Genomic DNA, 93,231 nt, shown 5'->3' with positions numbered 1-93,231 from the left:
CGACGTGCTGCCGCGCGCGAACCATTTCTTCGAGCATGAAATGCCCGAGCTGATGGAGAGCGTGGACAATTATCTGGACATGCGGCTGGACCCGAATTCACCGATTAAGTGAGGCGCGCGAGGATTTAGCGAAGCTAAATCCCGCTTAAAGGCGCTGAACTCGGCCGGCGGGGCTCCAGCCCCGACCGACGACATGGGCTTTGCCCATGGCGGGGATGATGATTTGACTTGGTGGTAAGCGGACATTGCGCATCGCCTACGTTTCGCGCACGCTCTCCTGATGAGATGGTCGCTTGCGGTCCTTGCCGTTACTTTAAGTGTTGCTGGATGTGGAACGGGCAAGCGCCCTTTCCGCATAATACAGTTTTGCCTGGCCGATACCGGCGAATTCGAAACCATGAATTCTGTGCTTCGGGAAGTCGCCGCAGCCAACAAGCTCCCATTCTTCGACAACAGTACGGCTACCGAAGCTGAACTTCACTCGGCCGCCGATCTTCAAGATAAGCTGAAAGTTGCACATCCAACCGTAAACGTCGGGACGGTTGGGCCTACCGCGATGGGGTTCAGCGTCGGAAACTTCGCCGACGCTCCATCCCAGATGGTCGTCGGTTTTTCGAAGGCGAACGACCCCGTTGCAGCGCGTAAACTATCGGACGACGTGGTGAAGGCGCTTTCGAATAAATGGCGCATTCGTGAGGTCCCCAATGTAGAAACGAGCGGCGCATACCCACTAAAAGACTGCGACGGCTGACAGTTTGATGACCGCAACTGGGCAATTCCTGCCCCCTCCCGTCCCCGTCACCCCGGGCTTGTCCCGGGGTCCCGCTTTTCCAACCTCGGGCATCGCGAGAAGTAAGGCAGCGGGACCCCGGGTCAAGCCCGGGGTGACGGGCGTGTTGGTGGGCGGGTGCAGCGCGACATCGCCACCCCTCACCCCACCCCACCCAAATCACCACATTCCCCAACAACACCCCCGAAATCACCAGCGGCACGCCCTTCCTCCGGTCGCACCCCTTCGCCACCATCCACTCGCTCCTAAGCCTGTCCTACAGCTAAGCGTTCTGCTACGCTTCCCGCTGTTCTTTCACACCGTCGATCGCAACTGGGCAGTCCTGCCCGCTTTGCCATAGCGTCGCCCAATGCGCACTGTCTGGCGAGCCCATGGCCAGTGGGAACATTAGGGAACATTCACATCCCGGCCGGGGCTGAACCGTCGCCCGCTGCCAACAACGTCGCCGGATGATTTGGGCAGCTGGGTATGGTGTGGTCGCCGCCCTAACCCGTTCTCGTCACCCCGGGCTTGACCCGGGGTCCCGCTTCTTCAACTTCACGCAACGCTAGGAAAAGGCAGCGGGACCCCGGATCAAGTCCGGGGTGACGGGTTTGCTTGGGGTGGGTGTGAGCGCGATCCTCCTCCTCACCCCACCCAAATGACCACATTGCCCAACAGAACCGCCGCCATCACCAGCAGCAGCACCCCCTTCTTCCGGTCGCCCCCCTTAACCACCATCCAACCCCCGCCGATCAGGCACGCAAACACCCCCAGCATCGCAATCGCCGGCGCCGCCTGCGCGATCCGCACCAGCCCCTCGTTCATCCCCCCAGCACCCGTGCATAAGCCGCCGGATCGACATTCCCGCCCGACAAGATCACCAGCATCCCCTCCCCCATCTCCACCTTGCCCGCGAGCAACGCCGCCAGCGCCACCGCGCCGCCCGGCTCCACCACCAGCCGCAGCTTCTCCGCCGCCCAGCGCTGCGCCACCGCCACCTCTTCCTCGCTCACCGCCACCCCCGTCACCCCGCGCCTGGACAACACATCGAAGGTCAGCGGTGACACCAGCTTGGTCTGCAGCGAATCGCACGCGGTCGGCGGCGGGTTGTCCCCCACCGGCTCGATCCACCCGGCCTCGAGCGATCGCCGCATATCGTCCCAGCCATCGGGCTCGACCACGGTCACCGCAGCGTCGGGCAGCGCGAGCGCAATCCCTGCCGCCAGCCCACCGCCGCCGCACGGCACGATCACGCGAGTCGGTGCGCCCATCCCCTGCTTCTCCATCTGCTTGGCGGCTTCCAGGCCCGCGCTGCCCTGGCCTTCGATCACCCAGGGATCATCGAAGCTCGGCACCAGTACGGCGCCGCGCGCGCCCGCCAGCCCGGCCGCGATCTTCTCGCGACTCTCGCTCGCCCGGTCATAGCTGACGATCTCCGCGCCCAGTGCCAGCGTCGCTTCGCGCTTCACGGCGGGCGCATCGCTCGGCATCACGATCAGCGCGGGCATGCCGAGCCGTTTCGCGGCCCAGGCGATTCCCTGCGCATGATTGCCCGACGAAAACGCAACCACGCCTTTGCTCCGCGATTCGGCATCAATCGCGGTCAGCCGGTGCCAGGCACCGCGCAATTTGAACGCGCCAACCGGTTGCAAATTTTCCGCCTTGAAAGCGACGCTAAACCCCTTGATTTCGCCTATGAATAAGGGGCTCGGCGGCAGGATGGCGGCGAGCTTTGCCGCCGCGTCGCGCACCCCCGCGCGGGTCGGTTGTCGCAAAATTGTCATGAAACTTTCCTCGACCTTCAAATAACTATTTACATCCAGATCAACCGACCCTATTCGGCCCTTCCGCTGCCCCATGGGACTTCCAACCGCAAGGCAGCTTTTTTCGTTTTGTCTCACGACATTTGGAGGTCCCTTGAGTTGCACAAGCATCATAGCACGCGGGAGCTAGCTAGCCCCCAGGTCGGTTCCGCCATTGGAATCGCACTTTCGACGCGTCCGGTTCAGCCGGTCACGCTCGTTCGTCCCCATGCCGCGGCACGGGCAGCCCGATTCTTCGCAGAGAAGTTTCCGGGTCGCTCGATGTATGCGGTAAAGGCCAATCCCTCAGCCGATCTGCTACAGACCCTGTGGGACAACGGCATCACGCATTACGACGTCGCCTCGATTGCCGAGGTGCGGCTCGTTGCGCGTACGCTGCCTGAAGCCACGCTCTGCTTCATGCACCCGGTCAAGGCCGAGGAAGCGATTGCAGAAGCCTATTTCACGCACGGCGTGCGTGTCTTCTCCCTCGACAGCCTGGAAGAACTGTCAAAGGTGATGCGCGCGACCAATGACGCGACTGACCTGACGCTCTGCGTCCGGCTGCGCGTCTCGTCGGAGCATAGCAAGCTCAGCCTCGCGTCGAAATTCGGCGCGGCACCGGGTGAGACCAAGGAACTCCTGTTCGCGGCGCGCCAGGCAGCGGATGCGCTTGGCATCTGCTTCCATGTCGGCTCGCAAGCCATGACGCCCGAGGCCTATGCCCAGGCGATGGAGCGCGTGCGTGCGGCGATCGTCGATGCCGGCGTCACGGTCGACGTCGTCGATGTCGGCGGCGGGTTTCCTTCGTCCTATCCGGGCATGGAACCGCCCCCGCTCGAGCGTTACTTCGCGACGATCCACCGCGCGTTCGAAAGCCTGCCGATCTCCTATTCGGCTGAGCTTTGGGCCGAGCCCGGCCGTGCGCTCTGTGCCGAATATAGCTCGATCATCGTCCGCGTCGAAAAGCGTCGCGGCGATGAACTCTACATCAATGACGGTGCTTATGGCGCGTTATTCGATGCAGCGCATATCGGCTGGCGCTTCCCGGTCACGTTGCTGCGTGAGCCCGATTCGAACGCCCGCGACATGGCGTTCAGCTTCTATGGGCCAACCTGTGACGATATGGACCATATGGCGGGTCCCTTCATGCTCCCCGCCGATGTGCAGGCAGGCGATTATATCGAGATCGGCATGCTCGGTGCCTATGGATCGGCGATGCGCACCGCGTTCAACGGCTTTGGCTCGGACGAAACGGTGATCGTCGATGATGAGCCAATGGTGTCGCTCTATCTCGATGACGAGGCAGAAGCGGTTCCGTCGAACGTCGTCACACTGTAACACGCGCGTAGCATTGCACATCCCTCTCCCCTCCCGCTTGCGGGAGGGGTTGGGGGTGGGCTTGCGCCGTTCACGCGTCCATGTCCGCACCCAGACCATTCCCACCCCTAACCCCTCCCGCAAGCGGGAGGGGGATATGGAGCATCTTATGACCGACACGCTCACCCCCACCCGCACCAATGATCAGCGGAAAGCCGAGCTGCTCTCCACGCAAGTCGAGCATATCGACATCACCAGCTTCGATGCGCGCCCGATCGTGGAAGCGATGGGCAAGATGAGCTTCACCAGCCGCGATCTCTCTCGCGCCACCGGCATCTACAACCAGATGCTGGCCGATCCCGATTGCACGATCTGCCTGGTGATCGCTGGCTCGACGTCGGCCGGCGGCTGCATGGACCTCTATGCAGAACTCATCCGCAACAACATGGTCGATTGCGTCGTCGCCACCGGCGCGACCATCGTCGACATGGATTTCTTCGAAGGCCTCGGCCACAAGCATTATCAGGCATTGGAAGTGCCCGATGACAACACGCTGCGCTCGCTGCTGATCGACCGAATCTATGATACCTATATCGACGAGGAAGAGCTCCAGCACGTCGATCATACGATCTTCGAGATCGCCGAGACGCTCGAGCCGCGCCCCTATTCCAGCCGCGCCTTCATCCGCGAGATGGGCAAGTATCTCGTCGAGTATGGCAAGAAGGACAACAGCCTCGTCAAGCTGGCGTACGAGCATGACGTGCCGATCTTCTGCCCGGCATTCGTCGACAGCTCGGCAGGCTTCGGCCTCGTCAAGCATCAGGTCGATTCGGTGAAGGCCGGCAAGCCCTATATGGTGCTCGACGCCATCGCCGATTTCCGCGAGCTGACCGACATCAAGATCAAGGCCGGCACCACCGGCCTGCTGATGATCGGCGGCGGCGTGCCGAAGAACTTCATCCAGGACACGGTCGTTTGCGCCGAAATTCTGGGCCATGACGATGTCGAGGTGCACAAATACGCCGTGCAGATCACCGTCGCCGATGTGCGCGACGGCGCCTGCTCGTCATCGACGCTGCAGGAAGCGGCGAGCTGGGGCAAGGTCAACACCGGTATCGAACAAATGGTGTTCGCCGAAGCCGGCTCGGTCATGCCGCTGCTGGCATCGGACGCCTATCACCGCGGTCTATGGAAGGACCGCGCCAAGCGCCGCTGGGGCGCGATCTTCGACTGATCGGTTGCATTTCGAAACATAGTGAGTCACCGCTCCCCTCGGAAACCAATTCCGGGGGGAGTTTTCGTTATGAACAGTCCAATTCTCGCGACCGTCGTTGCGTTGGCAGCGTGGAGCCTTGTCATGTGGCTCTGGATGTATGCCACCCGCCTGCCTGCCATGCGCAAGGCCAAGATCGATACCTTCAACCTGGTCGGCGGCGCAGGATCAGACCTGAAGGCGATCATCCCGCCCAAGCAGCAATGGCCGGCCGACAATTACAACCATCTGCACGAACAGCCGACGATCTTCTATGCCATCGCCATCACACACGCGCTGATCGGCACCGGAGACGGCGTGAACCTCACCATCGCCTGGGCCTATGTCGCGCTCCGCGTCCTCCACAGCCTGGTGCAGGTGCTCGTTAACCGCGTCATCGTGCGCTTCACGCTGTTCTCGCTGTCATCGCTCTGCCTGATCGCGCTGACGCTGCATGCGGCGATGGCGATGCTGGGTGCACATCACCTTTAACTGAATAACCGCGCCATCGATCGTTCGAGCATCACCAGCTGCCACAATGTCCGGCCGTGTTCCGCACGCCCGGCGCGGTGGTCGCTGGCGAGGCGGTCGATTGTCGGCATGTCGAACCAACCCGTCGCGCCAAGCACGCGCGACGTCGCCAGCGCAGCAGCTTCGTCCGCGAGTGGCCCGCGAAACCAGCTGCTGATCGGCGTCACAAAACCCATTTTCTGGCGATAAAGAATGTCACGCGGCAAATAGCGCTCCATCGCCTTTTTCATGATCCATTTGCCCTCCCCCGACTTGATCCGCATCGAAACGGGCAAGGTCGCGGCGAATTCGATCAATTTGTAATCGAGCAACGGCTCGCGCGCCTCCAGGCTAACGGCCATGCTGGTGCGGTCGACCTTGGTCAGGATATCGCCCGGCAACCAATGCTTGAAATCGGCATATTGCGCCCGGTCCAGCGCCTCGCGCGCTGGGGCCGTGCGCATCGTCTCGACATAACGCGCCTCAGCGACATGCCCGCCCAGCGCCCGTCGCGCCGCATCGCTGAACAATTGTGCCCGCAAGGCCGGGGTTGTGACCCCCACTGATCGTGCATAAGCGGTCGCCCCGTCATCAGCGAGTCCGAGCAACGTCGTTTTGGCCCGGAACATCCGTGGCGCCCAATCCGCTTTGGGATAGAGCGCACCGAGTTTCCCAAACACTGCGGCACGATATTGTGCTGGAATAAGCGCCCTGACCTGTTCCTCAGCGGCCTGGAATTTATAGCGACGATAGCCGGCGAGCACCTCATCCGCGCCGTCCCCCGACAATGCGACCGTCACCGTTTCACGCGCCAATTCGCACACCCGATAGGTAGCCAGCGCCGAGGCATCAGCAAAGGGCTCGTCAAACGCCGCGACCAGCGTATCGATCAGGGCGAAATCATCAGCAGCGACGATTCTCTCCCGGTGGTCGGTCGCAAACAGGGTGGCGATCTGATTGGCATAACCGCGTTCGTCATGATCAGCCGCCTCAAAACCAATTGTACAGGTCTTCACGGCGCGTTTCGACGCCGCCGCCATCAGCGCAACCACCGCCGAGCTATCGACCCCGCCGGAAAGAAACGCCCCCAGCGGCACATCGGCAAGCATCCGCGATTCGACGCCCGCCCGCATCAGCGCGGTCAGCTCCTCGCTCAACGACGCGACGGAACCGGTCGCACGGCGGCTGAAATCAATGTCCCACCATTGCACCGGCGCCGGCACCGGTTTGCCGCGTTCAATCAACAAGCTATGGCCGGCCGCCAGTTTCTGCACGCCAGCCACCAGGCATGTATCATCGGGCACATAGCCGAATGCCAGATAATCCTCGACGGCGCGGATATCGGGCGTGCGCCGCACGAGCGGGTGCGCGAGCAAGCCTTTAAGTTCCGAGGCAAATGCCAATCCGCCGTCTGAAAGCAGCACATAATGGAGCGGCTTGACCCCCAGACGGTCGCGCGCCAGAAACAGGCTCTGCGTCCGTGCATCGTGCAGGGCAAAGGCGAACATGCCGTTCAACCGATCGAGCATGGCCGGGCCCCATGCCGCCCAGCCATGCAGCAGCACTTCGGTATCGCTGTTGGTGCGGAAGCGGGCTCCTTTTGCTTCCAATTCGGCGCGCACTACCTGGAAATTATAGATTTCGCCGTTGTAGGTAACCGTCAACGCCCCATCGGCACTCGCCATTGGCTGCGCGCCGCCGCCCAGATCGATGATCGACAGCCGCCGGTGGCCCAGCCCAACGCCCGGCGCAGTCCACACGCCCGATCCATCCGGGCCGCGATGGGCTTGGGCATTGGCCATCGCGGTAATCCGCGCGGGATCAACGGGCTTGGGCGTGGCAGGATAGAAAATACCGGCAATGCCACACATGCTATACTGTCTGCCCCGTTGCGATCGATCGCGGAAACCTGCGTCGATCTATTGGCCGCTTGCCACCCGGTCGGCCAGCCGGTCAAGCGGCCCTGCGGCCTGGATGAAGCGCGCAATCGTCGCCCGGGCATCCACACCTGGCTCAACCTGTACCGATACATGCAGCGCCACGCCAACGGGCGATCCACCGAGCAGCTTCGCCTTCAGCGTCTCCAGCTTCACGACACGGGGGCTCGCCGTCAGCTTCCCGCCGATCCGATACCAGGTAACGACAATGCGCTCGACATGGCCGGGCGCGGTGATCCGCATCGCTGAGCCACCCGCAATGTCTGGCAAATCCTCGATCCGCACCCAGCGATCATCCTCACGCAATGCCCCAGTGCCGAAGGAGATCAGCTCCTTGCCTTCATGCTGGCTGCCGAACAGGGCGATCGTGAAGTCAGCCGCTTGCCCGCCTTGATCGGCAAAGCGGCCAGCCAGAAAATGATCGGCACCCGGATAATAAGGCGACCAGGGCGCTCTGAGATTGGGGCCCGCCGGGCTCCAGCCGGCGATGGTCGGCAACATGATCCTGTCAGGCAATTGTGTCGCCTGGGCGGATAGCGCTCCGGCCCAGCCTGCAAAGCCGGACGCGATCGTCAGCGCTAATGCGGCAGCGATCAATCCATCGATCCGCCAACGCGGCGTGGAGCGAAGCGCAGCGACGTCAAACCACGGCGCATCCGGATCGCGGTCGAACCATTTCCAACCGATCGCAATCACCGCTGCCATCACCAGCCCGAAAAACACCCACCCATAGATGATGTGATCAAACCCCGTCGCTGCCTCCACCGAGGTGAGGTGCGCAGCATAGATCGTGCCGAACGCACGGAAACCATTGGCGATCACCGGCACGACCAGCGCCATCACCATGAAGGCAATCCGCCGCGGCCAGCTGACAAAGGCGACATTGGCCACCAGCGTGCCATAGGCGATCATGGCAATCACGAATTTCGCGCCCGAACAGGCCTCTGCGACCTCGAAATAGCCATTGGGGATCGTGATCAGCACGCCGTCAACGCTCGCGGGCACGCCAACTGCATGCAACATCGGCATGACCATCGCCACCGTTACGCCCTGGAGCGGCGTTTCAAGCGACTCGCCGAACGGCACCAGGAAAAAAGCATAAGCGAGCGGAAACAACAGGCCGCGCGCGACCTGCGGGCCGAACAGGCTTACCACCGCGCCCTGCAGCATCAGGATCAGCCCAAAATGCCGCGCCAGCGCGACGCTTGCAGCATCGCCAACCAGCCAACCAACGCCGCCAACCATGATGATCGCCAGGCCCGGCCACCATCCTATGGGCGTCAGCTGGGCAAGATCATGGCGGCGCTGCCAGACCAGCCAGCCGATTACAGGGACAATGAAGAGGCAATGGCCAAAGGTGGTGCTGGTCCACCACAAACGCGCCAAGTCGGCGCTGTCATGGCCGAATAGGATCAGCAGGATGAGCGCAACACCGCCCAGCAAAGCGCCCTGGCGGCGCCAAGCGGCTGCCGTCCCCTCCCCGCCGCCTGTCTGGAAACGGGCGGCCGGAAAGGCGATCGTCACGCCGCTGACCGGCGCATCGGCGGCGCCTTTTTGGGCAGGCCAAGGATCGAGTCGAGCACGGCCAGCCGCGCGTCCCAGCCATAACGCGCAATCACTTGCTCGCGCGCTGTCAGGCCAAGCGCATTTGCCTTAGCGGGATCGGACATTAGCCGGGTAACAGCCTCGGCAATCTCGCCAACCGTTGCGCCGACATGGATCGTGTCTCCATGGTCGATTCCTTCGGCCGCCGCCGTCGAAGCGACCACTGGCCGGGCCATCGCCATCGCCTCAAGCACCTTGTTCTGGACGCCGCGGGCAAGCTTGAGTGGGGCGACAACAACGGCAGACGCGGCGATCCAGCCGCGCACATCGGCGACTTCCCCCGTCACAATCACCCCCGGCTGCCGGGCCAGCGCTTTGACCGCATCGGTCGGGTTGCGACCGACAATGGCGAACCTAGCCTGGGGGTGGACCACCCGGATATGCGGCATGATGGCCTCGACGAACCAGGTTACCGCTTCGATATTGGGGCGATAATCCATCTGGCCGGTAAACACGATCAGCGCGCCAGTCGTCTCGATCCGCTTGAAGCTCGCGGCGGGGTTGAAATAATCGGTGTCGATGCCGTTTTCGACTGCATAAACCCGCTTTGCGCCAGTGCGTTCGCGGAACAGCTCGGCTTCGGCTTCGCTAACGAACAGGCTGGCATCGACACGGGCGGCCACCGCCTTTTCATGCGCGAACAGCAATTGGGCCTCACGCTGCATCATCCAGCCGGTCAGGCCAGAAGACGTCTTGGCATAGGCATCGAATTTGGCCGAATCCATGTCGACAAAATCCATGATCACCTTCTGGCGCGGTTTGGCCGGCAGATACTGCGCCATTTGGCTCGAAAATACGTAGATCAAATCAATCGAATGACGCGCCAAAATGTTATCGACCGCTTCCTGCAGCGGCCCGTTTTCGAATGCGGTGAGCGAAACCGGTCGGCGAAAGGCCAGCGCCTGCACTGCTGCCAACCAGCGCGGCTTTGACCGCCAGATGATCGAACGGTTGCCCGTATAGGCGGCAAGCTCATTCTTGCGTCGCAGATCGCGCGTTTCGTCGGCAAAAGCGATGACATGCACCCGACGGCGAGCCGAGAGATATTTCAGGATATTGAAGCCACGGATCTTGTCGCCGCGATCGGGCGGATAGGGAATCCGGTGAGTTAGGAACAGAATATCGCCCATCAACCAAGGCCCTTTGAAATGATCGGACCAAGGCGATTGGCGGCCCAGAGCGGCAATTTACGCCACGCTGCCACCTGCATCCGGTATCGCGGGCTAAGCGGATTGATTTCCCGAGGTGCCTCACCCGCAGGTGCGCGTTTGGCATAATGGAGCGGCTGGCCAGTAAAGCCCCAATTTTTCTTGAACGCCGCCGGGCCGGTGCCTGCCTTTGATCGACCGAAATCAAAGCGCGTGCAGCCGCGCGCGCGGGCATGGCGCATGAGGGCAAAATACATCACGTCGTTCGCCCGTAAATCACGCGCGGCGGGGGTGCCACCGCCCCAATAGGGATACACAACGCCGTTCATATACACACTCAACACACTGGCCACCGCCATACCCCCTTGCCGAACGACCAGGATATCAGCGGAATCATCAAATTCGCGTAAAACTTCGCGAAACAGCCGGGCCGGGAAAACGGGCGTCCCCAGGTTCCGCACTGATTGAGAATATACCGAATAATGATCTTTCACGACTTTATCGTGACAACCCGTTTCGATTTCAAGATTTTGCGCCAGGCCCTTACGGATTTCAGCGCGTTGCTTGCGCGGCACGGCAGCAAGATCGCCCTCGTCATCGCTGGCAAGATCACGCGCAAAGCCCAGATAGGTGGTCTCGTCGATCTGCCAAGGTGCGCCGGGCAACGGCCCACCGCGAAGCTCCATTGTCGGGCAGCGCAGCCGCTCGGCGAGCGCCCAGCCCGCTTCGGCGAGCAATGGCACCGCATCGTCATATACCGCCAGGATACCGCCGCCGACACCAAAGCCCGTCGAAACCAATGCGCGACCAAACAGCGGCGATCCGATTTCAGTCAGCGGCAAAACCCCTGCAATCTCGCCATTGCCGCGCTCAGCAACCAGGCAATGCGCCCGCTGGCCGCAGCCCCGCGCCACCGCAATATTCCAGGCCGGCACGTGAAATGGGGTCGCCGCCGGGTGCGCGCGTACAAAGCCATCGATCCGCGCGCGATCACCCGCATCGGCCAGATTAGCCGCCCGCAGCGCCAACGGCATAGAGAGCAACGGCATCGTCACGCGACCCGACCCCGTTCAGCAGCGACGACGGCATCAACCCGGTCCCAGTCATGCCGATCAATCAACCGGCGCAGCTTTTCCGCCATCGCGCCAAGCCGACTATAATGGCGCAGCTTGGACTTGAGCGGCGCATTCGCGACACGCGGCTGGCCGGGATCAATTTCCCAGGGATGAAAGTAAAACACCGCCGGGCGCCCAGCCTCCTCATTCACCCGGTCAATCGCCCAGTCCGTGATCGCGCCAGGGAACAGCCGGAAAAAGCCGCCGCCAGTTGCCATGTCCCGGCCGGCAAAACGGGCGATGGTGATCGGCAGTTCGATCAAATCCGCATCGGCGATTGGCTTGAATGCGCAGCGTGGCGCGTCGGGCCAGCCATAATGGTCATGCGCGATTGGTGCGACGCTGGAGGAATAACGATAACCCGCTGCTGCCAATTCGGCATGGGCCCAGGGCGTGCGCTGATCGATTGAGAAACTTGGCGCGCGATATCCCGTAACGGCGACTCCAGCGGCATCTTCAATCGCCATGCGCGCGTCGTGCAAATCTTGACGAAATTGTTCGGCACTCAGCGTGAACACGCGTTGATGATCCCAGCCATGGCTGGCGATTTCATGCCCCGCCGCAACAATCCGACGGATCAATGCCGGGTTACGCTTGGCGACCCAGCCAAGCGTGAAAAAAGTCGCCTTCACGCCGCTTTCGGCAAACAGCGCGAGCACGGCATCGGTATTCTGCTCAACGCGCGGCGCGAGCTGGTCCCAATCCTGTTTGTCGATCACCGTTTCAAAGGCACCGACCTGAAACCAGTCCTCAACATCGACCGACAGCGCATTGCAGACGCGCGCGGCGACGATCGGGCTCATCGCATTCATGCGGCCGGCCCCCGAAAGGCAGACAGATCGGGGCGATGATTGTCGCTTTCGACCCAGTCAATGAGCAAGGTAAGGATCCGGCGCAGCGCCCGTTCCTGATCTTCGAGGCGCATCTCAAGTGCCGCGACGCGACCGAGCAGCCTGGCCTGTTCGGCGCTATCGAGCGGGGGGGCTTCCGATGCCGCAACGGGACCAGGCTCGCGCCAGCTATCGTCCTGGCGGATCGGCAATGGTTCGGGTTCCCGAACTGCCATTGCTGGTGCTGGCCTGTCAGCGCGCTGAGCGAGGGTTTCGGGCACATCAGCCTCAACCGCCGGGGCGAGCATGTCCCCAGCGATATCGGCGATCACAGCGTCCACCGCGCGCGCATCAATCGTGTCGATCTGCTCGATGGCGCCAAACAGCATCACGCGCCCGGCGAGCTGGTTTAGCCGTCGCGGAACGCCGGCCGATCCGTGATAGAGCGCGGCAATCGCCTCTGGCGTGAAATGCGGCCGTCCCTGCCAGCCCACCACGGCGAGCCGGTGGCGCATATAGGGTTCGATCTCCTGCGGCCCCATCGGATCGAGATGATGCATCGCAATCACCCGCTGGCGAAGCTGTTCAAGCCCAGCCGCCCCGTGCAGCTGGCGACGGAATTCGGGCTGGCCGAGCAGAAAGATCTGCAGAAGCGCATGGCCACCGGCCTGAAAATTGGACAGCATACGGAGTTCTTCAAGCGCCGACACCGGCAGCGCTTGTGCTTCATCGACGATCAGCAACGTTCGCCGACCGCTGCGCGCCACCGCGTGAAGGCCGCGTTCGATCTGCGCCAGCAACTGCGCCTTTACGAGACCAATCGGGTCGATATCGAGCCCGGTGGCCACCATCCGCAACAGATCATCGGCTTCGATCTGGGTCGATACGATCTTGATCGCATGCAGCCGTTCGCGATCAAGCGTTGCCATCAAATGACCGACAAGCGTGGTTTTCCCGGCGCCAATGTCGCCGGTCACAACAATGAAGCCTTCGCCCTGGCTAAGGCCATAGCCAAGATAGGCCATCGCCTTTTTGTGCGTGGCCGATTCGAACCAGAATCGTGGATCGGGCGTGAGCTGAAATGGCCTGCCGCTCAATCCATAGTGATCATCATACATTCGGCGTCATCCCAGTCGGGCCCCTGGCCCCAACAGTATCAGAACGAATAACGTGCCCCCAGCAATGCCTGCACGGAAACCGCTGTGTCCTGCCCCGGCTGGCTAAAGCTGTAAACGCCAACTGCGCCTTGCGCTGAGAGCTTGCCGAACCGACGGGTCAGCGTGCCCGTAGCACCTGCCCCAAAGCTGCCGTCGGTGCCGGCAATGCCGCTCTTGTAGTAATTGGCAAAGGCAGTGGCATCGATGCTTGTATTACTGTCAAGCGCGCGGGCGATAAAGGCTTGGGCGTAATAGCTTTCGTCGCTGATGCCATTGACCGAGAAGCCAGTGCCGCCATTGGGCGCGACGAATTCGCGATTGGCATAGCCTGCGCCCACCCCGAAGGTGAGCGGACCACGGCTAACCGAGACGATCGCATCGACACCGCGCGCACGGTAGGCCGACGCATTGATCGATTGCAGCGCACCGTTCAGGCAATTGCCAGCCGCGCCGCCCTGTGCGCCGAAGACACAGCCGTTAAAGTCACCGCCGAAACCACCGCGCGTGGCATTGAAACTGGTGCCGATATTGGCAAGGCCATTTTGTAGCTGGCGTCCGAAGGTCTGGATGCCATCATAGACGCCCACGCGGATCGCCATGCTTTGCGTCGGTGTATAACTGAACGATCCGGTGACGCTGGTCGATCCGTAACGCCGCCCTACCCGCACATCGAGCTGGGTGCGCTTGCTGGGCCGCCAGACAACACCGGCATCATAATAAATGCCATCAAAGCTATAGGCGATCCGCGCCGGGCTGGCCGGATCGGTTTGAAAACGCCCGCGCGAGTCAACAACTGGCTGGCCGGTTGCATCAACTACTGCGTCACGCTGGCTGACCTGGATATTTTCATAGCCCCCGCCGGCCACAATCGCGAGCGCACCGCCAACCGGCACCAGCACATCGGCCCGGGCATATTTGCCCTCATATTTCTGGTCGAGTTGAACAGCATCGTCGCGTTCCCATCCGCCGCTGACCGTGATCCCAACGGGCAACACCGTGCCCGATTTTAGGTTCAGGCTGGCCTGCGCGACCTGGCTGCGCGAACTGTCAAAGGCATCAATCCGCGGCTGGCCTGGCGTAATGCTGGCACCGCCGGTTGCTTCTGCCTTAGTGTATCCAAGCCGATAGCTCGCGCTAATGCCAAGATCGCCGACATGCGTGCCAACCGTTGGACCGCCATAAACCGAATAAACCTGGCTGATATTGTCGACATTGCCGACCAAAGTGCCCGGGTTGGCCCCGCGAATGTCCGATCGGGCGCGCGTGGCGATTGCCCCGCCTTCAACGCTGAAACCCGGCAAGACATGGACGGCGGCCCGTGCCAGGCCGCTATGCACGTCAACATCGTTCAGTCGTGCCTGATAGCCGATCCGCCGTTCGTACCGGTAGCTGACCTGTGCTTCGACCCGGCGTGACGAAACCGAGGCATCCACCCCGGCCGCAACCGACGTATAGGTCAACACGTCGCTGGTATTGAGATCGGCGGTCACGACCTGACCGATTTCGATATAGGGCGTGATGGTCCGCTTGCGGGCATCGGCGGGCGTCGCCGCCATGCCGACACCGCCAAGCGCCGTGATGATGATCGCGATCCGCGTCATTGGGGCTCCTCCAAGCCATAATAGCTGCCGAACCGACGCCCCCCTGGCGCGTAGGCAACTGAATTGAGCACCAGCTGGATATGGGCACAGCCATCGAGTAACCCGACCGCTTCACGCAGATCGCCCTCGCTGGTCTTGTCTGCGCGCACGACGAGCATGATCTGGCCGACATGCAGGGCAAGCGTTGCCGCGGGCGACGCCGCCAATGCTGGTGGTGAATCGAAGATAACGATCCGGCGGGGATCGGCATCGAGCAACTGCTGCAACAACGCCGGGGTACGGTCGCTGGCCAGCAATTCGGTATCCTGATTGCTCTTGGTACCCGCCGGCAACAAGCTGAGCTGCGGGATGTTGGTATGGATCACGCAATCCTCGACATTGATCGCGGGATTGGCCAGCGCATCAAGCAGTCCCGGCCCTTCGGCGAGGCCGAGCCGCTCCATCACATCGGGTTTGGCGAAATCTGCATCAACCAGCAGAATTTCCGTGTCGCGCTCAGCCGCCATCGACAACGCAAGGTTGAGCGAACAATAGGTTTTGCCCTCATTGGGATTAGCCGAACAGACCAGGATTGTCCGCGAACGATCGCCTTCTGCTGACTTCACCGCGCGTGCCGTCAGCAGCAATTGACGCTTCACGAGGCGAAATTCCTCAGCCAGCGCGCCAATGGCCGCACCGGGGACGATCAGGCCCTGTTCGGCCAAAAGCCCGCGATCGATCATCGCCGTCCGGCTGCGCTGCTCAAAACTACGCCGCACACCATGGGCGGCTGGGGAAGGTGCGCGCGCGCGAGCGACCGCCTCAACCTCGATGTTCAATGGCAACGGCACAGGATTAGGAGCGGATGCCGGAATAGGCGCCGTTATCGGTGCCCCGCCACGCAGCTCGGCCTGAAAATCATAGATCGCCGCTGCCCGTTCGAGCAGCGAGCCGCCGGTCCGAATTGGGCGCATCTCACTCATGCTGCCAGCCCCCGCTGCAAGAATTCAACGCCGATCAGCGCGATATAGGCAACGCCCAGCCCCCCGGCCCCGCCGGCAAAATAGGTCAGCCGCTTGGCCCGCATTGCCCGCTGGGCATCGGTAACCATCTCGCCGATCGACCCGATAACGGGCATGCCGGTTGCGCGCTCCAGCCGGCTTGCTGTCGCGAAGGTGGCCCGCAAATGGCCAAAGGCGAATGCCGCGCCAATCCCCGCGAAAATCCCGGCCATCAACACACCCGTCAGCAACAGCGGTCGATTGGGAGCGGTTGGCGCTCGCGGTGCAGTGGGCGGATCGATCACGCTGAATTTGATCGCGTCCGTCTGGTTCTGGACCTGGCCACGCAGCTTGATGTCCTCGCGGTCGCCAAGCAGCTTGTCATATTGATCTTTGAGCACTTGATAGTCGCGCTCCAACTGCGCCTGTTCGGCGGCAACAGCGGGATCACCGTTCAGCTTCGCCTGAAGCTGATCGAGATCATTTTGCAGTTGGGCTTTGCGCGCGGTGAGCGCGGCGACCTGTGCCTGTTTGTCGGCGCGGAGCGACTGAAGCGAGAGATAGGCCGGATTGTTGGCGCTTGCCGCTGCTGTGCCCAAAGGTTCGGCGCGCGCTGCCCCTTGCGCCTGAGCGAGCTGACTTTTGAGCGCGACGACATCAGGGTGTGATTCGGTGAAGCCACGACCGCGCGCCTCGGCAAGTTGGCCCTGGATGGCGTTGACCCGCGCGCGCGCCGGGCCAGCGATCCCGCCACCGACGCCAGCGATGCTCGCCGGGACGCCTGCCATCTGACCGGTCAGCGCGGCCAATCCACTCTGCGCAGCGGCAAGGTCGCTATCGACCTGCGCCATCTGGCTGCGGGCGTTGCCGATCCGGTCGTTGAGCGTGCCGGTGCCGGGCAGTGAGCCCAGATAGCGGTTCTGGAAATCGGCACGCTTGGCCTCGCTGTCCTGCAATTGCTTCTGACGCTGGGCAAGCTGGCCATCGAGGAACTGCAGTGTCTGGCTGGTCTCATCGCGATTGCCGGCGAGATTTTCCTCGACGAAGATATCGATCAGCTTCTGCACGATCTGCCGCGCGAGCTTGGGGCTCGTCGAATTCGCGGTGATCTCGACCAGATTATCCTGTTGCGCGGTAATCTTGATCGCGCCCTGCAGCGCGGCCACGCGATCAGCGACATCGCGGTCATTAGCGACGCTGGCGGCCAAATCGGTGCCGCGGACCACCTTGGCCAGGTTGACGGCAGAAGTCAGCGTCTGGCGGACACGGTCCATGTCCCTGGATTGTTCATCAGCGGTAATGCCGATCTTGCTCGGCAGGATCGATTGCATCTGCACCGAGATGCGTGCGCGCGACAAATAGCTGTTCGGAATCTGCGATACCAAAAGCCAGCCAAGCACACACACCGCCCAGGCCACCGCCAGCGCAAGCCAGCGGCGGGTCCAGATCCCGTGGAGCGCAAGGCGCAGCTCGTCGTAAAGACCGTTCATGCCATCATCCTCAGAACATGCTTTCCGGGATGATGATGACGTCGCCGGGCTGCAGCTTCACATTGGCCGAGGAGTCACCGTTTTTGAGGAGGCTGGACAGCCGCAGCGAGAATTCGGTCTGACGACCGGTATTGCGATCATAGCGCACGAGCCGTGCCTTGTTGCCAGCGGCATATTCGCTGAGCCCGCCAACCGCGATCATCGCATCAAGCAACGTCATATTGGCGCGATAGGGCAGCGACGCCGGTTTTTCGGTCGCGCCGACGATCCGCACTTGCTGGCTGAAGGTCCCTGAGAAATTCTCGACGATCACCGAAACGATCGGGTCCTTGATATACTCACCGAGCGCAATCTTCATGTCATCGGCGAGCATCGCCGGCGTCTTTCCGACGGCGGGCATGTCACTGATCAGCGGCGTGGTGATGCGGCCATCGGGGCGCACCTGCACCTTTGCCGACAGTTCGGGATTACGCCAAACGAAGATGTTGAGCTGATCGAGCGGCCCGATCACATATTCCTCGCCCGGTTGTTCCTGCGAGGCGACAAAGGCAGCGGGCGGCAATTCGGGGCGACCGCCGCCGGGAATGCACCCCGACAGCAGCATTGCGACCGAAAGCGGCCCGCAAAAGAGCTTGGAAAACTGCTGCAAACGCATCACTCGATCCTCCGGCTGGCGCGCGAAGGCCGGTGACGTCATCCGGCTCCAGGCGCAGCTATGGCCATCGGTATCGGTTCAAGAGGTGAAGATTGCGTTAGGATTGTCTGGTAAACCCACCAGAAGCTCGGTTGGCGGCGCATGGCCGAGGAAACCAACGGGGCTGGCCGTCAGTCCATAAGCGCCAGCCATGAAGATTGCGATAACATCACCAACAGCGGCCGGCGGCAGCGCGACCTGATCGGCCAGCCGATCCAGCGGGGTGCACAAGCAACCAACAACCGTAACGGGTTCATCCGCCGCTTCACCCATCCGCGACGCAACGGCGACCGGATAGTTGCGACGCACCACCGTGCCAAAATTGCCGCTTGCCGCCAGTTGGTGGTGCAGCCCGCCATCAGTGACGAGAAATGTCTCGCCCCTGCTGATCTTTCGATCGATCACCCGCGTCAAATATACGCCGCAGGGGCCGACCAGCCAACGCCCGAGCTCAACCGCGAAGTCCGCGCCAGTCAGCGATCCGGGCAATGACGCCATGGCATCACCCAAGGCGGCGCCGATGGCGGCCACATCAACCGGCGTATCGCCCGGAAAATAGGGAATGCCAAAGCCGCCGCCGAGATTGACCAAGGGCGGCACCACGCCAATTTCCTCGGCCAGCATGCCCGCGAGCGCCAGCGTTTGGGCCTGCATGTCGATAATCGCCGCTGAATCGAGCGCCTGCGATCCAGCGAAAATGTGCAGCCCGCGCCAGCTTGCCCCGGCAGCGAGGATCATCCGAACGAGTGCGGGGACTGCTGCTGAATCAACCCCAAAGGGCGACGCCCGCCCGCCCATCCGCATGCCCGATCCGCGCAATTCGAACGCGGGATTGACGCGTACCGCCAGCTTGGGCGTAACGCCGATCCGCTCGCCAATCGCCAGCGCGCGGCGCGTCTCGCCTTCGGACTCCAGATTGATCGTTACCCCGGCCCCAATAGCCGCCGTCAATTCGTCGTCGCGCTTGCCGGGGCCGGCAAAACTGACCGGCGTGCCAGGCGCCGCTGCGTTAACCAGCCTAAGCTCGCCACCCGAGGCGATATCGAGCCCATCGACCAACGGCGCGATTGCCCGGATCAGCGGTGCAAACGGGTTCGCCTTGACGGCATAATGTATGCCAATCCCGCCTGGCAGCGCCGCGCGAAGCTGGGCGATGCGCCCGGCAACAATCCCAAAATCATAGACGAAAAGCGGTGTATCTCCGGCGATATCAATCCAGTGCGTGGCGTTCTTCCCAGCAATGGTGAGCGATCCGATCTGGGCTGAGAATTCGGGCGGGATCGGCCCCATCGGTTTCATCGCGCCACCTCAGCCTTCAGCGCCGCCCGGTCGAGCTTGCCATTGGCGTTGCGTGGCAGGGCATCACGCCAGTGATAATGCGCGGGTTGCATGAAATTGGGCAAATCACGCCGCAGCCGCGCACGCAAGGCCTGCTCGACATCAGCCGGATCGCCCCGCGCGCGCGCAACCACCGCGATAACCTGACCAAGACGTGCATCGGCCACGCCAATTGCAACCGCCTCCGCTACCTCACCGCCGGCGAGCACGGCTTCCTCGATTTCGGTGGGGCTGATCCGGTTGCCCGCCGATTTGATCATCTCGTCTGCGCGCCCGACAAAGCGCAACAGGCCGTCAGCGCCCTCGATGACCTCATCGCCGGAGAACACCGCCATGCCCCCGCTGGTGAAATAGGCGGGCGCTGGCCGAAACCGCTCCGCAGTCCGCCCATTGTCGCCCCAATAGCCAAGCGACACCAAGGGCCCCGCATGGACAAGCTCGCCAGGTTCGCCTGGGGCCGCGCGGTGGCCATCGGCACCCACCACTATCACCTCGGCAAAAGGAATCGCCTGCCCCATCGATTCTGGATGCGCATCGACAAGGGCGGGATCGAGATAGGTCGAACGGAATGCCTCGGTAATCCCATACATCGGATAGAGATCGGCCTGCGGGAACCGGCGCCGCAAATCGCTGACCATCCGCGCTGTGAGCGCGCCGCCCGAATTGGTCAGCCGCCGCAGCGTATTGGCGGTTTCCGTGGGCCAATCGGCCTCAAGCAATTGCCCCCACAGCGGCGGGACGCCCGCCAGCGTGGTCGCGCCGAACCGATCGACTGCCTTGATCACATCACGCGGCGTGAGATAATCGAGCGGGATCACCCGCGCGCCGGCTGCCCAGCTCGAAAACAGCTGGTTCTGGCCATAATCGAAGCTGAAAGGCAGCACGCACAATGTCCGGTCATCGGGCGTTAGCCGCAGATAATGCGCGACGCTGATCGCGCCCAACCACAAATTGGCATGGCTGAGCATCACGCCCTTGGGTCGTCCAGTCGATCCTGAGGTATAGAGAATAGCCGCCAGAGCCTGCGGATCAGCCGCGCTTGGCAGCATGACGTCAGTAGCGAACACTGCGTCTTCAAACACCTGGCGACAAGATGCGGGCACGTCGCCCGCTTCTAACGTCGCGGCCCGCGCGGGCTGGGTGACCAGCAGCGCGGCCCCGCTATCGGCAAGGATATGCGCCACCTGCCCCCGCTTCAGCAGCGGGTTGATCGGCACATGGACCAGCCCGGCGCGCGGTGCCGCCAGCGGCAACAGGCAGGCTGTGCGCGTCTTGGCAAGCCAGCTCGCCACCCGATCTCCAGCCTTTAAGCCCTGCGATGCCAGGAATGCCGCCATTTGGCCGACCGCCTGCTCAAGCCCTGCAAAATCAAGCGTACCACTACGGTCCGCAATCGCGATCAGATCGGCTGCGCCACGGCCCGGCAGATGGTCGATCGGACGGGGAACGGGATCGAGCGGGATCATGCGCCCTTGATACCGGCTCGCGCCGTGCTGCCAAGAGCCAGTGTTGATTGGGGCCAGAGCTTGGCAGAAGCCGGGCAATTCTCTAACGGCCTCGCTTAACGGAAACAGCTTGTGGGTGGTCGCATTGGGGCGGTTGAGTGAAGCCGAGGTTGAAGACACGGTTCGCGCGGTGTTGCGCGATGTTCTTGCGATCAGCGAGGACCGGATGGCGGCCTTTGGCGATGAAACCGAACTTTTCGGCGCGCTGCCCGAATTCGATTCGCTCGCCGTCGCTGGGGTCTTGACTGAACTTGAGGACCGGCTGGGCATTCTGATCGAGGATGACGAGGTCGATGGCGATATGCTGGCGACCTTTGGCGCGCTCACCCGCTTCGCCGTCGCGCGGGTCGGCGTTTGATCGACCATTATGACTGGTCCGGCGGGCGCGAGGCCATGGTGCGCTTCGGCCCCGACAGCGGCCCGGTCGTAATAATGCTGCTACCGCTGTTTGAGGAACATAACCGCACGCGGACGTTTGCGGTGACGATCTGCCGGGCTTTGGCCGATCTGGGGGTGGCGAGTATTTTGCCCGATTTGCCTGGTCAGGGCGAAAGCGTTTTGCCGACCGAGCAGGCAACGCTGGGAAGATGGCGCGCTGCCATAGCGAGCATTGCCGAGGCTGAACGAAATCGCCGCCGCGTCTATCTGGCATCGTTCCGCGCTGGCGCTGTGCTCGACGGCAATGAAGCCGCTGCTGGCGTCTGGCGGCTATCACCCATCACTGGGCAAACAGCACTGGCCGATTTGCAGCGCGCAGAGGCGGTTGGCGGCAAGCGGGATTGGGACGCGCTTGGTCCCGAAGATGCGCCCGTGCAGCTGGCAGGCAACGCGATTGGTTGGCCGCTTTATGCTGCTTTGCGCGCTGATGCGGTTCTAATCGAGCCGCAAGCGCCCCATCGCACCGTCCGCCTCGACAGCGACCCCGCCATCGCCGACATCAAATTCCCCGGCACTCCGCTTTGGCGACGGGCAGAGCCTGGCAACCACCCAGCGCTTGCGCGCGCGCTTGCTAGCGATATCGCCGATTGGGTGCGCTCGTGCGAAAGCTGATCACCTTTCCTTGCCAAGGTGAGACCCTGGTCGGCTCGCTCGACGAAGCCCCAGGCACGACCGGGCTGTTGATCATATCGGGCGGCAATGAAATCCGCTGTGGCGCGCATCGCGGTATGGCGCTGTTGGCGGCTGAACTGGCGGTGCTTGGCACGCCGGTGTTCCGTTTCGATCGGCGCGGAATTGGTGATTCAACCGGCGAAAATGGCGGCTTTGCGTCCTCCGGGCCTGACGTCATGGCGGCAGTCACCGCCTTTCGCGCCGCTGCACCACAAGTGAAGACGCTGGTCGGTTTTGGTAATTGCGATGCGGCGACGGCGTTGTTGCTACATGGCGGCGACGCTTTCGACCGGCTGATCCTCGCCAACCCCTGGGTGATCGAGCAGAATGACGACCTGCCCCCTGCCGCCGCCATACGCGCGCGCTATGCCGACCGGCTGCGCGATCCGACGAGTTGGCGGCGGATGGTCACTGGCCAGGTTAATATCGGCAAGTTGGTCAGTGGATTGGCAAAGGTTGCTACTGCCCAGTCTCAGCTATCGTCATTGGAACGAGCCGTTTTCGAGGCACTGGCCGCGCATCGCGATGCCCGCGTGATTCTCGCTGCTGGCGACGCCACCGCTATCGCCTTTGCCGATGCGGCCCGGCGGCTTGGCCATGATGCAGCACCAATCATGATCGACACCGCATCGCACAGCTTTGCGCGGCAGAGCGACAAGGCCGCCCTCCGCGCGGCGATTATGGCCGCGCTTGCCTGATCCTTATTCGGCGGCTTCGGCCACTTTTTCGAAATCCGCCTCGGCAAGGAAGCGCTCTGCATCAAGCGCGGCCATGCACCCGGTGCCGGCCGCCGTGACAGCCTGACGATAGATTTTGTCCATCACATCGCCGCAAGCGAACACACCGTGGATGCTGGTCTTGGTGGTGCCCTTCTCAACCTCGATATAGCCGTCTGAATCAAGCGCCAGATGGCCGCGGAACAATTCGGTTGCGGGGTGGTGGCCGATCGCAACGAAGCCGCCCTCTACGTCCACGGTAGATGCCTCGCCCGTTACGCGATCATGCAGCGCGATGCCGACCAACCCCTCAGGGCTGCCGCCACCGACAAAGGAACGGACTTCCTTGTTCCACAGCACGGTGATCTTGGGATTGGCGAATAGCCGGTCCTGCAGGATGCGTTCGGCCTTCAGGCTGTCACGCCGGTGGATCAGCGTCACATCGTCGCTATGGTTGGTCAGGTAGAGCGCTTCCTCAACCGCGGTGTTGCCGCCGCCGATCACCGCCACCTTCTTGCCGCGATAGAAAAAGCCGTCACACGTCGCACAGGCACTGACGCCCTTGCCCTTCATTAGCTCTTCGCTGTCGAGCCCCAGCCATTTGGCCTGCGCACCGGTCGCGATGATCAGCACATCGCCCTCATAGATATCGCCGCCATCGCCGATCAGCCGGAACGGGCGCCTGGACAGGTCAACCGAGACAATCGTGTCGTACATCAGCCGAGTGCCGACATGCTCGGCCTGGCCCTGCATTTCTTCCATCAGCCAGGGGCCCTGGATAACTTCACGAAAGCCCGGATAATTTTCGACATCGGTGGTGGTCGTCAGCTGCCCGCCGGGCTGGATGCCCTGCACCAATATCGGCTTCATCCCAGCACGCGCGCCGTAAATGGCGGCAGAAAGGCCGGCGGGCCCGGAACCGATGATGAGCATACGGGTATGATGGGTAGCGGACATCTGGGGGGCTTTCATTCTGGACCTGCCCGGTCTGTAGGGAAGATCGGGCCTTGCTTGCAACATGGTGTTCGCAAGGGCGCACACAATCGTTACGCCAGCGCAGATTTGCTTGCAGCGCGCACCGCCGCGCTTTGGTCACCCGGCCCCGGCGGGGCGGAAATGGTAGCGAAGGAGGGACTTGAACCCCCGACCCCAGGATTATGATTCCCGTGCTCTAACCAGCTGAGCTACTTCGCCCCAAAGGGACACGCCTGTTGGCGAGCGCGGGGCTATAAGTGCGGCGTCGCCCCCGGTCAACCACCCCGGCATCATTGCGCGATTAGCGAAACATGTGGCGCGAGATGAGCGCCCATGGCCCGCCGAGATAGGCCCATGCGGCCAGCCCCGCTATTGCCAGCGGGCGCGGCTGAAAATCGGCCGCAAGTGCAGTGATCAACGCCTTGGCCTCGCTAGGCTGCACCTTGTTCTGGATGGTGATGTGCGGGCGCCAGGGGGCGGCATCCTGTGGTATCAGCAGCATCGCAAAAGCATTGGCGAGCCGGTGGCGGATCAGCTCCAGCTCAATCGATTCGATGCGAAAGGCGGTGCCGCGCCCCAATGATATCAGCCCTGCCACACGCGCCGCCGGGGCCCGCACGCCACGGGTTTCGTCGTTCAGGCGTTGCCGAAGTTCCGCTTCCAGCGACGGCATCAGATGATGGAACATCGTCAGATGTGCGTCCAACTGGTTGCGCTCACGCGGAAAATGCGCGCGCCGCAAGCCATCGACATAGGCAAAATCCTGCTTGCCGAGCAGCGCGGTAACGATGATTGGCGCGCCGGCGGGCGTGGTCAAATCTCGACCTGGCTACCCAGTTCAACCACCCGGTTGGTCGGCAGACGGAAAAATTCCATCGCGCTTTCCGCGTTGCGCAGCATCCAGGCGAATAGTTTTTCGCGCCAGATCATCATGCCGGGATGATCAGACGGCAGCAATGTCTGCCGCGAAAGGAAGAAACTGGTGTCCATCATCCGGAAGCTGGCGCCGCACTGGTCGATTCGGGCAAGTGCTGCGGGCACATCGGGCTCCTGCATGAAGCCATAGTTCAGGATCATGCGATGGAAACCGTTGTCGAGATGTTCGAGCTGACAGCGGCCGTCATCGGGGCAATAGGGCTCATCCATGATTTTGACGGTCAGCAGGATGATGCGTTCGTGCAACACCTTGTTATGTTTCAGATTATGCAGCAGCGCATGCGGCACGCCTTCTGCGGTCGATGTCATGAACACCGCCGTCCCCGGCACACGCGTTGCCGCCGTCGCCGCTGACTGAATGAACACCTTCATCGGCATCGCCGAATCACGCATCCGCTCGATCATCAGCTTGCGGCCCTTTGACCAGGTGGTGAGCAACACGAAAACGATCAGCCCGATCAACAGTGGGAACCAGCCGCCGTCGGGGATCTTGGTCAGATTCGCGGCGAGATAGGCGCCATCGACCACGAACAGTAATCCGAGCAGCGGCACCGCATAGTAAGACGGCCAATTCCACAACCGGAACAGCACCACTGCGAGCAAGCAGGTGTCGATGGTCATCGCGCCCGTCACCGCGATGCCATAGGCCGAGGTCAGGTTGGAGGAGGTCCGGAACGACAGCACCAGCAACAATACCATCACCAGCAGCGCCCAATTGACGATCGGGATATAGATTTGCCCTGCCGTCGACGCGCTGGTGTGTTCAATCCTGAGCCGGGGCACGAAACCGAGCTGGATGGCCTGTTGCGTGACCGAAAACGCGCCTGAAATCACGGCTTGGCTGGCGATAATCGCCGCCATGGTCGCTAGAATGACGAGCGGCAAGCGGAGCATTTCCGGCGCGAGTAGATAGAAGGGGCTTTCAAGCGCCGTCATCCCGTCACGCGCCAGCAATGCCCCCTGCCCCATATAATTCAGGATCAACGCCGGCAGCACGAAGAGCAGCCAAGATCGCCGGATCGGATTGCGCCCGAAATGGCCCATATCGGCATAGAGCGCCTCTGCGCCGGTGACGGCCAGCACCACCGAGCCAAGCGCCAGAAAGGCGCGCAGCGGATCGGCCGCGAAAAAGCTGAAGGCATATGTGGGCGACAGCGCCCAGATGATTTCGGGGGTTTTCGCAATGCTGATCACGCCAAGCGTGGAAATGACCACGAAATAGGTGAGCATGACGGGGCCAAAAAACAGCCCGACCTTCGACGTCCCGCTGCGCTGGATTGAAAACAGCCCAACGATGATCGCCACGGCCAAGGGCAACACCAAGGTGGAAAAGCCGGGGGCCGCCACGGTCAACCCTTCAATCGCGCCAAGCACTGACACCGCTGGGGTAATCATGCTGTCGCCATAAAATAGCGCGGTCGCGAAGACGCCGAGCAGGATGATCCCCTGGCTCCAGCGCTGGTTCTTCGTGCGCCCGGAAATCAGCGCGAGCAGGGCCAGGCTGCCGCCCTCGCCCTTATTGTCGGCGCGCATGATCACGCTGACATATTTCAACGTCACGACGATCATCATCGACCAGAACATCAGGCTGACCACGCCCATGATGTGCAGCGTATCGAGCGTCAGCTTGTGGTGGCCGGCAAAGGTCTCGCGGAAGGCATAAAGCGGGCTGGTGCCGATATCGCCAAATACCACGCCGATCGCGCTAACGGCGAGCCTGATCGGGCCGTCTTGGTGATGGCCGTGGCCATGTGCTTCCGCCACCGAATCGCCGACAAGCGGGGCATTGGGCGTTTTATCCGGCGCGGCATTATCGGTTGGCGGCTCGCTCACCGGCCGCGGTGCCCTGACAAAATGGGAATGCGACCAATGATCACGATGTGACTGCCCATCCAAGGAACTGAAGCGCGGGCCCTACCATGCACCACCAAGCCCGGCAACGCCACATTCTGGCGCCCTAAGCCAACCGACGCGCTGGCGGGACAAGCACAATCCAAGGCGCTATAGCCCGGCGCACAACATTTGTCGGAGTGGATCAATGCGAGTCGGTGTCCCTAAGGAAATCAAAAACCACGAATATCGTGTCGGCCTGACGCCAGCCTCGGTCGCCGAACTGGTTCGCGCCGGTCATCAGGTCATCGTTCAGACCGGGGCTGGGCTGGGCATTGATTTCGAAGATGGCGATTATGTTGCCGCTGGGGCCAGCATTGTCGCCGATGCCGCCGCAGTTTTTGCCGGATCAGACATGATCGTGAAGGTGAAGGAGCCTCAACCCAGCGAGATCGCCATGCTGGAAGCCCGCCATGTGCTGTTCACCTATCTCCACCTGGCGGCGGACAAGCCCCAGGCGCTTGGCCTGATGGCGTCGGGCGCGACCTGCATCGCTTATGAAACCGTCACCGCTGCCGATCACTCACTACCGTTGCTCAAGCCAATGTCCGAAGTCGCCGGCCGCATGTCGATTCAGGTTGGGGCGCATTATCTGGAAAAGGAACAGGGCGGGCGCGGCGTGTTGCTGGGCGGCGTTCCCGGCGTCGCCCCGGCGCGGGTGGCTATCCTTGGCGGTGGTGTTTCGGGCGTCAACGCCGCGCAAATGGCGGTCGGCATGCGCGCGGACGTGACGATCTATGACATCAACAATGCCCGGCTGGCCGAACTCGACATGTTCTTTTCCAGCCAGATCAAGACGGCCTATGCATCGACTGCGGCAATCGCGCAGGCGGTGAAGAACGCGCATCTGGTGATCGGCGCGGTGCTGGTGCCGGGTGCGGCCGCGCCCAAGCTCGTAACGCGCGAGATGCTGCGGACCATGAAGCGCGGATCGGTGCTCGTCGATATCGCCATCGACCAGGGCGGGTGTTTTGAAACATCGCACCCCACCACGCATGATGATCCCGTGTTCGAGGTGGATGGCGTCATCCATTATTGCGTCGCGAACATGCCTGGGGCGGTGGCACGCACGTCGGCGTTTGCGCTCAACAACGCCACCCTGCCCTTCGCGCTGAAGCTCGCCAATCTGGGCGCGGAGGCGGCGATGGCGGCGGACCCGCATCTGGCAAACGGGCTGAATGTGTCGGGCGGGAAGATCCGGCATCAAGCAGTGGCGGATGCGCTCGATTTGCCGATGAACTAGCTTGCTCCCGGATCGGGCTAATCGCTGAACCGCCGCCGGAGCGGCCGCGCGATCAGCATCAGCCCAATTCCCGCGCCGCCAACAATGGCGCTGTGGAGCAGCCAGAAGGCACTTGGGCTAAGCGTTTCATACAGGCCGCCGAGCCGGCCGCTTATCGTGCTGGCGAAAAACACCGCCATGTAATTGATCCCAATCATCGTGCCCCGCAGGCTGACCGGCGATTTAGAGGCGAACAGCGCGAGCGCTATCGGCGTGAAATAAAGCCAGCCAATGTTTGAAAGCAGGTGGAAGCCGATCGCCCAAAGCAGCGGCACCTTTCCGGCGATCGCCACCAGCGGCGACAGCGCCAGCCACCCAGTGCTGCCTGCAAAGATCAGGCAGCCAATGGCCATCTTGGCCAGATCATCAGGCTCCCGCCCGCGCGCTGCCTGAGCGCGCCACAGTGCTAGAAAAAATGGCATCACGATCACCGGTGCCAACCCGTCAAACGCCTGGAGCCATGGCACCGGCATTTCAAAGCCAATTTCGACATGATCGCGCGCCCACAGATTATAGACGTTCCACACCTGTGACTGGGCGATCCAGAAGCCGATAATCAGCGGAAAAATCATGAACAAGGCGACAACCCGCTGTCGCTCTGGTCGGGTGAGCGGCGCTGTCGGCGCAGAGGAGACGAGCGCCTTGCGTTCCGGGGGCAACAGATGTTGCCCGGCGAGATAGACGCACAGCCCGATCAGCATGCCGACACCCGCAAAACCAAAGCCGAAATGCCAGCCATAAACGACCGCCAGTGTGCCGGTGATAAGCGGCGCGATGAATGCGCCGACATTGATCGCGACATAATAAAGCTGAAACGCATCGGCTTCTCGCCGATCCCCGCCAGCGTAAAGCGACTTTACCTGTGGTCCCAGATTGCCGCGCAGCAATCCCGCTCCCAAAATCAGTAGCAGCAAGGCCAATAGAAAAGTGCGATCAAAGGCGAGACAGAAATGCCCCGCGGTCATCAAACCACCACCGGCCACCACCGCGATCCGCCGCCCGGTGAGACGATCACCAATCGCCCCACCAATTACCGGCGTGAAATAGATCAGCCCGACATACAGGCCGAATATCTGCGCTGCGAGCGCTTGTACCGATAGCGGACCGGTAACGCCTTCGATAAAGGCCCTAAATTGCGCAAATCCGGCAACATACTCGACATGTCCCGGCAGCAGCAAAGCGCCAACCATGTAGAGAACGAGCAGCGCCTGCATGCCGTGGAACGATATCCGCTCCCATAATTCGGTGCCCGCCAATACCCAAAGCCCGCGCGGATGATCGAACATGCTGGTGCGGCTGGCGAGTGCTTCATCGCCCGAAATGACGCTGCTAGCGGCCATGGTGCATCGTCAAAACCCGCGTCCCCCAAACTGCATGCGGAAATCGTGGCGGGACGCCGATCAAGCGTCAATACCGCCAGCAGCCTAGAACAGTTCGTCGAGCGCCAAATGCAGGGCAATCCGGTTCAAATCTGGCTCCACCCCATAGCCCGCATATAAAAGCGTTTTGAGGTCAAGATCGAATTCGTCGAGACACGCTGCGAGGATGGCCAGGTCCTGATAGCGATCGGCCAGCCCCACTCGGCCGACATCAATGCAGCCAAGCACATTGCCGTCTTCATCGAGGAAGATATTGTCGAGCGAGAAGTCACCATGCGTCACGACATGGTCGTGCGGAATCGGCAATATGTCCTGGATTTTCTCCCAAAGCCGTTCGGCGGACCAGCCCTCATGCTCGGGCTGAAAATCGTCGAGATCGATCCGCCCGGCGTCGATATTCGCCCGCGCCGCCGCTAGCCGAAGCGGCAAGGCGGCGTTGAAAGGGCAGAGTTCGGGCGGCAGGTCATGCAAGCGGCGCAGGAATTGCGCCATGCCCGCAATTGCCGCTGCCCGCTTGGCCGGGTGATCGCAAAGCCAGGCATAGGCCGCCTTCCCCGGCAGCGCGGTAGTCAGCAACCAGGCGGCGTCATCAGCGGCGGTAAAATGGACGATCCGGGGTACTGGCCAGCGCGACTGGAGCCAGGCGAGCCTTGCAAATTCGTCGACAATGTCGGTCGCGGTGCGACCGGTGCCCTGTTTCAGAAAAAGGCTCGGGCGATCCGGTGCCGTCAGTCGATGAACGGTGCCGCCCGATTCACCGATCTCAACGGGGTGCCAGGCATACCCATCCACCAGGGCGTCGAGCGCTGGCGGCAGGGACTTGGCCGCAACCATGGGGTCACCCCCGCCCGATCAGCCGTTTCGCGATCATATCGGCAACGTCCGACGACGGCAGGCCGCTGCGGTCGCTTTCATCCCACACTTCGATCAGGCGATCAGGGATTTTGTGAATGCGGGCCTCGACGTCGGCGCGGTCGCCCTGGCCCAGATATTCTAGACACACGTTGATGATGCCACCGGCATTGATAACATAATCAGGCGCGTAGAGAATGCCGCGCGCATGGACCCGTGCACCGTCTTCGCGGGTGGCGAGCTGATTATTTGCACCACCGGCAATCACTGTGGTCTGCAGGGCTGCAATCGACTCGGCCGTCAGGATTGCTCCCAGCGCATTGGGGCTGACAATGTCGGCCGCGACGCTCAGAATTTCCGCCGTTGTCACGACATCGGCACCCAGCGCCTTGGCCATTGCCGCGGCCTTGTCAGCATCGACATCGGCCAGCGTCAGCTTTGCGCCGTCTTTGGCAAGCAATGCCGCCAAGCCACCGCCGACCGAACCAATACCCTGGATCGCGACATGCACGCCCTTCATCGAGTCAGCGCCCAGCCCGCGCTTCGCGGCTGCCTTGACACCCAGATAGACGCCAAGCGCCGTGGATGGCCCTGGATTGCCGCCCGCCCGGCCAGAGGCAACCGGCAGGCCGGTCACATGCTTGGTTTCGGTCGCGATCGTGACCATGTCGGTATCCGACATGCCCACGTCTTCAGCCGTCACATAGCGCCCGCCCAGCGAATCGATCGCGCGGCCAAATGCTTTCAGCAGTTCAGGCGTCTTGGTGCGATTGGCGTCAGCAAGAACCACGCCCTTGCCGCCCCCCATTGGCAGCCCGGCCATCGCGTTCTTGAAACTCATGCCGCGCGACAGCCGCAGCGCATCGGTGATCGCTTCATTCGAATCGGCATAATGCCAGAACCGACACCCGCCGCCCGCTGGGCCAAGGTTCGTGGAATGGACCGCGATAACCGCGCGAAGACCCGATGCCGGATCGGTGAAGAGGTGCACGCCCTCATGATCGTCGAAATCGGGGAAGCCCCAGCCGGTGGTCACGGGTGATTATCCTGCAAGGACGAAGAGGAAAGGGTACGGGAAAAAATGGGGCGACCGACGGGACTTGAACCCGCAACATCCGGCATCACAAGCCGACGCTCTAACCAATTGAACTACGATCGCCACGAAGACCGCGGCCCTAGCGGGCGAATGGCGGCAGCGTCAAGACCATCAAAACTGCCCCTCCACCGAAAGCGCATATCCAGCGTCGCTTTGTTGGAAGCCGACCAGCGTCAGCTTTTGCGCCACTGACGGATCGGGCGACTGAATGGCAAGTGTGGCACGGTAACGGCCATTGCCCGAAATCCGCAGCGTTACCGTCTCGGTCCCCGCCTGGCTAACGAGTGGCACCAGCAGCGCCCCGCCCAGACAGCGCACGACACCGCTCATTCCCTGCGTGAGGGGAATACCCGCAACCGCCCCGCTCAATTGTGCCTTGATGCGCCCTTCGGCCGCTGCGCAGTCGCCATTATCGAACCGGACGCTGACGTCATCCAGGTCAATCCGGGTGATGGGCAGCGGGGCGAACACCGCGCCACTGGGCACCGACGCCGTCATGCCATCGATCCCAAAGCTATGCCGGCTGGTGCTGATTGCACCCTTCAGCGGTGCAGGATTGCCAGGTCCGGGGCTGATGGCCCCGATGCTGGCCAGATCGAGCCGAACCCGTCCCAACAACAACTGCCACGGGGACAGCCGGGCGCGGATGTCCCCCAGATCGAGATCGCCAACATGCGCTTCACTCAACCGTGCGAACCAAACCGGGCCGCTCACGGCGCGGGCCGACAGTCCGGCATCGCCCAGCCCGACAAGCGACAGCACGAGCCGCATCGGCATCAGCACGATCATCGCCACCACGAACATCGCGCTAAACAGGACGGCAGGGCGCGTATCGAGCCGAATTTTCATTACAAACCCTGTAGTTTCAGCACCAGCGTCGCCGAGATTGTTTGATCAGCATTGTCCGTGGTCGTCATGCTGTCGACCAATATCCCATTGCTTTCCAGATCCGCCACCCAGGCGAAGAACGCCGCCGGGCGCGCGGTGGGGATGGCAATTTGGATGCCATTGTCCGATGCGGGTGTCACGGATGACAAGGCGAAACCGGCATTGGCAGCGCGCTCACGGACCACGCTTTCAAGCGGCGCCGCGATCGGTGCCGGGCGCTGACGCTGCAATGCGCGCACGTCGCGAAGCTGGGCCTCGGTTTCGGCCAGCCGGCGGACGGCGCTGCTGTAGCGTGCCTTGGCATCGGAGAGCCCGTCCCCAACCGGCCGCACCAGCCCGAACCAGAACAGGGTAATGATCGCCAGAGCGACCGCGACCAGCACGAGGCGCTTTTCGCGCAACGATAGCGCGCCGAACCAGCGCTGAATTGCCGCCGTCATTTCGGTTTCACCGTGATGCGGCCGCTCAGCCGGTTGCCGCTTTGCTGAAATGTGCTCGGTTCAGCGCCGAATCCCTGTGCGCGGATATGGCTGATCACATCAAGCAGCTGGCCCTGATTCTGGGCAACCAATGTCATGTCCAATTGCCCTTTTTGATCAAATGCCAGCCCCCGCAACTCCGTGCCTGGGACAGCCCTGATCGCGTCGAACACCGCCGCTGCTGTGGTGCTGAACCCCATCCCGGCACCCCGCATCCGCACCAGACGGGCATCCAGCTGCTGCGCGGCATTGTTTACCGTTTCCCCGCGCGCGAGGCCCTGACGCGCAAGAAGATCGGTCCGCCGCTCAATCGCATCTGCGGCAAACCCATATTGCATGATCTGCGTCAGGCTGATGAACAGGCTGATCGTCAGAATGGCGACGGTGATCCAGCCGAGCCGACGGATCAGCCGCCAGTTGATGTCCACGCGCCGTCGCTTGGTGAACAGTCCCTGGCGCAGGTCCAGCGGTGGCGCCGCAACCGCCGCAACGATTGCCGCCTCAATCGCTTCGCGCGCCATCATGACGGGCGCAACGCCGCCCGTCATCAAGGGGGTCAGCTGCTGATCATCGGCAAAGCCCGCGCTTGCGCCGCGCACCACCGCGTCACCGCCAAAATCCGCGCGGAGATACCCTTCGGCAGGGCGTGGCAACAGCATCGGCGCAGGGATCATCGCGTCGGGATCAAGCCCGGCCTTGGCCAGCGAGACGAGCCAGTGCTGCATTTGCGCAGTCGATACTACCCCGATCGGGCGATCCGTTTCACCCGCCTCGCGCCCCACCGCGACATGCAATTCGCCAATCGGGGCAGCACTTGCATCAGCAACCAGCACGCGCGCGGCGGCGACTGACTGGGCAGCCGATCGATCGGGCAATGCAGCCCAATGCAAAGTTACATCTTCGGCGGGCACGATCACAAATGCCGGGCTGTCATCCGCCGCCGGCAGCCCCTCCCCGCGCGCGGCGATGACGCCATTGCCAACCCGCAGCCAGCGATAATTCTCTTCGCTCGTGCTCGGCAGGAAGACAACATTGGTGCTCATGCTGGATCACCCCAGGCACGCGCCACCAGCCGGGCCGGCCGGGTTGTCGCGTCGATGAGCGCAGTCTGGGTCAATTCCGTCCCCCCCAATTCAACATCAATATGCAGCGCAAACCATTTGGTGGTGATTGCCGTTTGCGCTTCTTGTTCAGGGAAAGGGGTCACCCCCTTCAACGCCGCCACCTTCCAGAACGCAACGGTGCTCGTATAGCCCTGTGGCGGACGATCAAGCAGCATTGCGCGCGCCGCTTCCACCGACAGCCGATCAGGGGCGAGCATGGCGAACAGGGGTGCCTGTTCCGGCAGCAGTGTGTTGACATTGATTCGGGACTGTTCGGCGACGGGCTGCGCACAAACCCAGGGCCTCAGCTTGGCATAGATTTGGGGCGTAACGCCTGCAATCGCCCGCAACTCACTAATGTCGCCAATCAGCGTATTGGCAGTGCTATAGCCGATCTTGCCGCCGCTATATTGGCCGTCTTCAGCGCCATTGGGCAGCGGGGTTGAATCGCTGTCGATCCAATCGGCAGTCGCCGCCGCAATGCCGCCGCCGGTCTGTTCGGGAATGCCGATGATCTGCATCAACCGCGTGAATTGTGCGATCGCTCCTATCCGCGGGGTGTAGCTATTGGGTCCATTTTCTACCACCAGACCATTTAGGTTGAAGCAATTGCCGCCATCGGTGACGATCGCCGTCGCCATGCCGCCCGGCACCGGCAGCCGGAAGGGTTGGCCGCTCCAGCCACCAACCAGCGTCACGCGGGCTGCATCCCGGCCCAACAGGGTGTCAATCCGCGTCACTGCAAGCGTTTCGGCGGCCATAGCATAGCCACGCGCCTGATCGATCGCGATCAGATTGGCGGCCAGCCGGGTCGACAGGCGCAGTTTTTCAAGGGCCGTTGCCGCCAAGACGGCGATCACTGCCACCAGCAGCAGCACCGTTAACAGGGCAGCACCGCGCTCTTGCCGGGGGATGGGGCGCTTAGCCGGGGCCATTGATGCCCCCTTTTGGTGCTGGCTTGTTATAGCCAGTGCCGACCAGATAGACGCTGCGAAACCGCGTCCCGTCCGATCGCGTAACCAGCATTTCCATCGCTTCGGGCAAGGTCATGCCTGGCTCTGCCGTCCAGCGATCACTCCAGGCCCCACCGATTCGATAGCGGAGCCCGACCGACGCCACCGATCCCAGCAATGTTGCTGGCGGTAGCGCCGCCGCCCCATCGAGCATCGGATAGGCAACACGCAGCAATGTATTGTTCTCGACGCGATATTCGACCTTTTGCAGGCCAGCGCGGGGCGCATCGTCCAGATTGGTCCAGCCGTTCCGCACCAGTTGGAGCATTGGTGTACCGGCCGAACCGCTGCCGCCTTGGAAAGCGGGAATGGCAATGCCGCCCTCATCACGGGTTTGGCGGGGTGATGCCTGGGCAAGATCAGCGGAAAGCGCTGACGACAGCCGGCCGATCGCGGCAATATCGTCGAGCTTCGCTGCCGTGACGCCCTGTGCACGGACACTGAATGACAACAACGCGACCCCGGCTGCTGCCAGCAACCCAAAGATCAGCAGCGCGATCATCATTTCGATCAGCGTGAAGCCGTTTTCGGCGGAACGCTTTACAGAACGAGAGCCATTTCCGGTGTTACGACGGATCATTGAGCCTGCCCCCCGGGCAGCGGTGCCGAGCGCGCGACGACGGGCGGGTTCGGTGGCCTGACCATCGTCAAATGGCCGAGCACCGTGCCTGTCGCATCGCTAACGCTGACGTCGATGCGGATCACCCCCTGGTCACCAATCGATGTCGCTACGCGCCGCCAGGACCATTGCCGCCCGCCATTATCCTCAATACCGCGGCTCTCCCCCGTCACCGGCGGTTGCGCATCGGTGAGTGTTTCAACGGCAACATTATGCGCGACCATCTGCGCCAACATCGTCGAATCGAGCGTCGCCGCGCTGCGGATTGTCGCGCCCTCAAGCCGGATCAGCGCCAGCGCGGCCAGGCTGAACACCGCCAACGCAACCATCATTTCGATTAACGTGAAGCCGCGTTCGTCGGAACGATCCAAGGGCGTGAAGCCGTGTTCGTCGGACCGACCAAACCGACCACCAATGGGCGCGTGCCTAGCCACCGATCGTCACCGTGCCGTCTGCGCCGAACCTTACCGTCACGCTCGCGTCGCCACCGCGTCGGAGCTGCACATCAAACGGGGCGTTGGCTAAGCCAGTCGAATCGAAGATCACCCGGTCTCGGCCTTCACTGCTGGCAATGACCGGGCGGACATCGTCTGCCCACCGCGCTACTCGCAGCGGCTTCTCGCTAATTGGCTGCCACGCTCCATTGGCACGGCGATCAAATCCATAGCCCTCGCGCGATACCCAGACACTGACCGATCGCCCCTCGACAATCGCGCTGTCATGCGCAGCATGCGCGCGCGCGGCGAAGCGCTCGGCATCGTCCAACAACCGGCCACGCGGATCGGGGATAACAAGCACCACCGCCGCCGATGCGAGCGCGATGATCGTGACGACGACCATCAGCTCGATCAGCGTAAAGCCGCGTTCGACGGAACGGCGCATGGCAGCAGCCCGCCGCGCCGTCAGCCCGGCCTTATTGCCAGCTGCCAATATCGGCATCGACCCCCTCGCCACCTTCCTTGCCGTCTGCGCCAAGCGTCCAGATGTCGATCGCGCCGTGCGCACCGGGCGAGGCATAGAGATAATCCCGGCCCCAGGGGTCCTTGGGCAGTTTCTTGATATAACCGCCCTTTTGGTAGCGGGTAGGATCGGTGAGCGAGGGCGGTGGGCTGATCAGCGCACTCAAGCCGTCCGATGTGGCAGGATAGCTGATGTTCTGCAGCTTGTAGAGTTCAAGCGCATCTTCAATCGTCGCGATATCGGCCCTGGCCTTTTCCGATCGCGCGCGGTCCCCGCTGGGCAGCACATTCAGCGCCACGATCGTCGCGAGCAAGCCCAGGATCACGATCACGACCATCAGTTCCACCAGCGTAAAGCCGTTTTCGCGGCGGCGCTGTTTCAGTTTTCGTCGTTCGGTACGCATCATCACCCTCATTGGCCTGCCAGTGTATTGAGCTGCAAAATCGGCAGCAGAATTGATAGCACGATGGTCGCAACAATACCGCCCATCACAACGATAATCAGCGGTTCGAGCAACGACAAAGCCGTCGCTGTGAAGCGATCAAATTCGCGCTCAAGATAATCCGCCGCGCGTTCCAGCATCTCGTCAAGCCGCCCGGCTGCCTCGCCGCTCGCGGCCAGATAGGTCAACAGCGGTGGAAACACCCCGGCGCGCCGCATCGCCGCCGACAGGCTGCCACCGCCACGGATTGATTCGACAATTTCATCGGATGCCAGCCGCAGTCGACGGTTATGGATTGTCCCCGCCGTCAGTGCGAGCCCATCAAGCAAGGGCAAGCGGCTGGCAACCATCGTCGAAAGCGTGCGCGCCATCCGCGCGGCGTGAAGATCGCGCAGCAACCTGCCAATCAGCGGCAACCGCAACAGCCAGCTGTCAAAAGCAAGCCGGATCGGCGGTTCGCGCAGCGCCTGGATAAAGCCCCCCGTCAGCACGACGGCGCCGAGCACCAACGCCCACCACCAATTGACCAGAAAGCCCGAAATCCAGATCACGATCCGGGTGAGCATCGGCAATTGCTGGCCGACGGTATCGAATTGCTCGACGACCTGCGGCACCACGAACACCATCAGCGCGGTCACCACCGCCATCGCCACGACCGCAAGCACAGCAGGATAGGCCATGGTCGTGATCATCTTGCCGCGAATTTCGGCCTGTCGCTCAAGCAGGATCGCCAACCGATCGAGAATCGTCGGTAGCGACCCCGAATTTTCACCCGCCGACACCATGGCGCAATAAAGCGCCGGAAAGCTTTTGGGTTCGCGCGCCATCGCTTCGGCGAGCCGCCGCCCCTCAATCACCCCCATATGCACAGCGCTGATGATCTCGCGGACCTGTTCCTGCTCGGTCTGGCGGACGATCGTGCGGAGCGATTCCTCGAGCGGACTGACCCGGTTGAGCGTCGCCAGCTGGCGCGTAAACAGCGTCAGATGCTTGGTCGACATCCGCCGGCCGCGCAGCTGCTGGAGCAGAGGCTTGGCCTTTGGTGCCTTGGTCGCGGCAGATCCTGGATCGATCCGCACCACATAGAGTTTGCGGGCGTCGAGCGCCTCACGGGCATGATCGATCGATTCAGCCGAAATCGCGCCGCGCTTCTCGCGACCGGCCGTGTCGATCACCAGATAGTCGAAATCAGGCATCGGCCATTTCGCTGCGGGAAATACGGACCGCTTCTTCGGGTGTCGTTAGCCCATCGCGGACAAGCTGACGCGCCGCCGCACCGAGATTAGGCGCATGCAGAAAGGCGTGGCGCGCGATGATCGATTCGTCACCGCCATCATTGATCAACCGGCGGATCGTATCGTCGATCCGGATCGCCTCAAACACGCCAATCCGGCCCTTGAAGCCGCTGCCGCTGCAGTCGTCGCATCCCACCGCCTCATAGACGATCGCGCCGGGGTCAAAGCCGAGTAGCGACGACACTGATCCCTGCGCCTGAACCGGCTTGCGGCAGCTTTGGCAAAGGCGGCGGACCAGCCGTTGCGCAACCACCGCCCGCAAGGTGGAAGCGAGCAGGAATGGCTCGATCTTCATGTCGCGCATTCGCGTAATCGCGCCGACGGCGTCGTTGGTGTGGACGGTCGACAGCACCAGATGCCCGGTGAGCGATGCCTGCACGGCGATTTCGGCAGTCTCGCGATCACGAATTTCGCCGACCATCACGACATCCGGATCCTGACGCAGGATGGCGCGCAAGCCCGCCGCAAAGGTCAGCCCCACTTTGGGGTTCACTTGGGTCTGTCCAACCCCGTCCATTGCATATTCGATTGGATCTTCAACCGTCAGGACGTTGCTGCTGCCATCATTGAGCAAGCGCAGCGCGGCATAAAGCGTCGTCGTCTTGCCCGATCCCGTCGGCCCGGTGACAAGCACGATACCGTTAGGCTCGCTGATCGCGCTGCGCAGCACGGCGTTGATCGCCGGCGCCATGCCGAGCACGTCAAGATCGATTCCGGCATTGTCCTTGTCCAGGATACGCAGCACCACGCGTTCGCCCGCCCGGCTTGGCAGTGTCGAGACGCGCACGTCCAGCAATTTGCCGCCCAACGACAAGCCCATACGGCCATCCTGCGGCACGCGTCGTTCAGCGATATCCAGCCGCGCCATCACCTTCACGCGGCTGACAACTACCGGCGCGACATGGGGCGGCATCCGCAGAGTTTCGCGCAGCACGCCATCGATCCGCATCCGGACGACAAGCCCGGTTTCATAGGGTTCGATATGGATATCCGACACGCCATTGCGCGCGGCATCGGCGATTATGCCATTGATCAGCCGGATCGCTGGGGCATCATCGGCCGTATCGAGCAAATCTTCGGCAGTCGGCAGGTTCCCCGCCAGCATATCGAGCTCGTCGCCCAGTCCCAGCGAGCCAGCGGCAGCCGCCGCCGCCTGCCCGTCCATAGCGTAGCGCGACGACAATAGCCGGTCGAAATCTTCGGCGCTGGTAAAGCTCACATCGAACGGGCGCGCGAGATGGCGGCGGAGCTCGAGCAAGACCTTGGGATCGCTGCCCTCGCGCATTGCCACCGCGAAATGGCCCGGCTCAACTGAATCGAGCACGACGCCGAAACGGCGGGCAAACCCATAAGGGATGCCAACGATCGCCGCCGGCAAATCACTCGGTTCAGGCAATGCCATGACCGATGGCTCGATGAAATCGTCGCTGGAACCGGAATAATCGTTCATTTCGGCTTCCCTTGCACGCGAAGGTCCTGGCTCGAACTCGGCATGGCCGGCAAGGCAATGCGCGGATCTTCGATGCTGCCTGGTGCGGGAGACCGCGGCAGCGGGGGCTCCGCGCCCATATAATCGCGCACCAGCTGATCAATGGTCGGTTCGCTATCCGGATATTGCAGCCCCTGCTGGAGCCGCAAATAGCCATATCGTTGTTCGGTGGCGCGGCGCGTATCCTCTGCATTGCGGATGATCGTCGGCCGAATGAAGATCGTCAAATTGGTCTTGGTGCGCTGCTTCGCCCGCGACCGGAACAGCTGACCGAGTCCAGGGATGTCGCCCAGCAGCGGGATTTTCTCGATCGTCCGGCGTTCATCGTCCGACAACAGCCCGCCAATCACCGCGATCTGGCCATCATCCACGGTCAGCGTCGTCTCGACTTCGCGCTTGTTGAGGACCAGATCGCTATTGTCGTTCGAAACCGGGCCGGAGACCGAGCTGACCTGCTGGCGCAGGAACAGCTTTATCGTGCCACTGGAATTGATCTGCGGGCGAACCTCAAGCTCAATGCCGACATTCTGGCGCTGCACGGTCCGGAACGCATTGTCGAAATTCTGACTGAGCGCTTGACCGGTGGTGACCGGGATTTCCTGGCCAACCAACAGACGTGCCGGCAGGTTATCCAGCGTGGTCACGCTGGGCGACTGCAGCAGATTAGACGTTGAATCGCTTTTAACGGCATTGATGATGCCGGCGAACACGCCGTTTCTGCCGATCGTGGTACCAAAGCCGCCCAGGCCACCCGATGCGCCCAGGATCGAGCTGATCGCCGATTGCGCCAGCGAATCGCTGATCGCGCTGTTGGTCGCTGTGGTTGTTGTGTTGCCATTAATCGTTGTGGTCGATGTGTTGAGCTGGCGCGAACCAATAGCTCCGGCAACGGTGAGGAGATTGGGCGCCGTGTTCGAAAAGCTGCTCGATACGATCGGCAAACTGCCATCAAGGCTGCCGAGCAGTAACTGGACGCCAAGCCGATTGGCGGTGGCATCGGAAACCTCCGCAATGATCGCCTCGATCAGCACCTGTTCCCGTCTGGTGTCGAGTTGGCGGATCACCTCTGCCAGTTGCCGTTGCACTTCGGCAGGGGCAGCAATCACGATCGCATTGGCACCGGCAAAGCGGGTGACAACTGCGGCCGTCCGGCCTCCATCGCCAACCACCGCCGGCTGGCTCGCGCTGCCGCCGCTCTGCGATACCGGCGCGCTATTCTGCTGCGGCGCCACGATGTTGCGCGCGTTGCTGCCATTATTGCCGTTGATGCTCACGCTCGATTGCGACAGCTGAACCTGCTGCGGCGCCTCGGTTGGTTGCTGGCCGACCAGTTGCTGGAGCACCGGCAAAAGCTGTCCCGCATCGGCATTCTGCAAGAACACCACCTTGATCTCGGTGCTCAGCGAGGCGCGCTTGTCGAGATCCTGGGCGACTTCGGCAAGGCGAGCAACGGTGGGCGCGTCGCCGCGAATGGCCACGGCATTTGAACTGTTCACCGGCACCACCGAAACGGTCTGCCCGCCCTGTGCTGCCGCGGGCACCAGCGCTTGCAATGCAGTCGCGATCTCACGCGCGCCGGCATTTTTGAGGGCAACGACCTTGGTCGATGATCCATCGGTATCGATCCGGCGGATCACTTCGCGAATGCGGCGAACATTGTCGCCAAAATCGACCACGACGATCGAATTGCCCCCGCGGTTCGCCGTCACCGATCCCTGCGGGCTAATCAATGGCCGCACCGTATCGACGGCAGAGGCCGCATCGATCGATCGTAGCCGAAAGATATCCGTGACAAAGCTGTTGCGCGATGCCGTTGCTGAATTGCCCACACGGCTGGGCTGTGATGACGCATTGTCGATCGGCTGGACTCGAAATGCGCCGCCTGCTGCCGGCACCGCGACCAGCCCATTGGCCCGAAGCGTCGATAGGAAAAGTTCAAGATACTCAGACCGGCTGAGCGCATGATCGGTAACAACCGTTACCTTGCCCTGCACGCGGCTGTCGATGATGAAGCTTCGTCCGGTAACCTTGGCGGCATCAGCGATGAAGGCGCGGATATCGGCGTCACGCACGTTGAGCGTGGTTTGGGCAGCAAGTGGCCCAGCGATCACCAGCGCGATTGCGGCGGAGAGCAGCAGCCGCTTCATTGGCCAGCCAGCGTAATGGCGAGGGGCAATTGCTCGGCTCCTCGCTCAACCATCACCGAAAGGTTGCCACCCTTGGCAAACTGCCCGGCCAGCTGCTCCAAATCGCCCTGGCCGCGGATTGGCCGGCCTCCCAATTGCGTCACGATATCCCCCTCTTTGAATCCTGCCTGACGGAAAATCTCGCCAGACCCTTGCGGGCGCACTACCAACCCGGTGATTTTGCCGCCATCAATTCGCGGGATGAAACCAACTTCGGCCCGCAGCCGTCCCAGCGTTAGCGACGAGCTGCCTGGTTGCGGTGGCAGCGCTGAAGTAAGCGCGTCACTCTGCCCGCTGGCTGAAGGAACATTGGCCGACGCACTTCCGGCTGATTGATCAAGGAACAGGTCTTCATCCACCCCGCCCCGCGTCAATGTTACATGGTCAAATGCCACTGATTTCAGCGTGACGCCTGGCATAATCTCAGCGCCCACTGAATAGCTGGTCTGCTCACCTTCCGCTGACGCGATGATGGCCGAGCCCTTGCCGGTCGCTTCATCCATTCGCGTACCAAAAAGGACCAGCGACAGCGGCGTCACGACCGCCACTTGTGACCCTGGAGCAGCAGCTTCAAGGCGGAAAAACGCATCAAAGGTACGCAGCACCTCGCCCGCATTGACGCCAGACCCTGGCGTCGCAACCCGCCAGCTTCCCAAAGGGCTAACCGGGGTCACCACCGTCCAGACCAATCGCGCGCCTTGAATGGCGAGGGCACAGAGCAAAATGAGCTCGATCGCCGAATAGACATTGGCGCGCGGCAAAAGCTGCAAAAGGCGCTGAGCGCGTGCATCAAATTCTAGCCGCATCGGTGGGGTCCCCAGGAAGCGCCGTTGCTAGGCGGGGCGCGTTACATTTCAATGGCACTTTGGTGAACGAATTGAGACAAAAAAGATGGCCTGTTGCAACAATTTCAGTCCCTTTCAGACCAGACTGGAATTCTAGGAGTCCTTCTGGCTATTAGTATCCATGCCCAGCGCGCCAAGCGACCCTCACCCGTCAGCCTGTTTCGGTTCAGGCCAGCCTTCGCTGCCCGTCATCGCTCATCTGAGCAGGCAACCAGCTATCCAAAAAGTTCCTAGCGCCAAGTTGACATTGTTCCTTAAGCGCCATTTCCTAAAGCCAGATCTTTGTGCCGCGCTGATGGATCGCATCGACGCGGAGCGGCGTCCTTCAACGCTGTCGGATCCCAATGGCGACGCAAAATATCGCACCAGCGAAACATGTGACATCGCGTTTGATGACCCGCTGGGCATGACCGTCAATAGCGCGATCTGCGATTTGATGGGATTGGATCCGGCGTTTGGCGAACCGCTGCAAGGACAGCGTTATGCGGTGGGCCAGGAATTTAAGCTGCATACCGATTATTTCGATCCGCTCGGGATCGATTACGAAAAATACTGCAGCGTGGCGGGGCAACGCACTTGGACGGCAATGATCTATCTCAACGAACCCGCCGCTGGCGGGGCCACCCGGTTCAAGGCCATCAACAAAATTGTCCAGCCTGAAACAGGCAAATTGTTAATGTGGGACAATCGCGGCCTCGACGGGTCCATCAACGCATCAACCTTGCATCAGGGCATGCCCGTTCGCGCCGGCACCAAATATATCCTGACCAAATGGTTTCGCGAACGGCGCTGGGGATAGGCGCCCGCGCGCGCCCAGATCGGCACGATAGCCGCTGCCGCTCAGAGGAGAAATACCTGTATTATCGATGATTGCCTGGCAGCAATGCGCAGATGCAACGCCTTAAAACTGTAACTTTTAGTTCATCAAAGTGCATCGCAATTACCATGCTTGAGTCACAAGCCCTTTCTAGAGGCGGTGGAGATGGGAGCGCGGGGGCACAACGACTCGCGGCTGCATCGTGAACGCAACGGTCACTCGACCGGGCACGAAAACACGCTGGAGACAGGGAAATGATTAACTCGAACCTACGTCGCATCCTCTTTGCGACCGCGTCGGTTGCTGTGCTGAGCGGCTGCGGCGCCAATGACATCGCCTCCCCGGGTACCGGCGGCAACGTGACGATCAACAACACGCCTGCGCCCGCACCTGCGCCAACCCCAACCCCCACGCCGACCAGCACGCTGGTCACCGCAGCAAGTGGCTGCCCGACCATTGCCGATTCCGCCGGCCTGACCGATGCGGGAACCATCACGGGCCCAACCGGCACCTATCGCCAGTGCAACCTGCCCGCCCGCATTACGCGCAGCTCAACGCTCCCGCGCATTCCAGGCGTTCTGTATGCATTGCCTGGCCGCGTTGACGTTGGCACCGATCAGGGTGCGACGACCACGGGCACGACCAACGTTGTGCTAACGATCGAACCTGGCGTTATCGTCTTTGGCAACACCGGTGTCTCTTGGCTCGCCGTCAACCGCGGTAACTCGATCCAGGCGGTCGGTACCGCCGCTCGCCCGATCATCTTCACCAGCCGTGACAATGTCCTCGGCCTCAACACCGACACGTCGTCGGGCCAGTGGGGCGGCGTCGTGCTGATGGGCCGCGCTCAGATCACTGACTGCGCTGCTTCCGGTGCAGCTCCAGGCACCGCTGCTTGCGAGCGCCAGACCGAAGGCGCAATCGATCCTGCCGTTTACGGTGGCACCAATAACACCGAAAGCAGCGGCCGGATGAGCTTCGTCCAGATCCGTTTTTCGGGCTTCGTCCTTTCGGCAAATAGCGAGCTTCAAGCCCTGACGACTGAAGGCACTGGTAGCGGCACCGTGCTGAACAATATCCAAACGTTCAACAGCTCGGATGACGGCGCCGAATTCTTCGGCGGTCGCGTCAACATGCGGTACTTTATCTCGGTTGGTGCCGAGGACGACAATCTTGACACTGACGTCGGCTTGAAGGGGAACTTCCAGTATGTGATGGTTGCGCAGCGCGCAGGCAGCGAATCCCGCGGCACCGACGCGATCATCGAAGCCGACAGCGATAACGCCGTCGATGGCGATAACCCACGCCAGAACACGATCGTGTCGAACTTCACCTTCTTCCACCGTGTAAACAACACGTCGGCTCTGTCGGCGATCCTGCTGCGCGGCGGCACGGACTACACGCTCGTTAACGGTATCGTATCGGCGGCGTCGCCATCGCCATCGTGCCTACGCATCAGCCGTGCCCAGACCGCCTCGGCTACGGCCAACCCTGCCATTGACGAGCTTGGCGCACCGGTGTTCCGCTCGGTCGTCATGCAGTGCGGCGCGACGCCGTTCCTAGGCGCCAATGGCGTAACCAATGCTGATGTCACGACGATCTTCGGCGCTGGCAGCAACAACAACAGCGCAACCTTCACACCGTCGTTCACCAGCACCTTCATCAACGGTCCGGCGGAAACTGCAGTCCCTGCATTCGACGCGAGGCCGTTGACGGCAAGCTCGGCCAATGGCCCGTTCTTTGAACTGACCAGCTATATCGGTGCGGTCCGTGATGCCAACGACACCTGGTATCGCACATGGACGTGCAACAGCACGACGCTCGACCTCGGTACCGGCAATACCGGCCTGTGCACCTCGCTGCCAACGATCTGATGCTCGGTAAGTGAAATTGGACGGGGCGTGGCCATGCAGGCGACGCCCCGTCCTTGTTCAGGATTTCAAAGGGGGTTTACGATGTCGAGGCCGTTCGAGCTGGCAAGCCTATTGCTGATTTCATCTGCGCTAGTAGCGCCTTCGGTAGCGCGTGCGCAGGCTGTGCCCGCGCCAGCCCCGGCACCTTCAATCCCTGCCCAGACGGCCGAAGCGCCCGCGCAGGACCCGGCGGTTGCCACGCCTGAAACCGCCGCCCCAGCGGAGGAGGAACAGGTCGCTGAAAACCCCGATATTTCCATCCCCGGTGGCGGGGACATCGTCGTCGTCGGCAAGCGCAATGGCAATATTGCCCGCTCGACGTCGCAGGTTCTTTCCGTCCTGTCGTCAGAAGACATTGCCCGCACGGGCGAAGGCGACATCGCCGGCGCGCTGGCGCGCGTGACCGGCCTGAGCGTTGTCGGCAACGGCTTTGTCTATGTCCGTGGTCTCGGCGACCGCTATTCGCTCGCGCTGCTCAACGGTTCGCCCCTGCCGAGCCCTGAGCCGCTGCGCCGTTCGGTGCCGCTCGACATCTTTCCGACTAATGTCATTGCCTCATCACTGGTTCAAAAAACCTATTCGGCGAACTTTCCAGGCGAATTCGGCGGTGGCGTCATCAACCTGACGACCAAATCGACGCCCAAGGAAGGTTTTTTCAACGTCAATTCCAGCATCGGCGCTGATACCGTCACGACCGGGCAGCTTGGTTATACCTATTTCGGGTCGGCCAGTGACTGGACTGGTTTTGGTAACGGCGCGCGCAATATCCCGCCGGCCCTGGCGTCTTTCCTGAGCAGCGGCCAGCAGATTGCCGATACCACGCGTGCCACCCAGCGCGCGATCGCGTCGCAATTGTTCAACGGCAACAACTCGGTCGTCCAGCGCAATACTGCCATTCCGCCCAACTGGAGCTTCAGCCTGGATGGCGGGAAATCCTGGGATATCGATGATGTCACGTTGGGCCTGATTGCGACCTTTGGGTACAGCAACAAATGGCGCACGCGCGACAACCTGCAGCAGACCACCGCGACGCAGGACCTTTCGCTTGCCGAAACCAGCTTCCAGCGCGTGATCACCGACAATCGCCTGGTCGTTGACGGGTTGATTGGGACCAGCCTGGAATTTGACCGGAACAAAATCCGGTGGACTACGCTCTATGTCCGCGACACGCTGAAGCAAGCGCGCCTCGGCGTCGGCACGATCACTGGCTTGGCGCAGAACAGCACCTTCCAACAGCAGGACACCGCCTGGTTTGCCCGCCAGCTCATCGACACTCAACTGGCAGGTGAGTTCAAGCTGACCGATGCACTCAGTCTTGATCTGCGCGGCGGCTATGCAAATTCGCGGCGCGATGCCCCAGACGAAATTTCCTTCCAGTATCAGCGCTCGAACAACCCAGCGAGCCCAACCGGCCAGTTCTTTCTCAACCCGCTTAACGGCCAGTTTGGCGACGCCACGATCGCTAACTCGTTCCTGCGTGAAGACCTGTATTCGGTCGGTGCCGATGTTGCGTACAAGTTCACGCCTGATGTGACCGGCTCGGTCGGCTATGCCTACACCGACACGTTTCGGCGGACTGAACGGCGGGCATTCCAGTTCCGCCGCGACCAAATCGCCACGCGTCTGCGCGAACAGGGCTTGAACGATCTTGCGGGTGCGCAGGAAACCGTTGCGACTGGGCTATCCTTCCTCCGTCCTGATGCGTTGCTGTCGCCTGCGGTGATTGATGCCTTTGGTATTTCGATCAACGAGAATTCAGGGACGCCGGTCTTCGGCGCCAGCCTGCGTATTCATGCCGGCTATGGCCGCCTGCAATGGGACATTCTGGACGATCTCAATGTCGATATCGGCCTGCGCTATGAAACGGCGCGCCAGGCCGTTAATGTCGTCCAGATCTTTGCCACACCGATCTCCCGCTCTGCCGAAGCGCAGATCAACCGCAATTATTTCCTGCCGGCGGCAACCTTCACGTACAAGATCACCCCCGAGCTGCAGGTCCGCATCGCGGGTTCGAAGACCATTTCGCGCCCACAATTCCGCGAGTTGATCGATCAGTCCTATTTCGATCCAGAGGTCAATCGCGAATATCGCGGTAATGGTCGTCTAACCGATACCCAGCTTTACAATGCTGAAGGCCGGATCGAATGGTATTTTGACCGCGATCAGCGCGTTTCGGCTGCCGGTTTCTACAAGCAGATCGATAACCCGATTGAAGTCTTCACTGGTAGTTTCCAGCAATCGTTTATTTACAGCTATGCCAACGCCCCCAGTGCAACGCTTTATGGCGGTGAAGTTGAGGCGCAGAAATATTTCAACCTGAGCGATGTCTTTGAAGGGTCTTCCTTCTTTGCCTCGCGTCGCCTGCTACTGATTGCGAACTATACCTACACCAAATCGCGGATCAGTGTCGGTGCGAACGATCCCGCATCGGTATCCTTCCTGTCGGGCATTACGCGGGCCAACCAGCTGTTTCGTGATGGCGTCCCGCTGACCGGGCAATCGGATCACCTTGCCAATCTTGAGATTGGGCTTGAAGATCGCGATGGCTTGTCGCAGCAGACCTTGTTGCTCAACTATGCCAGCCGCCGTGCGACGATCCGTGCAGGGGCGCTCGGCCAGCCTGACGTCTTCGAATATCCCGGCTTCCAGCTAGATTTCGTCGCGCGCCAGGGTGTCAAACTGGCTGGCATCAATACCGAAATGAAGTTCGAAGCACGCAACATCACCGGCACCCGGTTCCAGGAATTCCAGGACAACGGGGTCAACCGGATCAACTACAACCTCTATAATGTCGGCCGCACGTTGCAATTCTCGATGAGCGTGAAATTCTGATCGGCATTGGTCGTTCGGTGGCTCAGGGCCGCCGGACGACCAGCCCCCGATTGCAGCAGGTCGCAATCAGGGGCGCCGAACGACTACTCCGGCCTGCATCACCAAGGTTACCGATCGAAGCACGGCAGGGTCCCGAACCGGATCGCCTTGCACAGCGATGATATCCGCTACCATGCCCGGGCCTATAGCACCGACCCGATCCGCGATGCCAAGCGCAGCCGCATTGCCGCTGGTCGCTGCCATCAGCACGGCGGCGGGCGGCATGCCCCATGCGACCATCAGCGTGATTTCCCGGGCATTGTCGCCATGGCTAAAGACGCCCGTGTCCCCGCCCACGCACATTGCTACCCCGGCTTTCAATGCAGCGGCAAAGCTGGCGCGTTTAGCAACAATTGCCGCAGGTTCAGGGCTGCCGCCGCGCCAGCCGCGATACCGCTCGATCGCGTCAGTCGCCGCGAGCGTGGGGCAAAAAACAGTGCCATGCCCCTTCATCAACGCGAATATTTCCAGCGTGCCGTCATTCCCATGCTCGATCGTATCCACCCCGGCGATTGTCGCACGGCGCATCCCCTCGATCGTACTGGCATGCGCCGCAACTTGGCGACCTGCTGCATGGGCGGCATCGACCACCGCGCGCATCTCAGCGATTGAAAACGTGGGCCGACTTGGTTCGCCAGCACCCCAGCGATAATCAGCATAGAGCTTGATAACGTCAGCACCCCGGCCGATCTGCCGCCGCGCCGCTGCGACCAGTGCCTCCCCATCGGCTTCTTCGGCCCCTTGCGGGACGTCAAATCCAGGGTCGAATCCCTTGGGGCCATAGCTGCCCGTCGCGACCAGCGCACGGGTTGCCACCAGGACTCGCGGTCCGGGAACGATGCCCTGGGCAATAGCCGCCTTCAGCCCGACATCGGCATAGCCCGCCCCCTCCGTCCCCAGGTCACGCACGGTGGTAAAGCCCGCCATCAACGTCGCGCGCGCATTGGCCGCAGCACGCACCGTGCGCAGCGCCAAGGGTTCTTTCAGAACCTGATCATTCCAGCTGGTTTCGTTATAGGGGTGGAGGAAAAGATGGACATGCGCGTCGATGAGCCCGGGCAGCAATGTCGACCCGGGCAGCGTGATCATCTGCGCATCAGCGGGTGCAACGATGTCGGGGCCGACTGCGGCGATTTGGTCGCCCCGCACCAGCACTTTCCAGCCGCGATGGACAATGCCGTCGCGTCCATCAAATACCGCGTCGGGCGCAAGCAGCGTGGCCGCCGCAGCGGGAATGGCAGGAGCAGGCGGACGATCATTCTGGCCCGCAACCGCAGATGCAGCGAACAACACGCCAACGGCAGCACCGGCAAGCACCATTCTTGATTTCACCGCCATTCCCTTCGCGATGGTATCAAGCAAGCCTAGGCCGGATTCAGGTTTAGTCGACTCTTCTCTCGAACTGCCGCGAAACAAAAGTTTCCGACAGTCAGCCGACATCCAGATTCAACCGCCAATCCGCAACGATCAGCCATGATCGACCGATCAGTTTTTGACCCGAATGTCGACGCCCCAAATCCGCCATTCCTTCTTTTCAGGGTCAGTCTCGGTCGGGTCGGCGGATCGCCGCAGCATGACGACACCTTCGCGGTGCGCAGTGGTGCCTTTTTTCCGGTTTTTGACGTCGATCGTTGCCGTCACCAGGATATATTGCTTGCCGTCGGTCATCTTGATCGCCGTCGGTTCGCCGGTAACCGGTTCGAAGACGCTATAGATTTTAAACCCGTCGCTGAACGTTTTCAGCGTCCCGCGCGTATCGCCGCCGCGATCGCCCCACAGGACATAGGCTTTGTCATAGTCCCCAGCACGGATGAAGCTGAAATAGCGATCTACCGTTTCCTTGGCGGCAATGGCACTGGGCGAACTGGCTGGTTCATCACCGAGTATCTTCTTGCCAGGCGTCGCTGCCTCCGGCGCCTTGGCCATTTGCTGATTATTGGCCGGTCCTTCAGGTGCCGAACAACCGGCGACAAGAAGGGCCGAAATCAAGGAAATCACGACGGAAAAACGCACGCTACCACCTCTTTTTTTGGCCTGCCGCCTATTGGCAGACAGGGCGGATAGAGGCAAGCGCAGCAGGGCTAAACCGCCCTTTTCCAGCAAAAAAGCCCCGGCCGACCGTTGGTCGCCGGGGCCTTTGGTGATGGTGGGCGCGGCAGGGATTGAACCTGCGACCCCACCCGTGTGAAGGGTGTGCTCTACCACTGAGCTACGCGCCCGAAACCTCGATTTCCGATAGGTACGGGACCAAAGACAAGGGCGGCGGTTTCCCGCCGCCCCAATCATGATGCCTTTAGCATGCGGCCAAAGCTTGTCCAGCCCCGGCCAGAAAAGCTTAGTTTACCGAATCCTTCAGGCCCTTGCCGGCCTTGAACTTTGGTTGTGACGACGCCTTGATCGTCATCGGCTCTCCAGTGCGCGGGTTGCGGCCCGTCGACGCCTTGCGCTTGCTGACAGAAAAAGTGCCAAACCCAACCAGGCGGACTTCATCGCCCTTGGTCAGTGCGGTCGAGATTGAATCAAACACTGCCTCAACGGCTTTGCTTGCGTCGCCCTTTGTGAGGCCTGACGCATCAGCGACTGCCCCGATCAATTCCTGCTTGTTCATCCGTTGGAACCCCCGTCTCTTGCGATTGCAAATTTATAAAATCAATTGAGTCACGGCGCGGCCGGACGACCAATAAGGCTGCTTGGCAACAGCCTGTCAAAGCAAATCCGTCATAATTTGCGCCCGGCAGGCTAAATTATGACGGATTTCTAGGCTTTGAGGTGTGGTTAGCCGTTTCAGTGGTGCACTTCGCCGCCCACGGGGGGCACGCCCGCTGGCGGGAGCGCAGCCAATTCGTCAGCGTCGCTCCAGTCGATCGCCGTTAACGGCTCCGTCAACGCGAGTCGCAATGCTTCATCGACATGGCGGATCGGAATGATTTTCAACCCCTCGCGGATATTGGCCGGAATTTCGGCCAGATCCTTCTCATTTTCCTGCGGAATCAACACAGTGGTGATCCCGCCGCGCATCGCCGCGAGCAGTTTTTCCTTCAGGCCGCCGATCGGCAACACCCGTCCACGCAGCGTAACCTCGCCGGTCATGGCGACATCGCGGCGGACAGGGACACCCGTCAATGTCGATACGATTGATGTCACCAGACCGATACCCGCCGACGGTCCATCCTTCGGAACCGCCCCTTCGGGCAGATGGACGTGGATGTCCTTGCGCGCGAAGATGCTCGGCTTGATGCCATAGGTCGGCGCGCGCGCCTTGACGAAGCTCATCGCCGCCTCGACCGATTCCTTCATCACATCGCCCAGCTTGCCGGTGGTGCGCACCAGCCCCTTGCCCTGCACCGTGACGCTTTCGATGGTCAGCAATTCACCGCCCACTTCGGTCCAGGCAAGCCCGGTAACGGCGCCGATCTGATGCTCCTCTTCACCCATGCCGAAGCGATATTTCTGCACCCCGGCATAGTCGGCGATGTTGTCAGCGGTGATGACCACACTTTCCATCTTGCCTTCAAGGATGCGGCGCAGCGCCTTGCGTGCCAGCCGCGCGATCTCGCGCTCCAGCGTGCGGACGCCGGCTTCGCGTGTGTAATAGCGGATCAGCGCGCGCAGCCCGTCGTTGCGCAGCTCGAATTCGCCGGGCTTCAAGCCGTGCGCCTCGATCTGCTTGGCAACCAGATGACGCTCGGCGATCTCGACCTTCTCGTCCTCAGTATAGCCCTCCAGCCGGATGATCTCCATCCGGTCGAGCAACGGCTGCGGCAGGTTGAGCGTGTTCGCCGTCGTCACGAACATGACGTCGGACAGGTCGATATCGATTTCCAGATAATGGTCCTGGAATTTCGAATTCTGTTCGGGATCGAGCACTTCGAGTAGCGCGGAAGCCGGATCGCCTCGGAAATCCTGGCCAAGCTTGTCAATCTCATCGAGCAGGAACAGCGGGTTGCTGGTGCCGGCCTTGCGCAAATTGGTGACGATCTTGCCCGGCAGCGAGCCGATATAGGTCCGCCGATGGCCACGAATCTCGGCCTCGTCGCGCACGCCACCCAGCGACTGGCGCACGAATTCACGCCCGCAGGCCTTCGCGATCGACTTGCCCAGGCTGGTCTTGCCGACACCCGGCGGGCCGACGAGGCACAGGATCGGCCCTTTCAGCTTGTTGGTGCGGGCCTGCACCGCGAGATACTCGACAATCCGGTCTTTGACCTTCTCAAGCGCATAATGATCCTCATCAAGGATCGCCTGGGCGGCTTCGATATCCTTTTTCAGCTTTGATTTCTTGCCCCAGGGAATCCCCAGCAGCACATCGAGATAATTGCGCACGACCGTCGCCTCGGCCGACATCGGCGCCATCGTCTTCAGCTTCTTCAGCTCGGTGGTCGCCTTGGTGCGGGCTTCCTTGGAGAGCTTCAGCGTCGCGATTTTCTGCGTGAGCTCAGCGATTTCATCGCCCTCGCCTTCCTCGCCCTCATTGCCCAGCTCGCGCTGGATGGCCTTCAGCTGTTCATTAAGATAATATTCGCGCTGAGTTTTTTCCATCTGGCGCTTCACACGGCTGCGGATCTTCTTTTCGACCTGCAGCACGCCGAGTTCGCCCTCCATGAAGGCAAACACCATTTCCAGCCGCTTTTGCGGATCGGACTCGATCAGCAGCGATTGCTTGTCGGCCACCTTGACCTGGATATTCGCCGCAATGGCGTCGGCAAGCCGCGACGGATCGTCGATTTCGCCCAGTTGCACCGCAGTTTCGGCCGGCAGCTTGCGGTTTAGCTTGGCATAATTTTCAAACTGATCGACGACCGACCGCATCAGCGCCGCCAGTTCCCGGCTGACGTCCTCGGGACTGAAGGCGGCGACCTTTCTGTCTACGCCCTCCGCGGCCTCACCAAGTTCGCTGGCGCCGTCATCGCCTTCAAGCATTTCGATTTCGGCAGAAAGATGCCCGTCCTGAGCGAAGATTTGCGAGAGCTTGGCACGCTTTTTCCCCTCAACCAGCACGCGGACTGTGCCGTCGGGCAGTTTGAGGAGCTGCAGCACCACCGCCGTTACGCCAATTTCATACAAATCGTCGCGATCGGGATCGTCCTCGCTCGGGTCGAGCTGCGCCACGAGGAAAATTTCCTTGGTATCGTTCATCGCGGCTTCGAGCGCGGCGACGGACTTGTCGCGGCCAACAAACAGCGGCACGATCATATTCGGGAACACGACGATGTCGCGAAGCGGCAATACGGGATAGGTCTTGGTCATGCAGTCTCCGGCGGCGCCCAATCGGGACGCCAATTCTTCTTTATATGGGGATGGTCACCGTTCCATCAATCGGCTTGTGGCAGGATTTGCGATGCTGGTGCTGATTGCCGCCGCACCGCCGCGGAAAGGCGAGCCGCCGATCACGACACAAACCCAGAAATCTGGGGGCGTGATTGATCCCGACCAGGCCAAACTCGATTTTGAAAGTGCCGATCTCGCCATTGAGGTTTTCCCTGACAAAGAAGCAATTTCAGCCACGGCGACCTTGGTTTTCAAGGCCAACGCGGCGCTTGACCGGTTGGTAATCGATCTTGATCGCAACCTGCCCGTCTCAGCCATCGCCATCGATGGCAAACCGATCTTGTCCAAAAGCTGGGCTAATCCGCAAGGCCAGCTTGTCATAACCCTGCCGCATGACGTTGCCGCTGGCACGCATGTAACGGCGCGGATCAGCTATGCCGGCACGCCGCATGTCGCGGTTCGGGCACCCTGGGACGATGGTTTTGTCTGGGCAAAGACAAAAAATGGGCAGCCCTGGATAGCCTCCACCGCAGAAGGCTATGGCTGCGACCTGTTCTGGCCCTGCCTTGATTTCCCGACGGGTGAGCCTGGCCAGGTAACGCTTCACATTACGGTGCCAAAAGGGCTTTCGGCACCTGCCAACGGCGTGTTGCTGCGGACAGACACGCTCGCCAATGGCCGGACGACTTGGCATTGGCGGATCAAGCACCCGAATAGCTATGCCATCGCCCTTACGATCGGGCCCTATGCGGTTTTGACGGACAGGTACAAAAGCCGTTTCGGGAACGAGATTCCGTTATATTATTGGTATTTGCCCGACGAAAGGCAGAAGGCAGAAGCCCTGTTCGCCGAATTCGCGCCGACGATCGATTTTTTCGAAAGCGTGATTGGTCCTTATCCCTTTGCAGATGAGAAACTGGGCGTGGTCGAAACCCCGCATCTCGGCATGGAGCACCAGACGATCAACGCATATGGCAATGGCTATGCCAAGGCGATTGAGGGGTTTGACTGGCTGTTCCAGCACGAATTGTCGCATGAATGGTTCGGCAACCAACTCACCGCGGCGAACTGGGACGATTACTGGCTGCATGAGGGCTTTGGCAGCTATATGCAGCCGCTCTTTGGCCAGTGGCGCGAGGGCGATGCCCGGTACGCAGCGATGCTAGATCTCCAACGCGGCAAGATTGAAAATCGGGCACCGCTGGTATCAGGCACCATCCGCACCGAGGAAGATGTCTATGAGGCTGCCAAAGGCGGCCCTGCGGGGGATATCTATTACAAGGGCAGCTGGACGCTCCACACCCTGCGCTGGCTGATTGGTGACGCTGCCTTTTTCGAGGCCACGCGTCGATTGGTCTATGGCCGACCCGATCCAAAGCCGGGCAATTTCACCCCGCGCTTTGGATCTACCGGCGAATTCGAAACCCTGGTCGCGGCGGTGACGGGCAAGGATTATCACTGGTTTTTCGACGCTTATTTGCGCCAGGCGCCGCTGCCAGAGCTAATCACCACCCCGCGTGATGACGGCCTGGCGCTGGCATGGAAACTGCCCGCCGACCTCCCCTTCCCAATGCCGATTGAGGTGAAGGTCAACGATACGGTCACCCGGATCGAAATGCCCGACGGTCATGGCTGGATCGCGGTGCCCAAGGGCGCGCATGTCGTGATCGATCCGATGGCACGAGTGCTGCGGCGTTCAGTGGCGGTGGAGGCGATGCAGGCCTATCATAAAGAGCGAGCAGGCGGCGGTTCGTAGGCGGTGATTGCGCGCCGAGCTTATCAAGTGTATCGCTATTGTAACACAGATAGGAGCCAAGGCGATGTTGCCGGCCAGTGATCCCGTAGGCCTTCCGGGCCTCGCCGCGCTGGGATTTGGCATTGCGCTCTTTGCCGTTGCCCTGCTGGGCGCACGATTACGTGCGCGACGTGACGCCGCTGAACGAGGCGGCAGGCGGGCCAATAGCTCCATCCTGTGGATAGCCCTCCAAGGTTTGGCGATTGGCCTGGCCGGCGCTGGCCCGATTTACGTCGTGCTCGATCCGCTCTCGTCAGCTTCATTGATCACGGCGGCGATAACCCTGGCACTGATGCTGGGGGCGGTTTTCCTGTTTGACTGGTCATCACGGGCAATGGGGAAAAACTGGGCGCTGGTCGCTCGCACCCGGACCGATGCCAGCCTGGTGACAACGGGGCCGTTCGCCTATGTCCGCAACCCGATTTACGTCGCGCTCGGCCTGTTCATGGTCGCGATGGCGATTGCTTTTGGCCATACGCGGATGCTGATCGTCGCCATGCCGCTCTTCGCCTTTGCCACCTGGATGCGCGTATCGCTTGAAGAAACGCTGCTCCGGGCTGAATTTGGGGCGGCCTATGATGCCTATAGCAACCGCGTGAAGCGTTTTGTGCCGGGTCTGCTCTAAAGGCCGGGGTGACGCCGCCCGCATGACCCTGCTAAGCGCGGTCCATGTCTGTCTCTGTCAAGATTTGCGGCCTTTCCACGGCTGAAACGCTCGATGCCGCCGTTGCGAACGGCGCGGCCTATATCGGCCTGCTCTTCTACCCGCCCTCGCCGCGCTATGTCGCGCTTGGCCAAGCCGAAGCGCTCGCGATGCGCGTGCCCGATCATGTTGGCCGGGTTGGTGTATTTGTCGATCCTGACGATGCATTGGTCGATGCCGCCATCGCCGCCGGAAAACTGACTGACCTGCAGCTCCACAAGGTTACCCCCGAACGCGCAGCGGCCTTGCGAGCTCGAACTGGCTTATCGATCTGGGCAGCTGTTGCGGTACGCGCGCGCACCGATCTTGATGCCGCGCGCGGGTTTTCGGGCGCAGCAGACCGGATTTTGTACGACGCCAAGACACCCGACAACGCGGCCCTGCCCGGCGGAATGGGGGTTCGCTTCGACTGGGGGTTGCTGAACGGCTTCAGCCATCCGCTGCCCTGGGCGCTTTCGGGCGGCTTAGACGCCATCAATGTCGGCGATGCCGTCCGCCAGACCGGGGCGACGCTGGTCGATGCCTCATCGGGCATGGAAACAGCGCCGGGCATCAAGGATATAGACAAGATCGCCCTGTTCCTTAAAGCCTGTGCCGCATTATGAACGCGCCCCTTTCCCCCGCCCCCAATTCCTTCCGCGCACAACCGGACGAACGCGGCCATTTCGGCCAGTTTGGCGGGCGCTATGTCGCTGAAACGCTGATGCCCCTCGTGCTGGAGCTGGAGGCGGAATATAACCGCGCCAAGGCCGATCCCGCCTTCCATGCGCAGTTTGATGATCTGCTCGAACATTATGTCGGCCGTCCGAGCCCGCTTTATTATGCTGAGCGGCTGACCGAGGAACTGCGGAAAAGTGCGGCGCCGGGGATGGGGGCGCAGGTGTGGTTCAAGCGCGATGAGCTCAACCATACCGGCGCGCACAAGATCAACAATTGCATTGGGCAAATCCTGCTCGCGATGCGGATGGGCAAGACGCGGATCATCGCCGAGACCGGCGCGGGTCAGCACGGCGTGGCGACCGCGACCGTTTGCGCGCGCTTCGGCCTGCCCTGCGTCATCTATATGGGCGCGCGCGATATTGAGCGGCAGCAGCCCAATGTGTTCCGCATGAAGCTGCTTGGGGCAGAAGTCCGCCCCGTCACGAGCGGTGCGGCGACGCTGAAGGATGCGATGAACGAGGGGCTGCGCGATTGGGTCGCTAACGTCCACGACACCTTCTACATCATCGGCACCGCCGCTGGCCCGCACCCCTACCCTGAGCTGGTCCGCGATTTTCAGAGCGTGATCGGCAAGGAAGCCCGCGCGCAGATGCTGAGCCGCATCAACCGCCTGCCCGATCTGCTGGTGGCGGCGATTGGCGGCGGATCAAACGCGATCGGCTTGTTCCACCCCTTCCTCGATGATCCAGAGGTGAAGATGCTGGGCGTCGAGGCGGCGGGGCATGGGCTCGACAAGGAACATGCGGCCTCGCTCGCGGGCGGTTCCCCCGGCGTGCTTCACGGTAACAAGACCTATCTGCTGCAGGACGAAGACGGCCAGATCACAGAGGCGCATTCGATCTCCGCTGGCCTAGATTACCCCGGGATAGGGCCGGAACATGCGTGGCTCCGCGACATTGGCCGGGTGGATTACACCAGCGCGACCGATACCGACGCGCTCGACGCGTTCCAGCTGCTTTGCCGCACCGAGGGCATCATCCCCGCACTCGAACCAAGCCACGCCATTGCTGCCGTCGCCAAAATCGCGCCGACGATGCGCCAAGACCAGATCATCCTCGCGAACCTCTGCGGGCGCGGCGACAAGGACATCTTCACCGTCGCTGAGGCGCTGGGGACCGCGATATGAAGCGGGTTGCGATGATTGTCGCCCTTGCGGTTGGCTGGCTTGGGGCGATGTTGACCATCGGCATAGCTGCCTACCATGTTGGCGAATATGGTATGCCGGCTCTAACTTTTGCTGGGATCGGTCCCGAATCTCGCTGGGGTATCATTTGGAAGGCCCTGGTGGCGGCGACTTTTTTGTCGTTGCAGTATGACTTTCTGAAGCACCGCCAAGGAAGCCAAGGATGACCCGCCTCTCCGCTGCCTTCCCCGCAGACCGCGCTGCGCTCGTCACCTTCGTGACGGCTGGTGATGGCCCCACGCCTGCGATCCTCGACGCGCTCGTCGCAGGCGGGGCGGATATCATCGAACTCGGCATGCCGTTCACCGATCCGATGGCCGATGGTCCCGCGATCCAGGCGGCGAACCTGCGCAGCCTCGCCGCCGGCACCACCACCGCGCACATCCTGCAAATCGCCAGCGATTTCCGCGCCCGCCACCCGAATGTCCCCCTCGTCCTGATGGGCTATGCCAACCCGATGCTCCGGCGCGGCCCTGATTGGTTCGCCAACCAATGCGCCAAAGCAGGTATAGACGGCGTGATCTGCGTCGATCTGCCACCTGAAGAGGATGACGGCCTTGGCCCTGAACTCCGCGCAGCGGGCGTCGATTTTATCCGCCTCGCCACCCCCACCACAGATGCCGCGCGGCTGCCGGCAGTGCTCGATGGCGCGAGCGGGTTCCTCTATTATGTCTCTGTGGCTGGCATCACCGGTCTGCAGCAGGCCGCCCAAACGTCGATCGAGGATGCTGTCGCCCGGCTAAAGGCACAGACCGACCTGCCCGTCGCGGTTGGCTTTGGCGTCCGCACCCCTGAACAAGCGGAAGCGATCGCGGCGGTTGCCGACGGTGTCGTCGTCGGATCGGCCATTGTCGAGATCATCGCCGAACACGGCGCTAATGCGCCCGCCCCGGTTACCCGCTATATTGCCTCGCTCTCCGCCGCGATCCGCACCGCAAGGAAGATACCCGCATGACCTGGCTCAGCAATGTCCGCAACGCGCTGTCGTTCGTCGTTCCCAAAAAGGAAACGCCCGATACGCTGTGGCACAAGTGCAAGGGGTGCGGGCAGCTGATCTTCGTCAAGGAATTGGAGGATAACCTCCATGTCTGCCCAAGCTGCGCGCATCATGAGCGCATCGGGCCCAAGACGCGCTTTGGCTACACCTTTGATGGCGGCACCTACACCGCCCTGCCACAGCCGCGCGTCCAAGAAGACCCGCTGAAATTCCGCGATACCAAACGTTATGCCGATCGCATCAAGGCGGCGCGCACCGCCACCGGCGAAGGTGACGCCCTGGTTAATGCCCGTGGCAAAATCGGTGGCCGGTCGGCGATCGTCGGGGTGCAGGACTTCGCTTTCATGGGCGGATCAATGGGCCTGGCAGTTGGCGAAGCGTTTGTTGCGGGCGTTGAGGCCGCGATTGCTGATCATTGCCCCTATATCATCTTCACCGCTTCGGGCGGCGCGCGCATGCAGGAAGGTATTCTTTCGCTGATGCAAATGCCGCGCAGCACCGTGGCGATCCAGATGCTCCACGATGCCGGCCTGCCCTATATCGTCGTGCTGACTGATCCCACATCGGGCGGCGTGATGGCCGCCTATGCGATGCTGGGCGACGTGCAAATCGCCGAGCCCAAAGCGACGTTGGCCTTCACTGGCCGACGGGTGATTGAAAACACGATCCGCGAAAAGCTGCCCGATGATTTCCAGACATCCGAATATTTGCTCGCGCACGGCATGATCGACATGGTCAAACCCCGCAAGGAATTGCCCGAGACGCTCGGCAAGCTGATCGAGTTTCTGTGCGCGAAGCAGGCGGCGTAACAGCCTTCACGACAGCCCCAGTCAACCATGGCAGATAACGCCCGCTCTTCATCGCCCGAGGTGCAGGCGCAGCTTGATCGGCTATGGGCGCTGTCGCCCGGTGCCGATATCTTGGGGCTGGAGCGGATCACTGCGCTGCTCGACCGGCTTGGCAACCCGCATCGGTTACTGCCGCCTGTGCTGCATGTCGCTGGCACCAATGGCAAGGGATCGACCTGCGCCTTTCTGCGCGCCGCGATCGAGGCGGCGGGGCTGACCGCCCATGTCTATACCAGCCCGCATCTGGTGCGCTTCAACGAACGCATCCGGTTGGCGGGTCGGCTGATTGACGATGCGATGCTGGCCGCGCTGCTCGAAGAAGTGCTCAGTGCTGGCAGCGATATCGGCGCGAGCTTCTTCGAAGTCACCACCGCCGCCGCCTTCCTCGCCTTTGCCCGCACCCCCGCAGACGCTTGTATCATTGAGGTTGGGCTCGGCGGCAGGCTGGATGCGACCAATGTCATCGCAGCGCCAATCGTCACCGGCATTGCCCAGCTCGGCCTCGATCACCAAAGTTTCCTGGGCGACACGATCGAGCAAATTGCGGGAGAGAAAGCCGGGATTGCGAAGCCAGGTGCGATGCTGGTGACGATGCGCTATCCGCCATCGGTGGCGCAGCGCGTGGGCAGCGTTGCCAAATCGGCTAAGGCATCCGTCAGCGCACTTGGCACAGGCTGGCAGCTTGGGGTCGGCGACAGCGTCCGGTATGAAGACGAAAATGGCGTGATTGAAACTGGGTTGCCCCGGTTGTTCGGCCCGCATCAACCTGAAAATCTCGGCCTCGCCATCGCCATGCTGCGCCACCAGAATGTGCTGAGAATTCCCCCTGCCGCCTATCGCGCCGCTGCCGAATGGGCGGAATGGCCCGCGCGGATGCAGCGGCTCAGCCCTGGCCCGCTGCTCGCCCGACTGCCCGCCGGCAGCGAGCTTTGGCTCGACGGTGGCCATAACGCCGCCGCTGCCATCTCGGTCAGTACAGGCCTTGAAAATCGCGCGGGCAAGCGCCCGGTGCATCTCGTGCTGGGCATGCTGGTCAATAAGGATGCGCGCGGCCTGTTGCTGCCCTTTGCCAGTTATGCGCGCTCGCTTCAGGCCGTACCCGTCCCCGATCACGCGCATCATGCGCCTGACGCGCTGGTGGCGGCGGCTGAAAAACTGGGCCTGCAGGCCTCCACCGCCGCCGATATCAGCGCAGCGCTGGACGCTATCGCCGCCCGTGCTGATCCCGCCAATCCGCCGGTCGTGCTGATTCTGGGCTCGCTCTATCTGGCTGGCGGGGTGCTGGCGGCGAACGGCCAGAGACTCAGCTAGTTATTGCGATTGACTTGCAATAGCAGAACTTCGATACCCCTTATCATTGATCGGGAGATGTCGTGATGTTCGCTGCTGAAAACTTTACCCGGCCTTTGCCGCACCCGCTTCCCCTCACCCGTGATACCGAATTGTTTCTGTTCGCGGTTCGGCGGCTTGGTGCGCACGGGCTCGCCGATGCGCAGCTCGCCAATCATTTTGTCAGCGCCTTCGGATCAGGCTCTCAGCGCCCGCTGATCACGTTGCGCGTGATGATGGCCGAGATCGCAAGCGTGGCGAGCACGCCGATCATGATTGCGCCGTGCTGCTGCATGCGGATGACCGCATCGGAAGCAACGCTGATCGAGGTCATGCGGCGACTGAGCGATCAACCGCTCGCCGCCCGCGCCCTGCTCGCCGATCTGCTCGGCAACCGCTGTGTCGATGGCGTTCTGGCAACGATGGCGCTGGTCGGGTCGGCCTTTGCCGATGCCGGGCGCTGCATCAAGGGATAGCGTTACTCGTCAACTCGCCAGACGCTCGCCGTCCTTCGTGTCATCGACGCCCGCATCGCCAATCGCCTGATCGACCAACCCCTTGCGCATCATCCACCAGAACAGCAAAACGCCCGGAAAGGCGACGATCGTCGTCATCCAGTAAAAGGTGACATAGCCGAACTGTTCGACCAGCCCGCCTGCCGTCGTCGCGGTCAGCAGCCGCCCGACGACGCTGGAGGCAGCCGAAATCAGCGCATATTGCGATGCTGTATAGCGCAGATCGCACAGTGCCGCGAAATAGGCGACGACGGTAACGCCGCCGATCCCGCTGGCAATATTCTCAAAGCCGATCGCGCCTGCCAGTCCCCAGTTGGTATGCCCGGCTCCGGCCAGCACCGCAAAGCTCGCATTGGAAATCGCCATCAGGATCAGGCTCAGCAATACTGACGTCTTCATCCCCAGCCGCGCATACATCGCGCCGCCGATGAAGATTCCGATCAGATAGGCCCAGAAACCTACGCCGACATCGTAGATCGCGATTTCGTCATTGCTGAAGCCCAGATCGTTGAGCAGCAGCCGGAGGGCAATCTGACCCAATGTATCGCCGATTTTGTGGATCAGAATGAACAGCAACACGATGATCGCGCCGTTACGCTGAAAGAATTCGCTAAAAGGGCCGACGATCGACGCCACGATTTCCGCCATGCCACGTTTTTCCGCGGGCGCGCGGTGCCGCTCGGGCTCGCCCAGCACTAACCCCGTGATCATCGCCGGCAGGGCAAAGCTCGCACAAGCCAGATAGGCCCCTGCCCAGCCAATCCGCGCCGCCAGCACCAGCGCCAGCGCGCCCGCCGCGACAGAACCGATTCGCCAGCCATATTGCGTCATCCCTGATCCGACGCCGAGCTGATAGGGCTTCAACTGCTCGATCCGGTACGCGTCGATGACGATATCAAAGGTCGCCCCGGCAAAGCCGACCAGTATCGCCGCCACCACTGTTGCGCCAATATCGGTGGACGGGTTGACCAGCGCCAGATTGGCCACAGCGGCCATCACCAGCACACCAGCAAACAACAGCCACGACACACGCTGCCCTAGCCCGCCGATGATCGGCAGCCGCACGCCATCAACCGCCCACGCCCAAAGCGGCTTCAGGTTGTAAACAAGGAACCCCAGCGTGAACGCCGTGATGGTTTTCTTGTCGATGCCGTCCTGCGCCAATCGGCTGGTCAGCGTCGCGCCGATCATCGTATAAGGAAAGCCGGACGACACACCGAGGAAAAACGCGGCAAGCGGCGCCTTTTCGACATAGGGCCTGATGCCAGACAGCCAATCATCCCCCGCCGCTGTCGCCATCGCCCACTTGCTCCCCGCCAAATTCAGGCCGACACTAGCCGGAAAACGGGAGAAGGACAGCCATGAACGTGCATGCACCGCAAGGCTTGCGACCGACCGAGGGCCAGCTTGCGCTCGCCGCTATCCTCGCGCGGGGCGGGACGCGGGCGAGCACCGGAATCACCCATGTCGATGCCGCCGCCTATACCTCTGCCGATCGCCATGCGGCAGAGCAGGCGCATATCTTCGCCAAGCATCCGCTCATTATCGCCCCATCGGCGCTGCTACCGGAACCCAATATGGCGGTGCCGCATGACGGCTTTGGCAAACCGCTGCTGATCACCCGCGACAAAAGCGGCACCGCGCACGTCTTCCTGAACGTTTGTCAGCACCGGGGCACCCGGCTGGTCGAAGGGGGTGAGCCGGTTTGCACGCCGAAGCTCATCTGCCCTTATCACGCCTGGACCTATGGCCTGGACGGCACACTTACCGGCATGCCCCGGCTAGAAACCTTCCCCGGTCTCGACAAGGGCGATTTCGGGCTGAAACGATTGCCGACGGTCGAATCAGGCGGGCTGATCTGGTTCGCGTTCGACGAGGCCGCCGATTTCACCGAGGCCCACGCGCTAGGGGCAGATTTCGACGCCTTTGATCTGCCCGGTCATTATCTTTTCCGCCGCAAAACGCACCGCGTTGCAGCCAATTGGAAGCTGATCATGGATGCTTTCCTTGAAAGCTACCATGTCCAGCGGCTGCATGCGGGGACGATCGGGCCCTTCTTCAAAGACGGGGTGACGACGGGCGACCAGATCGGCCCGCACCAGCGCTCCGCCGTTGGTCGCGAAGCGGATCTGGTTGCGGCGGCGGGGAGTGATTGGCCGCAATTGCGCGCGGCGATCACTTATACCTATCAGATGTTCCCCGGCACCGTGCTGATCGTTAGCCCTGATTACATGAACCTGATGATCATGATGCCGCAATCCGAAGGCGAGGTTCTGGTCGAGGACTTCATGCTGATCCCCGAAGCGCCCGCCACAGACAAGGCACGCAACCACTGGGAACGCAGCTGGGCATTGCTCGATGGCCAGGTGTTTGCCGGCGAGGATTTCCGCGCGGCCGAGCTGGGGCAGCAGGGCCTGGCGTCGGGCGCGATCGACCGAGTCACGCTCGGCACGCTCGAAACCGGCATTCGCCATTTCCACAACGCGGTGGAGGCGCGACTGGCCTGAGGGTCAGCCGCCAATCGCCTTCAGCAATCCCTCAATCCGGTGCGCATTGGCCCCAAAATCGCCCTCGCCAACCCGCGAAACGGATCGGATATCGATGCGCGTGCCTGACTCGGTCGGCGTCAGGCGAATGACAACATCGTCCTTGAATCCCCACCAGCTGGCCGTCTCGGTCGCTTCGATCCGGCCGGCTGCCGCATCGGCAATTGCGACCGGCCAGCCGCGCGCGGTTACCGTCCGCAGCGCCTTGTCGAACACCTCGGCTGGCGGTTTGGCGACCGTCAGCGGCTTTAGCGCCGGATACCCAGCGGCCTGTTGCGCGGCCAGGGCGGGATCATACACCACGCTGTTGCTGCCCGCGCCGCGCACCGCCGGGGTGATCGCCACAAACTGCGGTGGGCTGACGGTATCGGTGGTGATGTCGTGAATGCGCGGCACGCCCCGGCCGTTGATGATGATCGCCACGAGCACGGCGAGCGCACCAATCCCTGAAATCGCACCGCCGATCGCTACCCGCCCGCCCCGGCGGCGCACCAGGGCGATCAGGCAGATAATCCCGCCAATCCCAGCCACCAGCGATCCAAGCGCAAACAGGCCAAGCCCCGCCACCCAGGGCAGCACGCCAGATTTCACCAGCGGCCCGGCCAGCAGCACCAGCACTGCCAGCGCCATCGTCACGCCCGCAATCGCGGCAGTTCTTTTCCCCGGCATTATGATTCCCCTGTATCAGATCGCTGTTTTGAACAGAGTGAAGCCAGCGGGCAAGCGCTTCGGCATTTGGCCGGCGTGAACAGCCTCAATCGCGCCGATCGCCAACAGCAAGTCGCGCTGGGTATAGGGTTTGCCCAAACAGCCATCCGCCAGCGATTTCGCCTCGACTGGGCATTCGCCGGTGGCGAACAGCACGGCAATCCCGGCCTCATGAGCAGCCCGGGCGACATCAATCCCGCTGCCGTCGCTCAGGCTGACATCGGCAAGGACCATGTCGACCGCCTGCCGCTCAATCAGGGCGACCGCATCCTCAACCCGATCTACCGTGGCGACGATTTCGAACCCTTCGTCGGTCAGGAATCGTTCATTGTCAAAAGCGATGAGCGGTTCATCCTCAACGATCATCAAGCGGAGAAATCGTCTTTTCTTGCGTTCAAACATTGCCACGCCGTCACTCCTGCCGATCGATCGACCGCCGATCCTCTATTAATAGAGCCACAACGCATATGCGCGCATTTTCTTTGCATTGAGCACGCAAATAGCCTGTATCAGCGTCCCCATGCCCCCATCCGATCCCCAGAATCCGCCTCGCGAAGGCAATCGCATCGCCAAATTGCTCGCGCGCGCTGGAATCGCTTCCCGGCGTGAGATCGAACGGATGATCACCGAAGGCCGCGTTGCCATTGACGGCAAGCCGATCGATACGCCAGCGACGATCCTGTCATCGCTGCGCGGCGTAACGGTTGACGGCAACCCGGTTCAGGCCCCCGCCCCCGCCCGGCTGTTCCTTTATCACAAGCCAAGCGGTCTGCTGGTCACCGAACGCGATCCTGCTGGTCGGCCGACCATCTATGACAAATTGCCGAGCGATCTGCCGCGGCTCGTGCCGGTCGGACGGCTCGATCTCAACACCGAAGGGCTGTTGCTGCTCACCACCGATGGGGAGCTGAAACGCCAGCTTGAGCTGCCCTCTACCGGCGTCGAACGCGCCTATCGCGCCCGCGCTTATGGCACCGTCACCCAGGCCCAGCTTGAGGACCTGATCGAGGGTGTCGAGATTGAAGGCGTGCGCTACGGATCGATCAACGCCAATCTTGAACGCCGCACGGGGGCCAATGTCTGGATTGAGATGATCCTAACGGAGGGCAAAAACCGTGAAGTACGCCGCGTGCTCGAATTTCTCGGGCTAAAGGTCTCGCGCCTGATCCGCACCCGCTATGGCCCATTCCTGCTCGGCGATCTCGCGCCCGGCGAGATTGGCGAGGTCCGCCAGCATGACGTCGTCGCTTTCCGCCGCGATCCTACCCGAACCCCGGCGCCCGACCATGCCAAGCCACCAGCATCGCGCAGCCGCGGTGATCGCACTGCCGCGCCTGCCAAGACCGATCGCCCCTATCGCGCGCCAAAGCCCGGCCCGGATGCCGCTGATCCGCGCAAGGCCCCGCGTGCCCCGGCACCAGCCGCGATCAAGCCCAAGCGATTCTATGACGCCAAAGAAAAAGGCGGTGTTACGCCGACCAAGCCCGCGCGGACGGCCGCGCGCAGCGACACCAGCGCCCGCGCGCGCCGCACCGCCACTGATCCTCGCCGTAAAGAAGGCGAACTGGTCGATCGGCCGCGCGGCCCAGCGCCCGGCGCGCGCCCCGCGAAACCGGCACGACCTGGGGCCGGCAAGCCGCGCCCATCACGGACAAGGCGCTAAACGATGCGCGTGATTGCCGGACAATGGCGCGGTCGCCCGATCGTTGCGCCCAAAGGGGAAGCCACCCGCCCCACCGCGGACCGCACCCGCGAGGCGCTGTTTTCGATGCTGATCAGCCGGATTGGCAGCTTTGAAGGGCTGGCAGTCGCTGATCTCTTCGCAGGATCGGGCGCGCTGGGGATCGAGGCCCTGTCACGCGGCGCAGCGAGCTGCCTGTTCGTCGAACAGGATCGCCCGGCGATCGACGCGCTCCGCGCCAATCTCACCAAGCTCGGCGCATCGGGCGATGTCCGCGCTATTTCGGTATTGTCGCTGGGGAGTGCGCCCGCGCCGCTCGACGTGATCATGATGGACCCGCCTTATGGATCGGGCGCAGGCGCGGTCGCGCTCGACAAGCTCGCCCGGCTCGGCTGGGTTAGCCCGGCCAGCTGGGTCAGTATTGAAACCGCCTTTAACGAACCCGTCACCGTCGCCGGGTTTCAGATCGATGCCGAACGTACGCATGGCAAGGCACGGATCACCCTGCTGCGTCAGCTGGTCGGCTGACGCCGAACCAGCATGAGCCCGCCTAGGCTCAGGCCCGCAGCGACCATCAAATACACGCCGACCAATGCCAGCCCGCCGCGTTCGGCCAGCGCCTGCGCAACAATCGGGGCAAGCGCGCCGCCAATGATTCCGCCCAGATTAAACGCCAGCGACACCCCGGTATAGCGCACCCCAGCGCCGAACAGCGACGGCAGCCAGGCGCCCAGTGGTCCATAGGCAAACCCCATCGCAAACAGCGCGAACGACAGCCATAACCAGACGATCACCAAGGAAGCTGCACCCAGCATCGGCCCCATCGTCAACCCGGCAATCACAGCGCCAGCAAAGCCCCATCGCAGCATCGTCCCCGTGCCAAAGCGATCGGCCAGCGTGCAGGACAGGATCACCCCGGCGGCGAGGAAGGGAATCGCGAGCAGTTCGACAATCAAAAAAGCCTGGCGCGAATGGCCCAAAGTCGTCGTCCCATAGCCAAGTGCAAAGGCGGTCGCGATATAGAACAACGCAAAGCACGCAATCACGCCAAAGGTGCCGGCGAGCGTGCTGCGCAAATCATGCCGCAGCAGCTGTGCAATCGGTACCTTGGGCAGCGCCCCGTGCTTTGCCGCTTCAGCAAAGGCAGGCGTCTCTGTCAGCTTCAGCCGCACCCATAGCCCAACGAATACCAAGGCTGCGCTCGCCAGAAACGGCAATCGCCAGCCCCAGGCGCGAAACTGATCGTCGCTCATCGTCAGGCCAAGGATCAGGAAAAAGCCGTTCGCGGCGATGAAACCGATCGGCGCGCCCAGCGGCGGGAACATCCCGAACCGGCCCGCCCAGCCCGGCGGTGCATTCTCCACCGCCAGCAACGATGCGCCGCCCCATTCGCCCCCCAGCCCCAACCCCTGGCCGAAACGAAGCACGCACAGGATCAGCGGCGCCGTCCAGCCAATCTGCGCATAGGTTGGCAGGAACGCGATCAGCACCGTCGATCCGCCCATCAGCAGCAATGAGGCGACCAGCGTCGATTTGCGCCCGACCCGATCGCCAAAATGGCCAAAAATCGCCGCGCCCACCGGTCGGGCGATAAAGGCCAATCCAAAGCTGGCATAAGACAGCAGCAGCTGTGCCGCCTTGTCCTCCGCCGGAAAAAACAAAGGCCCAAACACCAAGGCGGCAGCGGTCGCGTAAATATAAAAATCGTAGAACTCGATCGACGTGCCAACCAGGCTCGCCGTCAACACACGGCGCTGGGCGAAAAGTGGATTGGGGGTTCGGGCGGCCATTGCTCCGCCATAACGATCCTGGCGCGCTTGGCGAGGGCCGGCGCGTCAGGCGGCGCCCATGGCGCGAATGACGCTAAGTCCAACCCAATAAAGTCCGCCAGCGAGCGCCATCACCGCAGGCAACGTCAGTAGCCAGGCGAGCGCCATGTTCAGAATCGTCCGCATCTGCAACCCGGCCCCGCTGGCAACCGACGCCCCGGCAACGCCCGATGACAGGATGTGGGTGGTGGAAACCGGCAAGGCAAAAGCATCGGCCGCCAAAATCATCGTGGCGGCGGTCAGTTCAGCCGACGCGCCCATGCCATAAGTGAGGTGCGATTTGCCGATCTTCTCGCCAACCGTGATGACGATCCGCTTCCAACCGACCATCGTCCCCAGCCCCAGCGCAACCGCGACCGCGATCTTCACCCATAGCGGAATGAAGCGCGTGCTCGCTTCCATGCCCTTTTGAAAATCAGCGATCGTCTTGAGTTCGGGATCGGAAAATGTCGCATGGACATTCTTGCCCTTGGTCACCAGCTTGCTGGTGTCGAGCACCAGATACAGGTCATTGCGCAACCGCGATGTCGCGGCGGATGGCACATTGGCGAGTGATCCATAGCCCGATACCGTGCTGGCAATCTGGCGCGAAACCGTGTCGACCGCTGCAAAAACCACCGGATCATTGGCGGATTTCGTCTTGAGCGCGCTGGCCAGTATTTCGCGGGCGGTGCCCAGCGGCACCGTGGCTGATCCGGCATGCCCGGCAAAAACCGATGCCGCAGTGGTCGCCTGTTGAACAAAGGCCGGCGCGTTGACGTCCGGTCCGCGATTAAGCGCATAGGCGGTTGGCGCGCAGCCGATCAGGATCAGCATGATCAGGCCCATCCCCTTCTGCCCATCATTGCCGCCATGCGCGAAGGAAACGGCGGTGCAGGTGAAGATCAGCAGCGCTCTGATGCCGCGCGGCGGCGGCGCATTGCCTTCGGGCTTGGTATAAAGCTTGGGATTGCGCAGCACACGTTTCATAATCAGCAACAGCAACAACGCCGTGCCAAAGCCGATCAGCGGTGCCAGCGCCAGCCCGGTCAGCACTTCCTGCGCCTTGCCCCAATTCACCCCCGATGTTGCCCCAGCGCCTGCCGACAGGATCTGGTTGGCCAATCCAACGCCCAGAATCGATCCGATCAGCGCGTGGCTAGACGAGTTGGGCAAGCCGACAAACCACGTGGCCAAATTCCAGAGAACAGCGGCAATCAGCAGTGCGAAGATCATCGCAAATCCGGCCGCACTGCCGATATTCAAAATCAGTTCGACAGGCAGCAAGGTGACGATCGAATAGGCAACCGCCCCCGATGACAGCATCACGCCCAGGAAATTGAAAAATCCGGACCAGACCACCGCCACCGGTGCCGTCATCGAATTAGTGTAAATCACGGTTGCGACGGCATTGGCGGTATCGTGAAAGCCGTTCACGAATTCAAAGCCAAGCGCGATGATCAGCGCCACGCCCAGCAGGATGATCGTCGCCAGCGCCAGCGTCTCACCAACCTGCGCCGTTTCGCTGGCGATGCTGTATCCAGCAAAGCCAAGCCCCCCAATGATCGTCAGGATGAAGAGCAAGCGCCCGATTGGGTTTGGGGGCACATCCAGCGCAGGACGATCAAGCGAGGGCGCGCCAGATGCTGCGCCCGGCAGGGCTTCGGTGGAAAAGGAATTGCTGGCCATGAGTCTTCCGTGGCGTGCTTCTATGTCAGTCGGATGACAGTCAACGCCACCTCTGCGCGCCCTTAGCGGTGAAGCAGCCGATCGATCAACAGCCCGGGCACGAATAAGCGCATGAGTTCGGGATAATGCGGGTCGTTGCGTCAGCGACGAATTGCCGATCAGGCGTCAACGCCACCCACAATCATGACTCGCGCGCCAACACCGCCGCCATGGCCGGCATCACCGCCTGCAACGCCTTGACCGGTCGGATCATCACCCGGAAATTGGTGATCTTCCCCGCGTCGTTCCAATGAATGATGTCGACGCCGTTCACCTGAATGCCATCCAAATCGAGCGCAAATTCCAGGACGGCAGAGGTCTCGCCAATCCATTCCTCGACATAACGAAAACTCGGCGTCCCCAGCACCGCCTGGGCTGCCGACAAATATTTGATCGTGATCGCCTTGCCCAGTTGCGGGGTGTGGACGGCGGGGGATTGAAAGACGCAGTCATCGGCGATCAAATCATGCAGGCCGTGCGGATCGCGTGCCTCCATCAGCCGATGCCAGTGATCAATTGCCGCCGCCATGCTGCCCTCCCCGAATTCTCCGCATCACGCTATCAGCTTCGCCGTGCAGCACAAGCGCGCTTGCCCGATGCGTCGCCGTTCCCTACCTGTTCACCGATGAGTCTCCCCGCTGAAACCCCACAGGACCCGCCCTATATCCGCGGGCTCAATCCCCCGCAGCGCGAGGCGGTGCTGACGACTGAAGGGCCCGTGCTGGTGCTGGCGGGCGCGGGCACCGGCAAAACGGCGGCGCTCACCGCCCGGCTTGCGCACCTGCTCTGTACGCGCAAAGCCTATCCCAGCGAAATTTTGTCGGTGACCTTCACCAACAAGGCCGCGCGCGAGATGCGGCACCGCGTGCGCGGGATCGTGGGCGATGTGGTGGAGGGGATGCCGTGGCTGGGCACCTTCCACGCGATCGGCGCAAAGATGCTCCGGCGCCATGCCGAGCTGGTCGGGCTGCAATCAAACTTCACCATTCTTGATACCGATGATCAGCTGCGGCTGCTGAAGCAGCTGATCATCGCCGCCGATCTCGATGAGAAACGCTGGCCCGCCCGGCAACTGGGCGGGATGATCGATGGCTGGAAAAATAAAGGGCTGACCCCCGCCGATATCGATGCGGGCGAGAGTGAAGCCTATGCCAATGGTCGCGGTCAGGAGATGTACGCTGCCTATCAGGCGCGGCTGATCGCGCTCAATGCCTGCGATTTCGGCGACCTGCTGCTCCACATGCTGACCATTTTGAAGCGCGACCGAGAGATCCTCAGCCAGTATCAGCAGCGCTTCCGCTACATCATGGTCGACGAATATCAGGACACCAACAGCGTCCAATATCTCTGGCTCCGCCTGCTTGCGCAGGAGCGCAAGAACATCTGCTGCGTGGGCGACGATGACCAGTCAATCTATTCCTGGCGTGGCGCACAGGTGGAAAACATCCTGAAGTTCGAGAAGGATTTTCCAGGCGCTAAGGTCATCAAGCTCGAACAAAATTACCGGAGCACGCCGCACATCCTCGCCGCCGCATCGGGCGTGATCGCGAATAATTCCGGCCGTTTGGGTAAGACATTGTGGACCGACGAGTCGGAGGGCGAAAAGGTCAAGGTGCTCGGCATCTGGGATGGCCCAGAAGAAGCGCGCCGCGTCGGCGAGGAAATCGAATCAGCGCAGCGCGGCGGCAGATCGCTCGATGAAGTCGCGATACTCGTCCGCGCGCAGCACCAAACCCGCGAGTTCGAAGACCGCTTCATTGCGATCGGCATGCCCTACCGGATCGTCGGCGGCTTCCGCTTTTACGAGCGCGCCGAAATCCGCGATGCGCTGGCCTATCTGCGCGTGGTCAGCCAGCCCGCCGACGATCTCGCCTTCGAACGGATCGTCAACGTGCCCAAGCGTGGCCTTGGTGACAAGGCGGTCCAGAAAGTGCACCTCCTCGCGCGCGCGCAAGGCGTGCCGCTCACTACCGCCGCCGCCCGCATCCTCGATACCGACGAACTAACCCCACAGGCCCGCAAGTCGCTGGGGAATTTCGTGATCGACATGGCCCGCTGGCGCCAGATGGCCAGCGACTTGCCGCATCCCGAGCTCGCCCGCCAGATCCTCGACGAAAGCGGCTATACCGCCGTGCTCCAGGCGGAGAAATCGACCGAAGCGTCGGGCCGGCTTGAAAACCTTTCCGAACTCGTCCGGGCGATGGAGGAGTATGAGACGCTTGGCGCGTTCCTGGAGCATGTCAGCCTCGTCATGGACAATGAGGCGCAGGCTGAGGACGCCAAGGTCACCATCATGACGATCCATGCCGCCAAGGGGCTGGAATATGACACCGTTTTTCTGGTCGGCTGGGAAGAAGGGCTGTTCCCCTCCCAACGCGCGATCGATGAAGGTGGGCTCGCCAGCCTGGAGGAGGAACGCCGCCTGGCCTATGTCGCGATCACCCGCGCCAGGCGGCGCGCGATCATCCTCCACGCCGCCAATCGCCGCATCTACGGCCAATGGACATCAAGCATCCCCAGCCGCTTTGTCGGCGAATTGCCGCCCGCGCATATCGACACCGAGAGCAGCATGTCGGGCGGCGAAAGCCTGTGGCGGGCCAATTGGTCCGAACGGGCTGATCCCTTCGCGGACGTCGCGCGTGGCACTGGCCGCGGGCCCGGCTGGCAGCGCGCGGCGGGCGTCAACCCCGGCGGCGGCTTCACCAGCCGCACCTTTGTTCGCGAACCGTCAAGGGTTGTCGAGGCGCGCGCGAGCGCAGTCAGCATCGGCAACAAGGGCCGCGATGACGTGTCGCTCGGCCTACGGGTCTTCCATCAGAAATTCGGCTATGGTGTTATCGCAGAGATTGAAGGCAATAAGCTCGAGATCGATTTCGAGACCGCCGGGCGCAAGCGCGTAATGGATAGCTTCGTCACGGTCGGCTGAACCGCACCGTTGCTTCAACCACGATCGTCGCTCTCGCGCAGACCCTGAATCGATCCCTCAGGCGCGATCGACCATCATCAGCGTCACACCGGCATAGCGTGGCTCGACAGGATCAAACAGCTCGATCGGCACAAACGAGCGGTCAGTTAGCTTGATATCACCAAGGCCGCTCAGCCGATAAGTGCCCAGTTTCAGCTCGCGGGGCGGCTTGCCATCGCGCTCAACGGCGACTGCATCGATGTGAAGCTCGTCGTGCTTGGTGTACATGATGTGCGGTGCCAGCGTCACCAAGCCGCGATTATAGACGGCAGTCAGGCAAAGACGGCGGACGATCGCTTCAAGGATTGTCGGGACCGGGCCGGTCGGGGCGTTGTCATCGCCTTGGGATTCGGGCTGCTTCATGGGGCCTTCCTAGCACAAAATGGTGCAGTGCAACAGATGGTGATGCAGGCGCATCAAACAAGTTTTGCGGATGGGCCAATTTTCGGCCAATCGAGGCATCCTAGGCAACGGTTTTGCCGCGCTGATCGATGCCCATGAACAGAACCGGATTGCACCGCCATGACCCACCCGTTGATTGCTAAGCTCAACCTTGCTCCGCATCCCGAAGGGGGCTGGTACCGCGAGACCTTTCGCCAGCCAGCACCCGGCGGTGGTCGCGGGCTAGCGACGGCGATCCTGTTCCTCCTTGAACAGGGGCAGCGCTCGCACTGGCACCGGGTTGATGCAACCGAGCTGTGGCTTTGGCACGCTGGCGACCCGCTGCTGCTGAAGATCGACACGGCAACGCATGTCCTGGGCGGCGCGGCGCTGGACGGGCAGCTGCCGCAAGCGATCGTTCCCGCCAATGCGTGGCAAGCTGCTGAAACGGTGGATGGCTGGGCGCTGGTGAGCTGCGTGGTGACGCCGGCATTCGACTTTGCCGGGTTCGAACTTGCCGAACCCGGCTGGTCACCCTTGGCTTAGCGTCTCTAAAATACTGCCTTCGCCGACGCTTCCTTCATCATTGCCTGGCGCACCAGCGGCACCGGTGGGCCGCCATAGCTGAGGAACGCATCATGAAAGCCCTTCCACGCCTTGGTTCCACCCCGGCTGGCCGTCCAATCCGCGCGTAATTTGCGGATCATCAACTTGCCGAGCGTATAGTTGAGATAGGCCGGGTCATAAGTGCCACGCGCCGATTGTTGGCGCGCCGTGCCCTCATCCTGATGGCATTCAGTGACGAATAATTGCCGCGACTGCTCCTGCGTCATCGTGCCGGAATGCAGCCGGATCGCAGACAGGAAACGGCAATCGCGCAACAGCGCGTTACCAAGCTGGCCGATATGCGTTTCGGGATCGCCCTTGTTCAGCCCGGCTTCCCACATCATTTCCTCAGCATAATGCGCCCAGCCCTCGGCAAAGGCATAGCCGACGAACAATTGCCCGAACAAAGAGGGTGATCGGTTGGCGTGGAGGAACTGGACGAAATGGCCCGGCATCACTTCATGCACTGACGTGAAAAGCAGATCCTGCTTGCCGGGGACAAACCCGTCCTGCACCTCCTTGCTCCAGCTCGGATCAGGCGGCGAGATGTAATAGACTGACGGAATGCCCTTATCGAACGGCCCAGGCGGATCGATATAGGCGGAGTTTTGCCGATTATAGGGCGGGCTTTCCTCGACCAAAGCCGCTTCGGTGCCGGGAATCGACACCAGATCATGGTCGATCACGAACGCCCGCAGCATCGGGATTTGCCGCCGTGCCTCAGCCACCGGGCCGCCATCAGGCTTGTTGGCGTTCATCTTGGCCGTACACGCCTCAATCGTTGCCCCAGGCGCAAATTTGGCGCAGGCCTCGGTCAACGCCGCCTGATTGCGCTTAAGATCGGCCACGCCAATCTTTTCCAGCACGGCGAGCGGGGCATCGACACCCTCGGTCGCGGCAAGCATGCGGGAAAACCGCTCTGCCCCCAGCGCGAAATCCTGCGTTGCGGTGCTGCGCTGGCTCTCCAGCCATGTGCCAATCTCGCGCATGGACTTGGCAGCCGATAGTGCCGCGACGTCGAACTGCTGCTGCAGCGCAGGGTCCTTGACCTCGGCAAACGCCTTTTTGGCATCGCCGGCATAGAAATCGGCAAAGCCGTTGAAACCGGCCACGCCATAATTGACGAAGCTCAGCGGCATCGGGGTCTTCAGATTGGCGCGGATATTGGGCGCCTGCGCCGTCACGCTGTTGAAGAACTTGATCATCGCCTTCATCCGCGTCGGCGCATCGGCATAGGGCCGGGCGATATAGACATTGGGATCAAGCCCGCCGCCAACATAATAGGTTGGGTTGTGGTGCGGCTGATCGGCGTCCTCCAGCCAGAACAACTTGCCCTGCGCCACCTTGACCAGATAATCGCGCTCGAACCGATCCGCGTCGGAAAGTTTGGTGGCATCAAATTTGGCGGCAGCGGCGATCGTCTCTTTCAGGAAATCGCCTTGTTTCTTTAGGCCCGCAGCGCTCCAATCCGGCAATTGGCCGTCAAATTCATGCTTGCCCTGGTAAACGGCATTGGCCGGGTCCAGTTCGAACCAGCGATTGACGAAATTGTCGCGGAACTTCGTCCAGTCGCCAGCCTGTGCCATTGCCGCCATCGATCCAGCGGGCACGGTCGCCACCGGCCCGCACCCCGCCAGCGCCAACAAACTAGCTGCCCATAATATGCCGATACGCATCCACTGCTCCCATGTGAGTCGATGGACACGAAGCTGGCAGGTTGCGCCCATTCCCGCCAGCCCCAAGACCGGTCGGCGATGGGCTGGCGCCATTGAACCGGTCAAGAAAAGCTTGGCGGCGCGAAGCAAACGCTGATTGCCCCGCTGGCCAGTTGCGATCTAAAGCCACTGCAGATGACCACGCCGACCCACCCCTTTCAAATCGACAATTTCGTCTATTACTGGGCGGCCCGTTTCACCATGACGATCGCCCAGAATGCGATGATCATCGTGATCGGCTGGCAGACTTACACAATTGCGCGCGAAAGCATGGGCCCAAGCGGCGCGGCGGCGCAGCTTGGGCTGATCGGTTTACTCCAATTCCTGCCATTGTTCTTTTCCACTCCGATCACCGGCTGGGTCGCGGACCGGTTCGATCGCCGCTGGATCACCCGGGCGACGGTGACGCTGCAGATCCTGTGCGCGCTGGCGCTCGCTCTTGTGACCTATGCCGGAACAATGACCCTACCCGTTTTGTTTTCTGTCGCCGTCGCATTGGGCTTCTGCCGTGCCTTTGCAGGCCCTGCCTTTGGCGCGCTCGCGCCCAATCTGGTGCCGCGGGAAATCCTGCCAACCGCCATCGCGCTCAGTTCGATCTCGTGGCAGGTTGGCACGATCATCGGGCCAGCGCTTGGCGGGATGGCTTATGCCTGGGCTCCCTATGCGGCCTATGCCTTGGCGACGGCGCTGTTCACTGCGGCGCTGGTTTGCCTGATGCTGATCGGCCCGGTGCCGCGCACCACGATTCCTGGCAAGGCCCATCCGCTGCGGCAAATCGCCGATGGGCTGGCCTATGTTGGCCAGAACAAGCTGGTCCTGGGAACAATCACCCTCGATCTGTTCGCCGTTTTTCTGGCCGGCACCACGGCGCTGCTGCCAATCTATGCCCATGATATCTTGAAAGTCGGCCCGTTCGGCCTGAGCCTGTTGGCGTCGGCGCCGGCTGTGGGCGCATCGGTAACCGCGATCTTTTTCTCATTCCGCCCGATCAAGCACAATGTCGGCCCCAAAATGCTCTGGTCAGTGATGGTGTATGGCAGCGCGACGATCATCTTCGGGCTGTCTCAGGTGATGGCGCTCAGCCTGGCTGCGCTCGCCGTAGCGGGAGCTGCCGACATGTTCTCCGTCTATATCCGCCAATCGCTGATCCAGCTATATACGCCCGACGACAAGCGCGGTCGGGTGGGTGCGGTATCGCAGCTGACCATTTCCGCATCGAATGAACTGGGCGAAGCGGAATCCGGTTTCCTTGCTGCAGCACTCGGCCCGGTCGGCGCGGTCTTGATCGGCGGCGGCGGGGCGATTGTGGTGACGATCCTATGGACCTATTTGTTCCCCAGCATAAGACGCGCAAAAAGCTTTGATCCTGCCGCGAATACCCCCGAAGATTTGCCCAAAGAGATGGAGGCCATCGCATGAAAGCCAACTCGATCCTGGAAACGATCGGCAACACGCCGCATATCCGCGCCAGCAAATTATTCCCGGATACAGAGGTTTGGATCAAGTCCGAACGCTCCAATCCCGGTGGGTCGATCAAGGACCGGATTGCGCTGGCAATGGTCGAAGCTGCCGAGGCATCGGGCGCGCTCAAACCCGGCGGCACCATCATTGAGCCGACCAGCGGCAATACCGGCGTCGGTCTGGCGATGGTTGCGGCCGTCAAGGGCTATACGCTAATCCTGGTCATGCCTGAGAGCATGTCGATCGAGCGTCGCAGGCTGATGCTCGCTTATGGCGCGACGTTCGATCTCACCCCGCGTGAAAAGGGAATGCGCGGCGCAATTGAGCGCGCCATGGCCCTGGTTGACTCCATGCCAGGTGCCTGGATGCCGCAACAATTCGAAAATCCTGCCAATATCGATGTCCATACCCGCACCACGGCGCTTGAAATCCTGGCCGATTTCGCTGCGACTCCGATTGACGTGATCATCACCGGGGTCGGCACGGGTGGCCACATCACCGGGATTGCCGAAACGCTGAAGCAGCATTGGCCCGCGTTAAAAGTCTATGCCGTCGAACCAGCCGCATCACCCGTCATTTCCGGCGGCGCTCCAGGGCCGCATCCGATTCAGGGGATTGGCGCTGGTTTCATCCCCACCAATCTCCATACCGCATCGATCGATGGCACCATCAAGGTTGAAGCAGGGGCCGCCAAGGAGATGGCGCGCCGCGCCGCCGCGGAAGAAGGGATGTTGATCGGCATCAGCTCCGGCGCAACGCTCGCGGCGATCGCCCAAAAGCTTCCCGATCTGCCCGATACCGTCCGCGTCCTCGGCTTTAATTATGACACGGGCGAGCGCTATTTATCCGTCCCGGATTTTCTGCCCGAAGGCTAAACTGAACGTCGCATTTACCGAAAAACCCCAGTATCATGGCCGAGTCGTGGGGGCACGTTCAGGGGAATGGGAATGCGAAAGGCAATGATTTGCGTTAGCGTGATGCTAGCGATTCTGCAGCTTTGGCCGATGATTTTTGGTAATTCAGTGACGCCCGCGCAAGTGGCAGCGACGGCCGCACCAAGTGCCTTGGCGGCATCGATCGTCCCCGCCAAACGGGCGGCAGTACCCGCAAATGCCACCGTGGGAACGATCAAATTGGCAAGCCAAACGGTTAGTCAGACTGGACATATTAGCTGTTACCGTCATTATGAAATTGCCTTTGCTGCCTGCGCACCCAAAGATCGCGCCTGCCGCATGAAATCCGCAGACCAGTGGGATTTGTGCGAAGCAACGGGCTTTTGGGGCAACTAACTGGCCATCATGCTGGCCGGTCCGGGATAGGAGTCGGCGGCCGGAAGATGGGGCTGATCGAGTCGTTACGCCGCGATTTCGCTCTTTTGCCTCTCATGACGGATATGTTTCATCTTGAGACTCGGGCGTGGCGCGCATCAGGCGGCCCGCCCCCTCTCTTCGCCAGTCCTGCTGCACCGCTTCGCGGATTGATCATTCTACGCTAAGGGCCGGAACGAAATGTCGTTCGGGCCCTTTTGATGCTGATGTCACCTGCCTTTTCTCCCGCCCCAGCAGATAGTCGGGGTTCGCTAAACCAGCGCCTGTTCGGTCGTCCCGGACGGGTAATGGGCATCACGCTGGCGGTGATTGCGACATTGGCAATTGCGGTGCCGACCGCGATCATTTCATCGATCGCGCCCCCAAAGCACGCCCGCGTTTTGACGCCGGCGGTGCTCCCGGTCATCCCAAAGGCGGTGATGCCCCCGGTCGAACCCGTCAGTTTGGCGGCGATCACGCCCGATGATGCCCGCGCCATCAATGCAACGGTCCCGTTTACGGCAGCGCCGGTGCCCGCCGCCAAGCCATTTCGACTGACCGACGCGCCGCTCGGATCGCTTCGCGCGATCGATTGCTTGGCGACGGCGGTTCTGTATGAGGCTGGCGATGACCCGATCGGGCAGCGCGCTGTTGCCCAGGTTGTGCTCAATCGCGTGCGCCACCCTGCCTTTCCAAAGACGATTTGCGGCGTGGTCTTTCAGGGATCGGAACGGCGGACCGGCTGCCAATTTACTTTTGCGTGCGACGGCGCCTTAATCCGGCATAGCTGGAATGATGCCGCCTGGGACCGCGCCCGCGCTGTGGCGAGAGAGGCATTAAGCGGCAAGGTATTTGCCAAGGTCGGCTATGCCACCCATTATCACACCGATTGGGTTGTGCCCTATTGGAGCGCCAGTCTGGATAAGGTGAGCGCTGTCGGTACGCACCTGTTCTTCCGGTGGACGGGTTGGTGGGGCACGCCACCCGCATTTAATCGCCAGATTGCCAGCGAAGAACCGGCTATCGGCCAGCTTGCGCGCTTTTCACCCGTGCATTCAATCGGCCTTTATCCGTTTGCTAGTCAATTGGCGGCGACACGGGCAGAGCGCTTGGCCGCGCTCTTGGCTGCTGCCTATGCCGGGCCCGGCCCCATCGCGGGTGACGACAATGCCTTTCTAGTGACGATCGACCGAGACGCCGATCCGGAAGGCCTTCCCCGCCTTGCCGAAGCCGGCTGCGGTGACCGCCCCTATTGCAAATACATGGTCTGGGCAGAGCGCTACGCATTACCAACCGCATTGCCGCTTGATCCATCGCAAGTAGCGACGATGGCGTTCAGCTATTTGCGCGACCGGTCACGTGGCTTTGAAAAGGCGCTGTGGAATTGCGATCAATTCCCCCGCGCCGATCGCAAGCAATGCATGAAGGTTCAGACATTTGTTCCCGGTGCTCAACTGGCTGACCGGGAAAGCAAAGGGCCCGTAACGCCTAGCCCGGTTGGTGAAAAAATAACCCGCGCTTCTGCGGCAAACCCTTTGCCTGAGGCCAGCGCAATCCCGCCCCAGAAACCTGTGCCAACACCGCCGACGCCCTAACGCCGGCGGTGTCGCTGCCTATCAGGCCGCTTCGAACATTTCAGGCGACAATGCCATAATCGCTTCTGCCCCGCCCTCGATCTTGCGGCGTAGCGCGCCAGCGTCCGGCAAAATACGTTCGGCAAAATATCGCGCGGTCACCAGCTTGGCTTCAAGGAACGCCTTGTCGCCCTTGCCATCGGCCAGCGCCTTGGTCGCGGCTGTCGCCATGCGCAGCCACATCAGGCCGAGCGCGACGATCCCCATCAAATGCATATAGCTATGCGCGCCAGCACCGACATTATTTGGGTTGGCGATGCCATTTTGGACGAACCACAGAGTTGATGCCTGGAGATCGTTGGTCGCGCGCTCAAGCCGGGTCGCGAAGTCAGCCAACGAGGCATCCTGCTTTGCCACCGCGATTTCTTCGCCAAGCATCTTGAACAGCGTCTGCACCGCGCGGCCGCCATTGGTGGCAAGCTTGCGGCCGACCAGATCCATCGCCTGCACGCCATTGGTGCCTTCATAGATCATCGCGATCCGGGCATCGCGGACATATTGCTCCATGCCCCATTCGGCAATGTAGCCATGCCCGCCATAAACCTGCTGGGCATTGGTCGCGATCTCATAGCCCTTGTCGGTGCCATAGCCCTTGATGACCGGGGTCAGCAGCCCGATCAGATCATCCGCAAGCTGGCGCTCCTCCTCGGTCTGCGCGAAATGAGTGAGGTCGACTTGCAGCGCGCCCCACAGGCACAAAGCGCGCAGGCCTTCGGTCAGCGCCTTCGCATCCATCAACATCCGGCGGACATCGGGGTGAACGAACAGCGTGTCGGCCTTTTCGGTCGGCTCAGCGGCCCCCGTCAGCGCACGGCCCTGTCGGCGGTCATGCGCATATTGCACGGCATTCTGGTACGCGGTCTCGGCGACGCCCAGTCCCTGCATACCAACGCCTAACCGCGCCGCGTTCATCATGATGAACATGGCCGCCAGCCCCTTCATCTCGTCGCCGACCAGCCAGCCCGCTGCACCGTCATAGTTCATCACACAAGTCGAATTGGCGTGAATGCCCATCTTGTGCTCGATCGACCCGCACGAAACGGCGTTGCGCGCACCAAGCGTTCCATCGTCGTTGACGAGGAACTTGGGCACAACGAACAGTGAAATGCCCTTCGAACTCTCCGGCGCGCCGGGCGTCTTTGCCAGCACCAGGTGGATGATGTTCTCGGTCAGGTCATGCTCGCCCGACGAGATGAAGATCTTGGTACCGGTTATTAACCAGCTGCCATCCGCCGCTGGTTCAGCGCGCGTGCGGATCAGGCCGAGATCGGTGCCACATTGCGGCTCGGTCAGGTTCATCGTCCCGCCCCATTCGCCCGACACCATTTTGGGGACGTATTTCGCCTTCTGCTCGGGGCTGCCCTTGACGAGCAGTGAAGCAATCGCGCCGTGGGTGAGGCCGGGATACATGGCAAAGGCCATGTTGGCCGACATCATATACTCCTCAAACGCCGACGAAACGACGTGCGGCATTGCCTGGCCGCCAAATTCCTCTGGCGCGCCGAGCGTCGACCAGCCCGATTCGACAAAAGCAGCATAAGCCTCTTTGAACCCCTTTGGCGTCGTCACACTGCCATCGGGATGGCGGGTGCAGCCCTCTTGATCGCCCGATTGGTTGATCGGGAACAGCACCTCGGCAACGAACTTGCCGCCTTCCTCCAGCACCGCATCGACCACATCAGGGGTAGCGTTCTGAAAGCCCGGCAGATTGGCGTAGCGATCGAGTCCGACAACATGCTCCAGAATGAAGCGCGTATCGCGCACCGGCGGGGTGTATTTCGGCATGGTCAGTCCTTCTGGTTACGCGGCCCGATTTAAGCGAGCCCGGGTTCGATCACGGCAATGAAGTGCGTCAATTCTTCGATCGCGGCATCAATATCGTTTTTCTGGGCGGACAGCAGGGCAATCCGGTCGCGGCAACGCGCAATTGTGACCTCACGCTGCGCGCGTCGGCCATCGCCAATATCGTAAAGATCGATCATCTCGCGAATCTCGGCCAGGCTGAACCCCACCCGCTTGCCGCGCAGAATCCAGGCAAGCCGGGCGCGATCGCGCGGCGAATAGATCCGCACGGTGCCGCGGCGTTCGGGGGCGATCAGCCCTTCATCCTCATAGAAACGGAGCGCGCGCGCGGTAACGCCAAATTCAGCCGACAAATCCGAAATCGAAAAGCGATGCCGATCGGGCAACGGTTCGATTGGGGCATAGGCGGGTAAGTTCGTCATGCGCGGAAATTACTTCCCGTTTACGTGAACGTCAATCACCTGCGGCGCTCAACCGCCCGGCGTGCAGAGCAATTTGCCCTTCGGGTTACGCAGCGTCGATGCCTCGGACACCGATTCGCTCAACCGCCGGACGTCAAGCGCGGCAAAAGAGGCGCGGCGAGCGCATAATTTCTCGCAAGCCTGTGGCAGACGGCCTGGAAAGACGATTCGATCCCCTTCGAATCGGGCATCGAAATCGCAGCCCGCCGCGCCGGCAAAATTGATGTGCAATGCCTCGCCCACCCGCGTTACCGTTCCCGAACCGCTGCAGCTCTGCTGATCGCCATAATCGACAAAAGCGCCGATCCGGTAGTTAAGCTGATCAGGCACAACACAAATTCGGTCGGTATCACGGGCATAAAGCCCGGTAATATCGGTATTGGCCGGATCAGCGATGACACCGGCCGCTATCGCAGCGCTTTCCAGATCGGGCGCGGCACTTGGCCGGGGCTGGGGCGATGGCGGCTTTGACTCGCCCGAACACCCCGCAAGGCCCAGCGCCAGCAGAACGGCCAGCGCAGCCCTCATCGGATCGGCACCAGGCTATCGCCCTCAACCCGGCGATAAAAGCAGTTTGGCGCACCGGTATGGCAAGCAGGGCCGGTAGGATCTACGATCAACCAGACAGCATCCTGATCGCAATCGATTCGAATCTCACGAACTTTCAATATATTACCGCTGGTTTCGCCCTTTTTCCACAAGCTTTGGCGGCTGCGCGACCAGAACACCGCCTCTCCACTCGTACGGGTGGCGGCGAGCGCTTCGGCCGTCATATGCGCGACCATCAGCAAATCGCCAGACGACCGATCAGTCACCACCGCGGTGATGAGGCCTGCAGAATCATATTTTGGGTCCAGCACCAGGCCGGTTTCTCGCGAGTCGGTCATGGGGGTTCTTTAGCGCATCGGCGGCGCTCCCCCATATTTATCGACGAACCGTCGCGATCAATGATGACAAATGCGCGACAAACCCAATTCGCATCCCTATATGGCGGGCTCGGCGCAACCAATGGGCTAGCATGCTGACCACAAATCCATTCGAAGATGACAAGCTGCGTGAGGAATGCGGCATCTTTGGCGTCTCCGGCACCGATGGCGAAGCGGCGGCTTTGGTCGCGCTTGGTCTCCATGCTTTGCAGCATCGCGGGCAGGAAGCGGCCGGCGTCACCAGCTTTGACGGGCGTGAATTCCACACCCATCGCGCGATGGGACATGTCGCGGGCAACTTCGATCGCGACGACGTGATTCGCGCGCTCGTCGGTACGGTGGCGTGCGGGCATGTCCGTTATTCGACGACCGGCGAGACGGCATTGCGCAACATCCAGCCGCTCTATGCCGATCTGGCGAGTGGTGGCTTCGCCATTTCGCATAACGGCAATATTTCCAATGCGATGCGGCTGCGGCGCGAGCTGGTCCGGCGCGGATCGATCTTCCAATCGACCTCGGATACCGAGGTGATCATCCATCTTGTCGCGACCTCCAATTATCGCACCCTGCTCGACAAATTCATTGATGCGCTGAAGCAGGTCGAAGGGGCCTATTCGCTCATCGTCATGACGCCGGAGGGGATGATTGCCTGTCGCGATCCGCTCGGCTTCAGGCCACTGGTGATGGGTCGATTGGGCGAAGCGGTGATCTTTGCGTCCGAAACCGTCGCGCTCGATGTGGTGGGCGCGACCTTTGAACGCGCGATCGATCCCGGCGAACTGGTCATCGTCCAGGGTACCGAAGTGCGCTCGATTCGGCCGTTCCCGCCGGTCGCGGCGCGACCGTGCATCTTTGAATATGTCTATTTCTCACGCCCCGATTCGATTGCGGACGATCGCTCGGTTTATTCGGTGCGCAAGGCGATTGGCGCGCAACTGGCAATTGAAAGCCCGGTCGAGGCTGATCTGGTCATCCCGGTGCCCGATTCGGGCACGCCGGCGGCGATCGGGTACGCTCAGCAATCGGGCATCCCGTTCGAACTCGGCATCATCCGGTCGCATTATGTCGGCCGCACCTTCATTCAGCCTGGCGACAAGGTCCGCCACCTTGGCGTCAAGCTGAAGCATAACGCCAATCGCGCGCTGATTCGCGGCAAGAAAATCGTCCTCATCGACGATTCGATCGTGCGCGGCACCACCAGCCTGAAGATTGTGCAAATGATGCGCGAAGCCGGTGCCGCCGAGGTGCATATGCGCATCGCCAGTCCGCCAACCCGGCATAGCTGCTTTTACGGCGTCGATACGCCCGAACGAGCAAAACTGCTGGCGGCCCAACTCGATGTTGGCGGGATGACTGATTTCATTCATGCCGACAGCCTGGCCTTTGTCTCGATCGACGGGCTCTACAAGGCGCTTGGCCAGCCCAAGCGATCCGACACGCGCCCCAGCCATTGTGACGCCTGTTTCACTGGCGACTATCCGACGACATTGACCGACCAGGACGAATGCGAGACGGTCGATCAGTTCGCGATGCTTGCCGAACGGGTGATCTAGCCCCCTTCTCTGCCCCCTCGTCTATCAGCACCCCGCCCCGCCACATGACTTGGGGGCGACTGGAGTATCGCCGTGACCGACAAGCCCCTCGCTTCGCAAATTGCCCTGGTGACAGGCGCAAGCCGCGGCATTGGTGCAGCAACCGCCAAGGCGCTTGCGGCAGCCGGCGCGCATGTCGTGCTCACCGCGCGCACCACCGGTGGGCTCGAAGAGGTTGAGGAGGCCATTTATGCCAGCGGCGGCACGGCGACGATCGCGCCGCTAAATCTGACCGAGAATGACAGCATCGCCCGGCTTGCGACGGCCTTGGCAGGCCGATGGGAAAAGCTCGATATTTTGGTCCTCAGTGCGGCGGCCTTGGGCACGCTCAGCCCGGTGCCTGAAATTGATCCCAAGGAGCTGGCGCAGATATTGACGCTCAATGTCAGCGCACAGGTCGCCTTGCTCACCGCGTTCAACCCGATGCTGCGCAAATCAGCGCACGGCCGGGTGATCGGGCTGACCAGCTCGGTTGCCCGCGATCACCGGGCTTATTGGGGCGAATATGCTGCCTCCAAGGCAGCATTTGAGGCTATTGTCACCAGCTATGGCCAGGAAATGGTCAATATCAGCCCAATCCGCACCGCTCTGATCGATCCCGGCGCGACCCGCACGACCATGCGCGCGCGTGCCTATCCGGGCGAAAATCCGGCATCGGTCAAGGATCCAGCCGTGGTTGCCGCGCGGATCACCGCGTTGCTTGCAGAGGATTTCGAAACCGGGCATTTTGAACGAATTGAGGGCTAGCCCTCACAGTTTCTGTTAGATAGATTTGACGGCGTTGAGCGCCCTTTCACGCGCTTCTCGGTGGCCAATGCGCTTGGGCGGATAGGCTGCAGGCCGGCACCCAGCAGCTTCCGGATCATGGATCACCCCGTCGCTCAGTCTGGCCAATTCGGGCACCCAGCGACGGATGTAATCCTCAGCACCAAATTTCTCTGATTGGGAAAGCGGCGCCATGATCCGCACGAACATATTCGAATCGATGCCGGTGCCCGAAGTCCACTGCCAGTTGACGGCATTGCTGCCATAATCGGCATCGACCAGCGTATCCCAAAACCATTGCTCGCCACGCCGCCAATCGATCAACAGATGTTTGACGAGGAAAGAGGCAGCGATCATCCGAACGCGGTTATGCATCCACCCCGTTTCCCAAAGCTGGCGCATCCCGGCATCGACAATCGGATAGCCCGTGCGCCCCTGTTGCCAGGCCAGGAGATCGGCTTCTGCCGCTGGTCCTTCCCGCCAGGCCAGCGCATCAAAGGCCGGGCGCGCATTGGCGGCACCATATTCGGGGAATTGCAGGATCACATTCTGGGCATAATCGCGCCAGCCAAGCTCGCTTAAGAACGTGTCGACCGATCCCCCGGCCCCGGCAAAGCGATGCCAAAGCGTGGCGGGCGACACCTCGCCGAAATGGAGATGCGGCGAAAGCAATGAGGTGCCGACAATAGAGGGCAGATTGCGCTGCTCGGCATAGGCCGCAACGATCGGATCAAACGCCGCCAGACGCTTGAGCGCGCCCGTCTCGCCCGGAGTCCAAGCCGCCGCCATCCCCATTGCCCAATTGGGTTTGGTCGGCAGTAAATTCCACTCACGCAGATTGTCGCTTTCCGGCCATTCCGCTGGGCCAGCAATGCGCTCCGGCGTGGCGCTCGGTAGGCGTGGCGGCATTCTTGCTTGCAGCGCACGCCAAAAGGGCGTGAAAATCTTGTATTGGCCGCCACTGCCCGTCGCAATCGATCCGGGCGGGGCCAAATAATTGCCGTCATGCAGGACCAGATCAAGCCGCTTGGCCACCGCCTTCTGCGCATTGCGCCACCACGGTTCATAGTGTTGCAGCGCATGCACGCGCACGCTCCCCGTTTCCGCGGCGAGTGCGCACAGCACATCCTCGCAACGCCCGCGCCGCAGGATTAGCTGCGATCCTTGTTCCCGCAGCGCCATGTCGAGCGCCGTAAGGCTATGATGCAGCCACCAGCGTGACGCGCCGCCCATTCGCCGATGGCGCGGCGTTTCGTCATCAAGGACATAAACCGGCACAACCGGTCCCTCCGCCGCTGCGGCAATAAGTGCCGCGTGATCGGCGAGCCGCAGATCGCGGCGGAACCACAATATTGTCAGTGCGGTCATGCCTGGGTCATCCTAGGTTGGCGACGAGGCACTGGCCGCTCGGTAAACGTCGTGCCGAGCGCCAACATCGATGCGACATGGCGACGCGCAACTTCCATTGCATCAAGGCCATAGCCACCGCCAAGCGTGCTTGCCAGCGGCACAGCGCGATCGATCGCGAGCCCAGCGATGAATCGCTCGCGCTGCAAAAGCCCAGCGGCACTGAGCTTTAACCGGCCCAGTCGGTCACCCTCGAAAGGATCGACGCCTGCTTGATAGAGGATTAGATCGGGCGTGAATTGGTCGATCATTGGCACCAGCGTCTCGCTGAGTATCGCCAGATAGCCCTCATCCCCCACCCCGTCCGCCAGGCCGACATCGACGGTCGACCGTGCTTTGCGGGCCGGGAAATTCTTTTCCGCATGGATTGAATAGGTGGCGATACCGGGTCTACCCGCCGTAAGCGCCGCCGTGCCATCCCCCTGATGGACGTCGCAATCGACGATTAGCACCCGCGACACACGACCTTCGTCAATCAACCGGACAGCAACGATGGCCAGATCGTTGAACACGCAAAATCCTGCGCCGCAATCGGCTAGCGCGTGGTGGCTCCCGCCGGCATTATTGGCCGCAAATCCCCGTTGAAGGGCAAGCAAAGCGGCCAGCCACGTCCCGCCAGGTACAAGCTGCGCCCGACGGGCGACCAGCGGGGTGACGGCAAAGCCGATGCGGCGCTCCTTGTGCGGTGGCACCCGCGCCGCAACGACTTCCGCAACATAGTCCGCATCATGGACCGCCTCAATATGCGCAATTGGCATCGGTTCGGGAACATGCCAGTCGATCGCGTCGCTGCCATAGGCCAGCAGATCATGGACCAGCCCATTCTTGTTCCATTGATAGCCGCTACGCGCGGTTGCCGGGGCGACATAATCGGGGTGATGGACGACAGCGAACACGCCGCCTAGGTAGAGCCAGAAAGGCCTGCGCGCCATGGTTTCAGGAGAGATTGAATGTCCGAACACTACACCCGCCCCGATGTTGCGCAATTTCTGGCCTTTCTGAATGCCCTGCCCGGGCCCAAGACTCATGAGCTTCCCCCGGCGGCGGCACGGGCGATCTATGTCGCCAGCAAGGATGCTGCTGATCTGCCAATCGGCGAATTGGCGGTGATGCGCGACTTGACCGCGCCCGGCGCCGCCGGGCCAATCCCACTGCGCCTGTTCGACGCCCGCGCCGATCGGTCCGCTGGACCGGCATTGGTCTTTTTCCATGGCGGCGGCTTTGTGATTGGCGATCTTGACACCCATGCTGGCATTTGCGCGGAAATGGCGCGTCAGCTTGATCTGCCGGTGATCGCCGTTGATTATCGCCTCGCCCCCGAACACCCTTTCCCTGCAGCGACAGATGATTGCGAGGCCGCCGCGCGCTGGGTCGCCAGCAGCCCTGCCGAGCTTGGGCTGAGCGTCACCGGCCTGGTGCTGTCAGGCGACAGTGCCGGTGGGAACCTAACGATCGTGACCGCCATGGCGCTGCGCGATGGACCTGCGCACGTGCCAGTGATCGCCCAATTTCCAATCTATCCGACGGTCGATCGCGCCGATGCGCATGGCTCGTACGAAATGTTCGGTGAAGGTCGACTGCTCACCAAGGACGGCATGAAATGGTTTGATGAGGCCTATGCCGCCACCCCCGGTGACTGGCGCAGCGCACCGCTGCACGGCGCGCACCACGACATGCCGCCAACGCTGGTAATTACCGCTGGTCTCGATCCGTTGCGTGATCAGGGCCGTGCCTATGCAGCGGCGCTGATCGCGCAGGGCATCCCGACCGCGTACCGCGAGGCAGTTGGCAATATCCATGGTTTCGTCACGCTGCGCAAAGCCATCCCGTCGGCCCAGATCGAGGTGGATGGCGCCCTTGCCGTGCTGAAAGGCATCATCGCCGAGGCGGTAGCTGCGCAAGCATGAGCGACCTCCCCTATCGGCCCTGCGCCGGAATCATCATCGTCAATGCCGCAGGCCTGATCTTCGTTGGCCAACGGATCGATAGCACTGCCGAGGCGTGGCAATTGCCGCAGGGCGGCATTGACGATGGCGAAGACGCAGAGGCGGCAGCCTTGCGTGAACTGGGTGAAGAAACCGGGATTGCCGCCGACAAGGTCACGCTGATCGCGGTCGCGCCCGGCGAATTTTACTATGATCTGCCCGATGACCTGATCGGCAAGGTTTGGAAGGGCAAATGGCGCGGCCAGCGGCAGCGCTGGTTCCTGTACCGGTTGACCGGCGACGATAATGATATCGATATCGCGACGGCGCATCAGGAATTCAGCGCCTGGCGCTGGTCAACACGTGACGAGGTCATCGCCCTGGCAGTGCCCTTTAAGCGCAAGCTCTATCAGGATGTTTTTGCGGCGCTGGCTGACCATCTGCCTCAATAGGGCTTGGCGACCATCAGCCAGACGGCGGCAACCAGCGGCACCGTGCCGATCAGCCCCCAGATGATCCAGTTCAGGCTGTCACGCCGATAGGATTCCGGTATCTCACCGCCCTGGGCAAAAGTCTTCGCCACCTTGTGCTGCCGGATCTGGATCGGCAGCAGAATGATCAGCCAGATCATGCCGCCAATCACGAACAAAATCTGGCTCCACAACAGCCACTTCGTCCCGAACAAGTCGAGGCCAGCGATGATCGCCGCCGCATAGCCACCCGCCATCGTCAGGATGATTCCCCACAATGTCAGACTCCAATCGGTGATCGTTACCAGCCGCTGTGCAAAGCCGATGATCCGCGGATCATGCGTGCGATCGGCGAAAACCTTCCAAAAGGCGGTCGCCGTGATGTTGCCCATCAGCATGACGATACCGGTAATGTGCAGAAATTTTGCAATGTCATAGGCCATGGAGATGCTGCTTGTCCGTTACGCGACGACTGGCCGCTCCCTGCCGGGTGGCCCCAATCGCGTCAAGCAGGCGCGCCGCGCTCGATCCGTGCCATTTCCAGGATTGCAACAAACTGGCGCGCCTGTGCATCGAGGATCAGGCGGCCGACAACCGCTACGCCCGCGCCCGCCAACCCGCCCCCCCAAGCTGGTGCATAGCTGAGCAACACCTGCTGAGTCGCCAATGGCGCGACCTGCGCGACTAGGGCCCCCACCGAAAACGGGATCGAGACATAGGCGAACAAAATCGTCCGAGCGAGATAGCCTTGTCGCTCGGCATTGGTTCGTGCCAGCGCAAGCAAATCGTCAATCATCTGCGTATCGAGCTGGTCGAGCAGGGCAAATGCCCGGACAACACGCGGGCTCATCCGCATCCGTCGCAACCCATCGAACCCAGCCTGCGGGCGGGAGAACGTCCACAACATCGATGCCACAAACCGCCAGGTCGGAAACAGGCGATGAAGCGCCTCCCAATGCTGCCAAACCGGCCGTTCGGGTACAGGACCGAGCGGGGCAATGCCGATCAGGGGGTACATCAGCGACCTGTTCGCTAATTGCTGTTGCCGAGACATGTTTCACGCTTCCCCCTAGAATCAGGTACATCATGTCGCTGTCATCGAAGCGATGCAATTGGGTGGAGCAAGTCCGTTCTAGCCGCTATCAAGCGTCATGACCGCGCTGACCTCCCCCGAACACCGCCTGATTGAGGGTGCCGCCGATCAACCATTGCTGGCCCAGGTTGAGCGCTGGGCGGCCATCAACTCTGGCACACGCAACCTGAAGGGGTTGGCAGCGGTGGCGGGCGAACTGGCCGATGCGTTTTCGGTCCTGCCGGGGGAACTAACGCTGATCGACGCACCGGGGGTGGATACCGTTGGGAGCGATGGCACAATCACCGCCATCGACCACGGCCAACACCTCCATTTGTCCGTCAGGCCAGAGGCTGCCGTTCGTATTTTGCTGACGGGCCACATGGACACGGTGTTTCCCGTTGATCATCCTTTCCAGACGATCGCCCATCGCCCCGACGGGACGATCAATGGCCCCGGCGTTGCTGACATGAAAAGCGGGCTGGCGATCATGCGCGCGGCGCTGATCGCGATCGAGGCAAGCCCGATGGCAAGCCGGATCGGCTATGATGTGCTCATCAATTCGGACGAGGAGACAGGCTCGTTATCCTCCGCCCAACTGATCGAGCGGCTGGCAGGCAGCAAGATCGCCGCGCTCACCTACGAACCTGCGCTGCCCGATGGCACACTGGCGGGCGCGCGCGGCGGGACGGGCAATTTCTCAATTGTCGTTCGCGGGCGCAGTGCCCATGCCGGTCGCAATCCCGATGATGGCCGAAACGCTGTTGTTGCCGCTGCAGACATCGCGATCCAGCTCACCCGTGCGCGAAGCCCGACGCTTTCGGTCAACCCCGCGCGGATCGATGGAGGCGGGCCGAACAATGTCGTGCCTGACCTTGCCATCCTGCGCGTCAATTTTCGTCCGGCATCAAGTGATGAGATTTCGCGGGCCAAAGCGCATATTGATGCTGTCGTCGCCGACGCCGCTCGCCATCATGACGTCAATATTGTCGTCCATGGCGGCTTCAATCGGCCGCCCAAGCCAATTGATCCTGGTGCGGCCAAACTGTTTTCGCTGGTCAAGGCTGCAGGCGCAGATCTGGGGCTGGATATTGGCTGGCGCGCAACGGGCGGCGTTTGCGACGGTAACAACATCGCCGCCTGTGGCGTGCCGGTGGTCGATACGATGGGCGCACGCGGCGGCGCGATCCATTCTGCGGACGAATTTCTCCTGGTGGACAGTCTCGCCGAACGCGCTGCCTTGTCGGCGCTTGCGATTTTCAGGATTGCTGAACGGGGGCATTTGTGACCTTTCGCATTAGGGCCGCGCGCGACAGCGATCTCCAGCATTTATATGAAATGGCCAAACTGACCGGCGGGGGCTTTACCAACCTGCCACCCGACAAAACCGCGCTGACGAGCAAGCTCGAGCGCAGTCGCGACGCGTTCACGCGCGCCGATGGACCGATCACCGATGATCTCTTCGTCCTGATCCTCGAAAATGTCCAAACCGGGGAGGTACGCGGTACTTGCCAGATATTCACGCGAGTGGGGCAGAAATACCCCTTCTACAGCTACCGGATCGGGCAGCTAACCCAGCAGAGCAAAGAGCTGAACCGCACGTTCCGCGCCGATATGCTGGCACTCACCACCGATCTGGAGGGCTGCAGCGAGGTCGGCGGGTTGTTCCTCCATCCGGGCGAACGCGCGGGCGGGCTTGGGATGTTGCTGGCGCGCAGCCGCTATCTCTTTATCGCCCAGCACCGCGCGCGCTTTGCCGATCGCATATTGGCGGAGTTGCGCGGGATCATCGATGAAGCCGGTGGCTCGCCCTTTTGGGATGGGCTGGCGGGGCGGTTCTTCGGCATGAATTTCCAGGACGCTGATTATTTCAACGCGACCCATGGCCACCAGTTCATCGCCGACCTGTTCCCGAAGCACCCGATTTACGTATCGATGCTGTCGGAAACCGCGCGGGCGGCGATCGGCCTGCCGCATCCGTCCGGTCGGGCGGCAATGAGAATGCTGGAAAATGAAGGCTTTGCATTCGAAAATTACATCGACATCTTCGATGGTGGCCCGACCATGACCGCGCGCACCGACCAGGTGAAGACGATCGCCAACGCCCGCGCTGCCGCCGTTGCAGCGATCGACGACGACGGTGGTGAAGCGGCGCTGATCGCGACCGGCACGCTTGCCGATTTCCGCTGCGGCTATGGCAAGGTGCGTGAGGTGAACGGGGGTATCTCTATCGATCGCGCCTCAGCGGCGGCGCTCGCCATCGACGGCGGCGCCATGATCAGCTTCGTAAGGCGCGGATAATGCTTGTCGAAATCAATTTTGATGGCCTGATTGGCCCCAGCCATAATTATGCCGGGCTCAGCCACGGCAATCTCGCCGCGACCAGCAACGCCGGCAAGACGTCCCGCCCCCGCGAGGCGGCGCTGCAGGGCATCGCCAAGATGCGTGCAAACCTAGCACTGGGCCTAAACCAGGGCATTTTGCTGCCGCATGCCCGCCCAGATCACGCCTGGCTTGCTGCATTGTCGACCGACTATGCGACGGCAACGCCGGCCCTGAAAGCACAGGCCCTATCCGCATCGGCAATGTGGGCCGCCAATGCCGCCACCGTTTCTCCTGCGCCCGATAGCCAGGACGGGCGCTGCCATCTAAGCGTCGCCAATCTGGTAACGATGCCGCATCGCAGCCATGAATGGCCGG

Annotated in this window: 87 protein-coding genes, 3 tRNA genes and 1 pseudogene (1 of these 91 running past the window's edge); 36 read left to right on the top strand and 55 right to left on the bottom strand. The window is 61.8% G+C overall.

From position 1 onward, the window contains the following. A pseudogene (locus tag B7Y43_RS05605) lies at positions 1–112 on the top strand (alpha/beta hydrolase); the annotation flags it as partial. A gap of 168 nt (positions 113–280) precedes the next feature. Continuing rightward, on the top strand, positions 281–751 hold the full coding sequence (locus B7Y43_RS05600) for a hypothetical protein (RefSeq protein ID WP_374130630.1): 471 nt from the start codon (positions 281–283) through the stop codon (positions 749–751). Between the two features lie 666 nt (positions 752–1,417). On the opposite strand, the gene B7Y43_RS05595 is transcribed toward B7Y43_RS05600, so the two are convergent. Both B7Y43_RS05595 and B7Y43_RS05590 read right to left on the bottom strand, forming a co-directional pair. Next, a complete protein-coding gene (locus B7Y43_RS05595; RefSeq protein ID WP_374130629.1) occupies positions 1,418–1,597 on the bottom strand; it encodes a hypothetical protein in 180 nt (59 codons plus the stop codon). Beyond that, on the bottom strand, positions 1,594–2,556 hold the full coding sequence (locus B7Y43_RS05590) for a threonine/serine dehydratase (RefSeq protein WP_374130628.1): 963 nt from the start codon (positions 2,554–2,556) through the stop codon (positions 1,594–1,596). Before B7Y43_RS05590 ends, B7Y43_RS05595 begins: the two co-directional genes overlap by 4 nt. 138 nt (positions 2,557–2,694) lie before the next feature. Here B7Y43_RS05590 and B7Y43_RS05585 point away from each other — a divergent pair, with 138 nt between their 5' ends. From B7Y43_RS05585 to B7Y43_RS05575, 3 genes are all read left to right on the top strand, one after another. After that, on the top strand, positions 2,695–3,915 hold the full coding sequence (locus B7Y43_RS05585) for an alanine racemase (protein WP_374130627.1): 1,221 nt from the start codon (positions 2,695–2,697) through the stop codon (positions 3,913–3,915). Between the two features lie 148 nt (positions 3,916–4,063). Then, positions 4,064–5,128: a deoxyhypusine synthase family protein gene (locus B7Y43_RS05580; protein ID WP_374130626.1), complete on the top strand. Its 1,065-nt coding sequence runs from the start codon at positions 4,064–4,066 to the stop codon at positions 5,126–5,128. A 69-nt stretch (positions 5,129–5,197) separates the two neighbouring features. Next, positions 5,198–5,638 (top strand): MAPEG family protein, encoded by a 441-nt coding sequence (locus tag B7Y43_RS05575; RefSeq protein ID WP_374130625.1) that lies wholly within the window; start codon positions 5,198–5,200, stop codon positions 5,636–5,638. Here the strand turns inward: B7Y43_RS05575 and B7Y43_RS05570 are convergent. The 12 genes from B7Y43_RS05570 to B7Y43_RS05515 form a co-directional block, all read right to left on the bottom strand. After that, positions 5,635–7,527 (bottom strand): XrtA/PEP-CTERM system amidotransferase, encoded by a 1,893-nt coding sequence (locus B7Y43_RS05570; protein WP_374130624.1) that lies wholly within the window; start codon positions 7,525–7,527, stop codon positions 5,635–5,637. The two genes, B7Y43_RS05575 and B7Y43_RS05570, sit on opposite strands and share 4 nt — an antisense overlap. A gap of 48 nt (positions 7,528–7,575) precedes the next feature. Continuing rightward, the gene (gene xrtA / locus B7Y43_RS05565; protein ID WP_374130623.1) at positions 7,576–9,117 is read right to left on the bottom strand and encodes an exosortase; all 1,542 of its coding nucleotides are present in this window, start codon (positions 9,115–9,117) and stop codon (positions 7,576–7,578) included. After that, entirely contained in the window at positions 9,114–10,328 is a 1,215-nt protein-coding gene (locus B7Y43_RS05560) for a TIGR03087 family PEP-CTERM/XrtA system glycosyltransferase (protein WP_374130622.1), read from the bottom strand. Before B7Y43_RS05560 ends, xrtA begins: the two co-directional genes overlap by 4 nt. Continuing rightward, the gene (locus B7Y43_RS05555; RefSeq protein ID WP_374130643.1) at positions 10,328–11,395 is read right to left on the bottom strand and encodes a FemAB family XrtA/PEP-CTERM system-associated protein; all 1,068 of its coding nucleotides are present in this window, start codon (positions 11,393–11,395) and stop codon (positions 10,328–10,330) included. The genes B7Y43_RS05560 and B7Y43_RS05555 overlap by 1 nt, the downstream gene beginning before the upstream one ends. Positions 11,396–11,397: 2 nt before the next feature. Beyond that, positions 11,398–12,273: an XrtA system polysaccharide deacetylase gene (locus B7Y43_RS05550; RefSeq protein ID WP_374130621.1), complete on the bottom strand. Its 876-nt coding sequence runs from the start codon at positions 12,271–12,273 to the stop codon at positions 11,398–11,400. Continuing rightward, a complete protein-coding gene (locus tag B7Y43_RS05545; protein ID WP_374130620.1) occupies positions 12,270–13,409 on the bottom strand; it encodes an ExeA family protein in 1,140 nt (379 codons plus the stop codon). Before B7Y43_RS05545 ends, B7Y43_RS05550 begins: the two co-directional genes overlap by 4 nt. A gap of 38 nt (positions 13,410–13,447) precedes the next feature. Next, positions 13,448–15,049, bottom strand: coding sequence for a hypothetical protein (locus tag B7Y43_RS05540; RefSeq protein WP_374130619.1), 1,602 nt, complete (start codon positions 15,047–15,049; stop codon positions 13,448–13,450). After that, entirely contained in the window at positions 15,046–16,011 is a 966-nt protein-coding gene (locus B7Y43_RS05535; RefSeq protein ID WP_374130618.1) for an AAA family ATPase, read from the bottom strand. Before B7Y43_RS05535 ends, B7Y43_RS05540 begins: the two co-directional genes overlap by 4 nt. Continuing rightward, entirely contained in the window at positions 16,008–17,519 is a 1,512-nt protein-coding gene (locus B7Y43_RS05530) for an XrtA system polysaccharide chain length determinant (protein WP_374130617.1), read from the bottom strand. The genes B7Y43_RS05535 and B7Y43_RS05530 overlap by 4 nt, the downstream gene beginning before the upstream one ends. 10 nt (positions 17,520–17,529) lie before the next feature. Further along, the gene (locus tag B7Y43_RS05525) at positions 17,530–18,174 is read right to left on the bottom strand and encodes a polysaccharide export protein (protein WP_374130616.1); all 645 of its coding nucleotides are present in this window, start codon (positions 18,172–18,174) and stop codon (positions 17,530–17,532) included. A gap of 78 nt (positions 18,175–18,252) precedes the next feature. Then, on the bottom strand, positions 18,253–19,512 hold the full coding sequence (locus tag B7Y43_RS05520; RefSeq protein WP_374130615.1) for a pyridoxal-dependent decarboxylase, exosortase A system-associated: 1,260 nt from the start codon (positions 19,510–19,512) through the stop codon (positions 18,253–18,255). Further along, positions 19,509–21,017, bottom strand: coding sequence for an acyl-CoA ligase (AMP-forming), exosortase A system-associated (locus B7Y43_RS05515; protein WP_374130614.1), 1,509 nt, complete (start codon positions 21,015–21,017; stop codon positions 19,509–19,511). Before B7Y43_RS05515 ends, B7Y43_RS05520 begins: the two co-directional genes overlap by 4 nt. A 115-nt stretch (positions 21,018–21,132) precedes the next feature. Here B7Y43_RS05515 and B7Y43_RS05510 point away from each other — a divergent pair, with 115 nt between their 5' ends. The 3 genes from B7Y43_RS05510 to B7Y43_RS05500 are packed head-to-tail and all read left to right on the top strand — an operon-like array spanning position 21,133 to position 22,864. Beyond that, positions 21,133–21,414 (top strand): acyl carrier protein, encoded by a 282-nt coding sequence (locus B7Y43_RS05510; RefSeq protein WP_374130613.1) that lies wholly within the window; start codon positions 21,133–21,135, stop codon positions 21,412–21,414. Then, a complete protein-coding gene (locus B7Y43_RS05505) occupies positions 21,411–22,106 on the top strand; it encodes a hypothetical protein (protein ID WP_374130612.1) in 696 nt (231 codons plus the stop codon). The genes B7Y43_RS05510 and B7Y43_RS05505 overlap by 4 nt, the downstream gene beginning before the upstream one ends. Further along, positions 22,094–22,864 carry a hydrolase 1, exosortase A system-associated gene (locus B7Y43_RS05500; RefSeq protein ID WP_374130611.1) on the top strand — a complete coding sequence of 257 codons (771 nt, stop codon included), beginning with the start codon at positions 22,094–22,096 and terminating at the stop codon, positions 22,862–22,864. Before B7Y43_RS05505 ends, B7Y43_RS05500 begins: the two co-directional genes overlap by 13 nt. A 3-nt stretch (positions 22,865–22,867) precedes the next feature. On the opposite strand, the gene trxB is transcribed toward B7Y43_RS05500, so the two are convergent. The 4 genes from trxB to B7Y43_RS05480 form a co-directional block, all read right to left on the bottom strand. Beyond that, on the bottom strand, positions 22,868–23,839 hold the full coding sequence (gene trxB, locus B7Y43_RS05495) for a thioredoxin-disulfide reductase (protein ID WP_374130610.1): 972 nt from the start codon (positions 23,837–23,839) through the stop codon (positions 22,868–22,870). Positions 23,840–23,999: 160 nt separating this feature from the next. Continuing rightward, positions 24,000–24,076: transfer RNA gene (locus tag B7Y43_RS05490), tRNA-Met, on the bottom strand. Positions 24,077–24,158: 82 nt separating this feature from the next. Beyond that, entirely contained in the window at positions 24,159–24,674 is a 516-nt protein-coding gene (locus B7Y43_RS05485; RefSeq protein WP_374130609.1) for a 2'-5' RNA ligase family protein, read from the bottom strand. Further along, entirely contained in the window at positions 24,671–26,557 is a 1,887-nt protein-coding gene (locus B7Y43_RS05480; protein WP_374130642.1) for a potassium transporter Kup, read from the bottom strand. Before B7Y43_RS05480 ends, B7Y43_RS05485 begins: the two co-directional genes overlap by 4 nt. Positions 26,558–26,831: 274 nt before the next feature. Between B7Y43_RS05480 and ald the strand changes: the two genes are divergently transcribed. Continuing rightward, entirely contained in the window at positions 26,832–27,926 is a 1,095-nt protein-coding gene (gene ald, locus B7Y43_RS05475; protein ID WP_374130608.1) for an alanine dehydrogenase, read from the top strand. 17 nt (positions 27,927–27,943) lie between these two features. On the opposite strand, the gene B7Y43_RS05470 is transcribed toward ald, so the two are convergent. The 16 genes from B7Y43_RS05470 to B7Y43_RS05395 all read right to left on the bottom strand — a co-directional run bounded on the left by B7Y43_RS05470 (position 27,944) and on the right by B7Y43_RS05395 (position 42,572). Further along, a complete protein-coding gene (locus B7Y43_RS05470) occupies positions 27,944–29,305 on the bottom strand; it encodes a peptide MFS transporter (RefSeq protein WP_374130607.1) in 1,362 nt (453 codons plus the stop codon). A gap of 84 nt (positions 29,306–29,389) precedes the next feature. Further along, positions 29,390–30,178 (bottom strand): aminoglycoside 3'-phosphotransferase, encoded by a 789-nt coding sequence (locus B7Y43_RS05465; RefSeq protein ID WP_374130606.1) that lies wholly within the window; start codon positions 30,176–30,178, stop codon positions 29,390–29,392. A 4-nt stretch (positions 30,179–30,182) separates the two neighbouring features. After that, a complete protein-coding gene (locus B7Y43_RS05460) occupies positions 30,183–31,232 on the bottom strand; it encodes a Glu/Leu/Phe/Val dehydrogenase (protein WP_374130605.1) in 1,050 nt (349 codons plus the stop codon). A 46-nt stretch (positions 31,233–31,278) separates the two neighbouring features. Further along, positions 31,279–31,355, bottom strand: a tRNA-His gene (locus B7Y43_RS05455). A 48-nt stretch (positions 31,356–31,403) separates the two neighbouring features. Beyond that, on the bottom strand, positions 31,404–32,141 hold the full coding sequence (gspN, locus tag B7Y43_RS05450) for a type II secretion system protein N (protein ID WP_374130604.1): 738 nt from the start codon (positions 32,139–32,141) through the stop codon (positions 31,404–31,406). Then, positions 32,141–32,620 carry a type II secretion system protein GspM gene (gene gspM / locus B7Y43_RS05445; RefSeq protein WP_374130603.1) on the bottom strand — a complete coding sequence of 160 codons (480 nt, stop codon included), beginning with the start codon at positions 32,618–32,620 and terminating at the stop codon, positions 32,141–32,143. Before gspM ends, gspN begins: the two co-directional genes overlap by 1 nt. After that, complete coding sequence (gene gspL, locus B7Y43_RS05440; protein ID WP_374130602.1) at positions 32,617–33,702, bottom strand: type II secretion system protein GspL; 1,086 nt, start codon at positions 33,700–33,702, stop codon at positions 32,617–32,619. The genes gspM and gspL overlap by 4 nt, the downstream gene beginning before the upstream one ends. After that, positions 33,699–34,697, bottom strand: a complete 999-nt coding sequence (gspK, locus tag B7Y43_RS05435; RefSeq protein WP_374130601.1) for a type II secretion system minor pseudopilin GspK — start codon at positions 34,695–34,697, stop codon at positions 33,699–33,701. Before gspK ends, gspL begins: the two co-directional genes overlap by 4 nt. Then, the gene (gene gspJ / locus B7Y43_RS05430; RefSeq protein WP_374130600.1) at positions 34,684–35,355 is read right to left on the bottom strand and encodes a type II secretion system protein GspJ; all 672 of its coding nucleotides are present in this window, start codon (positions 35,353–35,355) and stop codon (positions 34,684–34,686) included. Before gspJ ends, gspK begins: the two co-directional genes overlap by 14 nt. Then, the gene (gene gspI, locus B7Y43_RS05425; RefSeq protein ID WP_374130599.1) at positions 35,352–35,765 is read right to left on the bottom strand and encodes a type II secretion system minor pseudopilin GspI; all 414 of its coding nucleotides are present in this window, start codon (positions 35,763–35,765) and stop codon (positions 35,352–35,354) included. Before gspI ends, gspJ begins: the two co-directional genes overlap by 4 nt. Positions 35,766–35,820: 55 nt before the next feature. Beyond that, positions 35,821–36,333: a GspH/FimT family pseudopilin gene (locus tag B7Y43_RS05420; protein ID WP_374130598.1), complete on the bottom strand. Its 513-nt coding sequence runs from the start codon at positions 36,331–36,333 to the stop codon at positions 35,821–35,823. Next, the gene (gene gspG, locus B7Y43_RS05415) at positions 36,308–36,757 is read right to left on the bottom strand and encodes a type II secretion system major pseudopilin GspG (RefSeq protein WP_374130641.1); all 450 of its coding nucleotides are present in this window, start codon (positions 36,755–36,757) and stop codon (positions 36,308–36,310) included. Before gspG ends, B7Y43_RS05420 begins: the two co-directional genes overlap by 26 nt. An 8-nt stretch (positions 36,758–36,765) precedes the next feature. Further along, positions 36,766–37,992 (bottom strand): type II secretion system protein GspF, encoded by a 1,227-nt coding sequence (gene gspF, locus B7Y43_RS05410; protein WP_374130597.1) that lies wholly within the window; start codon positions 37,990–37,992, stop codon positions 36,766–36,768. Continuing rightward, entirely contained in the window at positions 37,985–39,493 is a 1,509-nt protein-coding gene (locus B7Y43_RS05405; protein ID WP_374130640.1) for a GspE/PulE family protein, read from the bottom strand. The genes gspF and B7Y43_RS05405 overlap by 8 nt, the downstream gene beginning before the upstream one ends. A gap of 44 nt (positions 39,494–39,537) precedes the next feature. After that, positions 39,538–41,727, bottom strand: a complete 2,190-nt coding sequence (gene gspD, locus B7Y43_RS05400) for a type II secretion system secretin GspD (protein ID WP_374130596.1) — start codon at positions 41,725–41,727, stop codon at positions 39,538–39,540. After that, positions 41,724–42,572: a type II secretion system protein N gene (locus B7Y43_RS05395; RefSeq protein ID WP_374130595.1), complete on the bottom strand. Its 849-nt coding sequence runs from the start codon at positions 42,570–42,572 to the stop codon at positions 41,724–41,726. The genes gspD and B7Y43_RS05395 overlap by 4 nt, the downstream gene beginning before the upstream one ends. Positions 42,573–42,906: 334 nt before the next feature. On the opposite strand from B7Y43_RS05395, the gene B7Y43_RS05390 reads away from it, so the two are divergent. From B7Y43_RS05390 to B7Y43_RS05380, 3 genes are all read left to right on the top strand, one after another. Next, positions 42,907–43,410, top strand: coding sequence for a prolyl hydroxylase family protein (locus B7Y43_RS05390; RefSeq protein WP_374130594.1), 504 nt, complete (start codon positions 42,907–42,909; stop codon positions 43,408–43,410). A 272-nt stretch (positions 43,411–43,682) separates the two neighbouring features. Continuing rightward, positions 43,683–45,302, top strand: a complete 1,620-nt coding sequence (locus tag B7Y43_RS05385; protein WP_374130593.1) for a hypothetical protein — start codon at positions 43,683–43,685, stop codon at positions 45,300–45,302. A gap of 81 nt (positions 45,303–45,383) precedes the next feature. Continuing rightward, positions 45,384–48,173, top strand: a complete 2,790-nt coding sequence (locus tag B7Y43_RS05380; protein WP_374130592.1) for a TonB-dependent receptor domain-containing protein — start codon at positions 45,384–45,386, stop codon at positions 48,171–48,173. Between the two features lie 66 nt (positions 48,174–48,239). Here the strand turns inward: B7Y43_RS05380 and B7Y43_RS05375 are convergent, their stop codons facing one another. The 5 genes from B7Y43_RS05375 to lon form a co-directional block, all read right to left on the bottom strand. Further along, on the bottom strand, positions 48,240–49,550 hold the full coding sequence (locus B7Y43_RS05375) for an amidohydrolase family protein (RefSeq protein WP_374130639.1): 1,311 nt from the start codon (positions 49,548–49,550) through the stop codon (positions 48,240–48,242). 147 nt (positions 49,551–49,697) lie between these two features. Continuing rightward, on the bottom strand, positions 49,698–50,315 hold the full coding sequence (locus tag B7Y43_RS05370; protein ID WP_374130591.1) for a hypothetical protein: 618 nt from the start codon (positions 50,313–50,315) through the stop codon (positions 49,698–49,700). Between the two features lie 41 nt (positions 50,316–50,356). Then, positions 50,357–50,431: transfer RNA gene (locus tag B7Y43_RS05365), tRNA-Val, on the bottom strand. A 116-nt stretch (positions 50,432–50,547) separates the two neighbouring features. Then, positions 50,548–50,820, bottom strand: coding sequence for an HU family DNA-binding protein (locus B7Y43_RS05360; protein ID WP_374130590.1), 273 nt, complete (start codon positions 50,818–50,820; stop codon positions 50,548–50,550). Between the two features lie 176 nt (positions 50,821–50,996). Next, entirely contained in the window at positions 50,997–53,459 is a 2,463-nt protein-coding gene (gene lon / locus B7Y43_RS05355; protein WP_374130589.1) for an endopeptidase La, read from the bottom strand. A 91-nt stretch (positions 53,460–53,550) separates the two neighbouring features. On the opposite strand from lon, the gene B7Y43_RS05350 reads away from it, so the two are divergent. From B7Y43_RS05350 to B7Y43_RS05310, 9 genes are all read left to right on the top strand, one after another. After that, the gene (locus B7Y43_RS05350) at positions 53,551–55,236 is read left to right on the top strand and encodes a M1 family metallopeptidase (protein WP_374130588.1); all 1,686 of its coding nucleotides are present in this window, start codon (positions 53,551–53,553) and stop codon (positions 55,234–55,236) included. A gap of 64 nt (positions 55,237–55,300) precedes the next feature. After that, positions 55,301–55,900, top strand: a complete 600-nt coding sequence (locus B7Y43_RS05345) for an isoprenylcysteine carboxylmethyltransferase family protein (RefSeq protein WP_374130587.1) — start codon at positions 55,301–55,303, stop codon at positions 55,898–55,900. A gap of 44 nt (positions 55,901–55,944) precedes the next feature. After that, entirely contained in the window at positions 55,945–56,583 is a 639-nt protein-coding gene (locus tag B7Y43_RS05340) for a phosphoribosylanthranilate isomerase (RefSeq protein ID WP_374130586.1), read from the top strand. Continuing rightward, complete coding sequence (trpB, locus tag B7Y43_RS05335; RefSeq protein ID WP_374130585.1) at positions 56,580–57,824, top strand: tryptophan synthase subunit beta; 1,245 nt, start codon at positions 56,580–56,582, stop codon at positions 57,822–57,824. Before B7Y43_RS05340 ends, trpB begins: the two co-directional genes overlap by 4 nt. Next, complete coding sequence (locus tag B7Y43_RS05330) at positions 57,821–58,048, top strand: hypothetical protein (RefSeq protein ID WP_374130584.1); 228 nt, start codon at positions 57,821–57,823, stop codon at positions 58,046–58,048. Before trpB ends, B7Y43_RS05330 begins: the two co-directional genes overlap by 4 nt. After that, a complete protein-coding gene (gene trpA / locus B7Y43_RS05325; RefSeq protein WP_374130583.1) occupies positions 58,045–58,836 on the top strand; it encodes a tryptophan synthase subunit alpha in 792 nt (263 codons plus the stop codon). The genes B7Y43_RS05330 and trpA overlap by 4 nt, the downstream gene beginning before the upstream one ends. Further along, complete coding sequence (accD, locus tag B7Y43_RS05320) at positions 58,833–59,687, top strand: acetyl-CoA carboxylase carboxyltransferase subunit beta (RefSeq protein ID WP_374130582.1); 855 nt, start codon at positions 58,833–58,835, stop codon at positions 59,685–59,687. The genes trpA and accD overlap by 4 nt, the downstream gene beginning before the upstream one ends. A 27-nt stretch (positions 59,688–59,714) precedes the next feature. Then, the gene (locus tag B7Y43_RS05315; protein WP_374130581.1) at positions 59,715–61,037 is read left to right on the top strand and encodes a folylpolyglutamate synthase/dihydrofolate synthase family protein; all 1,323 of its coding nucleotides are present in this window, start codon (positions 59,715–59,717) and stop codon (positions 61,035–61,037) included. A gap of 65 nt (positions 61,038–61,102) precedes the next feature. Next, positions 61,103–61,531 carry a DUF6628 family protein gene (locus B7Y43_RS05310; RefSeq protein WP_374130580.1) on the top strand — a complete coding sequence of 143 codons (429 nt, stop codon included), beginning with the start codon at positions 61,103–61,105 and terminating at the stop codon, positions 61,529–61,531. Positions 61,532–61,540: 9 nt separating this feature from the next. Here the strand turns inward: B7Y43_RS05310 and B7Y43_RS05305 are convergent, their stop codons facing one another. Next, positions 61,541–62,869, bottom strand: a complete 1,329-nt coding sequence (locus B7Y43_RS05305) for an MFS transporter (RefSeq protein WP_374130579.1) — start codon at positions 62,867–62,869, stop codon at positions 61,541–61,543. Between the two features lie 62 nt (positions 62,870–62,931). On the opposite strand from B7Y43_RS05305, the gene B7Y43_RS05300 reads away from it, so the two are divergent. Further along, complete coding sequence (locus B7Y43_RS05300; protein WP_374130578.1) at positions 62,932–64,077, top strand: aromatic ring-hydroxylating dioxygenase subunit alpha; 1,146 nt, start codon at positions 62,932–62,934, stop codon at positions 64,075–64,077. A gap of 3 nt (positions 64,078–64,080) precedes the next feature. Here the strand turns inward: B7Y43_RS05300 and B7Y43_RS05295 are convergent, their stop codons facing one another. Both B7Y43_RS05295 and B7Y43_RS05290 read right to left on the bottom strand, forming a co-directional pair. Beyond that, a complete protein-coding gene (locus B7Y43_RS05295; RefSeq protein WP_374130577.1) occupies positions 64,081–64,785 on the bottom strand; it encodes a DUF1499 domain-containing protein in 705 nt (234 codons plus the stop codon). A 15-nt stretch (positions 64,786–64,800) separates the two neighbouring features. Then, entirely contained in the window at positions 64,801–65,226 is a 426-nt protein-coding gene (locus B7Y43_RS05290) for a response regulator (protein ID WP_374130638.1), read from the bottom strand. A gap of 118 nt (positions 65,227–65,344) precedes the next feature. Between B7Y43_RS05290 and B7Y43_RS05285 the strand changes: the two genes are divergently transcribed. Continuing rightward, a complete protein-coding gene (locus B7Y43_RS05285) occupies positions 65,345–66,487 on the top strand; it encodes a pseudouridine synthase (protein ID WP_374130576.1) in 1,143 nt (380 codons plus the stop codon). A 3-nt stretch (positions 66,488–66,490) separates the two neighbouring features. Further along, positions 66,491–67,033, top strand: a complete 543-nt coding sequence (gene rsmD, locus B7Y43_RS05280; RefSeq protein WP_374130575.1) for an RsmD family RNA methyltransferase — start codon at positions 66,491–66,493, stop codon at positions 67,031–67,033. Here rsmD and B7Y43_RS05275 read toward each other — a convergent pair. From B7Y43_RS05275 to B7Y43_RS05265, 3 genes are all read right to left on the bottom strand, one after another. Then, positions 67,018–68,295, bottom strand: coding sequence for an MFS transporter (locus B7Y43_RS05275; protein WP_374130574.1), 1,278 nt, complete (start codon positions 68,293–68,295; stop codon positions 67,018–67,020). The genes rsmD and B7Y43_RS05275 overlap by 16 nt on opposite strands. Positions 68,296–68,340: 45 nt before the next feature. Beyond that, complete coding sequence (locus B7Y43_RS05270) at positions 68,341–70,002, bottom strand: inorganic phosphate transporter (protein ID WP_374130573.1); 1,662 nt, start codon at positions 70,000–70,002, stop codon at positions 68,341–68,343. A 181-nt stretch (positions 70,003–70,183) separates the two neighbouring features. Continuing rightward, positions 70,184–70,570 carry a nuclear transport factor 2 family protein gene (locus B7Y43_RS05265; RefSeq protein ID WP_374130572.1) on the bottom strand — a complete coding sequence of 129 codons (387 nt, stop codon included), beginning with the start codon at positions 70,568–70,570 and terminating at the stop codon, positions 70,184–70,186. A 96-nt stretch (positions 70,571–70,666) separates the two neighbouring features. Here B7Y43_RS05265 and B7Y43_RS05260 point away from each other — a divergent pair, with 96 nt between their 5' ends. Next, complete coding sequence (locus B7Y43_RS05260) at positions 70,667–72,967, top strand: ATP-dependent helicase (RefSeq protein WP_374130571.1); 2,301 nt, start codon at positions 70,667–70,669, stop codon at positions 72,965–72,967. A 57-nt stretch (positions 72,968–73,024) separates the two neighbouring features. Here B7Y43_RS05260 and B7Y43_RS05255 read toward each other — a convergent pair whose 3' ends face one another. Further along, positions 73,025–73,369: a hypothetical protein gene (locus B7Y43_RS05255; protein ID WP_374130570.1), complete on the bottom strand. Its 345-nt coding sequence runs from the start codon at positions 73,367–73,369 to the stop codon at positions 73,025–73,027. A 159-nt stretch (positions 73,370–73,528) separates the two neighbouring features. Here B7Y43_RS05255 and B7Y43_RS05250 point away from each other — a divergent pair, with 159 nt between their 5' ends. Next, positions 73,529–73,933, top strand: coding sequence for a cupin domain-containing protein (locus B7Y43_RS05250; RefSeq protein ID WP_374130569.1), 405 nt, complete (start codon positions 73,529–73,531; stop codon positions 73,931–73,933). A gap of 5 nt (positions 73,934–73,938) precedes the next feature. On the opposite strand, the gene B7Y43_RS05245 is transcribed toward B7Y43_RS05250, so the two are convergent. Further along, positions 73,939–75,669: a DUF885 domain-containing protein gene (locus B7Y43_RS05245; RefSeq protein ID WP_374130568.1), complete on the bottom strand. Its 1,731-nt coding sequence runs from the start codon at positions 75,667–75,669 to the stop codon at positions 73,939–73,941. A 174-nt stretch (positions 75,670–75,843) separates the two neighbouring features. On the opposite strand from B7Y43_RS05245, the gene B7Y43_RS05240 reads away from it, so the two are divergent. From B7Y43_RS05240 to B7Y43_RS05230, 3 genes are all read left to right on the top strand, one after another. Continuing rightward, positions 75,844–77,127, top strand: a complete 1,284-nt coding sequence (locus B7Y43_RS05240; RefSeq protein WP_374130567.1) for an MFS transporter — start codon at positions 75,844–75,846, stop codon at positions 77,125–77,127. Further along, the gene (gene cysK, locus B7Y43_RS05235) at positions 77,124–78,044 is read left to right on the top strand and encodes a PLP-dependent cysteine synthase family protein (protein WP_374130566.1); all 921 of its coding nucleotides are present in this window, start codon (positions 77,124–77,126) and stop codon (positions 78,042–78,044) included. The genes B7Y43_RS05240 and cysK overlap by 4 nt, the downstream gene beginning before the upstream one ends. Before the next feature lie 740 nt (positions 78,045–78,784). Continuing rightward, the gene (locus B7Y43_RS05230; protein ID WP_374130565.1) at positions 78,785–80,071 is read left to right on the top strand and encodes a cell wall hydrolase; all 1,287 of its coding nucleotides are present in this window, start codon (positions 78,785–78,787) and stop codon (positions 80,069–80,071) included. A 21-nt stretch (positions 80,072–80,092) separates the two neighbouring features. On the opposite strand, the gene B7Y43_RS05225 is transcribed toward B7Y43_RS05230, so the two are convergent. The 4 genes from B7Y43_RS05225 to hisI are packed head-to-tail and all read right to left on the bottom strand — an operon-like array spanning position 80,093 to position 83,261. Then, positions 80,093–81,895 (bottom strand): acyl-CoA dehydrogenase C-terminal domain-containing protein, encoded by a 1,803-nt coding sequence (locus B7Y43_RS05225; RefSeq protein ID WP_374130564.1) that lies wholly within the window; start codon positions 81,893–81,895, stop codon positions 80,093–80,095. Between the two features lie 29 nt (positions 81,896–81,924). Next, on the bottom strand, positions 81,925–82,335 hold the full coding sequence (locus B7Y43_RS05220; protein ID WP_374130563.1) for a MerR family DNA-binding transcriptional regulator: 411 nt from the start codon (positions 82,333–82,335) through the stop codon (positions 81,925–81,927). A gap of 48 nt (positions 82,336–82,383) precedes the next feature. Further along, positions 82,384–82,902 (bottom strand): hypothetical protein, encoded by a 519-nt coding sequence (locus B7Y43_RS05215; RefSeq protein WP_374130562.1) that lies wholly within the window; start codon positions 82,900–82,902, stop codon positions 82,384–82,386. After that, the gene (hisI, locus tag B7Y43_RS05210) at positions 82,899–83,261 is read right to left on the bottom strand and encodes a phosphoribosyl-AMP cyclohydrolase (RefSeq protein ID WP_374130561.1); all 363 of its coding nucleotides are present in this window, start codon (positions 83,259–83,261) and stop codon (positions 82,899–82,901) included. The genes B7Y43_RS05215 and hisI overlap by 4 nt, the downstream gene beginning before the upstream one ends. 131 nt (positions 83,262–83,392) lie before the next feature. On the opposite strand from hisI, the gene purF reads away from it, so the two are divergent. Both purF and B7Y43_RS05200 read left to right on the top strand, forming a co-directional pair. Beyond that, positions 83,393–84,853, top strand: a complete 1,461-nt coding sequence (gene purF, locus B7Y43_RS05205; RefSeq protein ID WP_374130560.1) for an amidophosphoribosyltransferase — start codon at positions 83,393–83,395, stop codon at positions 84,851–84,853. Between the two features lie 72 nt (positions 84,854–84,925). Then, positions 84,926–85,639, top strand: a complete 714-nt coding sequence (locus B7Y43_RS05200) for an SDR family NAD(P)-dependent oxidoreductase (RefSeq protein WP_374130559.1) — start codon at positions 84,926–84,928, stop codon at positions 85,637–85,639. Positions 85,640–85,654: 15 nt separating this feature from the next. Here B7Y43_RS05200 and B7Y43_RS05195 read toward each other — a convergent pair whose 3' ends face one another. Together B7Y43_RS05195 and B7Y43_RS05190 are read right to left on the bottom strand one after the other, a co-directional pair. Further along, positions 85,655–87,025 carry a deoxyribodipyrimidine photo-lyase gene (locus tag B7Y43_RS05195; RefSeq protein WP_374130558.1) on the bottom strand — a complete coding sequence of 457 codons (1,371 nt, stop codon included), beginning with the start codon at positions 87,023–87,025 and terminating at the stop codon, positions 85,655–85,657. Beyond that, positions 87,022–87,960 carry a histone deacetylase gene (locus tag B7Y43_RS05190; RefSeq protein WP_374130637.1) on the bottom strand — a complete coding sequence of 313 codons (939 nt, stop codon included), beginning with the start codon at positions 87,958–87,960 and terminating at the stop codon, positions 87,022–87,024. Before B7Y43_RS05190 ends, B7Y43_RS05195 begins: the two co-directional genes overlap by 4 nt. Before the next feature lie 54 nt (positions 87,961–88,014). Between B7Y43_RS05190 and B7Y43_RS05185 the strand changes: the two genes are divergently transcribed. Both B7Y43_RS05185 and B7Y43_RS05180 read left to right on the top strand, forming a co-directional pair. Continuing rightward, positions 88,015–88,971 carry an alpha/beta hydrolase gene (locus tag B7Y43_RS05185; RefSeq protein WP_374130557.1) on the top strand — a complete coding sequence of 319 codons (957 nt, stop codon included), beginning with the start codon at positions 88,015–88,017 and terminating at the stop codon, positions 88,969–88,971. After that, the gene (locus tag B7Y43_RS05180; protein WP_374130556.1) at positions 88,968–89,441 is read left to right on the top strand and encodes an RNA pyrophosphohydrolase; all 474 of its coding nucleotides are present in this window, start codon (positions 88,968–88,970) and stop codon (positions 89,439–89,441) included. Before B7Y43_RS05185 ends, B7Y43_RS05180 begins: the two co-directional genes overlap by 4 nt. Here B7Y43_RS05180 and B7Y43_RS05175 read toward each other — a convergent pair. Both B7Y43_RS05175 and B7Y43_RS05170 read right to left on the bottom strand, forming a co-directional pair. Continuing rightward, on the bottom strand, positions 89,435–89,902 hold the full coding sequence (locus tag B7Y43_RS05175) for a DUF2269 family protein (RefSeq protein WP_374130555.1): 468 nt from the start codon (positions 89,900–89,902) through the stop codon (positions 89,435–89,437). The genes B7Y43_RS05180 and B7Y43_RS05175 overlap by 7 nt on opposite strands. 62 nt (positions 89,903–89,964) lie before the next feature. Beyond that, on the bottom strand, positions 89,965–90,477 hold the full coding sequence (locus tag B7Y43_RS05170) for a hypothetical protein (protein WP_374130554.1): 513 nt from the start codon (positions 90,475–90,477) through the stop codon (positions 89,965–89,967). A 133-nt stretch (positions 90,478–90,610) separates the two neighbouring features. Here B7Y43_RS05170 and B7Y43_RS05165 point away from each other — a divergent pair, with 133 nt between their 5' ends. The 3 genes in view from B7Y43_RS05165 to B7Y43_RS05155 are tightly spaced (each overlapping or abutting the next) and all read left to right on the top strand, a layout consistent with a single transcriptional unit that may run on beyond the window. Continuing rightward, positions 90,611–91,819, top strand: a complete 1,209-nt coding sequence (locus tag B7Y43_RS05165; RefSeq protein ID WP_374130553.1) for a hydrolase — start codon at positions 90,611–90,613, stop codon at positions 91,817–91,819. Next, positions 91,816–92,832 (top strand): arginine N-succinyltransferase, encoded by a 1,017-nt coding sequence (locus tag B7Y43_RS05160; RefSeq protein ID WP_374130552.1) that lies wholly within the window; start codon positions 91,816–91,818, stop codon positions 92,830–92,832. The genes B7Y43_RS05165 and B7Y43_RS05160 overlap by 4 nt, the downstream gene beginning before the upstream one ends. Next, positions 92,832–93,231, top strand: partial view of an N-succinylarginine dihydrolase gene (locus tag B7Y43_RS05155; RefSeq protein WP_374130551.1) — the 5' portion only. 866 nt of this gene lie beyond the right edge of the window; only the first 400 of its 1,266 coding nucleotides appear in the window; its start codon is at positions 92,832–92,834; the stop codon falls past the right edge of the window. The genes B7Y43_RS05160 and B7Y43_RS05155 overlap by 1 nt, the downstream gene beginning before the upstream one ends.

It is taken from the genome of Sphingomonas sp. 28-62-20 (assembly GCF_002281505.1).
This window is presented reverse-complemented; position numbering and strand designations above follow the sequence as displayed.

Coding starts and splice junctions, on each gene's coding strand:
- B7Y43_RS05600 (WP_374130630.1), top strand. CDS start 281: ATGAGATGGTCGCTTGCGGTCCTTGCCGTTACTTTAAGTGTTGCTGGA.
- B7Y43_RS05595 (WP_374130629.1), bottom strand. CDS start 1,597: ATGAACGAGGGGCTGGTGCGGATCGCGCAGGCGGCGCCGGCGATTGCG.
- B7Y43_RS05590 (WP_374130628.1), bottom strand. CDS start 2,556: ATGACAATTTTGCGACAACCGACCCGCGCGGGGGTGCGCGACGCGGCG.
- B7Y43_RS05580 (WP_374130626.1), top strand. CDS start 4,064: ATGACCGACACGCTCACCCCCACCCGCACCAATGATCAGCGGAAAGCC.
- B7Y43_RS05575 (WP_374130625.1), top strand. CDS start 5,198: ATGAACAGTCCAATTCTCGCGACCGTCGTTGCGTTGGCAGCGTGGAGC.
- B7Y43_RS05570 (WP_374130624.1), bottom strand. CDS start 7,527: ATGTGTGGCATTGCCGGTATTTTCTATCCTGCCACGCCCAAGCCCGTT.
- B7Y43_RS05560 (WP_374130622.1), bottom strand. CDS start 10,328: ATGGGCGATATTCTGTTCCTAACTCACCGGATTCCCTATCCGCCCGAT.
- B7Y43_RS05555 (WP_374130643.1), bottom strand. CDS start 11,395: ATGCCGTTGCTCTCTATGCCGTTGGCGCTGCGGGCGGCTAATCTGGCC.
- B7Y43_RS05550 (WP_374130621.1), bottom strand. CDS start 12,273: ATGAATGCGATGAGCCCGATCGTCGCCGCGCGCGTCTGCAATGCGCTG.
- B7Y43_RS05545 (WP_374130620.1), bottom strand. CDS start 13,409: ATGTATGATGATCACTATGGATTGAGCGGCAGGCCATTTCAGCTCACG.
- B7Y43_RS05540 (WP_374130619.1), bottom strand. CDS start 15,049: ATGACGCGGATCGCGATCATCATCACGGCGCTTGGCGGTGTCGGCATG.
- B7Y43_RS05535 (WP_374130618.1), bottom strand. CDS start 16,011: ATGAGTGAGATGCGCCCAATTCGGACCGGCGGCTCGCTGCTCGAACGG.
- B7Y43_RS05530 (WP_374130617.1), bottom strand. CDS start 17,519: ATGAACGGTCTTTACGACGAGCTGCGCCTTGCGCTCCACGGGATCTGG.
- B7Y43_RS05525 (WP_374130616.1), bottom strand. CDS start 18,174: ATGCGTTTGCAGCAGTTTTCCAAGCTCTTTTGCGGGCCGCTTTCGGTC.
- B7Y43_RS05520 (WP_374130615.1), bottom strand. CDS start 19,512: ATGAAACCGATGGGGCCGATCCCGCCCGAATTCTCAGCCCAGATCGGA.
- B7Y43_RS05515 (WP_374130614.1), bottom strand. CDS start 21,017: ATGATCCCGCTCGATCCCGTTCCCCGTCCGATCGACCATCTGCCGGGC.
- trxB (WP_374130610.1), bottom strand. CDS start 23,839: ATGTCCGCTACCCATCATACCCGTATGCTCATCATCGGTTCCGGGCCC.
- ald (WP_374130608.1), top strand. CDS start 26,832: ATGCGAGTCGGTGTCCCTAAGGAAATCAAAAACCACGAATATCGTGTC.
- B7Y43_RS05470 (WP_374130607.1), bottom strand. CDS start 29,305: ATGGCCGCTAGCAGCGTCATTTCGGGCGATGAAGCACTCGCCAGCCGC.
- B7Y43_RS05465 (WP_374130606.1), bottom strand. CDS start 30,178: ATGGTTGCGGCCAAGTCCCTGCCGCCAGCGCTCGACGCCCTGGTGGAT.
- gspN (WP_374130604.1), bottom strand. CDS start 32,141: ATGAAAATTCGGCTCGATACGCGCCCTGCCGTCCTGTTTAGCGCGATG.
- gspM (WP_374130603.1), bottom strand. CDS start 32,620: ATGACGGCGGCAATTCAGCGCTGGTTCGGCGCGCTATCGTTGCGCGAA.
- gspL (WP_374130602.1), bottom strand. CDS start 33,702: ATGAGCACCAATGTTGTCTTCCTGCCGAGCACGAGCGAAGAGAATTAT.
- gspK (WP_374130601.1), bottom strand. CDS start 34,697: ATGGCCCCGGCTAAGCGCCCCATCCCCCGGCAAGAGCGCGGTGCTGCC.
- gspJ (WP_374130600.1), bottom strand. CDS start 35,355: ATGATCCGTCGTAACACCGGAAATGGCTCTCGTTCTGTAAAGCGTTCC.
- B7Y43_RS05420 (WP_374130598.1), bottom strand. CDS start 36,333: ATGCCGATATTGGCAGCTGGCAATAAGGCCGGGCTGACGGCGCGGCGG.
- gspG (WP_374130641.1), bottom strand. CDS start 36,757: ATGCGTACCGAACGACGAAAACTGAAACAGCGCCGCCGCGAAAACGGC.
- gspF (WP_374130597.1), bottom strand. CDS start 37,992: ATGCCTGATTTCGACTATCTGGTGATCGACACGGCCGGTCGCGAGAAG.
- B7Y43_RS05405 (WP_374130640.1), bottom strand. CDS start 39,493: ATGGCATTGCCTGAACCGAGTGATTTGCCGGCGGCGATCGTTGGCATC.
- gspD (WP_374130596.1), bottom strand. CDS start 41,727: ATGAAGCGGCTGCTGCTCTCCGCCGCAATCGCGCTGGTGATCGCTGGG.
- B7Y43_RS05395 (WP_374130595.1), bottom strand. CDS start 42,572: ATGCGGCTAGAATTTGATGCACGCGCTCAGCGCCTTTTGCAGCTTTTG.
- B7Y43_RS05390 (WP_374130594.1), top strand. CDS start 42,907: ATGGATCGCATCGACGCGGAGCGGCGTCCTTCAACGCTGTCGGATCCC.
- B7Y43_RS05385 (WP_374130593.1), top strand. CDS start 43,683: ATGATTAACTCGAACCTACGTCGCATCCTCTTTGCGACCGCGTCGGTT.
- B7Y43_RS05380 (WP_374130592.1), top strand. CDS start 45,384: ATGTCGAGGCCGTTCGAGCTGGCAAGCCTATTGCTGATTTCATCTGCG.
- B7Y43_RS05375 (WP_374130639.1), bottom strand. CDS start 49,550: ATGGCGGTGAAATCAAGAATGGTGCTTGCCGGTGCTGCCGTTGGCGTG.
- B7Y43_RS05360 (WP_374130590.1), bottom strand. CDS start 50,820: ATGAACAAGCAGGAATTGATCGGGGCAGTCGCTGATGCGTCAGGCCTC.
- lon (WP_374130589.1), bottom strand. CDS start 53,459: ATGACCAAGACCTATCCCGTATTGCCGCTTCGCGACATCGTCGTGTTC.
- B7Y43_RS05350 (WP_374130588.1), top strand. CDS start 53,551: ATGCTGGTGCTGATTGCCGCCGCACCGCCGCGGAAAGGCGAGCCGCCG.
- B7Y43_RS05345 (WP_374130587.1), top strand. CDS start 55,301: ATGTTGCCGGCCAGTGATCCCGTAGGCCTTCCGGGCCTCGCCGCGCTG.
- B7Y43_RS05340 (WP_374130586.1), top strand. CDS start 55,945: ATGTCTGTCTCTGTCAAGATTTGCGGCCTTTCCACGGCTGAAACGCTC.
- trpB (WP_374130585.1), top strand. CDS start 56,580: ATGAACGCGCCCCTTTCCCCCGCCCCCAATTCCTTCCGCGCACAACCG.
- B7Y43_RS05330 (WP_374130584.1), top strand. CDS start 57,821: ATGAAGCGGGTTGCGATGATTGTCGCCCTTGCGGTTGGCTGGCTTGGG.
- trpA (WP_374130583.1), top strand. CDS start 58,045: ATGACCCGCCTCTCCGCTGCCTTCCCCGCAGACCGCGCTGCGCTCGTC.
- accD (WP_374130582.1), top strand. CDS start 58,833: ATGACCTGGCTCAGCAATGTCCGCAACGCGCTGTCGTTCGTCGTTCCC.
- B7Y43_RS05315 (WP_374130581.1), top strand. CDS start 59,715: ATGGCAGATAACGCCCGCTCTTCATCGCCCGAGGTGCAGGCGCAGCTT.
- B7Y43_RS05310 (WP_374130580.1), top strand. CDS start 61,103: ATGTTCGCTGCTGAAAACTTTACCCGGCCTTTGCCGCACCCGCTTCCC.
- B7Y43_RS05305 (WP_374130579.1), bottom strand. CDS start 62,869: ATGGCGACAGCGGCGGGGGATGATTGGCTGTCTGGCATCAGGCCCTAT.
- B7Y43_RS05300 (WP_374130578.1), top strand. CDS start 62,932: ATGAACGTGCATGCACCGCAAGGCTTGCGACCGACCGAGGGCCAGCTT.
- B7Y43_RS05295 (WP_374130577.1), bottom strand. CDS start 64,785: ATGCCGGGGAAAAGAACTGCCGCGATTGCGGGCGTGACGATGGCGCTG.
- B7Y43_RS05290 (WP_374130638.1), bottom strand. CDS start 65,226: ATGTTTGAACGCAAGAAAAGACGATTTCTCCGCTTGATGATCGTTGAG.
- B7Y43_RS05285 (WP_374130576.1), top strand. CDS start 65,345: ATGCCCCCATCCGATCCCCAGAATCCGCCTCGCGAAGGCAATCGCATC.
- rsmD (WP_374130575.1), top strand. CDS start 66,491: ATGCGCGTGATTGCCGGACAATGGCGCGGTCGCCCGATCGTTGCGCCC.
- B7Y43_RS05275 (WP_374130574.1), bottom strand. CDS start 68,295: ATGGCCGCCCGAACCCCCAATCCACTTTTCGCCCAGCGCCGTGTGTTG.
- B7Y43_RS05270 (WP_374130573.1), bottom strand. CDS start 70,002: ATGGCCAGCAATTCCTTTTCCACCGAAGCCCTGCCGGGCGCAGCATCT.
- B7Y43_RS05265 (WP_374130572.1), bottom strand. CDS start 70,570: ATGGCGGCGGCAATTGATCACTGGCATCGGCTGATGGAGGCACGCGAT.
- B7Y43_RS05260 (WP_374130571.1), top strand. CDS start 70,667: ATGAGTCTCCCCGCTGAAACCCCACAGGACCCGCCCTATATCCGCGGG.
- B7Y43_RS05255 (WP_374130570.1), bottom strand. CDS start 73,369: ATGAAGCAGCCCGAATCCCAAGGCGATGACAACGCCCCGACCGGCCCG.
- B7Y43_RS05250 (WP_374130569.1), top strand. CDS start 73,529: ATGACCCACCCGTTGATTGCTAAGCTCAACCTTGCTCCGCATCCCGAA.
- B7Y43_RS05245 (WP_374130568.1), bottom strand. CDS start 75,669: ATGCGTATCGGCATATTATGGGCAGCTAGTTTGTTGGCGCTGGCGGGG.
- B7Y43_RS05240 (WP_374130567.1), top strand. CDS start 75,844: ATGACCACGCCGACCCACCCCTTTCAAATCGACAATTTCGTCTATTAC.
- cysK (WP_374130566.1), top strand. CDS start 77,124: ATGAAAGCCAACTCGATCCTGGAAACGATCGGCAACACGCCGCATATC.
- B7Y43_RS05230 (WP_374130565.1), top strand. CDS start 78,785: ATGGGCATCACGCTGGCGGTGATTGCGACATTGGCAATTGCGGTGCCG.
- B7Y43_RS05225 (WP_374130564.1), bottom strand. CDS start 81,895: ATGCCGAAATACACCCCGCCGGTGCGCGATACGCGCTTCATTCTGGAG.
- B7Y43_RS05220 (WP_374130563.1), bottom strand. CDS start 82,335: ATGACGAACTTACCCGCCTATGCCCCAATCGAACCGTTGCCCGATCGG.
- B7Y43_RS05215 (WP_374130562.1), bottom strand. CDS start 82,902: ATGAGGGCTGCGCTGGCCGTTCTGCTGGCGCTGGGCCTTGCGGGGTGT.
- hisI (WP_374130561.1), bottom strand. CDS start 83,261: ATGACCGACTCGCGAGAAACCGGCCTGGTGCTGGACCCAAAATATGAT.
- purF (WP_374130560.1), top strand. CDS start 83,393: ATGCTGACCACAAATCCATTCGAAGATGACAAGCTGCGTGAGGAATGC.
- B7Y43_RS05195 (WP_374130558.1), bottom strand. CDS start 87,025: ATGACCGCACTGACAATATTGTGGTTCCGCCGCGATCTGCGGCTCGCC.
- B7Y43_RS05185 (WP_374130557.1), top strand. CDS start 88,015: ATGTCCGAACACTACACCCGCCCCGATGTTGCGCAATTTCTGGCCTTT.
- B7Y43_RS05180 (WP_374130556.1), top strand. CDS start 88,968: ATGAGCGACCTCCCCTATCGGCCCTGCGCCGGAATCATCATCGTCAAT.
- B7Y43_RS05175 (WP_374130555.1), bottom strand. CDS start 89,902: ATGGCCTATGACATTGCAAAATTTCTGCACATTACCGGTATCGTCATG.
- B7Y43_RS05170 (WP_374130554.1), bottom strand. CDS start 90,477: ATGTACCCCCTGATCGGCATTGCCCCGCTCGGTCCTGTACCCGAACGG.
- B7Y43_RS05165 (WP_374130553.1), top strand. CDS start 90,611: ATGACCGCGCTGACCTCCCCCGAACACCGCCTGATTGAGGGTGCCGCC.